Genomic DNA, 115,343 nt, shown 5'->3' with positions numbered 1-115,343 from the left:
CGAACCGCATAGCCAGCCTCAAAAACTTCTGTATAAGCAGGCTGACACTACGAGGCTCAAATGAAAATAATGAAAACCATGCAGCGTTTTCCCGGTGGCATGATGGTGATCCCATTATTGCTGGCGGCGCTGCTCAACACTTTTTACCCGCATGCCTTACGCATTGGCGGATTTACCGAGCAGCTGTTTGTGTTTGGCTCCTCACCGCTGATTGCCCTGTATTTATTGTGCGCCGCTGCCGGTATTAACGTACGCAAAGTCGGACGTCCGCTGGAGAAAGGGGCAGTCCTGTTTGTCGCTAAAGTGGTGTCCGGCATCGTCATTGGCTTGATTGTGGCGCACTTCTACGGCGTTAAAGGCCTGCTGGGTATTTCACCCCTGGCGTTAATTCCGGCGATGACGGCGATCAATGGCGGGCTGTTCGGTGGCCTGGCCGGCGAGTTTGGCGATAACACCGATGTGGGGGCGTTAGCTCCCGTGCTGCTCGGCTGCAGCCCGTTCTTTACGCTGATTGCGTTGGGAGCCTCCGGGTTGATTAGCGTGCCTTATACCGCGCTGCTCGCGGTGATTTTCCCGATGATTGTCGGTTTTGTCCTCGGCAATTTGGATGACGACTGGAAAGAGATGCTGACCAAAGCGCAGAATTTTCTGGTGCCGTTCTTCGCCTGGTCACTGGGGATGAACCTTAACTTCCACCAGTTGGTGGCGGCGGGTGTACAAGGCATCGCGCTGGGAGTCATCACGCTGGTGGTGACTGGCGGGCTGGGGTTCCTCGGTTATCGGTGGTTCTTCCGCGATACCAAACCGGCTGTCGGTGCGGCAATCGGCACCACCGCCGGTCTGTCGGTGGCGTTCCCGGCGGTAGTCGCTCAGGTGGCACCCGGATTTACCCATCTGGCAGCGGTAGCGGCCGCCCAGATTTCGTCCGCGGTGATAGTGACCGCCATTCTTTGTCCTTTGGTGGTCTCGGTGTTAGCAAAACGCTCAACACGCCAGACGGCCAACAAATTTCAGTAATTCATTTAGTGAGGTAAAAAATGTCACAGTCAAAGGTTTTGGCATTAAAAATCATGCCTTGTGATAGCGTTGCCACCGTATTGGAAGATGTACATAGCGGCGATGTTATTACAGTAAAAGACAAGTCAGGAAATACCGAACAAGTTACCGCTCGCGCAGATATTCCATTCGGCCATAAGATCGCGGTTGGGGAATTGAATGTCGGCAACGAAGTGCTTAAGTATGGCGAGAGTCTGGGCGTGGCCACCAAAAAGATCATTATAGGTGACTATGTGCATACCCATAATTTAGAAAGCCAGTACGGTCGCGGAGATATTAATCATGGCGGTCAGGTTATTCACACCCGCGCTTCCCGTTATTAGGAGATAGAATAATGAACAATTCATTTAAATGGTTTGGCTATCGCCGGGAAAATGGTCAGGTAGGCTCTCGCAATATCGTGGCCATTATTCCCGCTACCGTTTGTGTGACCGAAATTGCCCAGGCGATTGTTTATAACACCCAGATGTCGAAAGCTCTGCTGCACCATTGTGGCTGCTGCCAGCTGATGCCGGATCTGAGCCTGGTGACCGAAACCCTGGGCCGTTTGGGCTCTCACCCCAACGTCGGTGCAGCGCTGGTGATTAGCCTCGGTTGTGAAGGGTCCAACGCCGATGAGATCGTCGCGCAGATTGCTTCAACCGGTCGCCCGGTAGAGAAAATTGTGATGCAGGAACTGGGGGGCACCAGTCGCGCCATCCAGCAGGGTATCGATCTGGTGCAGAAAATGGCGATTGCCATTTCCGCCCAGCAGCGTAGCGAGGCCGGTCTGGAAGATCTGGTGATGGGTATCAAGTGCGGTTCGTCCGACACCACTTCTGGCTTGTCATCCAATATGGTGATCGGTCAGATGTCTGACAGCATCGTGGACGCCTGCGGTACGGTACTCTTTGGCGAAACCACCGAATTTATGGGGGCCGAACATATTCTTGCCCGCCGCGGCCGTACGCCGGAAGTGGGGCAGCGCATTTATAAAATCGTCGATGCCATGGAGAAAAGGGCAATGGCGGTCGGTGTTGACATGCGTAACGGTCAGCCAACGCCGGGCAACATCGCCGGGGGGTTATCCACTATCGAGGAAAAATCGCTGGGTGCGATCAATAAATCGGGTTCGCGCACTATCGAAGGGGTGTTGGACTACGCCGATGTGGTACCAGGCAAAGGCCTGTGGATTAAAGATTCTCCGGGGTTTGAGCCGGAAATTCTAACCGGTATTGCTGCCGGCGGTGCGCAAGGTATCGTGTTTTCTACCGGGCGCGGCGCGCCACAGGGTTTCCCGATTGTGCCTGTGCTGAAGATTTGCGGTAACCCACGTACCTATCAGCAGCTTTCCCACGATATGGATATTGATGCCGGTCAGATCATTTTGGGCAACAAGTCGATTGAACAGGTGACAGAAGAGACCCTGACGGCGTTTATGCGGGTGTTATCCGGTGAGCTGACCAAATCGGAAGCCATCAATTACAACCGCACCATGGATATACATACTTACGGCCCTAAAATTTAATACCTGCCTGCAATTCAGGTTGCCCCCACGCTATATTCGTTCGGCGTGGGGCTTTTTAAATCGTCAGGCATATACCCGTCATCTTTCAAGCCGCAGCGTTGTTACCTGCACTCGCTCACCCCAGTAACTTACTCGAGTAAGCGCCTGGGGATGAGCGAGCTAGGCGCCTAGCTGCAACTTGAAAGCTATAGGGTATAGGCTTAGATCGGTGGTGACCCATGTTGAAATTACATCTGTATATGACGCTAATTTTTACATTACTGTTAATCAATTATTATTTTATATTCTTCTCCAGTCATTAAAGCCGTTTCTCCTCAATAGCCCCGTGCTTGTGGCTCCTGCCGTGATGTATGATAACTAAATAGAAAAAACAGGAGCGACATGATGTCAGCACAGCTATTCACCCCAATTCAACGCAACGATCGCCAGCGAGGCGCTACGTTAGCCATGCTGGTGTATGAAACCCTCAAGGATGCGATCGTCAGCGGCCGAATCAAGCCGGGTGAATGGTTGCCGGCTCAGCGTGAACTGGAAGACCAACTGGGGGTTTCCCGTCCGCCAATTCGCGAGGCTTTAACCAAGCTGCAGGCCGAAGGGCTGTTGACCGGCGGGCAGGGTAATGGCCTGCAGGTGGCTGATATGTTCGAAGATGCCCTGGCTTCTCCGCTGAGCAACCTGCTGATTTCCAATCCTCAGGTGCGGCTGGATATTTTGGAGTTTCGTCGCTTGTTGGAAGGGGCCGCCGCGTTCTATGCCGCCAAGCGCAGCACGCCGCAGGAGCATCAGCATTTGCGCCAGCTTTACCAGGAACTGGCGTGGGCTTATACGCAGGGAACCTTGCAAGAAGCCGCGCGGGCGGACGCAAAATTTCACCTGGGAATTATTGAGGCCGCGCATAATCAGGCCATGCTGAGCGTGATGAGCGGATTCTACACAGTATTGCAGGACTCAGTGCTGGATGCGGCCGATACCATTCGTCGTGACAAGCAGAACTGGGATGAGACCGATCGCCACCATCAGCAACTGCTGCAGGCGATCATCGCCGGTGATGCGGAACTGGCTCAGGAACTGGCCTGTGAACACCTGACCTTCCTGCACTCGACGCTGTCTTCTTCGCACCCGACCATCCCTTAAAATACCGGCTCCCCTCAAAAGGAGAGGAGCCGCGCCGTTATCTTTCCCCGGTGAGTGACTTCAGGCCGCTAATCAGCTTATTCATGCCGGCCTCTACCTTGCTGCGCGGACAACCGACGTTCAGTCGCAGAAAGCCCCGGCCTTCTTCGCCATAAGTGAAGCCCGGCATGATGGCGACTTTCTCCTGCTCGATCAGCACCTGTTGTAACTGTTGGTCGTCAATGCCCAGCGGACGCAGATCGATCCAGGCCAGGTAGGTGGATTGCGGCGGTTGCCAGCCCAGTTGCGGGAACGCCTGATGGAGCCTTTCGGCAACGTAGATCAGGTTGTCCTGCAGGTAATCGCGCAGCGCGTCCAGCCAGGGTTCGCCGTGGCGATAAGCGGCAATATGCGCCACTATAGCCAACACCGCCGGGGAGGACAGCCCATCGCGGGCCTTGAGTTGCTGGCTGTAGGCTTCGCGCGTGGCATCATCACTGATAAAGCCGTAGGCCCCGGTCAACGCCGGGATATTGAAGGTTTTGGAACCGGAAGTCAGCAGTGCCCAGGAGGTGGCAGCAACCTGGCTCCACGGCGTATGCTGCCGTTCACCCCACACCATATCCATATGGATCTCATCGCTGATCACCCGCACGTCGTGGCGTTCACACAGCTCGGCCATTTGCTGCAATTCCTCGGCGCACCACACTTTGCCGGTCGGGTTGTGCGGGCTGCACAGCAACAGAATTTTGGTTTGTGGCCGTGCCAGCAACGCCTCCAGATGGGCCATATCACACTGCCAGTCGTTGCCGTCTTTCTGCAATGGGCAGGCCAGCAGTTGGCGCTGATTACCGAGGATCACCTTATAAAAAGCGTCATAGGCCGGGGTGTGGGTGACCACGTATTCCCCCGGTGCCGACCACAGGCGGATTAACTGTGCCACCATGTAAATCACCGACGGGCCATACACCGCCATTTGGGTGTCGATAGGGGTATTAAAGCGTTGTTGATACCAGTGGCGCACCGCCCCGAGGAAATCCTCATGTTGCCAGCGGCTGTAACCCAGCACACCGTGCTGCAGGCGCTGTTGCAGCGCCTCGAGAATGCAGGGGGCGGTGGCGAAATCCATATCGGAAATGGTGAACGGCAGCAGATCATCGCTGCCAAAGCGGTCAGCGATATAATCCCATTGCGTACACCAGGTGCCGTGCCGATCGACCGGGGTGGAAAAATCAAACATTTGACGCTCCCTGCAGGGCCGCAGCCGGAGGCGCTGCCGCTATCAGTGAGTCTAATTCATCTTTCACCGATTGCACCTGCGGGCCGATCACCACCTGCAGATTGTGTTCGTTGAGGTGTACCACGCCGATGGCGCGATTGGCCTTCAACGCCGCGTCATCCACCTTGCTCATGTCGTCGACCGACAGGCGCAGGCGGGTGATGCAGTTATCCAGCGAAACAATATTCTCACTGCCGCCCAGCGCCGCCAAAATGGCCGGTACGTTATAGCCGGATTTGCCGACCGGGCCTGCAGATGCGCTTTGGCTGGCGGCCGTTTCACTCTCGCGGCCCGGCGTTTTGATATTAAAGCGCTGGATGGAGAAGCGGAAAATGGCGTAGTAGGCGGCGAACCAAATGGCCGCGACGACGGGCACCAGATACCACTTGGTGGCAGTGCCGTGCAGGATGCCAAACACCACGAAGTCGATGATGTTGCCGTCGGTGTTGCCGATGGTCACGCCCAGCAGCGCCATCACGGTGAAGCCCAGTCCGGTCAGGACGGCGTGGATCAGGTACAGGAAAGGCGCGACAAACAGGAACAGGAACTCGATCGGTTCGGTGGTGCCACCGACCACGCAGGCCACCACGCCGGAGATCAGCAGGCCCTTAATCTTATGGCGGTTTTCCGGCTTGGCACAATGGTACATCGCCAATGCGGCCCCTGGCAGGCCACCGAGGAAGGCCGGCATCTTGCCCTGGGACAGGAAGCGAGTGGCACTTTCGGCAAAGCCGGTGGTGGTCGGGCAAGAGAGCTGCGCCTGGAAAATGGTCAGCGCACCGCTCACGGTATGACCGCAAACGTCCAGCGTGCCGCCCGCTTCGGTAAAGCGGATCAGCGCCACCAGAATATGCTGCAAACCAAAGGGCAGCAGCAGCCGCTCACCGGTGCCAAACAGCATCGGGCCAAAGGCGCCGGCGCTGTTGATCACCCAGCCCAGACCGGTAATGCCGGCGGCGAACCACGGCCAGATCAGCGGGATCACCAGACCACACAGGCCCAGTACCACGGTGGTGACGATCGGGACAAAGCGGGTGCCACCGAAAAACGCCAGCGCATCCGGCAGGCGAATGGTATGGAAACGCTCATGCAATTTATAAACGATAATCCCGACGATCACCGCCCCCAGAATGCCGGTATCAATCGACTGGATCCCGAGAATGTTCTGGATGTTGTTGGCTTTCAGCACCAGCGGATCGGTGGTGGGTAAAATGCCGGTGGTGGTCAGATAGAAGTTGGTGGCCAGATTCAGCACCGCAAAGCCGACAAAACCGGAGAAAGCGGCGACCCCTTTGTTTTCACGCGCCATGCCGAGCGGAATGGCGATGGAGAACATCACCGGCAGGAAGCTGAAGGCAAAGGAACCGATCTTGCTCATCCAGGTGAACAGTAACTGGAAGGCCGGGTGACCGATAAACGGCAGCAGGGTGATGACATCACGGCTGCTTAGCGAACTGCCGATGCCCAGCATGATGCCGCAGAACGACAACAAGGCGACGGGCAGCATGAATGTTTTGCCCAGGCTCTGGAAAAACTCCCAAAGCGTGATTTTTTGTTTTTTAGGTGCTGGCATAACCGGCGGCTCCTGGCGAAAAAACGTGCGAAAGTGGTGTGTACCCCTGTTAGGTAAAAATAAGATAAAACGTTTTACCTAGCAAAAATGCGCCGCTAATCACAATTTTAGCCTGCACTTTGCGGCGACAATGCTGATGCCAGTAAAACGTTTTACTGGTCAAACCGATTCGGTATACCATTTGTTGCAAGATGCTCAATGCCCAGGATCGGGCTAGCAGAGGTTATGACCATCAAAAAGATCACCATCACCGATGTCGCACAGCAGGCCGGCGTCTCCGTCACGACCGTTTCGCTGGTGCTGAGCGGCAAAGGGCGTATTTCACCCACCACCGTGGCGCGGGTGAACCAGGCGATCGAGCGCCTTGGCTACGTACGTAACCGTCAGGCGGCAACGCTGCGTGGCGGGGAGTCGGGCGTGATTGGTCTGATCCTGCGTGATATTTGCGAGCCGTTTTATGCGGAAATGACCGCGGGCCTGAGCGAGGTACTGGAGGCGCACGGCAAAGTGCTGTTTCTGACCCAAAGCGGGCGTGAAGGCAAAGGGCTGATGCGCTGTTTTGATACGCTGCTGGAACACGGGGTTGACGGCATGGTGCTGGCGGGCGGCGTACGCTCGGCCGAAGGCCTGAAGGAAAAAGCCGCCGAACAGGGGGTGCCATTGGTGTGTGCAGCGCGCTCGAATGGGGTGGAAGGGGTTGATGTGGTGCGGCCGGACAATATGCAGGCGGCTAAAATGGCCACCGAATTTCTGATCAAACGCGGCCACAGCCAAATCGCCTATCTGGGCGGGCAAAGCAGTTCGCTGACCCGCGCCGAACGGCTGGGGGGCTTTTGTGCCACGCTGGTGCAATATGGCCTGCCTTTCCGCTCCGACTGGATTGTCGAATGTGACTGCCATCAACGGGCGGCGGCGGAGGCGGCGGAAAACCTGCTGCGACAGCATCCCAATATCAGCGCGCTGGTTTGCCACAAGGCATCGGTGGCCCTGGGAGCTTATTTTGGCATTGTGCGTAGTGGGCGCAGCATCGGTTCTGAAGGTGTGGATAGCTACTACGGACAGCAGGTGGCGTTGATTGGTTTTGGCGATGTGCCTGAGGCCGAACTGACCGAGCCGCCGCTGACGCTGGTCTCCAGTTCCGCGCGAGAAGTGGGGCGCAGCGCCGCCTCACGCTTGCTGCAACGGATCGCCGACGCCGAGTTACCGCCGCAAAACGTGATTCTGCCGCCGGTGTTGATCAAGCGCGGCTCGGCCTGACCTCATTGCTGTTCGTCCTTGACCTGTTGCTGGATCCAACTGACAAACACTTTCATGGCCGGGGTCATATCGCGTGATTTCAGATGGGTCAGCCAGTAGCCACCGAGATCCGCTTCGGCGCTGAAAGGCCGCTGTAACAGACCTTCACGCAGCTCACGAGCAAACATGCGCGCCGGAGCCAGCGCGACACCGCCGCTGTGGATCGCCCCTTCCACCATCAGTCGGGAAGAGTCGAACACCGGGCCGTTGATGCGCCATGGGGTTATCTGTGCGGCGGCAAACCAGCGTTCCCATTCGTCTTTCCGGTAGCTGCGCATCAGCAATTGGTGTTGCAGATCCTGCGGTGTGTGGAGTTGCCTGGCCACTTCCGGCGGGCAGAGCACCGTCAGTGGGGCATCAAACAGTTTGAGGTTGTGGGTTGCCGGCCAGCGGCCTTCGCCAAAACGGATAGCAAAGTCCATTCCGTCGGCGGACAAATTAACCAGGTTATTGTTGGTTAACACCCGCAGATCGATAAACGGATGCGATTCTCTGAATGCCGCCAGACGGGGCATCAGCCAGCCGACGGCAAAGGTACCGACCACCGCGACCGTCAGCACCTCATGGAAATGCCCGCCCTCAAACTGTTGCAACACCGATTCAATGCGGTCGAAAGCGTCGGTCAATATCGGCAACAGCGCCTGTCCTTCTTCGGTCAAATCCAACCCACGCGGCAGACGGCGGAACAGTTGAATGCCCAGTTGCTGTTCCAGCGTACGCACCTGCTGGCTGACGGCAGCCTGGGTGACGCTCAGCTCCAGCCCGGCGCGGGTAAAGTTCAGGTGACGGGCGGAGGATTCAAACGCCCGCAGGGCATTGAGGGGAAGTCGGTTACGCATAAAGTTAGCCATAAGTTTTTCTTTATGCTGGCTGAAATTCTTATCGCTTGTCAACCCAGGGATAAACCCTGATATTTAGCCTGCTGGTGCGGAATTAACGCAGTCAGAAAAGGAATAACACCATCATCCAAGGATATCCTCGCGTCGACAGGCAATAAAATCTTTTGCCATCGGCCGATACCCTGCAACCCAAGAGCTTTCACATGACCAAAATAAATCGCCTGGCGGCCGCGTTGTTAGCCGCAATGATCCTGCCGGCAGGCCATGCCGCCGACAAAGCCGAGATTGACGCCATTATTCAGCCATTGATGCAAAAATATGGCGTGCCGGGCATGGCCATCGCCGTGTCGGTGGACGGGAAACAGCAGTTTTATGATTATGGCGTGGCGTCCAAACAGACCGGCAAGCCGATCACCAATCAAACCTTGTTTGAAGTGGGCTCATTGAGCAAAACCTTCACCGCCACGCTGGCGGCCTATGCGCAAAATGAGGGCAAGCTGTCGTTCGCCGAACCGGCCAGCCATTACCTGCCTGAGCTGCGTGGCAGCGCCTTTGACCACGTCAGCCTGCTGAACCTGGCGACACATACCTCCGGCTTGCCGCTGTTTGTCCCGGACGAAGTGACCAACGACGCGCAATTGATGGCGTATTACAAAAACTGGCAGCCGCCACATGCCGTGGGGAGTTATCGGGTTTATTCCAACCTGGGCATTGGCATGCTGGGGATGATCACTGCCAAAAGCCTGAACCAACCTTTTGCGCAGGCGATGGAAAAACAGCTGCTGCCGGCTTTGGGCATGGGCCACAGCTACGTTAATGTGCCGGCTGCGCAGATGGATAATTACGCTCAGGGCTACAACAAGAAAGACCAACCGGTACGAGTCACGCCCGGCCCGTTGGACGCAGAATCCTACGGTATCAAATCCAATGCCAAGGACCTGATCCGTTACCTTGAAGCCAACATGCAGGTAGCCAAGGTGGGGGATAAGTGGCGCAAGGCCCTGGCTGCTACCCATACCGGTTACTACCGGGCTGGGGTGTTCACCCAGGATCTGATGTGGGAAAGCTACGCTTATCCGGTCGCGCTGGCGAAGCTGACGGAAGGCAACAACGCCGGGATGATCATGAACGGCACTCCGGCCACCGCCATCACGCCGCCGCAGCAAGAGCAAAGCGCTGCCTGGTATAATAAAACCGGCTCGACCGGTGGGTTCTCCACCTATGCGGTATTCATCCCATCGAAGAAAATCGCCGTGGTGATGCTGGCCAACAAATGGTTCCCGAACGACGATCGGGTCGCGGCCACCTACCAGTTGGTACAGGCGTTGGATAAGCGTTAATTAATGGCCTCTCAGGACGTTGTAATGGCGTCCTGAGACGATGACTGTAGCGGCCGCTTTTCCCGTATGAAATCAACAAACACCCGTAGCTTGAGTGGCATATGCCGACTGGCCGGGAAGTAGATGAAAAAACCGGGAAAATGACAGCGATATTCCGCCAATATTTCCACCAGTTGCCCAGTGTCCAGCTCGCGTTGTACCGTGCTGACAAAACGTTGGGTGATCCCCAGCCCCATCAACGCCGCGTCTTTTATCAGCCGGTCTTCGTTGAATATCAGGTTACCGCTGACTTCCAGCGTGAGTTGCCCGCCTTCCTGCCGAAAATACCAGGGTTCAAACTTGCCGCTGCCGGGGAAACGATAGCGCAGGCAGTTGTGCGCGCTCAGCGCCTGTGGCGTTAATGGCGTGCCGTGCTGCGCCAGATAGGCGGGAGTGGCAATAATCACCCGCTGTTGGTCGTTGTCGATCGGCACCGCAACCATGTCTTTTTGCACCATGGCACGCATGCGAATACCGGCATCGAAACTGTCCAACACCAGATCGGAAAAATGGTCGTCGGTAAACAGCTCAAGCTGCACCTCGGGATAAAGCGCCTGAAATTCGGCCAGATAAGGCATCACCAGCAGCGAAGCCGCTAACTGCGGCAGGGTGATGCGCAACAGACCAGAAGGGCGGCCGTGCAGGGTCCGAAGATCTTCTGCTGCCATGTCTATCTGGCCCATCGCCGGTGCTACCCGTTGGAAAAAGAGGCGGCCTTCATCGCTCAGTCGCACCGATCGGCTGGTACGGTTGAACAGCCGTACACCCAAGCGGGTTTCCAATGCCTGAATGTTTTGCGACACCGCAGGCGGGGTGACGCCCAGCTGATTTGCCGCCTGGGTAAAACTGCCCAGCCGGGCGACGGCTTCGAAAAACGGCAGTAACTGTAATAGTGAGCTCATCTATCAGTAACCCCTGCTTAATGATTCGTTAAGTTATCGGGTATTTAATTTTATAATAATCGCTTTAAAGTGTTTTGATACCCCCTCAGAGAGCATCAAAGCATGACGATACTGAATCGGTCAGTAGCAGAAAGAGTACAGGCGGTCAGCCGGCAGGCGATTTGCGAAGAACGCATCGTCGGTAGCGTGGTGCTGGTGGCCCAGCACGGCAAGGTGATTTATGCCGAGGCCAGTGGTTACGCCGACCGTGAGCAACAGCGGCCGATGCGGCGCGAGACGCAGTTCCGGCTGTCATCGGTGTCCAAACCCTATATCACACTGGCGGCGATGCGCATGGTTGAACAACACAAGCTGGGGTTGGATGATGTGGTCAGTCATTGGCTGCCGTGGTTTACTCCGGCACTGGCCGACGGCCGCCAGCCAGAAATTAAAATCCGTCACTTGCTGAGTCACACTGCCGGGCTGGATTATCGTTTTAATCAGCCGGAAGGCGGGCAGTATCAGCGGTTGGGTATTCAAGACGGGATGACATCGTCGTCGCTGACGCTGGAGCAGAATTTGCGTCTGCTGGCACAGGCGGAACTGCTGGTGGAACCGGGCAGGGAGTTTCATTATTCACTGGCGATCGACGTGCTGGGTGCGGTACTGGAGGCGGCGGCGGGTGAACCCTTGCCGCAGTTGTTCAAGCGTTGGGTTGCGCAGCCGCTGGGGTTGGGTAATACCGGTTTTTACACCACCGACAGCGAAAACATGGCGACGGCCTATCAGGATACCGCTGCCCGGCCGGAACCGATTTATGACGGTATGCAGTTGAAGCTACCTGAAGGTTTTGGTTTTGATATTGCCTTCTCGCCATCACGTGCGTTTGACCCTCATGCCTATGCCTCCGGCGGGGCCGGTATGGTCGGTGATGCCGATGATGTGCTGCGACTGGTGGAGACGTTGCGCAATGGTGGAGAGGGCATTTTACAACCGGCCACCGTCGAACTGATGCGCCAGGCGCATGTCGGGGCCGAAGCTGAAACTCAGGGGCCGGGCTGGGGCTTTGGTTTCGGCGGTGCGGTGCTGGTAGATGCCCCATTGGCGGCAACGCCACAGCACAATGGCACCCTGCAGTGGGGAGGCGTTTATGGACACAGTTGGTTTTATGACCCGCAGGCGGCATTAAGCGTGGTGGCGCTGACCAATACGGCGTTTGAAGGCATGAGCGGGCTGTATCCGCAGCAGATCCGCGATGCGGTGTATGGCGCTCAGGGATAAAACAGGGGCCCGGCAAGCGGGCCCCGAGGGGAAATATTACTGGGCTGGTGCCGGAGCAGGGACTGCGTCCGGAGCCGGCGTTTCGACCGGGCCAGGTGCACCCAACAGGCCGAAGGTGCCGATGAATTCTTGCAGCGACATCTTGTTACCGTTCAGATCAACCTGGTTGTCGGCGTAATGGAAGCTGCTGCCGATCACCCCGTCTTTCAGGGTAGTCAGTTTGAACATCTGACCCATGGCCGCCAGACCCTGCACCTGCTGCTGTGCCAGTTTCTGTGCTTCTTCGGCGCTGTAGCCTTGCAGTAACGCGGTTTGCGAAGTGGTTTCGGTCGCCATCGCCACTGGAATGCTCAGATTAGCGTCCAGTTTTTTCACTGAACGGGCAATCAGCTGATCCGGTGACTCTGCCGGGGAACCTGCTTGCGCAGGATCGGTCAGGTCCAGATTCAGGGTAAAGGTACTTTCACCCTTGCTGTTTTTCCAGCTGAGTGGAGCAACGCTGATGCTTGGGTTGCCCTTCAACAGCAGCGGCAGGTTCTGCAGCAGGATATCGGTGGTTTGTTGCTGGTAGGCAACCGGATCCATGGTCTGCGCCTGTTGCAGCATCTGCATGGCCTGCTGGTTGTAGCGGTCGGCAAACTCTTTCAGCGATTTGGCGTCCAGTTTGTCGATTTTCAGCGACAGCTTGCCAGAGCCGAAGTCGCTGTTCTGGATCTTCAGCGCGTCCATGGTGTAATCAATCTGGCCGTTCAGGTTAGTGTCTTTCTCACCGAATTGGCTCGCCAGCTTGAAGCCGTCCAGCGTCAGGGTCTCTTTACCGTCAACGGCAACCTTGACCTGTTTTATCTCCATGTTCTGGTTGCCCAGGCTGAGATCGAACTGCCCGGCGTGGGTCTGGCTTTTCAGCGAGAAGCCCTGCAACTGAACCTGCTCGGTCTGACCAAACTGGTTCGGGCCGCTGATCACCGCGTTGTCGCTGTTGGCGTCCAGAGCGATGGCTTTCATATCGCGTGACACGTCGGCATTGATGGTCGCACCGCTAAATTTCAGCGAGGACTTTTCTTTCTGATATTCCAGCGGGATCACGTCAATGGCTGACGAGGTATCGCCACTGTAGGAGATGCGGGAATCGGCGGTGAACAGCGATTTGCCCTTGGTGATTTCAAACAGGCCCTTGGTGGCTGGGGTATTTTCCAGTTCGGTATGCACCGACGCCATGCTTGGCAGCAGGTTGAATTTTTTCAACTGGGCAAACGGGAAGGGACCATGGTCGATGGTTTCCATAAACGCCACTTCATCACCGGCTTTCAGCGGAGCATCGTCGGTGGTGACGCTGCCGTCAGCGCGCAGGACATAGCGAATTTTACTGCTGAAAATACCGCGTTGGTAATTTTCATAACCCAGTTTGACGCCGGCTTTCGGCAGATAGGCTTTCAGTTGGCTGTTGGCGTTATCAACCACTTCACCCATCCGTTGTTCGATCAGTTTGCCGGTGTACCAGGAAGCCCCGGTCCATGCTGCGCCAAGAACCACAATGACGCTAACAGCGACTAACGATTTTTTCATAGTTCTGTTCATCCTTATTAAGCCATCTGTCTCAAACAGATGGATGGGCAAATTTGGGCCAATAAAAAAACGCCCGCAGGCGTTTAATTGTGAAGGTAAGCCACTCTTTCAGCAACCAATTTGCAGAAATTTACCGAGTGTTTACGACAACAGGTTATAAACGCGAGCGATTCGGCCGCTGCCACTGACGCTGACCGGCGATTCGAACGCGCCGATAAAGCAGGATTCACCTGGCTTGAGCACCAGTTGCAGGTCCTGTTTGTTTAATACCGCTTCACCCTCAACGCAGAACACAATGGCTGCGCTATTTTGTGCCAGCGCCTGTGGGGCCGCGGAAAGGTCATGCAGTGAGAAAGCGAAGTCTTCAACCGGGATCGGGAAGAACAGTTCGTCACCGCGCTTTTGCGGTTGGGTCAGCAGGCCGGATGCCGGCTGTGGACGGAACTGCAGGTTGGCTAACAGTTCTGGAATATCGATGAATTTAGGTGTCAGACCGGCACGCAGCACGTTGTCCGAGTTAGCCATCACTTCCAGCGCCACGCCTTTCAGGTAGGCATGCGGCGTTTCGGCATACAGGAACATCGCTTCACCCGGTTGGAGCTGCACCACGTTCAGCAGCAGCGGTGAGAACAGGCCACTGTCGTCCGGATAAAAACCGGCGATAAAGCGGATGGTGTCCCAGGTTTCGCCCTGTTGGTTATTCAGCGCGGCTTTCAGCACGCCCAGCGCCAGCGATTTCTGCTCGCCGCTCATCGCCAGCAGGCTGGCAAACAGGGAAGACAGATGGCTGACATCCGGCTGTTGCAGGAAGGCGGCGATATCATGATGGGCACCGGCGATCGGCTGCAGCAGGGAAACAATGTCGGACAGCTCGCGGAAGCCATTCATCGCCAGGAAAGGCGTCAGGGCGAACACCAGCTCCGGCTTGTGGTTAGGATCTTTATAGTTGCGTTCAGCTGCGTCCAGAGGAATACCGGCGGCGTTTTCTTTGGCAAAACCGGCTTCTGCTGCCGATTTGCTCGGGTGCACCTGAATAGACAGCGGTTGGTCGGCACACAGCACCTTGAACAGGAACGGCAACTCACCGAAGCGTTTGGCAACGTTGGCACCCAGCTGTTTGGGTTGATCTTCATCAATGACGTCGCGCAACGAGCGCAAATTGCCATCGGCACCGGCCACGCGGGAGCTGCTTTTCGGATGAGCGCCCATCCACAACTCAGCCATCGGCTGCCCTTGTGGGTTGGCGATGCCATAAAGCTTGGTTAACGCGTCGTGGCTGCCCCATGCGTAGTTTTGCACTGCGTTGGTCATTTTTTGCATCTTGAAAAACATCCTTTGCGTTCGCCGCCAGGGGCGGTAGTAGCTGACTGTTAAAAACCTTGTGCGCCTTATCCTACACGCGAACTACGGCGTAGAAGCGGGGCGCGATCAAACAAGTGGCCCAAGGCCGACAAAGTATAACGTGATAGCAACCAGTGTCACAATTGCACCTTCGGTTACAACAGAGGAAACAGAGTTTAAAAAAACGCCAATACGTTTACCGTTGAATATATCTTCTGGCGGAAAATCTGAGTCAAAATATTTTGGCCCCCATCACTGCCGTATATTTCAAACTGTGTTTTTTGCATTGAATTATTACCGGCTGAATATCTTTCTCATCATAATTATTCCATTTGTATTGGCAACCACACGGCTAGCTAAATTTAATAGGCAGTGCCGCTATACAGTGCTCGCCTATAAACCCGTTTAAATATTATTAATAATGAGGCGATGATGAAAAAAATGTTACTGGCTCTGCTTCTCTGTACTTCCGGTGCCAATGCGGCCGTGGTGGTCACCCATGCCTATGGTTATGGGGTTGCCCGGCCGGTGATCGTAGCACCCCGACCGGTGGTGGTCGTGCCACGGCCGGTGGTAGTCACGCCGGTGCCAGTGGTGGTGTCTGCTGCACCGGTGGTGGCAACACCGGTTGCTCACCCGGTTGCCGCTGCTGTCGGTGCCGTGGGGGCGGGTGTCTATCGCCATAATGAACGTCAGGACGCTTATGATGAAATCAATCATCTGCAGGACCAGAGAATTAATGCCTATAATCAACATCACCATTAATCTTCTGACTGAAAATTAATAATCAGAGCGCCAGACGGCGCTTTTTTTATTGCCGACGTTCATCTTTTTGACTGAGAAAATTCACCAACCAATAATGGCCGTACGATAAACGGGGCATAGGGAGAAAAAATGCTGTGAGCCAACTCTCTTAATGCGAATAGTTATTATGTCACTATACTGATTGGGGTGTGCCGGCGGGCATGAGTGCGTTGGCGTAATCGTACATTTTTAGGAATTGTACTAAGGAGATCGTGATGGCAGCCGTTCGTATTGAAAAAGACTCTATGGGACCGATTGAAGTACCGGCCGATCGGCTATGGGGGGCGCAAACTCAGCGCTCACTGGAGCACTTCCGTATTTCTTCCGAAAAGATGCCCACCGCCTTGATCCATGCGCTGGCGTTGACCAAACGCGCGGCGGCCAGCGTGAATATGGACCTGGGTTTACTGCCTGCCGAGCGTGCCAACGCCATTATCAGCGCCGCCGATGAAGTGCTGGCGGATCAGCATACCGAAGAATTCCCGTTATCCATCTGGCAAACCGGTTCCGGCACCCAGACCAACATGAACATGAATGAAGTGCTGGCCAACCGCGCCAGTGAACTGTTGGGCGGGGTGCGTGGCGAAGAGCGACGAGTGCACCCGAACGACGACGTCAACAAGAGCCAGAGCTCCAACGACGTGTTCCCGACCGCGATGCACGTGGCCGCGGTGATCGCGGTGCGAGAGCATTTGATCCCGGAACTGAAAGTGCTGCATAAAACTCTGAGCGACAAGGCGGAAGCCTACCGCGATATCGTCAAAATTGGCCGCACCCATTTGCAGGACGCGACCCCGTTGACCCTCGGCCAGGAGATTTCCGGCTGGGCAGCCATGCTGGCGCATAACCTGCAGCATATTGAAGCCAGCATCCCGCATATCTGTGAGCTGGCGTTGGGCGGCACTGCCGTGGGAACCGGGCTCAATACCCATCCGGAATACGCGGTTCGCGTTGCCAAAGCGCTGGCTGATTTGACCGGGCAGCCGTTCATTACCGCGCCCAACAAATTTGAAGCGCTGGCCACCTGCGACGCGTTGGTGCATGGTCATGGTGCGCTGAAAGGGCTGGCGGCTTCGCTGATGAAAATTGCCAACGATGTACGCTGGTTATCCTCCGGCCCGCGTTGCGGCATCGGGGAAATTTCTATTCCGGAAAACGAACCGGGCAGCTCCATCATGCCGGGTAAGGTCAACCCAACCCAATGCGAAGCGATGACCATGCTGTGCGCGCAGGTGCTGGGCAACGACGTAGCGGTGAACATCGGCGGCGCTTCCGGCAACTTTGAGTTAAACGTGTTCCGGCCGATGGTGATCCACAACTATTTACAATCCATTCGCCTGCTGGCCGACGGTATGCAGGGCTTTAATGAGCACTGTGCGGTGGGCATCGAACCTAACCGTGACCGCATCAGCCAGTTGCTGAATGAGTCCTTGATGCTGGTGACCGCGCTCAATACCCATATTGGTTATGACAAAGCGGCAGAAATCGCCAAGAAAGCGCACAAGGAAGGCCTGACGCTGAAAGCCTCGGCGCTGAAGCTGGGCTACCTGACCGAAGAGGAATTCGACCTGTGGGTGCGCCCGGAAGATATGGTCGGCAGCATGAAGAAGTAATTGATAGTGTCAGCGGCAAAGGGCTTACTTGGGTAAGCCTTTTTTGTGGGAAAAAATGAATGTCACGTACCGAGCGTTTACTCGACCTGATGCAGATCCTGCGACGGCATCGCTATCCGGTTGCCGGCCATGCGTTGGCGCAGGAAATGAATATCAGCATGCGCACGCTGTACCGCGATATCGCCACGCTGCAACAGCAGGGCGCTGAGATTGTCGGCGAAGCGGGGGTGGGTTATGTGCTGCGGCCAGGATTTATGCTGCCGCCACTGATGTTCTCACAGCAGGAAATAGAAGCGCTGGTGTTGGGAATGCGTTGGGTGGGACGTCGTGGTGACAGCCAATTGGCCGGCGCGGCCAAAAATGCGCTGGCGAAAATCGCCGACGTTCTGCCTGCTGCGCTGCGCGATGAGTTGGAGGCCAGCACGCTGCTGATTGGCCCGGTAGATCTGGTGAAGGTGGCAGACGAGACGCTGGTGCTGATCCGCGAGGTGATCCGCCAGGAACGCAAACTGGTGGTGGATTATTGCGATCGAGACGGTAACCCCAGCGAACGTATTCTCTGGCCCTTTGCTCTGGGCTATTTTGAACAGGCACGGATGCTGGTTGCCTGGTGTGAGCTGCGCCAGTCATTTCGCCATTTCCGCCTCGACCGTATCCGTCTGGCGACGCCGTTGGCGCAACGTTATCCACGTGGCCGCCGTTCGCTGATGAAAGAGTGGCATGAGACTCAGGGCATTGCGCCACAATAATTCTTCACTGCTGCCAAAAACTGTCAGTAGAGCGATTTAGCCTTGGGTTATCGGGAGCCGGCCGGTTCCCTTCAGCCAAGAGGTTAGCGCGATGACAACTCCAAACATGACCCTTCTCTATGTTGATAATCCAGAAAACAGCGCCGCTTTCTACCGTCGATTACTAGGGCAGGCACCGGTGGAGCTGTCACCCACTTTCGCGCTGTTCGTATTGAGCAATGGCCTAAAACTGGCGATGTGGTCGAAACATAGCGTCGAGCCTGCCGCAACGGCGACCGGTGGGGGTGGCGAAATCGGCTTTATGTGCGAACTGCCGCAGCAGGTGGACGTGCTCTATCAGCGGTGGAGCGAACAGGGGTTGAAGATGATTCAGCCGCCCGTGACGCTGGACTTTGGCTATAGCTTCGTCGCCTGCGATCCGGATGGTCATCGGCTGCGGGTGTACAGCCTCAGCGAGTAGGAACGTCGGTGTATAAATGCAGCCGTTTGACCAGCAGCCGTAGCGGCCTGGCATCCGGTTTGTATTTATGTTTTACCGCCGCGGCGTCGTAATTGAGTAATTCGCCAATTTTCGGCACCTGGGCACCGTTTTCCACCTGGCACAGGGCAATCAGCGGCAGCGGGCAGGGGTGTTGCACCTGCTTTTGCTGCGGCTGATACCACACCCGGGCAATGGGTTGCACTTTTACCGGCCGTTTGATTTTCAACACTGCCTGCTGGGGCAGGCGGCTGACGTCGTCTATCTCACGGCTGACCAGTTCGGCCCATTGCTCGCGATTATGGGGGGGCACTGCGCGCCCGGCCTTCAGGCTTTTTTCCAATTGAGCCAGAATATCGTCGCGTTTCACGTTCTTGATAATGTGTTTGTTGGCCCAGCCGAAACGCACCGAATCCGGATTGGTTAAAAGGGTGAGGGTACGGTAGGCGCTAAGGGTGATTAAGCCGTGCAGGTGGGTGTGGACGAAGTCAAAACGTTGCTCCGGTGCCAGGCCGGAGTCGACGGTGATGATCTGCTCCAGTTCGGCCTTCAGCCGGTTAATCAGGGTAATTTGCTGCTGCAACGCCAGGTATTCCGGCTGTTCCACCGCCAGGCAAATCACACCGGGCAGGCGCACTGCCGCTTTGCTACTGATGTTGTGCTTGTTGTGATGGATAAACAGCCGCTGATAGTGCTCCAGCGCCAAATCACGTGCGGCCACGCCAAGATGCTGTTCGACGGTAATCTGCGCCACCGCGTCATGCTCTTTGCCTTTCTCTATTTCGGGCAGGCTAAATACCCGCCCAGCCAGCAAGCGCAATGGCAGGATCTGCTGGTGGAGGCCCGTCAGTGCCTGTTCCAGTTCACTGAAGCAAGCATTCATCCTACCGATTAAACCGTATTTATCCATCATGCACTCCTATTTTAGTTACAACATACAATAAGAGAGTAGCAAACGAAAGGGCAACATCCGCAACAGTGTGAGCAGGGAGCCCGAGTGGTCCAGCCTGGCAGAGGTTTTAAGGGGGATTACCGCCTGCACCAGAGGCAGGCGGTAAGGCAGGGATTAAACGCGTGCGGCTTCCGGCAGTTTCTTCAGGTAATGCACTACCAACAGAGCCAGTAACAGCATCACGCTGATAAAGGCCACCACACCGTTCCAGCCGAAACTGTGCCAGAACACGCCGCCGAGGGTACCGGCGACGCTGGAACCCACGTAGTAACAGAACAAATAAAGCGAAGATGCCTGGCCCTTGGCGCGGCGCGCGCGGCGACCAATCCAACTGCTGGCAACCGAATGGGCAGCAAAGAAACCGGCGGTGAACAGCATCATGCCGATAAAAATAACCGCTACCGGTGCCAGTGCGGTAATCAGGATCCCGATCAGCATAATCAGCGTCGATGCCAATAGTACCGGCCCTCGGCCAAAACGAGAGGTCATGGCACCGGCTTTCGGCGAACTGTAGGAACCGGTCAGGTACACCACCGACAGCAGGCCCACTATCGCCTGGCTGAGGTGATAAGGATCCGACAGCAGGCGGTAGCCAATATAGTTGAACATGGTGATAAAGCTGCCCATCAACAGAAAACCCTCGGCAAACAGCAGCGGTAAGCCTTTGTCGTGCCAATGCAGGCGGAAGTTAATTAGCAGGGTGCGCGGGCGCAACGAACTGGCACGAAAATGCTTTGATTCGGGCAAAATGCGCCAAAACATGCAGGCCGCGGCCAGCGCGAACAGGCCGATCACCGCCAGCGATACCCGCCAGGAAAAGAAGTCGGTCAGTACCCCCGTGACCAGGCGACCGCTCATGCCGCCGATGGAGTTACCGCTGATATACAGCCCCATCGAAAAGGCGACAAAACTGGGATGGATCTCTTCGCTCAGGTAGGTCATGCCGACGGCGGCGACGCCACTTAGCGAAAGGCCTATCAGCGCGCGCATCAGCAAAATGCCATGCCAGCTGGTCATAAAGGCGCAAATCAGGGTGCAAATAGCCGCTAACAGCAGCGCCACCACCATCACTGACTTACGGCCGATGGCGTCGGACAGCGGGCCGGTAAACATCAGGCCGATCGCCAACAGCCCGGTGGAAACCGACAGCGACAGGCTGCTTTCCGCCGGGGAGATACCGAAGTCCTGGGACAGAACCGGCAGGATCGGCTGCACGCAATACAGCAGGGCGAAAGTGGCCAGGCCGGCGGAAAACAACGCCAGAGTGACGCGCATAAACTGCGGCGTTCCTCGTTCGATGTAGGGAAGTTTGTTAAGCGTGGAACGTCGGGTTTTTGGCGCAGCAGCCGCATCATCGTTGGCGGCCAGCGTCGACGGCATAGCGGCCGCAGAACGCACGGGGGTTGTCACAGTCTTTCCTTACCGAACATGGGGTTAAACAAGTACATCTTTGGTTAACAAAATCATAGGGAGAGGGCAGTTTTTTGTCTAATATATTAATAATTAAAATTGAGATGTTTAAAGTATGAATATCGAATTGAGGCATCTGCGTTATTTTGTCGCCGTGGCGGAAGAGTTGCATTTTGGTCGTGCTGCAGAACGCTTGCGCATTTCTCAGCCGCCGCTTAGCCAGCAAATCCAGGCGCTGGAGGAAATGGTCGGCGCACGCCTGCTGGCGCGCAACAACCGCAATGTCAGCCTGACGCAGGCGGGGGAAATGTTTCTGAAAGAAGCCTATCAGGTGCTCGATCAGGTGAGTCGCGCCGCCGAGAAAGCAGCACGGTTGGAACGTGGCGAACTGGGCGAATTGACCATAGGTTTCACCTCTTCGGCCCCCTTTATCAGCGTGGTATCGCGCAGCCTGCGAGCTTTTCGTCAGCAGCACTCACAGGTGCATATCAAGATGCGCGAAGTGAACACCAAGCAGCAGATTGAACCCTTGCTCAATGGCGAGCTGGATCTGGGCGTAATGCGCAACACGCGCTTACCGGATGTGTTAAAGCATCAGCTTTTACTGTGTGAACCCTTGGTGGCGGTGGTGCCGGAAGGGCATCCGTTAACCCATGTGGCACCCGGTACGCTGCGCTTCCAACATCTGGCGGAAGAACCCTTTGTCTTTTTCTCGCGTGAAGTGGGAACCGCGCTGCATGACGAGATCTTGTCGCTGCTGGCCAAAGCGGGGATCACCCCTTATATCACCCAGGAAGTCGGCGAGGCGATGACCATTATCGGCCTGGTCTCCTCCGGGTTGGGCATCTCGATTCTGCCGGCGTCTTTCGCCCGGGTTAAAATCGATGGTGTGCAATATTTACCGCTGGCGGAGCCTGAGGCGATGACCGAAGTTTGGTTGGTACATCATCGCCAACGCCCCCTGACGGCCGCGGCCAAATCCCTGATGGCGCTACTGTTGCCCTGAAAGCCAACTGGGCAAATAAAACGCAATCCGCAGGGAAAGTGGGGTGAATTTGTGCAGCAAATCACATAACGAATCAAATAGTTGACGCTGTATTACAAAAGCCCCACCATAGCCGATAGTCTTTATTTAGAAGCGCGAAAAATAGTAGGAGCAGGTTTGTGATTGCGGTTGGACAGCCTGGGCATATCGATCAAATCAAGCAAACAAATGCAGGGGCAGTTTATCGGTTAATCGATCAACTGGGCCCGATTTCGCGCATCGAACTGTCAAAACGGGCGCAGCTCGCCCCCGCCAGTATCACCAAAATCGTACGCGAACTGCTGGAAGCCCATCTGGTTAAAGAAACCGAGTTTCAGGAGGTTGGCAGCCGTGGCCGTCCGGCGGTTGGGCTGGTACTGGATACCGAAGCCTGGCACTACCTTTCCGCCCGCATCAGTCGTGGCACCATTACGCTGGCGCTGCGTGATATCAGCAGCAAACTGGTGGTGGAAGAGTTGCTGCCACTGGCCGCCGAGCACCCCGACCCACTGTTAAAACGCATTCTTGTTGAAGTCGACCAGTTCTTTATCCGCCATCAAAGCAAGCTTGAACGCCTGACGGCGATCGCCATTACGCTGCCGGGTATGGTTGATGCGATCTCCGGCGTGGTGCACCGCATGCCGTTTTACGACGTCGAAGATATGCCATTAGGTCCGGCGCTGGAAACGCGTACCGGTCTGCCGGTTTACCTGCAGCACGACATCAGTGCCTGGACCATGGCCGAAGCCTTATACGGCGCTTCTCGCGGCAGTCAAAACGTGATTCAGGTGGTGATTGACCACAACGTCGGTGCTGGGGTAATCACCGGTGGCAGGGTGCTGCATGCCGGTAGCCACAGCGTGGTGGAGATTGGCCATACTCAGGTTGATCCTTACGGCAAACGCTGTTACTGCGGCAATCACGGTTGCCTGGAAACCGTCGCCAGCATCGAAAATATACTGGAAATCGCCCAGCAGCGTCTCAGTGCCTCCATGAGTTCCAGCCTGCACGGTGCGCCGCTGACCGTCGAGTCTCTTTGTGATGCGGCGCTGGCGGGCGACCAGTTGGCGAAAGATATTATCCTTGGGGTGGGGCACAGCGTGGGCCGTATCCTGGCGATCATGGTTAATCTGTTCAATCCGGAAAAAATTCTGGTCGGTTCTCCGTTGAACCGGGCGGCGGAAATTCTGCACCCGGCCATTGCCTCCTGTATACGTCAGCAGTCGCTGCCGGCCTACAGTGAGCAGGTTCAGGTGGAGTCCACCCAGTTCTTCAATAAAGGCACCATGCCCGGCGCGGCACTGGTGAAAGAAGCGTTATACAACGGTTCGCTGCTGGTGCAGTTGCTGCAAGGCTAATACCAATCAGTAATTCTTATCGTTTAACGACAAAAGGTTGAGCTACCTCAAGCCCCGTCCCCCCGGCATCCTCTAGACTTTTCCCGTTCGTCTCTTTCGCCACATTCTTGGCGATTTTTTGGTTAACGGTGCATCTCGGGGCAATTAATTCATGTTAACGCGTTTATTTGTTACAGGTACGGATACCGATGTCGGTAAAACCGTGGTTTCCCGCGCTTTATTACAGGCGCTTGCCGCGCAAGGCCGTTCTGTGGCCGGCTACAAACCTGTCGCTGCGCGCTGTCAGGAAACCAGCGAAGGCCTTCGCAATAAAGACGCTTTGGTTTTACAGGCATCCTCAACCATGCCGCTGTCGTATCAGGAAGTTAATCCCATCACCTGTCTGGAAGAGGTGTTTCACGCGCAACCTACCGACGATATCAACTACGGCGTGATGAGCAGTGGGCTACAACATTTGTCCACCAAAGCCGATACCGTGGTGGTAGAAGGGAGCGGCGGCTGGCGCGTATTGATGAACGATATGCGGCCTTACGCCGAATGGGTCATTCAGGAACAGCTGCCGGTGGTTTTGGTGGTGGGGATCAAACTGGGCTGCGTCAGCCACGCTTTATTAACGGCGCAGGCGATCATAAATGACGGTTTGCCCCTGCTGGGCTGGGTCGCGAACCGCATCAATCCGGGGCTGGCGCACTACGCCGAAACTATTGATGCGATGCAGCAACGCATTCCTGCGCCGCTGCTGGGTGAAATCCCTTATTTGCCACGCGCCGAACAGCGTGAATTGGCACGCTATCTGGATATCTCACCACTGCTAAATCGCTAGGCATTGTGATAGACCGACACCGAACGCAAGCCGCGTGAGACGGTGGTGGCGATCACACAGGCCAACAGAATACCCGGTAGCAGGGTATATTCACCGGTCATTTCGAACACCATCAGCGCAGCCATAATCGGCGCGTGGGTGGTAGCCGCCAACAGCGTAGCCATGCCGGTTAACGCCATCAGAATCGGTACCGCACTGCCCAGTTCCGGCCAGATGGCACAGAGTTGCCCAACTACCGAGCCAAGCGCTGCCCCGACAAACAGCGTTGGCGTGAATACACCGCCAGGCGCCCCGGAACCACTGCTGGCGAGCACCGCCAGCAACTTGCAGATCAGAATGGCGCCTACCAGCAATACGCCGGGCGGCGCACTGAGCAGCGACTGCACCACGCTGTAGCCATTGCCCCATACCTCAGGAAACAGCAGCGACAGCAGCCCGACAATCAGCCCCCCTAACGCCAATTGCAGCGGTGGTTTTAGCCGTAGCGAACGGAATGCGCGACCGGAAGAAGACATTGCCCACAGGAACAACGGACCGCAGACCCCAGCTAAAACGCCGAGTAGCGCCATCAACAGATATTGCACCGGCCAGGGCGCAGGCAGCGGCTCTACCAAATACAGCGGTGCCTGCCCGCCGTTGAGCAAATTGGTCACCAGCAGGGCGCTGACGGCGGCAATCACCACCGGCCCCAGTGAAGCCAGCATCAGGGTGCCAAACAGAATTTCGGCGATAAACAGACTGCCGGCCAGTGGGGCATGATAAGCGCTGGCCATACCGGCTGCGGCCCCGCAGGCCACCCACAGTTTCCACTCTTTTTCATGGGTAAAGCGCTGGGCAAACACGGAACCTACCAATGCCGCCAGCAGTATCATCGCGCCTTCGCGGCCGATAGCACTGCCGCTGGAGACCACCAGCAGTGAGGCCAGGCATTTCACCAGGCTGGCGCTGACGTCGAGGCGGCCGTCACCGGTTTCGATCGCTTCCATATAATCAGTGGGGGCAACCTGCCGCTGGTGCTGATAGCGTTGATATACCCACAATAACAGGCCTGCCGCCAGCCCACCCAGCGCCGGGGTTAACGCTCTGCGCCAGCCAGGTAACGCGGCGGCGGCGGCCACCAGGCTACCTTCTCCGTGATCGAGCAGTAACCATTCCAGCCCGAGCATCGCACGGTGAAATAGCCAAACCACCAACGCAGCGGCAATACCAAGAAAGATGGCAATAAACAGACGGCGCAGCAGGGCGCGATAGTGGTGCAGATGGACCAATCGTTTCATGCGTCAGTAAAATCGTGAGAAAAATGAAAGGTTCAGCTGAACATTGTGCTTGCCGGCCCGGCCGAAGGCCAGTGAATCTTTACAGATTCGCCGGCAGCATCGCGGTTTACTCGTTGCAGCGAGCCACGAATGGTATTTTAGTGACGATGTCACTTTCTGTTCAAATGGTGCGTTTATAGCCAGTAAAAACAGGGAACCAGACACCGGTAACGGCAACCCTTAATCCGGCTGGTATAATTTAAGGCAAACAAGAATCCACGGTTTGTAAAACGCTATGACAAATAACGAGACACCTGCTCCAATCGCTCATCGTCCCTTAATCCTGATTGCCTGCATGTTGGCGATGTTCATGTCGGCCATAGAGGCGACCATTGTCGCCACGGCGATGCCAACCATTATCGGTGATCTTGGCGGCTTTTCCCTGCTGGGTTGGGTATTCGCGGTCTATCTGTTGGCGCAGGCCATCACCATTCCCATTTATGGTCGGTTGGCGGACCTGCTGGGGCGCAAACGGGTATTTTTCTTTGGTGCATCGCTGTTTTTACTGGGTTCGGTGCTGTGCGGTTTCTCGCCGAACATGTACTGGCTGATTGGTTTTAGGTTGTTGCAGGGGCTGGGCGCCGGGGCAATTATGCCGACAGCGACCACCATTATTGGGGATATCTACAGTCCTACCGAGCGGCCCAAGGTGATGGGCTACATTTCCAGCGTTTGGGGCGTGTCGGCGATTATTGGCCCGTTGCTGGGGGCGTTTATCGTCCAGCATTTGCCCTGGGCGTTAGTATTCTGGGTCAACTTGCCGATCGGTTTGCTGGCGATGTTTCTCCTGGCTCGTTATCTGCCTTCTCGCCAGCAGATGCGTAAACATGCGCTGGATCTGGCGGGGACCGCCTGGCTGACGCTGTTTGTTACCGCGCTGCTGCTGTCACTGCTGCAGGCAGAAAATCTCGGTTGGTGGGTGCTGCCGCTGTTGGCGTTAGCGGCCGTTTCGCTGATGTTGCTGATCCGCCAGGAACGACGAGCGCCGGAGCCACTGTTCCCGCTGGCGTTATGGCAAAGCCGGGTGATCGTCGCCGGTAATATTGGCGGTCTGGTGATTGGCGCGGCGATGATGGGCATCAGTGCATTTCTGCCGACCTTTATTCAGGGGGTGATGGGTGGAACACCCTTGGAAGCGGGTACCACGCTGGCACTGATGTCGATTGGCTGGCCGTTGGCCAGTACCTTCAGCGGTCGACTGATGCTGATGACGTCTTATCGCACCACGGCGTTACTGGGGGCGTTGTTATTACTGGCCGGTGGCCTGATTCTATTGTTGCTGCAGCCGACCGGCGGTTTATTGTGGGGCCGGGTGGCGGCGTTTATGGTCGGTGCCGGTATGGGGTTGTGCAACACCACGTTTCTGGTTTCGGTGCAGAACGCGGCTCACCACAGCATCCGCGGCATTGCCACCGCCTGCACGGTGTTTACCCGTATGATGGGGTCGGCGATGGGTACCGCTATTTTAGGTGCGACGCTGAATATCAACCTGCAGCTTCGTTTGCCGCAAACGACCGATCCGGTACAGCAACTGATGGAGCCGGCAGCGCGTAGTGCGATGACGCCGGAAATACTGGCGAGCATGACGCAGCAGGTGGCCGCTTCGTTGCATTGGGTGTTTTTGGTTTCTGCACTGTTGTCATTGCTGGCACTGGCGGCGGCGATGCTGATCCCCGCGCGGCATCGGCCACAGGGTGAGGGGGAAGAGGCAGAGCAGGCATAAATAAAAAGGAAAGGGCGCACAGAGCGCCCTAAAACGGTAATTATTGCGAGGTTTTCGTATCCTGGCTGGTGCCGGTCTGAGCCGCGTCACCGTTGTCATCGCCGTTACCAAGGCGAGTATAAACAATCTTCTGCGTGTCGTTTTCGCAGTGGCCTACTACCAGACCACCGGCCTGTTGGGCCTGATCGTTCGGCACGATATCCAGTTTGAAACCAGATTCCGGCACGCCGTTTTTGACGATTTTCTGCGAAATGTCTGCCTTCACGCTTTCGCATGAGGCCAGGGCGGCTAATGGCGCAGCGGCCATCAGCAGTGCACCCAGGATAAGCGCTTTTTTCATCCATTCGTCCTTATTTGAAAATGAGCTTCCTTTGTCAGGATAGCAGCAACGGTGGCGTAGGGTAACGGCCACCGCCTTGCTGCAACCAGATTAAGGATTAATCTGACGACCGGTCTGGCGATCCAGACATTTACGGGTGTTGGGTTCCCAGTAAGCGTTAACGTTCAGGCTGTCATCGCAGCGTTCTTCGCTATCAATCGCCTTGTCTACCTTGTCGAACTCTTTCTCCACGCGGGTATTAACCTTGTTGCGCAGGGATTTGGTATCGTTAAACTGCTGTTTGCTCTGACGGGCCGCTTCGGTACTCATTGCGCCGCTGTTGCTGCCATCGACGGTAACGCAGGTGCTGCCCTGTGTGCAGCTGGCGGCCAGCGCCGGAGCCTGCCAGGCACCCATCAGCATCAGCATGGCGACCGGCAGCATCCCGCGCAGCAGTCGTTGAGTCGAAAGTGTTTTCATCGTTTCATCCTTATGAGTTAGTGTTGCCTGAAAACGGCAACACTGTCTTTACCGCGCCCGCAGGCGTGTTGATAAATATACCATCGCGCTGTCGGACTGCACCAGTCAAGCACGGCCTTGTTTAGTTAACAGAGAGAAAGTTTCCCCGATGTTAAAGACTACCCTGTTATTTTTCGCCACCGCATTGGCCGAGATCATCGGCTGTTTCTTGCCCTATTTGTGGCTGAAAAAAAGCGCCAGTGCCTGGTTACTGTTACCGGCAGCGGCCAGTCTGATGCTGTTTGTCTGGTTGTTGACGCTGCACCCGGCGGCCAGTGGGCGGGTCTACGCGGCCTATGGCGGGGTCTATGTAGCAACGGCGTTACTGTGGCTGCGGGTGGTGGACGGAGTGAAGTTATCGGCGCTGGACTGGCTGGGGGCCGGTGTGGCTCTGGCCGGTATGCTGATTATCGTTTCCGGCTGGCGTGCGGCCTGAGAAACGACGGCAGGGGCAGGCCCTGCCGCTCAGGATTAAGACTCGCGGTGGATATTCAACCCGGCAAAGGATTGGCTGACCGGCATGATTTCCAGCGAGTTAATGTTGACGTGGGCCGGCAGGGTCGCGACCCAGAACACCGACTCGGCGATATCTTCTGGCGTCAGCGCATTGGCACCGTCGTAGACCTTTTCCACCTTGCCGTCGTCGCCTTTGAAACGCACGTTGGAAAATTCGGTGCCGCCCACCAGGCCCGGTTCAATATCGGTCACACGGATGCGGGTACCGTGCAGATCGGCACGCAGGCCGAGGCTGAACTGTTTGACAAAGGCTTTGGTTGCGCCATAAACGTTGCCACCGGCATACGGCCAGTTGGCTGCAACCGAGCCGATATTGATCACGTGGCCAATATTACGTTCTACCATGTCCGGCAGCAGGGCGCGGGTCATGTTCACCAGGCCTTTGGTGTTGGTGTCGATCATGGTTTCCCAGTCATCGGCATTGGCCTTGTGCGCGGGTTCCATACCCAACGCCAGCCCGGCGTTATTCACCAGGACGTCGATGTGGCGCAGCGCCGCAGGCAGCTCATCAATCACCTGCTGAATGGCCGCGCGATTACGTACGTCGAGGCGGACGATATGCAGAGCTTCACCCAACTCGTCTTTCAACTCTTCCAGACGTTCGACACGACGACCGGAGGCAATCACCTGATGCCCTTCGCGGATAAAGCGTCGTGTAATGGCTTCACCAAAACCGGATGTAGCGCCCGTAACAAAAATGATCATGTTGCTGTTCCTCAACTGTTTTTAATCAGGATGCTACTAGCATTAGCATAATCCTACTTCAAGTGGCAGTGGTTATCGGCATCCACGCTGAAAAACCGCCATCGCTGTTGCCAGTCGGGCGGTTTTTTAAACTGCTTTTGATTAACCGGCGCAGATGCACCGGTTAGGTCAACATTTAACGGTATGCGGCGACCGTCGCAGAAAACTCATTCATCGCGCGTACAGCATCGACCTTATCCACGATCCCCATTGGAATGCCATAATCCTGAGTATAGCGATGTGGAGTGGAGTAATAGGGAATGGTGTTGCCACCCATAATACTCCTGACCAATGAATAGCCCTGATTATAGGAACTGCCTGTATCGGCATGATTCACGCCCATATTATGGCCAAGTTCATGTCGCATTACCGTGGTGCCACAATTGATTGAGCCGGTAGCTACCATGTTGTAGGCACTGGAGCGAAGCCAGGCCAAACCACAACCATCTTCAGTACCTTCATAGTAAATGCCATCTGCTTTTAGACTATCTCTCCACCCCTGAACGGTAGGATCGCTGCGTAACTCACGAAGTGGGTCAATCAATTCTTTCCAATGGTCTTTTGCAACAACCTGGCGCAGACCACGCATACGATAGCGGAAGTTGGCACCGGAGTTTTCCAGAGCCTCATTAGTCATATTGAAACCCTCAATCAGCCGGTTGCGCATGGTGTCCTCCCCCATTCGAGCGGCGGCTTTGTCGCTGTAAAGCAGCAATAGATCGATGGTGATGGTTTCTTTACTCCAGGCTTTATTTTCATCCACCTTAAACGCCACGATTTCACCATTAGAAACAGGATAGGTTTTCCCATCGGCTAATACGGTAAAGTCCTTGACAGCATCACTGGTGATAACGACGCGGCTTCCCGCTGGTTGGTTTCCAGGTAATTCCAATTGCGAATGAGGATTACCGACGCCAGCATGGATCAGCGTGCGTGGCCGGCCGAGTTGTCCAAGTCTTCCATTAGGAAGCTCATAAGCGTAGAAACGTGAGTCTGGATGTTTCATTAATTGCCACTTTTTATTCTCGGAAATATAAATGAAATCATATTGGTCACCGTTGTATAAATACATTGCGCCAGGCATATTGACGTTAGAGACATCAATGGCTGCATAGAAAATGGACGAAGATTTTATTGATACTTTATCGCGATCGCCGGCGTTTTCCGGCAGTCTTATTAGCTCAATCCAGTGCTGACTTGTAAATTTCACCTCAGTGAACTGCGAAGTCGGTTTTGGCATTTGAACGTTAATATTATCAGCAAATAGAGTTCGGATCGGTGCGGAGTCAATCACCCAACCATTAAATGCTGCCAGATATTTGAAGGTATAAATGTCATTGGTAAAGATAGTGGTCGTGCTGGCATACAACATGTTCGTTGTATTTACTTTTGCGTTCCAGGCTGCACGGGAGCGGACAACAATATAGGCGCCATCGTTAGCCTTGGCGGGTAGCGTAACTGCCGGGACCCAGTTGTGGTCAGCCAGTGTGTAAAAAGTGATATTGTCTGGTTTTTCAGGAATGGTATCACCAACGCTATTAGGTGAAAGATAACTGATTCCAGGTCCACTAATGGACCATTTGCTGATGTTTGCCTGATAGACCAGAGTGAAGCTGCTTCCGGTTTTAATAGGTATTGACTTTAATGGTACGTCGACCTCTGTAGTATCAAGGTAAGCAGTATAAGCTGCGTTAGAGATAATATTTACCTTGTTTTTATCGGTAGGTTCTAATGGCAGTTTTATTTCCTTTGTCCAGTTGCCATTTTCCATCCTGAAATTAATCTCATCATAACCTGAAGGTAAATTACCGCTACCGAGTTGGTTAGGGGAGGTTGATAGGGTTTTGTTGCTCATTGTTGTTCTCCTAAGGATATTAAAATATTTCAGCGTTTATTTTCCACACAAACTGTAATGTCTTTTGTGTGTGAAAATCCTAGCGGAGAAAAACAATGGGTTATATGAGCTTACGTTTTGTGGTTAGCCAAACAACACGATAGTTTAATTTGGATAATAAAATGCCACTCAGCATTCACTGAGCGGCATTAGGCAATGCTATGACTTCGATTATAGCTGTGGCGGTATGTGATAGACCACGCAGTCGTATTTGGTGTTTTCGCGTCGGCCGGCCACTACGCCGCCCAGAGATTCGGCGATACGTCGGCTTGGCGTATTCTGTTCGGCCACCGGGTAGATAAAGTGGCGCGGATGGTAACGCTCGCTTGCCCACACCGCCATGGCGTGAACGATTTCGCGCCCGTAGCCTTTGCCGTGCAGGTTCTCTTTCACCCAGATGCCCAGTTCAGGCGTGGTGTTGTACAAGTCGTGAACGCCGCCCATGCCGACAAACTGTTTGGTGTCGCGCAGCCGGGCGATGTAAATCATTTCCTCGCCTTCGCGGATCAGCGGCAGCCAGGTTTGCCAAACGTTGGCAAAGGCTTCCGGCGACTCCTCGGGCTCAAAGTTCATATAGCGTGTCAAGGTAGGGGTGATCGCCTGGTAGACATCGTCGGCGTCTGCTGCGGTAAATGGGGCAATCAACAACCGGTCGGTGTTAACGCGGCACTGAGAAAGGTCACTGTGATTCATTATTATTACCTCGCTTTTCAGGCCAAAACGGCAAAAAATCCGCACCGGTGAAACGGGGCGGATCATCGATATTACGTTGATTGGCGGCAGATGCGACTTATTTCTGCACTGGGGCGGTAGCGGGGGTTCTCTGGCGTACCTCGCTGCCGGCGTTGGCGCTCAGGGTAAAGCAGTCGATCACCGCCAGCAGGGCAATCACGCCGATAACCACAAACGCCCACTGAAAATCAGCCAGAGGGATACGCTCGGCCGTTTGCGGCATCAGCATCTCTGCCAGCCGCAGGGCCAGCGCGCCGATGGCGATACCCAGGCCGCTGCCCATTTGCTGCGACACATTGAACAGCGTGTTGGCGCCATTCATCTGCGGCTGCGGCACTTCGGAAAACGCCAGCGTATTAAGCGCGGTGAACTGCATGGATCGCGTCAGCCCACTGACGAACAGCAGCGCCAGAATCAGCCAGGTCGGGGTCTGTGGCGTCAACAGCGCACAGGCGAAAATCGTGGCGGCGTTCAATAAACCATTGACCACCAGCGTGGTGCGAAAGCGAAAACGGTACAGCACCGCCGAGGTAAACGGCTTCATCACCAGATTCCCGGCAAATACCGCCAGCACCAGCAACCCGGCGTCGAAGGCGTTCAGGCCAAAACCGATCTGGAACAGCAGCGGCAACAGGAAGGGCACGGCACCAATGGCAATGCGAAACAGCGTGCCGCCCCAAATGGTGACCGCGTAACTTTTTATTCGCATCGCCCACAGATTGATCAGCGGGTGCTCGGTGCGTTTGGCGTGACGAACCGCCAGTGCGCCTAATGCCAGGCTGCCGATAATACAAAGCGCAGGCACCAGCCAGGACAGTTGCGGATGGTTGATCAAATCCAGACCGAACATCAGGCCGAAGCAGGCGATGCCGGTCAACACGAAGCCGAGTGCGTCAAAAGGCACGCCTTTCTGCGGTGCTTCCTGCGGGATCAGCCGCCAGGCCAACCACAGCGCGGCGATACCCAGCGGCACATTAAGAATAAAGATCCAGTGCCATGAGGCGTAGGTGGTAATAAAACCGCCGACCGGCGGGCCGAGGATTGGGGCTACCAACCCTGGCCAGGTAATGGTGGCAATGGCCTTGATCAGGTCCGGTTTAGCCGTGTTGCGTAGCACCACCAGGCGACCCACCGGCACCATCAGTGCACCGCCGAAGCCCTGAAGAATACGGGCGGCGGTGAAGGTGGGCAGGTCAACGCTGGCGGCGCACAGTACCGATGCCAGGGTAAAAATCAGCACCGCAGCGGCAAAGATATTGCGGGCGCCGAAGCGGTTGGCAATCCAGCCACTGGCAGGAATAAACACCGTCAGCGTCAGAATGTAAGCCGAGATACCAATGTTCATGTCCACCGGCCTTACGCCGAAGGCCGCCGCCATCTGCGGCATGGCGGTGACAATCACCGTGCCGTCGAGGTTTTCCATAAAAAAGGCGCCCGCCACCAGCAGCGGCAGCGCGCTGGCACGTGAAAAAAAACTCATGGTTGAGTGCGCCGGGCGGAGCAAAAACAGCAGATGGACATGACAGAAACCCCGTTTCAAAAATGTTAACGCTGGCAGAGTTTTGGAGCATAGCGCATCGCACAGAGGTTAAAAAGAGCTTAAGCAGGTGATAATTAGCGGGCGCAGCAATGGAGCCCGCTGAGGGGGTTACCGGTTAAGTCTTCGCGCATTATCAGCGACTCAATTTTCACTCAATCGTAGCCCTGTTGCGGCATCGAACAGGTGGATCGCATCAAAGTTGGGCATCAGCCAAAGCGGTTGACCGCTTTCGGCATTGACCCGCCCGCTGAGTTGCACATGCAGGCGGTAACCGCCCCAGGTCAGGTGCAGAAGGCTGACATCGCCGGTGATCTCCATCAGGCGCAAGGTGGCGGAAGGTTGTTCGCTGACATCGACCAAATGGAAATCGTGCGGCCGCAGCCCGAGGATCACCGGGCTGCCGGGCGTCGCCAATCGCCATTTGGCCGGCAGCGGGAACCACAGTTCACCGCAGGTCACTCCGGGCCGGTCATTGCATGGCGTGACGATACCCTCCAACAGATTCATTGGCGGTGAGCCGATAAAACGCGCCACAAAGGTATTGGCGGGCGCATCGTAGATCTCCAGCGGCTTGCCTTGCTGCACGATATTGCCGTCTTTCATCACCACGATTTGGTCGGCCAACGTCATCGCTTCAATCTGATCGTGGGTGACGTACACCGTGGTGGTCTTGAACTGCTGATGCAGTGATTTAATCTCGGCGCGCAGCTCCATCCGCAGTTGGGCGTCGAGGTTGGACAGCGGTTCATCGAATAAAAACACTTTCGGGTTACGCACCATAGCACGGCCCATCGCCACTCGCTGGCGTTGGCCACCGGACAGTTCTTTCGGGTAGCGTTGTAAAAGATGGTCGATTGCCAAAATGCGCGCTGCCTGCTGCACCTTGGCCTGTTGTTCGCTTTTGGCGACCTTCATCACCTGCATGTGGAACGCCATGTTTTCCGCCACCGTCAGGTGCGGGTAGAGCGCATAGCTCTGGAACACCATGGCAATATCGCGATCGGCGGGATCCAGATCGTTAATCTTTTGCTTATCCAGCAGGATCGCCCCTTCGGTCAGCGTATCCAGCCCGGCCAGCAGCCGCAGCAGCGTGGACTTGCCGCAGCCGGACGGGCCAACCAGCACGGTAAAGCTGCCGTCGGGGATAGTCAGATCCAGCGGATTCAGCACCCGCTGCTTGCCATAGTATTTGGCGACTTTTACCAGTTCGACACTTGCCATCAGACCATTTCTCCGGCGCAGGTTTTCAGCGTATTCCAGTCCAGATACTGGCGTGGCGAACTGCTGATGGCGTGGCTGGCGGCGCGAATGCCCCAGCGCAGCGCTACCGCAGCCGAATGACCGTGCAGGCAAGCGGTCAGGAAACCGGCGTTAAAACTGTCACCTGCTCCGATGGTGTCGACCACCTTGATCGGGTGTGCCGCCGCCTGCAGCTGGCGTTCGCCGCACCACATGCGTGCACCGTCCGGGCCGCATTTCACCACGCAGGCGGCGTCGGCCGGTTGTTGCCGGTTCAGAGTACGGGCGGCGGTGTACAAATCTTCATGACCTGCCATGCCACAGGTTTCCACTTCATTGAGTAGCAGGATGTCGCAGAACGGCAGCCAGTCGGCGATCTGCCCACGCAGCGCATCGCTCCAGCCCTGCGGCGGCCAGCCGGTGTCAACCGCAATGCGATAGCCGCGCTGACGCAGGGTTTGCAGCAGTGCCGGGTATTCCGCCAGCAGGGTGGTACACAGGAAGGTGCCGCACAGCAAAATGGTGTCACCATTACCGGCAAACAGTGGGATTTGATGCAATACATCGTCCTGGCTCAGGCGGGTGATGTGGCCCTGATTGCTGAAAAAGGTGCGCTCGTTGTCGGGGTGGGTGACACCGAAGGTCAGCGAGGTTTCACAACTGTAGGTCGGCCAGTACAGCGAGCTTTCCGGGAACAGCTGTGCCAGCCAGGGGCTGAAATAGTCGTTGCCCTGATTGGCCACCAGCCGGTAAGGGGTTTCCAGCGCCGCCAGCGCCAGCGCGCAGTTACCGGCCGAACCGCCGGGGCGCAGTTCGCTGTGATCCAGCATTGCCTCGGTGCCTTTTTGCGGCCACTGCTGCAAGGTGCTCATGATCACATCGACGTTGATATTGCCCACCACGTACAGCGTGGGCCGGGTGTTGGTGCTCATCATGTTAATTTCCCTGAATAAAATTAGCCTTTGCTGCCGCCGCTGGTTAAGCCGCTAACCAGCGTTTTTTGCAGCCAGATGGCAATAAAAAGAGGTGGAATGGCGGCCAGAATGCCGACGGCGGCGATCAATCCGTCATCGGTGGCGCGCCCGGCGGTGAAACCGGCGATGGTCACCGGTAGCGTCTGCGCCTGAATATTGCTGGTGAACAGCAGCGCGTAGAAAAATTCGTCCCAGGCCAGCAGCCAGCCAAACAGCGCAGAAGCGCCCAGTGCCGGTTTGGCCAGCGGCAGAGTAATGCGCAGCAGCACCTGCCACTGACGCAGTCCGTCCAGCCGCGCGGCCTGTTCGATGTCTATCGGCAGGGCATCGAACTGGTTTTTCAGCATCCAGGTGAGGAATGGCAGGATCAGCGAGCAGTAGACCAGTACCAGACCGATATGGGTGTTCAGCAGCGCCAACTGCTGCAGAATAAAGTACAGCGGCAGCACAAAGGCCACCGGCGGCACCATGTAAATCGCCAGGCTGGCGAACAGCCAACCGTCGCGCCCCGGATAACGCGAGAAGCTGAACGCCGCCGGGATCGCCAGCAACAGCGAAATCAGCGTCGCGCCGCAGGCCACCAGCAGGCTGTTGAACAGCGCATGCAAGAACAAGGTGCCCGGCTGGCCGGGCTGTAGTGACAACAGGCTACCGTAGCGCGAAAAGTCCCAATGGCGCGGCAGCCATTCCAGCGGCACGCGGGTGAGATCGGCCGAGGAACTGACGCTCATCAGAAACAGCCACAGCATCGGCGCCAGGATCGACACAGCCAGCAGCAGCGCGGCACCGTAGCGCAATACCAGGCGGATTTTACGCTTCATCGGCGAGGCTCCTTCTGCGCTGGCGGAACAGCATCAGCATGTATAACGCGATCAGCAGGCCGCATAGCAAGGTCATCAATACCGCATAGGCAGCGCCGCTGCCGGCTCGCAGATAGCTGAACGACTCCTGATACACGAAGAAGCTGAGGGTCTTGGTGCTGTCCATGGGGCCGCCGCGCGTCATCACATAAATGATGTCGAACACCTTGAAGGCATCAATGGTTCGCAACACCAACGCCACCGCCAGCGGGGCCAGAATGGCGGGCAGGGTGATGGCCCGGAAGCGTCGCCAGGCAGAGGCACCGTCCAGTCGCGCAGCTTCGTACAAATCGTCCGGGATGGATTGCAACGCCGCCAGCGTTAGCAGGGTAATCAGCGGGTAGTTCTTCCAAATATCCGCCAGCATCACCGCGTTGAGCGCCGAGGCCGGGTCACCCAGCCAGCTGCGGTAGTGGTCAATCACCCCAAGCTGGGTTAACAGTGCGTTGATGCTGCCGTAATCCGGGTTGAAGTTCAGCCGCCACATCGTGGCGTTGACGATGGTCGGGAGCGCCCAGGGCAAAATAACCAGTACCCGCAGAACATTACGGCCGTGAAACTTTTGGTTAAGCAGCAGCGCCACCAGTACGCCGATCACCCCTTCGAACGCCACCGAAACCAGGGTGAAATACAGCGTGCGCCCCAGTGCGGCCTGGAAATCCGGGTCGGTCAGCGCGTAGAAAAAGTTATCCGTACCGACCCAGGCCGGCGTAACGCCGTCGCCCACCAGCGCCGCATCGGTAAAGCTCAGCCACAGGGTGCGAGCCAGCGGCCAGGCGGTTAACAGCAGCATCATCAGCAGCATGGGTGCCAGCAGCACCCATGCCTGACGCCGCTCACGTTGAGGTAAAGTGAGCATCGTCATCGCTTAACGCAGCCGCGCAGCGCTTTGGGTTGCCGCATCCAGTCCGGCTTGCGGCGTCACCTTGCCCTGCAGAATTTGCTGCAAGTCCTGTTGCAGGCCGTTGGACAAACGAGAGTAATCGGCGGTTTCAGGACGCGACAGCATCACGTTCAGCGACTGTTTGGCGGCGGCGATCAGCGGTTCCTGACCTTTCTGCACCGCTGGATCGTCATATGACGACTTCCAGATCGGCAGGCTCAGCTTGGCGTATTTGTCCTGCACCGGCTGTGAGGTCATATAGCTGATGTATTGCCAGGCCTGATCGGGGTGGGCGCTGGCCTTGGCGATGCCCAGCCCCATCGAACCGTTAACCGCCGAGACCTGACCTGCCACCGATCCCGGAGCCGGCACGATACCGACGTCACCGGCCACTTTGCTTTGCTTGGGATCGTTGGCCATGTTGTACATGTAAGTCCAGTTAAGGGCGAAGGCCGCGTCACCGTTGGAAAACGCCTTGCGCACGTCCTCTTCCAGATACTCGCGGGAGTTCGGATTAGTCAGCCCCTTGTCCAGCGACGCTTTCATATAGTCGACGGCCTGCAGTGAACCCGGGCTGGAGAAGGTAATTTTCCCCTGCTGAATAAACTGCCCCTTATAGGCGGACACCAGGGTGGTGTAATCGCAAACCAGCGCCTCGGCCTGTGACCAGCTCCACACCAGCGGATATTTGACCAGGTTCTTCTGCTTGATAATTTCTGCCTGCTGCGCCAGTTCCTGCCAGGTTTTCGGCGGAGCGCCGATCCCGGCCTTGGCCAGCATGGCTTTGTTGTAATACAGGTATTTGGTGTCAAGGATCCACGGCATGCCCCAGCGTTTGTCCTTATAGGTGACGGTGGTCATGGCTCCGGCAAAGATCTTGGCGCTGTCGTCGGCGCTGATGCGCGAGGTTACGTCCTGCAACAGGCCGAACTTGGTGAATTCCGCCGGCCAGATGGCGTCGAACAGCACCACATCGTAGCCGTTGCTGCCGGCACCGCGCGCCGCGACGATTTTATCGTGCAGCGCCTCGTAAGGAACGAACTCCAGGTTCACGGTGATGTCCGGGTGCTGTTTGCTAAAATCAGCGGTCATGGCACGGATATCATTTTCGCTGTACGCCGCTTGGGTCATAAACAACGCGTTGATTTGCGTCGGGGCGGCATAGGCAGACGACAGGCTAAGCGCCAGGGCAGAAAGGGTACAGACTGCCGTAGCGGCAAGGGTATGGCTTTTCATTGTGCGTTCTCCGGTGTTAAAAAGATTCTTAAATCAATTTGATTGCTTTATTGGAGGGCACCATACTGCAAAGACGATTTCCCTTTCTGCATAGGCAGTTATGACGACTTCCGGCACTAACCTTGAACATGCTCGTGCACACAACCGGCGCGTAGTGATAGAGGCTATCCGTCTGCACGGTGAACTGACCCGTGCCGAAATTGCCCGGCTGACCTCACTGACGCCGCAAACCGTTTCAAACATTGCAACAGAACTGGAACAGGCCGGTATTCTCTCCTCGCACCTGCCGCGTCGTGCCGGAGGGCGAGGTCAACCGGCCACGCCGTTGACCCTGAATCCAGATAGCGCGTATTCCATCGGTATCCATCTGGATCACCAGTCACTGCTGATCATCGTGGTTGATCTCTCAGGCAGCGTTCGTTTCCACCGGCTGATTATGGTGCAAAAGCCGCAACCTGCTGCCACCTTGAAACTGATTTGTGATGTACTGCAAGAAATGCGCCAGCAGCCGGATCTGAGCTGGAGAAAAATGCTGGGCATCGGCGTAGTGATGCCTGGGCCGTTTGGCGTGGAAGGGATCTCATCGGTCGGGCCGACCACGCTTAACGGTTGGGAAGATATCGACGTGGTGGCTGAGCTTAACGCGCAAAGTGGCCTGCCGGTCACGCTGGAGAACGATGCCACCGTGGCCGCTATCGGCGAGCGTTTGCACGGCGTGGCCAGGCAGCTTAATTCCTTTATTTATTTGTATCTCGGTACCGGACTTGGGGCAGGGATTTTTACCGATGGCCGAATTTATACCGGCCATGCGCACAATGCTGGTGAAGTCGGCCACATGATTGTGCAACCGGGCGGGCGGGCCTGCTACTGCGGTAACCAGGGGTGCCTCGAGCGTTATGTCTCGTTGCAGGCAGCCTACGAGAGCTGCGGGCTGGATCCAATGAGCGCCATGCCGCAAGACCTACTGACGTTACCGCAGTCGCAGATTGACACCTGGCTGGATACGGCGGTGCCGGCATTACGCCAGGCGATCAACATCATCGAGTGTATGTTCGATGCCGAGGCCGTGATTATTGGCGGGCTGATGCCGGAAAGTATCGTAGAGCAGTTGATCAAGCGCCTGGCGCCACTGCACCGTTCGGTGCGCAGCAAATACCTCGACGGCCTGCGGGTTCGATTGGGGACGACCGGTGCGGATACCGCTGCATTAGGCGCGGCCGCATTACCGCTGTTTGATGAATTTAACCCGCGTTATGAAGTGTTATTGAAGTAATCAATTTCATTCCCCCAATTTGTATTGTTGCCCGTTATTGGTGCAGGCTCACAATTAACCCAATACAAGCAAACGGTTGCTATTTAAAGGCAACCGTTTGCTTATTTTCTGTTTATTTTTATCGACTCAGATTATTGGGTGTCATGTATTTATCTTGTTGTTTTTAAATAATAAGAACCAATAAAAAACCAACTGGCACGCTGCTTGCTATGCTTAAAACATCACCTGCGATCGATAAAAAGACCGCCATAGTTCCCCGGGCTGAAATAACTCAGCCGGGGGCTGTGCGCTGGCCGGTAGAGAAGGAAAGCAAAATGAGCCTGTCATTCACCACGGCTATCCGTGGCAATTTTTTCGATATTGCTGCCTGCGTCATACAACCGCAGCAATTGGAGCAGCAATTGCGACATATTCCTGATGGATTGCTGCTGCTCGATGAAGGCCGCATTGTCTGGTTTGGCCCCTGGCAGCAGGGTGAAACGCTGTTGCCACCGGGTTTTGAGGTTACCCACTATCCGGACAAACTGATCGTGCCGGGTTTTATCGATACCCATATTCACTATCCGCAAACCGAAATGATCGGTGCCTACGGCGATCGGCTATTGGCATGGCTGAAGCATTACACCTTCCCGACGGAAAGCCAATTCTGCTGCGAGCAGCACTCCGGCAAGATGTCGGCGTTCTTTTTGCAGCAACTGTTAAGCAACGGCACCACCACGGCGCTGGTGTTCGGCACCGTGCATCCTCAGTCGGTTGAAGCACTGTTCACTCAGGCGGCGGCGCTGAATATGCGGCTGATCGCCGGCAAGGTGATGATGGACCGCAACGCGCCGGAAGAACTGCTGGAAACCCCGGAACAGAGCTACAGACAGACGCGCGAACTGATCGAGCGCTGGCACGGCAAGCAACGGCTCAGCTATGCCATCACGCCGCGCTTTGCGCCCACCTGCACCCCGGCGCTGTTGGCTCAGGTACAAAGGTTGCGTGAAGAGTTTCCGGATACCTATCTGCACACCCACCTGAGCGAGAACCAGGAAGAAGTCGCCTGGGTGAAAGAGCTGTTCCCGGACAACCGCAGTTACCTGGATGTCTACCACCAGTATGGATTGACCGGAGAGAGAAGCGTGTTTGCTCACTGCCTGCATCTGGAAGAGCAAGAGTGGGATTGCCTGTGCCACACCGGTTCGGCCATCGCTTTTTGCCCGACCTCCAACCTGTTTCTTGGCAGCGGTCTGTTCAATCTGCAAAAGGCCTGGCACAAGCAGGTCAAGCTGGGCATTGGGACCGACGTGGGCGCCGGTACCACTTTCAATATGCTGCAAACGCTGGGTGAGGCCTACAAGGTCGGTCAACTGCAACGCTATCAGCTCTCGGCCTGCGAAGCCTTCTACCACGCCACATTGGGTGGGGCGCGGGCGCTGTCGCTGGATGACAAAATCGGTAATTTTGCGGTCGGTAAAGAGGCGGATTTTGTAGTGCTGGATCCGGCGGTATCGCCGCTGCAGAAACTGCGTCATGAAAACAGCCGTGAGCTGGCGGAGCAACTGTTTGTGCTGATGACGCTGGGCGATGACCGCAACGTTTACCGAACCTATGTCGACGGTAAAGTGGTGTACCGACCGGCTACGCAGCAGGAGGCCGCATGATCCAGTTTCTGCTTAATCAAACGCTGAAAAATGAAACTGCGCTCGACCCCAATACCACGGTGCTCAATTATCTGCGCCGCGATCTCGGCCGCTGTGGCACCAAAGAAGGCTGCGCTTCCGGTGATTGTGGCGCCTGCACCGTGGTGCTGGCGGAGCCGGATGGCGACCAGTTGCGCTATCGCAGCGTTAATGCCTGCCTGACGTTTGTCAGCGCGCTGCATGGCAAGCAGTTGATCAGCGTAGAGGACCTGAAACAGCAGGGTGAATTGCACAGTGTGCAGCAGGCGATGGTCGACTGCCACGGCTCGCAGTGCGGTTTTTGTACTCCGGGCTTCGTGATGTCGATGTTTTGCCTGCAAAAGAACGTCGAAAGCTATCATCGCGAACAGGCACAGCAGGCACTGGCCGGTAATCTGTGCCGCTGTACCGGCTACCGGCCGATTTTGGCGGCGGCGCAACAGGCCTGCGACAGCAAAATGCCAGACAGCTTCGACCGTCATCAACAACAAACGTTGCAACGCCTGCTGGCGATACCCGCCGCCACACCCTTAGCGGCGGCAGGCAAGCGTTGCCTGTTGCCACAGACCCTCGAGGAATTGGCGACGCTGTATCAACAGCATCCGCAGGCCAAACTGTTGGCCGGCGGCACCGATTTAGCGCTGGAAGTCACACAGCGTCATCAGGATTTACCCTTGATGATCGCCATTGGCCAGATTGAGGCATTAAAGCAGGTGAACCAACAAGGCGATCGTCTGATCCTGGGGGCCGGTGTCACATTGAGCGACCTTTACCCGCTATTGGCCGATTACCACCCGGCCTTTGGTGAACTGCTGGCGCGTTTTGCTTCGCAGCAGATCCGCAACCAGGGCACGCTGGGGGGCAATATCGCCAATGCCTCACCGATTGGCGACGCAGCGCCGTTGTTGCTGGCGTTGGATGCGTGCCTGATGCTGCGCTGTGGTGCCGTGCGGCGTGAACTGCCGCTGAGCGACTTCTTCCTGGACTATCGCCAGACCGCGCTGCAGCCGGGGGAGTTTATTGAAAGCATCGTGCTGCCGGCCCAGGCACCGGCGGATTTCCGCGCCTGGAAAGTGTCCAAGCGGCTGGAAGATGATATTTCGGCGGTGTGCGGTGCCTTCAACCTGACCCTCGAACAAGGGACGATCCGTGAGGCACGGCTGGCCTTTGGTGGCATGGCCGCGACGCCTAAACGTGCAAAGCTGTGTGAACAGCAACTGGTAGGGCAGCCGTGGCGACGGGCGACCGTGGAGCTTGCGGCTCAGGCGTTGGCGCAGGACTTTACGCCGCTGAGCGATTTCCGTGCCAGCAGCGCTTATCGCCTGCTGGTGGCGCAGAATCTGTTGCGTCGCTATTTCATTACGCTGACGGAGCCACAACTGGCGATCGAGGTGACCACGCATGAGTAATCGCAAACGCACCGAATATACCCAGCAGCAGTTGGCCGAACGTTTCCGTCAAGCGTTAACCAGCGGTGTGGGGCGCAGTCGCAAACACGAGAGTGCCGATAAGCACGTCAGCGGTGAAGCGCAATACATCGACGACCGGCTGGAGTTTCCCAACCAGTTGCACCTGGCGGCAAAACTGAGCGAGAAAGCGCATGCGCGCATTGAAAAGCTGGATCTGTCGGCCTGTTACGATTTTCCTGGCGTGGTGCGGGTGATCACCTGGCAGGATGTGCCGGGCGAACTGGATATTGCTCCGTTAACCCACGGCGATCCGCTACTGGCGAAAGACGAGGTGGAGTATGTCGGGCAGGTGATCGCGGTGGTGGCGGCAGAGGATCCGGAGGTCGCCTGGCGGGCCGCTCAGGCCATTAAAGTGAGCTATCAGGAGCTGCCTGCACAGCTGGACGTCACACAATCGCTGCGGGAAGGCTTCGTGGTACAGGAAGCGCACCACCATCGACGCGGTGACGCCGACGGCGCACTGGCGCAAGCATTGCACCGCATTCAGGGCGAACTGCACGTCGGTGGTCAGGAGCATTTTTATCTGGAGACCCAGATTGCCTCGGTAATGCCGGCCGAAGACGGCGGCATGCTGGTGTATTCATCGACCCAAAACCCCACCGAGATCCAAAAGCTGGTGGCCTCGGTGCTTAATTTGCCGATGCACAAGGTAACTATCGACACGCGGCGCATGGGCGGTGGCTTTGGTGGTAAAGAGACTCAGGCCGCCGGCCCGGCGTGCCTGTGTGCGGTGGTGGCGCATCTTACCGGACGACCGGTCAAAATGCGGCTTAACCGCCGTGACGACATGCTGATCACCGGCAAACGCCATCCGTTTTACATTCAGTATGACGTCGGCTTTGACGACAGCGGTCTGTTGAATGGGGTGAAAATCAGCCTGGCCGGTAACTGCGGTTACTCGCTCGATCTGTCCGGTTCGATTGTCGATCGCGCCATGTTTCACGCCGATAATGCCTATTTCCTGCAGGATGTCTTGATAACCGGCCACCGCTGTAAAACCCATATCGCCTCCAATACGGCTTATCGCGGCTTTGGCGGGCCGCAGGGTATGATGGCGATCGAGCAGATCATGGACCACATTGCGCGCTATCTGGCGCTCGATCCGCTGGCGGTGCGTAAAACCAATTATTACGGCAAAGACCAGCGCAACGTCACCCATTACCATCAGCCGGTGGAACAGAATCTGCTGCAGGAGATCACCGCCGAACTGGAGCACAGCGCGGATTATCAGGCGCGGCGGCTGGCTATCCGGCAGTTCAACGCACAAAACCCCATCCTCAAGAAAGGGCTGGCGCTGACGCCGGTCAAATTTGGTATCTCCTTTACCGCCGGTTTCCTCAATCAGGCGGGAGCGCTGGTGCTGATTTACACCGACGGCAGTATTCAGCTCAACCACGGCGGTACCGAGATGGGCCAGGGGTTGAACACCAAGGTGGCGCAGATTGTCGCCGAAGTGTTCCAGGTGGAAATAGAGCGTATCCAGATCACCGCCACTGATACCGGTAAAGTGCCGAACACCTCACCGACGGCGGCGTCATCCGGCACCGACCTGAACGGCAAGGCGGCGGAGAATGCCGCTCTGACCATCAAACAACGGTTAATCGACATGCTGGCCAGAGAGCATCAGGTCAGCGCCGGGCAGATCGTCTTCAACAATGGCCAGGTCAGGGTGGGTGAGCGCTATTTCAGTTTCGAACAGGTGGTTGAACAGGCCTATTTTAATCAAATTTCCCTCGCCAGTACCGGTTACTACCGCACTCCGAAGATCTTTTACGATCGCGATAAGGCCAGCGGCCATCCTTTCTATTACTTCGCCTACGGCGCGGCCTGCGCAGAGGTGTTGATCGACACCCTGACCGGCGAATACAAACTGCTGCGGGCCGACATTTTGCACGACGTGGGTGACTCGCTGAACCCGGCGATCGACACCGGTCAGGTAGAGGGCGGTTTTGTGCAGGGCATGGGCTGGCTAACCAGTGAAGAACTGGTGTGGGACGAGCAAGGCAGGTTGCTGACCCATGGCCCGGCCAGCTACAAAATTCCGGCGATTGGCGATGTACCGGCGGATCTACGCGTCACACTGCTGGAGAACCGCAAAAACCCCGAGGACACGGTATTTCATTCCAAAGCGGTGGGAGAGCCACCGTTTATGCTGGGGATCTCGGTCTGGTGCGCAATCAAGGACGCGGTAGCCAGTCTGGCAGATTACCGTCTGCAGCCCAATATCGACGCGCCGGCCACGCCGGAACGGGTGCTGTGGGGCGTGCAGCAGATGCTGTCAAGTGACATTGTCACTGAATTGGCGAGGGAGAACGGCGATGGATGAGTGGATTGAGGCACTGGCCGACTTGCGACGGCGCGGAGAGCCCTGCGTACTGGTGACGCTGGTGGATGAACTGGGCTCCACGCCGCGCAATCGTGGCACCAAAATGTTGGTGACTGCCGAACGGGCGGTGAATACCATTGGCGGCGGACACCTGGAGTTCCAGGCGCTGGCGATTGCTCGCGAGATGCTACAGCAAGGGGCAGTCACGCTGCGGCTGGAGCGTTTCCCGCTGGCGGCACGTCTTGGACAGTGCTGTGGCGGTACTACCAGCGTGCTGTTCGAACCCTTGATCCCGCCGCGCCCACAAATTGCTCTGTTTGGCGCCGGGCATGTGGGGCGCGCTCTGGTGAATATCCTGGCTACGCTGCCGTGCCGGGTACGCTGGGTTGATGGCCGTGCGGCGGAGTTCCCTGCGCTTATTCCGCTAGGGGTACAACAAGAGGTTTGCGAGGAGCCGCTGGAGATCGTCGACGCCATGCCGCCGGGCAGCTATTTCATCGTCATGACCCACGACCACGCACTGGATCTGGCGCTGGCGGAACGGATTTTACGCCGTGGCGATGCCGGTTATTTCGGCCTGATCGGCTCGCTGACCAAGCGCAAACGCTTCGAATATAAACTCGGCCAACGCGGCATTAGCGAAGCGGCGATCGCCGGCATGCGCTGCCCGTTGGGTCTGCCGGACGTAAAAGGCAAACTGCCGGCCGAGATTGCGGTGGCGGTGGCCGGAGAGATCATTGCCTGTTATGGGCAGCGCTAACCTGGCCACTGAGGATTATTTTGAAGGATCGCCACCTGTTGAACGATGGCCCCAAACACGGAATGTCCGTTGGTATCGAGCACCTCAATCCGCACCTGGTCACCCTGTGTCAAATAAGGTTGCCGCCGGCTTTCATCTACACCCTGCAACGCCTGACGCACACGGGCTTCGGTAATGCAGGCGCTGCCGGATGCCGGATCGGCATTGCTTATCGTACCTGCACCCACGATGGTGCCGGCCGCCAAAGCGCGGGTGCAGGCAAGGTGTGCAATAAGCTGTCCGAAATTAAACGCCGTATCATGACCGGCGTCCGGAGCACCGAACCATTTTCCATTCAGGCTAACGCGCACCGGCAAATGCAACATTGCATCCCGCCAGTTCGCGCCGAGCGCAGCAGGCGTCACGGCAAGCGGGGCGAAGCTGGTTGCGGGCTTGCTCTGATAGAAACCGAAACCCCGGGCCAGTTCGCCGGGGATCAACCTGCGCAGAGAGACGTCATTAAGCAACACCACTAATGCGATGCAATCCAGCGCCTGCTCGGGTGTGACCCCGATAGGGACGTCCGTGGTTATCACGGCGATCTCCGCTTCAAAATCAATATCCAGTTCATCACCCGTGGCTTCTATCGGTGCGGTTGCCTTTAACATCACGTCCGATCCCCCCTGATAAACCAACGGTTTTTCTTCATATTGCGGAGGAATGGGTTCATTGCGCCATTGATACATCAGTTTGGCGTGGTGGCGATAAACGGAACCATCGACCCACTGATAGGCACGGGGTAGCGGAGCCAGGCAGCTTGATACCTTGAAGGGTTCAGCGGCGGACCAGCCGTTCGCTGCAACCTGCATCAGTTGCGGCGCTACGGTCGACCAGTTATCCAGGGCTTCCTGCAGGGTATGTGCAATAGCGGGCACGGCAATGCAACGCGAAAGATCGGGTGAAACCAGCACCAATTCGCCATCCCGACGGCCGTTTTCACGTGAGGCCAAACGTAATTGCGGAGCCAGAGTGATGCTCATGATTTCCCCTCCGCCAAGGTCTGACGTCGTGCCTGTTCCCGGGTCCAAATCGCCAACTCTTGATGTGCCGTACGGGCAAAGTCTTCCACTGTTTCAGCCGTCGCCACTTCCGTGGTCAATTCCAGACGAAAGCCGTTCGGATCAAAAAAGTAGATGGATTCAAGATAGCCGTCGTGATCGGTAACCCCAATAACCTCAATGCCTTGCGCGAGCAGTCGTTGATGCATGCTGTCCAGATCGGCGCGGTTATCCACTTTCAAGGCAATGTGGTTGACCCACTCAGGGGTATTTGGGCTGGGTTGTGCCGCTATCCCATCACCCAGATCGAAGAAGGCGATATGCGAATCATCTTTCATGCGGAAAAAGATATGCACATACGGGCAGTATTCCCCGGTGCTGGGGACATGATCGTTTTTTATCACATGGACCAGCGGTAACCCGAGAATATCTTCATAGAAATGTCGGGTTTCTTCTGCGTCCCGGCAGCGCCAGGCAAAATGGTGCAGCCGACGGATCGGTCTGGCAGGGTCACCGGCTTTAACCGCCGTTTTTTTAGATGATGGAAGATCAGTATGCATGATGTAAACCTCCAGCAGAGTCGCTGCTACTTAGTTTGTTTACGCAAGAAACCCTCAATGGCACCCACCAAATAAAGCGGAATTTCTTGCATTGGGTAATGTCCACAACCTTCAAGCAGTTCCATCTGCACATTGACGAACCACTTCTTGCAGGTGCTATCCATCATCGGCAGTGTCTGCGCCGGATCGTGCTGACCGATCAGCAAAAGCAAGGGAACCGTGCAGCCGTATGTTTCAATGGAACAATCCTCCAGCGCCCAGCTTTGGAGATAGGCTGCGAACACTTGTGGCTCACATGCCGCACGTGACTGTTGAACGGTATCGCTGACCCAGCGGCGGGGAAGTCGCTGATGGGTGGAATAATCAATCAGAGAATGACGGCAGGCATCATCCGTGACGGCCTGTTCGAAGATGCGCCAGACTTGCTGCTCTACGTCCAACCCACTGGCCGGAACGGGAGTCAGACCTATGGCACTGCGCACACGTTCAGGGTGTCGAGCCGCAATGACCTGCGCAATTTTACCCCCCATAGAGTGCCCGACGACGTCGAAGCGATACCAACCCAGACTGTCCATCAGGGCGACTATGTCTGCGACCATCTCACTGGTGGTGTAACTGCCGGCCAGGGTGCGTGATATTCCGTAGCCACGAAAATCCACGAATACATAAGTGAAGGCTTGGGTGTCCAGATAGGGAAACATCGGCTGATAGACACTATGATCGCCAAACCAACCCGGTAGCATGACCACGCACCGGCTACCCTGTCCGATTATTCTGGTGCCAAGCAGGGGGCTTTCGTTCGGGGTTCCATTTTCTCGCCCCCCCATAATCAGTTCATCGGGTTGAGGTGTTATAGCCATGAAATATCAATCTCCTGATTTTAATAACCGCACGTCACTGGGCGTTGCGGAATGGGTCATCTGCATGACGCGAATTCAGAATTATTTGAGGATGATGTAACCTGTGGATCTGATGTCGGTATGGGGTTACGTCGGGATATTTCGGTGAATGATTCATCGGTTGAATAAGGCTAATGCGCGGCCAATAAAGCGTCTATAGGTGAGTTTGGGATGAACCGTTATATAAAATCGGACAATCAACTGCCATGTTGTTGAGGCTGCAGGACTTCTAATCACTTGTTTTTGCTCAATCTGCCAACTGCGCCTAAGCTAGGATGTGACTCAAGGGGAGATGAGCTCTCCGCGACATTATTCTGTGGACATGGAGGAGTTTCGATTTGATGCGTTTATCGACATTGGTGTTGGCGATCGGCATGGCGCTGGGCACGCAGGCACAGGCAGCAGAAACCAACCCGCACGCAGACCATAGCGCGTTGCCAAGTGGCCAGGCGAAGGAGGCTAACGTGACCGGTGAAGCCAACCAACACGACAACAAAAAGAACCAAAACCCGTTCTTCTATCAAAGCCGTCTGCCATTCCAGGCGCCACCTTTCAATCTGATCAAAGAAAGCGATTATGCCCCGGCGATTGATGCGGGCATCAAGCAGAAGCTGGAAGAGATTGAGAAGATTGCCAACAACCCGGCCAAGCCTGATTTTAAGAATACCTTTGTGGCAATGGAACAAAGCGGTGCGTTGCTGTCGCGAGTGATGAACGTCTTTGGCGCCATGACTTCGGCCAACACCAGCGACGGGTTGCAAAAACTCGATGAGCAAAGCTCACCGAAGCTGGCGGCGCTGGATGACGCCATCATGCTCAACAGCAAGCTGTTTGCCCGTATCAAGGCCGTTTATCAACAGCTCGATGCGCTAAAACTGGATGCGGAATCGCGCCGACTGGTAGAAGTGACCTATAAGAACTTTGAGCTGGCGGGGGCCAATCTGTCCGACGCCGATAAAACCAAACTTAAGGCGCTGAACCAGGAAGCGGCAACGCTGAGCACCCAGTTCTCCAACAAACTGTTGGCGGCGACCAAAGATGGCGCACTGGCGATCGCGGATAAAGGCAAGCTGGACGGCCTGTCGGAAAGCGAACTGGCAGCGGCGGCCCAGGCGGCCGGCGAACGCAAGCTGGATAAACAGTGGCTGCTGGTGTTGCAAAACACCACCCAACAGCCGGAATTGCAGAGCCTGAAAAACCGCGAAACCCGCAAGGCCCTGTTTGATGCCTCGTGGAACCGTGCGGAAAAGGGCGACGCTAACGACACCCGTCAGACCATTGCTCGCCTGGCTAAAGTCCGTGCCGAGCAGGCCAAACTGCTGGGCTTCCCAAATTACGCGGCCTGGAAGCTGCAAAACCAGATGGCCAAGACCCCGGATGCGGCGCTGAGCTTTATGCGCAATATCGTGCCGGCGGCGACCGCGCGTGCTGAACGTGAAGCCAAAGACATTCAGGCGGTAATCGACCAGCAGAAAGGCAATTTCAAGGTCGAAGCCTGGGACTGGCAGTTCTACGCTGAACAGGTGCGCAAAGCGAAATATGACCTGGATGAGTCGCAGATCAAACCCTATTTCGAACTGGATAACGTGCTGAACAACGGCGTGTTCTATGCCGCCAATCTGCTGTACGGCATCAGTTTCAAAGAGCGCAAGGACATCCCGGTTTATCAGCCGGACGTGCGGGTTTATGAGGTGTTCGATAAAGACGGCAAGTCGCTGGCGCTGTTCTATACCGACTTCTTTAAACGCGACAACAAGGGCGGTGGCGCCTGGATGAGCAACTTTGTCGAACAGTCGAAGCTGAAAGGCACCAGGCCGGTGATTTACAACGTCGCCAACTTCACCAAACCGGCACCGGGTCAGCCTGCGCTGTTGTCGTACGATGATGTGATCACCATGTTCCACGAGTTTGGTCATGCGCTGCACGGCATGTTCGCCGATCAGGAATATCCAAGCTTGTCCGGCACCAACACCGCCCGTGACTTCGTTGAATTCCCCTCGCAGTTTAACGAGCACTGGGCCAGCGATCCGAAAGTCTTTGCCCACTTCGCCAAGCATTACAAAACCGGTGAAGCCATGCCGCAGGAACTGGTCGATAAAATCAAAAAGGCTGACAAGTTCAACAAAGGCTATGACATGACCGAACTGCTGTCTGCGGCACTGCTGGACATGCACTGGCATATGTTGAGCGCCGATCAGCCGCAGCAGGACGTGGACAAGTTCGAGGCCGACTCGCTGATGAAAGACAAAATCGATCTCAGCTATGTGCCGCCGCGCTATCGCTCCAGCTACTTCAAGCACATTTGGGGTAACGGCTATGCTGCCGGTTATTACGCCTATCTGTGGACCGAAATGCTGGCGGATGACGCCTTCCAGTGGTTCAGCGAACATGGCGGCCTGACCGCAGAGAACGGCCAGCGTTTCCGTAATATGATCCTGTCGCGCGGTAACAGCCAGGATCTGGAAAAACTCTACATCGACTGGCGCGGCAAAGCGCCAAGCATTGAGCCGATGCTGATTAACCGTGGTCTGAAAGACGAATAACCCTCATGGTGGAGGGCTACATCGGTAGGGGTCGAACATGTTCGACCCGATGTAACCCATTGATTGTTAGACAGGGCGCAGCATGCAGCGCCCCTACCATAAAAAAAGGACGCAAGCTTGCTTGCGTCCTTTTTTCATTCCACGGGGACATGGGCGGTGTGATGGTTTATCATGCGCCGATTGTTTTTTGGCCCGTGAGCAATGAAGATAAGAATCCTCCTAACACACTGTTTTTCTTTGATTATGCCATTGCTGCTTTCAGCCTGTGGCACGTTGTCACGCATGCCGACCGACACATCATCGCTGGAAAGCCGGCGTTTGGCGTGCAGTGCTGACCTGCAGGCCGAGGTCGACAACCTGGCGCGGCCGATAGTCGACAGCGGGCAGACGCCGGGGTTGGTGGTGGGCGTATTGACGGCAGACGGGCAGGCGCGCACCTATGGCTACGGCGTGACCGATGCGCAGCAGCGCTATCCGGTTAACGGCAACACGCTGTTTGCCGTGGGGTCGGTCAGCAAGGGATTTATTGCCGAAGTCACGGTGGTGTTGGTCAACAAGGGCGTGCTGCATTGGGACGATACGTTGGCAACCTTACTGCCGCCGGGTACCTTGCTCAGCAAGGATGCGGCCAAAATTACCTTGCTGCAGTTGGTGACCCATACCTCGGGTCTGCCACGTCAGATGATGACGCCGGAGATGCTGGGTGCCTTTGTCCGCTACCTGTTTACCGGCGATAATTTTTATGGCTCGCTGGATACGCCTAAAGTCCTTGATGACCTGGCCTATTTTAAAGCTCCGGCGGAGCAAGCGCCGCGCTATTCCAATCTGGGCTATGCGCTGCTTGATTACATTCTGCAACGGCGCACCGGCAAAACCGTCGATCGCCTGACGACGGAAAACATCCTCCAGCCATTGGGGCTGACCCACACCAGTTACGATGCTCAGCAATTGCCGGGCTACGTGCAGCGGGCTATTGGCCATGCCGGCGATCAGCCCAAGTTTATTCGGCGTGGACAGCCGGTGCCCGACTGGCAGTTTTCTTCTTATATGATGGGTGCCGCCGGGCTGTATACCGACGCCGACGATTTGTTGCGCTATGCGCAGGCGCATTTTGTCCCGACCGGTTCGACGGCATTGGATCAGGCGTTGAAAGACTCGCTGACCGTGCATTTTGCACGCAGTAAAGAGGCCGCGGCTATCGCCTGGGTGGTCGATGACGTAGGTAGCCAGCAAATTACCTATCAGGTGGGGTTTATCGGTGGCTATTCCAGCTACATCGGGTTGGATCTGCGCCATAAAACGGCGGTAGTGGTGCTGCAAAACAGCTTCAACTGGAGCAATAATATTGGTCACCGCCTGCTGCAACGCATGGGCGAGGCGGCGGACGGGCATTTTACCTGCCAATAAGCCGGGCCCCGCGAACGGAGCCCAACCTCCTCAGCGGTTAACCACCTTGGCCGGCAGAGCGACCACCAGTAACGAACTTAACAGCAGGCAACCGGCGAACGCCCAGAGGGCGCCACCGCTTTTACCGGTCAGATCCAGCGCCAGCCCCATCAGCGAATTACTCACCAACCCGGCAATATTGGCCAACGAGCAGGCCAGCGCGAAGCCGGTTGCCGCCGCGGTACCGCGCAGGAAGGTGGCGGGCAGGCTGAAGAACACCGGTACTGCACCGATGATCGCCGCCTGAGCAACAGAGAACAACAACACCGTGGCGATCACGCTATGGGTGAAGAAGGTACTACCGGCCATCGCCATCGCGCCAACAATAAACGGCACTATGATATGCCAGCGCCGCTCACGCATACGGTCCGAACTGGTGCCGATCACCAGCATACCCAGCAGGGCGGCGACGCTCGGTAGCGCGGTCAGCATACCGATGGTGGTAATGTCGGTCACCCCGGCGGTTTTGATAAAGGTCGGCATCCAGAATCCCATCGCATAGGCACTCAGCAGGATCGAGAAGTCTATGCCGCCTAGCATCCAGACCTTGAGATTAAAGAAGCCATCGCGGAAGCTGTGTTTACTGTGGCTGGCTTCGGCGTCGTCCCTTGCCAAATCCTCGGCAATACGTTGTTTCTCTTCCTCGGATAACCATTTGGCCTGACGGAAATGGTTCGGTAACACCCAGAACGTCAATATGCCCAACAGTACGCTGGGGATACCTTCCAGCAGGAACAGCCATTGCCAGCCGTGCAGCCCGTGGCGCATATCAAAATGCCCCATGATCCAGCCGGAAATCGGGCCACCGAGCACGCTCGACAGCGGCAGACCGATCATGAACAGCGCAATAATGCGGCCGCGACGGTAGGTCGGGAACCACAGCGTCAGGTAATACAGCACGCCGGGCAGAAAACCGGCTTCCGCCACGCCGAGCAGAAAACGGATGACATAAAACTGGTTCGGGGTGGTGACGAACATGGTGCAGGCGGAAAGCAGGCCCCAGGTGATCATGATGCGGGCAATCCACACCTTGGCGCCGACCCGTTGCAGGATCAGGTTGCTCGGCACCTCAAACAGGATATAGCCGACAAAGAACAGCCCGGCCCCCAGACCGAAGGCCGCTTCGCTCAGTTGCAGTTGATCGGCCATCTGCAACTTGGCCAGCCCGACGTTAATGCGGTCGAGGTAGGCGGCCAAATAGCACAGACAGAGGAACGGGATCAGCTTCCAGGTGATTTTGCGGTACAGAAGCGATTCTGCGCCCGCTTTCCCGGCTAGCGGGGTTTCAACAATGGCCATGATGATGTCTCCAGGTGGTGCATAGTGGCCTCCGGAGGAGGAGCGTTGTGTGTTTGCTGGCAGCCGCTCTGTCTCGGGCGGTCACCTGAGGCGCTTGCCGCGCCTTCTTGATTTTTCAGCACTCCGTGCAGGTGAATCTCTCGATTACAACCGTTTCAGATAAGCGATAGCCTCCTGTTTGGCCACGACGTCGCCGTATTTACTGTCGATATCGAACAGGTTGGCCTCATGCGGACCAGGGTGGCGATCGCCGACACATTCACGTACCACGATGGTACGGAATCCGTGCTGCACCGCGTCCACAGCGCTGGCACGGATGCAACCGCTGGTGGAACAGCCGGCCAGCAGCAGGGTATCGATGCCGAGCGCCACCAGCATCGGGGCCAGCGAAGTACCGAAAAAAGCGCTGGCATACTGCTTGGTCAGCACCACCTCCGTCGCCAGCGGGGCCACCTGCGGGCAGAACGCCGCCAGCGGATTCCCTTCCACCATGTCTTTCATAACCGGTGCTTTTTTTACCCAGATGCCGCCATCGGCAAAATGCCCTGCATGATAGCGGATATTGGTGTGGATCACCGGAACTCCTGTCTGGCGAGCGGTTGCCAGCAGCGCTACGCTTTCTTCGACCGCGCTGACTACGCCGGGGGCGAACAGAGGCGCGCCCTCGGTGGTGTAGCCCTGCATAAAGTCGACCACCAACAGGGCCGGACGTTGGCCGAAACCGATGCGGTTGCCCCAAACGCCCTGGTAGTTATCGGTGAGTGAATTATCGGCAGACATTTTGCCTCCTTAATAAGCGCCGGAAAGCAGGGCGCCGGCACCGGGAACGATCGGCTCCAGTTCCAGTGCGGTCAGCATGGCGTAGGTGGTGGCGATGGCGGCGGTCAGCACCGGCTTGCCGGTTTGCGCCTCTACGGTGGCAACTGCCGGTAAGGACGGCATTTGTACGCAGGCGGACAGCACAATAGCGTCGACATCGCTCAGATCCATCTCGGCGACAATGCCTGGCAGATTGGCCGGATCATGGCGACCTACCGCCAGATTGTCGGCGATCTCCAGTGCGCGCCAGACCTTGACCTCAATGCCTTCGTGCTCGATATAGTCCACCACCATTTGGGTCAGCGGCTTCATGTAGGGGGCCACCAGCGCAATGCGTTTGGCACCCAGCACCTTCAGGCCGTTGACCAACGCACCGGCGCTGCTGATCACCGGGGCAGCGGCGTTGTTGTTTTGGGTAACCTGCGCCAATCTGGCCTGGGACTCACGGTGATAGCCCAGGCCCATCGACATAATTGCCACCAGGCAGGCATAGCCCAGTACGTCAACCTGCGCGTCGGAAAGCTCCAGTGCGCAGCGGTCTGATTCGGCGTCCATCGCCGCCAGTTCTGCCTTGCTGACGTGCTTCATGCGCATGCGGCTGGAGTGGAAGGTAAAGCGTTCCGGGCGGATCAACTGGCGCGCGGTCAGCATCGCCGGGATCTCGGTTTCCATCGTGGTGTTGGAACTGGGTACTATCTGGCCGATACGGTAATTTTTGCTCATGACAAAGGCTCCTTGATTAATCCAGAAAATCGCCCAGGGCGCGGAAGAAACCGTCGAAGTCGTCCCACGGGATCATATGACCGGCATTTTCGACGTGAACCAGGGTGATTTCCGGCTGCAGTTGGCGGATCTCCGCCTCGTCTTCCGGCAGGATCACTCCGCCCAGGCCCGCCACCATCAGCAAGGTTGGCATGCGCAGCGCGGGGTAATCGCGATGGCTATCTACCTGATGAAAATCTTCATAGGCGCGCTGGATCGCCGGTTCATAGCAGGTGTGCAGCCATTCGGCGCGCAGTTGGCGCTGTTGTTCGCTCCAGCTCGGGCAGTAGGCACGCATCTGTTCGGCGTCCATTCCCAATAGCGACTGACGAATTGAATCCACGTACCAGGGCCATTTGCCAGGGTATTCACGTCGGCCGGGACCGGAAACTGGCGGATCGACCAATACCAATCGCCGTATGCCATCCGGCTGTAGTGCAGCGGCGCGCAGGGCAAAGCGCGCTCCCATTGAATGGCCAAGCAGGGCGTAGTTTTCCAGTTTTAATGCGGCGGCGAAGGCGTTGACGTCCTCGGCGCAGGTTTCGGCGTCATAAGCCAGATCCGGGCCGCTGGCGGACAGACCGCGACCGCGCACGTCCAGCACATAGGTGTCATAGCGCTCGGCCAGTCGTTCGGCAACGAAACCCCAGGTGATCGCCGGGCTGGTGATGCCGGGGATCAGGATCAGTACCGGACCCTGGCCGCCGTAGCGCAGGTAGTGCTGGCGAATGCCGTTGGCCTGCACGTTGGCGCCATACAGAAAGTGGCTCATGCGGCGTTCTCCGACTTCAGCGCCTGTGCGTACAGGTCATAACCGTAGACCCAGGCCGGATCTTCCTGGGTGCGCAGGAAGGTGTTGGCATTGGAGACGGCCTGCACGCGGGAGGCTCGTTCTTTACGGTTGGCTTCATACAGTTGGAAAGCGGTGCGGTAGTCGCTCAGGCCGGTTTCTTGCAGACAGCGTGCCAGCATGGCGGCGTCTTCGATCGCCATCGCCGCGCCTTGCGCCATGTGCGGTTTCATTGGGTGGCAGGCGTCGCCCAGCAACACCATGCGGCCTTCGCTCCACAGCGGTAAGGGTTTACGGTTTAACAGCGGCCATTTGGTGACCTGTTCGCTGGATTCGATCAGCGCTTGCACAATCGGGTGATAACCGGCGAAGGTCTCGTACATTTCCTCGCGGCTGCTGTCGATAAAGCTGCCCTGGAAATCCCATGCCGGGTGCGGCACACCGCTGACGTAGTAATATTCGTCGCGTTTTTGGGTGGTGTAATAGACCATCAGGTGACGATCTGCCGACCACCACTTCACACAGTCTTCAAAGCTCAGATTGTATTTGGCCAGCTTCTCACCGCGGATCAACGCACGATGGGCGACCCAGCCGCTGTAGGTGGGGGCTTCTGCGCCCAGCAGATGTTCGCGAATACGTGAGTTGATACCGTCGGCACCAATCACGATATCGGCGCTGGCCTGGGTGCCATCGGCAAAGTTCAGCACCACCTCGTTGTCACGCTCCTCAATTTTGCTCAGGCACTTGCCAAAATGCACGGTGCCCGGTTGCAGGGCCGCCATCTGCAACGCCTGCAAATCGCCCCGGTGCACCGTCACGTAAGCCGCGCCGTACTCTTTACGGGCAAAGGCCCCCAGTTCAATGCGCGACAGATAGTCACCGCTTTGTGCGTCGCGGCTGAACCAGAAGTCCGGATGCGAAGCCATTTGTTCCAGCGGTTGCTCAATACCGAGACGGCGGAAAATCTTCAGGACGTTTGGCCCCATATGGATGCCGGCCCCCAGGCGGGAAAACACCGGGCTCTGTTCGTACAGGTCGACGATAAAGCCGGCTTTTTGCAGCAGACCGGCGGCGGCGGCGCCACCCAGACCGGCACCGACCACGGCAATGCGTTGTTGTTTGCTCATCTTTTTTCCCCTGACTGTTGGTTTTTTACCTGGCATCTGCAGTGATGCCGGATGATTGATTTATAGTGTATACGCTAAATAACGCAAAGTTGCACAAGTGTTAATTTAGATCTGGCTCACGCTAATCGACCGGCCATTACTGTTAAACTCATGTTAACAGCAGGGCGTGCAGGGCTTTAAATAGGGTTTTCTTATGGCTGGAACCGGGAGCTTGCTTCCCGATTGATTTTGGTCTAGATGTTTAAAAGAGCGTGATCACTTTAATTTGTGCAAAATAACCTCATCGATGCCGGGTGCGTCGACCAACCCTTAGCAAGACAGGAGATACACCATGGCGGTCAATGATAGTCAGTTGGTTCAACTGTTCGAGCAGGTGCTTACGCTGTCGAAGGTTGATGCTTCGCAAAGCGTGGCGATCCTGAAAAGTCACTATTCCGACGCGCGGACGGTGCGCGCCGCCACCGATGCAGCATTGCGGCTGGGGGCCAAGGTTTACACGGTAGAACTGCCTTCGTTCAACCATCCGCGCGCCATGGGCAATGACATGACGGCTTACTGTGGCGATACGGCGCTGACCGGTAACCACGCGGCACAACGCGCACTGGAGGCGGCCGATCTGATCGTCGACACCATGATGTTGCTGCATTCGCCGGAACAGGAGCAGATCCTGAAAACCGGCACGCGCATTCTGCTGGCCGTAGAGCCCCCGGAGGTGTTGGCACGCATGTTGCCTAATGCTGAGGATAAAGCGCGGGTGCTGGCCGCTGCCGAAGTACTGGAGCAGGCCAAGCTGATGCAGGTGAAGTCTGCCGCCGGCAGTGACTTCCGTGCGCCACTGGGGCAGTACCCGACGGTGACCGAATACGGTTATGCCGACGAACCGGGGCGCTGGGATCACTGGCCGAGCGGTTTCCTGTTCACCTGGCCGAATGAAGAACAGGCAGAAGGGGTTTTGGTGCTGGAGGTGGGCGATATCCTGCTGCCGTTTAAAAGTTACGCGCGCGAACGTATAACGCTTGAGGTCGACAAAGGCTTTGTTACGCGCATTCACGGTGGCTTCGAGGCAGAATATCTGCGGGAGTACATGAAGTATTTCAACGATCCGGAAGTGTACGGTATTTCGCATATTGGCTGGGGCTTGCAGCCGCGAGCGCAATGGACGGCGATGGGGCTGCACGATAAAAACGACGGTATGTGTATGGATGCTCGCGCTTTCTACGGCAATTTCCTGTTCTCCACCGGGCCGAATACCGAAGTCGGCGGCACGCGTAAAACCCCGTGCCATATGGATATCGCGCTACGTCATTGCGACATCAGCCTGGACGGCACCACGGTGGTGGCGGATGGTGAAGTGGTGGCACCGGCAGCATCGCGAGTCAGCCAGGGTTAACTTGCTGCCAAACGCGGGGGTTTGTACTATTCTCGGTGGTTTCCATAGATGGTGAGAGTAACGCAATGACGCCCCCCGAATACCCGGCTGCAGAGAGCGGCAAGACCGAAAATTATCATTTTACCGAACAGGTCGGGCACTTGCTGCGTAAGGTTTATCAGCGCCATGTGGCGATTTTCCAGCAAAACGTTGGCGATTCGCAACTGACCGCCGTGCAGTTTATTACCCTGTGCGCGGTACGTGACATGGGCCCAAGTTCGTTGACCGAGCTGGTACAGGTGACGGCGGTCGATCAGGCCACCATTCGCGGCATTATCGAGCGGCTCAAAGCGCGCGAGCTGATTACCGTGATGCCGGATCCTGTCGATCGACGCAAAGTGGTGGTCGGGTTGACCGAGACCGGTGCCGCACTGCTGACGGAAACGGTGCCGCATGCGGCGACGATCACAGAATTAACTTTCGGCACCTTGAATCCGGCCGAACGTATAGCACTGATGTTCCTGCTTAATAAAATGCTGGAAGACCAGCCGCCCGGCTGATTCGCCATCCGCAACTGCGGTTGTCTGGTGAGTGCGGTGGCGGCGAGGCCACGGCCCACAAGACATACCCTATAGCTTTCAAGTTGCAGCCAGGCGCCCAGCTGCGATTTGAAAGATGACGGGTATAACCAGAGCGCAGGCGGAGACGCAATAATGGCGATAGCTGAAGTGCAATTGCCCAGGGAAGGCGCGGTAAAAACACTGACGGAGCATCCGCTGATGCTGTCAGTCAACGGCGAAAATATTCATACCCGGGTAATGGCGGATACTCCTCTGCTATTGGTGTTACGTAACGATCTGGCGCTCAACGGCCCGAAATACGGCTGTGGCCTCGGCGAATGCGGAGCCTGCACCGTGTTGGTCGACGGCATTGCCGCTCGCTCTTGTGTGATCCCGGCGCTGGGTATGACCGGTCGCGCGGTGACCACGCTGGAAGGGCTGGGCGATCGCGACCATCTGCACCCGGTGCAGCGTGCCTTTATTGAGGAACAGGCTGCGCAGTGCGGCTACTGCCTCAATGGCATGATCATGACCACCAAAGCCCTGCTGGATCGCAACCCGTCGCCCAGCGATCGCGAAATCCGCCAGGCGCTGTCCGGCAACCTGTGCCGCTGCGGCACCCATATCGAAATCCTGCGTGCAGTTCAGCGCGCGATCATTCTCTGCCGCAGTGAGGAAACCTCGCCCCATGACTGACACCCATTCCTCATTACCGAGCCAGGCCGAACTATTGCAGCGTCATGGCACGCTGCTGATTATCGATCAGATCCAACCGCCGCCGGGGCTGGTGCCGAAAGGCCAGACGCCGATCCTGAAACCCAAAGAGCAGGGGCTGTTTATCGCCATTTGCGACAGTGGAGAGGTCTACGCCTTCAACGGCCATGTTGATCTTGGCACCGGTGTGCGCACCGCGCTGGGGCAAATCGTCGCCGAAGAGCTCTACCTGCGTATGGAGCAGGTGCGCATGGTGTTGGGCGATACCGAGAGCACGCCGAATCAGGGCGCGACCATCGCCAGCGCGACGCTGCAGATTTCCGCCGTGCCGCTGCGTAATGCCGCCGCCGAGGCACGCCGCTGGCTGCTGCAACAGGCGGCGCAGCGTTTTGGCGTTGCGGTTGAGCAACTGACGTTGAACGACGGCCTGATTATCAGCCCACAAGGGCCAGCGCTGAGCTACGGCGAACTGGTCACCGGCGTGCATGTAGAACTGCCTGTTTCCGGCGATGCACCGCTCAAGCCGCAGGCCGAATACCGCCTGGTCGGCACCAGCACCGCACGCGTTGATATCCCGGCCAAGGCTACCGGCGAATCTACCTATGTGCACGACATGCGTCTGCCAAATATGCTGCATGGCCGGGTGGTACGGCCGCCCTATGCCGGCTATGACAGTGGAGAGTTTGTCGGCACCAGCCTGTTGGCGGTGGACGAGCAGTCTATTGCCCATATTCCCGGCATCGTCAAACTGGTGGTGATCGGGGATTTTATCGGCATCGTCGCCGAGCGCGAAGAGCAGGCGATCAAGGCAGCAGAGGCGCTGCAGGTCAGTTGGAAGGACTGGCGGCGTAACCTGTCGCAGATGACCGATGTGGCGCAGGCGCTGCGTGATAACCCGCATTCGACGCGGGTGGTGCATGACACCGGCAATGTGGATGCGGCATTGGCCGCAGCCGATCGGCGCTTTACCCGCAGCTACCTGTGGCCGTACCAACTGCATGCTTCGATCGGGCCCTCCTGCGCATTGGCGGACTACCAGCCAAAGCTGTTACGGGTGTGGTCAGGTAGCCAGAACCCGCATCTGCTGCGTGCCGATCTCGCCTGGTTGCTGGAGTACCCGGAAGAACAGATCGACATTATTCGTATGGAGGCGGCGGGATGCTATGGCCGCAACTGTGCCGATGATGTCTGCGCCGATGCGGCATTATTGTCGCGTGCGGTAGGGCGTCCGGTGCGGGTGCAGCTCACCCGTGAGCAGGAACACCTGTGGGAACCCAAGGGCACGGCACAGTTGATGGAGGTGGATGGTGGGTTGGACGCCGCCGGTCATCCGGTGGCCTATGATTTTCGCACTTATTATCCGTCCAACGGCGCCCCCACGCTGGCGTTGTTGCTGACCGGCATGGTGGAGCCGGTACCGGTGGCTTATGAGATGGGGGACCGCACCTCAGTGCCGCCATATGAATACCCGGAACTGCGCGTCAGCATTGAGGACATGGCACCCATCGTTCGTGCCTCCTGGATGCGCGGCGTGTCGGCACTGCCGAATACCTTCGCGCACGAGTCCTATATTGATGAGCTGGCCATCGCGGCCGGTGTGGATCCGCTCGAGTACCGCCTGCGTTATATCAAGGATCAACGTGCCACTGAACTGATGCTCAGCACCGCCGAGCGCGCTGGCTGGACGCCGCATACCGAACCGATGCAAACCCCAGCGGAAGACGGTGTGTTGCGCGGGCGTGGTTTTGCCTATGCGCGCTACATCCACAGCAAATTCCCCGGCTTTGGTGCCGCCTGGGCGGCCTGGGTCGCCGATGTGGCGATCGACAAGGCCAGCGGCGAAGTAGCGGTCACGCGCATTGTGGTCGGGCATGATGCCGGCATGATGGTCAACCCGGACGGCGTGCGTCACCAGATCCACGGTAACGTGATCCAGTCGACCAGCCGGGTGCTGAAAGAGCGGGTGACTTTCGAAGAATCGACCCTTTCCAGCAAAGAATGGGGAGCTTACCCAATTCTGACCTTCCCGGAGGTGCCGGAAGTGGATGTGGTGATGATGCCACGGCCTTATGATCCACCGCTGGGGGCCGGGGAGTCTGCTTCGGTGCCCAGTGCCGCGGCCATTGCCAACGCGGTGTTTGACGCCACCGGCATTCGTTTCCGCGAGTTGCCGATCACTTCCGACCGACTGCGCGAGGCGCTGAACGGTCCGGATAGCGCCCGGCAGGAAGCTGCGCCAGCGGCTAAACCCAGGCGCAGTAAATGGTGGTTTGGCGGTGCGGCCAGTATTTTCGGTGCGCTGTTGGGCGTAGCGGCTACGGCATTGCCGTGGCGTGCCGAGATTGCCCCGGTGGCAACCCCTGGTTCGGGCACCTGGTCGGCTGCGACCCTGGAGCGCGGTCGTCAACTGGCCGCCGTCGGGGATTGCGCGGTGTGCCATACCGCCTCGGAAGGAGCGACCAACGCCGGCGGACTGGCGATGGCAACGCCCTTCGGCACCCTGTACAGCACCAATATCACACCGGATGTGGAGACCGGTATCGGCAACTGGTCATTTAGCGCTTTTGACCGGGCGATGCGTCAGGGCATCAGCCGCGACGGGCGTAATCTGTACCCGGCATTTCCTTATACTTCGTTCAGCAAGATGACCGACGGCGATATGCAGGCGTTGTATGCCTATATGATGTCGCAGCCGGCGGTCGCGCAGAGCAATCCGGTGAACCAGATGCGTTTCCCGTTCAATATCCGCCCGCTGATGGCTGGTTGGAATGCGTTGTTCCTGCGCCAGGGCGAGTTCCAGCCAGATCCTGCACAAACGGCACAGTGGAACCGGGGCTCTTATCTGGTCAATGGGTTGGGGCACTGTGCGGCCTGCCATTCGCCGCGTAATCTGATGGGCGCGGAAAAGGGCGGCAGCAGCTTCCTGGCCGGGGCGATGGTGGACGGCTGGGAGGCGCCGGCGCTGAACCAATTGGCCACGGCGGAGAAGCCCTGGAATGAAGAACAGCTGTTCCAGTACCTGAGCCGCGGTCATTCCGCCGAGCACGGGGTCGCGGCCGGGCCAATGGGGCCGGTGGTCAGCGAACTGGCCAGCTTGCCGGAGTCTGACGTGCGGGCGATGGCCAACTACCTGATATCCCTGAGCAGTCCGGCTCAATTAAATGTAGAGCCGCAGGTCAAACTGGCCACCCGTCTGCAACCCGCCCTGGGGCAACAGGCCGGTGAACGGCTGTTTCAGGGCGCCTGTCAGGCCTGTCACAGTGCCGCTGTCGGTGGGCCGCAGCTGTTTGGCGTCAGTCCGGATCTGGCCAATAACACCAATATTTTCAGTGAGCGACCGGATAACCTGATCAAAGTGATCTTGCAGGGTATTGCCAAACCGGCCACCGCCGATTTGGGCTTTATGCCAGGCTTTAAGGACAGCTTCTCCGATCGGCAGGTAGCGAGTCTGGTGAACTACCTGCGCCAGCGTTATGCCGGTGATAAACCGGCCTGGCGAGATGTGGAAGCGCAGGTGGCCAGACTGCGTGCCAATCCGGGCAGCCATTAATCTCTACTGGAGGGCGGTGCTTTTGTGCCGCCGTTTATTTATTGATTTATTGGTGCTGTGAATTGAACATGGAAATTGGCAGTAGTTAAAATATGAATAAAATAGATGTGGTGATAAAATATATAAATTGTGTTGTTTACGTAATTAAAGTGCTCATGTAATTCATTCAATTTAGTTGAGTTTATTATATTGGTGAAAATGGTTTTATATATTGACATGATACTGGTTCGTGTTTATACCTATGTCTGCCTTACGCGTTAAAAATATGTGGTTTAAATATGAGTATTGAAAAATTCCCTTGCATGGTCGTGTTGCATAACTTGCTGGTATGATTTGATATTAATGTTGAACTGGTGTCTTTTATGAAGACGTTTTGGTCGGCTTTTATTATTAGTATTATTAGCGTTACGCTATCCCATAATTTGTTTTTTATTGTGGGCCTTAGCCAATATAACGGTCTGTTCAGGATCAATATCCCTTGTGAAGTGGCCAAGTGGATGATTTATTTCTTTGTCCTGTTAGGGACAATGACGCTGATGAAAATAATATATATCTCGGCGCGAAGGTTTTTCCATAAATGGAAGCGTCGCCGTCAGTAAGCTGATTATCTACCTCTGATGCCGATAAAGGTGTAATCCCCAATGACAGGACGTCCTCCCCAGCTTTATCGCGAGGGTTATTTTGCCGCTCAGGCCACCAGGGCCGAAGGTGAAGTGATTATCCCCGCCAGCCTCAGTTTAACCGCCTATGCCTGGGTCAGTATCCTGCTGGTGCTGGCCATCATGCTGTTTCTGATACTGGGCGAATATACCCGCAAAGCGCGGCTGGATGGGGTGGTGATGCCGTCCAGCGGATTGATCAAGGTGGTGGCGCGCAGCGCCGGGCAGGTTACCGAGCGGCTGGTCGCGGAGGGGGCGGCGGTCAAGGCCGGTCAGGCATTGTATCGGCTCAGCGGCGAGTATTTCAATGGGCAAGGTATAGGTACCCTGGCATCGGTGTCTGACTCGTTACATCGCCAATATCGCATGCTGGAACATCAGCGGGCGCAGGAGCTGGCAACCCGCGTCCTGCAGCAAACCGGCGTGCGCCAACGCATCGCGCAGCTCAATCAGGAGTTGGTCAGCACAGAGGCGGCAATGGCGCTGGTTCAGCAGCAGGCGCAACTGGCCCAGTCGCTGATGGGGCGTTACCGCAAGCTGATCGCCAAAGGCTATGTCTCAGAGCTTGAATTCCAGCAGCAGCAAATGGCGCTGGCGAAGGCACAGGAAAAGGTTGAACTCCAGCGGCAGGCGCAGGTACGGCTACAGCGTGAGCTTGCCGCGGCGGCGTCAGAGCTGCGCACCCTGGAACAGCAGCAGCAGGCGCGTGATGCCGAACTTGAACGCCAGCTACAGGGCATTAAACAGCAACAAATCGAGCTTGGCGCCCAGCGCAATCATACATTGACCGCGCCGGTGGATGGTCATATCGCCGTGGTACTGGCCCGGGCCGGGCAGACGGTAAAACAAAACGATCCCTTATTAATGATGGTTGCCGACGGCGCGCAATTGCAGGTCGAACTCTTTGCCCCGAGTAAAGCGGTGGGGTTTATCAAGCCCCAACAACGGGTGGGTTTGCGCTTTGCCTCATTCCCCTATGAAAAGTTTGGCGTGCAGTACGGCGCTACCCGGGCGATTACCGATACCAGCCTCAGCGCCAGCGAAGCAATGCTGCAAAACCCGATGGTGTGGAAAGAAAACGAAGGGCATTACCGCGTCATCGTAGCCTTGGATAAACCCACCATTACGGCCTATGGGCGGCAGGAGCCATTGCGCGTTGGCATGACCGTTTCCGCCGATGTGGAGCTGGACAGTCGCCGCCTGTACGAGTGGCTGCTGGAGCCGTTATGGAGTCTGCAAGGGAGGATCTGAACATGGACGTTACCGAAGTGATTAACTGGGGATGGCGCAAGCGCCTGCCGTTGATCCGCCAGACAGAATCGGCAGAGTGTGGCGTGGCCTGTCTGGCGATGATTGCCGGCTGGCATGGGCATCGGGTTGATCTGCCCACGCTGCGAGCACGATTTAACGTTTCGCAGCTCGGTATGACATTTTCGCAGTTGATGAGCTGCGCCGAACAATTGCACTTAAGTGGCCGCGCCGTGCAGTTGGAGCTTGAAGAATTGCACCTGCTGTCGGTGCCCTGCATTTTGTACTGGGACATGAATCACTTTACGGTACTCAAACGGGTACGAGGGCAGAGGCTGGAATTACACGATCCGGCTCGCGGTGCGGTAACCATGAGCCTGCGGGAAGCGAACCGTCACTTTACCGGCGTCGCCATGGAACTGACGCCCACTCATCAGTTTGCGGTCAAAGATCAGCGAAAAAAGATCCGCCTGTTCGATCTTATTGGCAAAACCCAGGGTCTGAAGGCCGCGCTGGGCAGGATATTCTGCTTCGCGCTGGTACTCGAAGTGCTTGCGCTGATTGGCCCGCTGATCAACCAACTGGTGATTGATGAAGTGTTGGTGGCGCTGGATGCCAGCCTGCTGACACTGGTGGTCATCGCCATGTTGCTGATGGCCGCGACCCAGACGCTACTGGAACTGGCCCGACAATGGGCGACCCTCACCATGGCGGTCAACTTTAACATGCAGTGGACGGCGAACGTGTTTCACCACCTGCTGCGGCTGCCGATTAGCTGGTTTGAGGCGCGCAATATGGGGGATATCAGCGCCAAATTCGATGCCGTCGACACCATTCAGGACACGCTGACCACCACGCTGCTCGAAGCCTTTCTGGATGTGTTACTGGTAGTGGGCACGGTGACCATGATGTTTTTCTACAGTGCCAAATTAACCCTGGTCGCGTTGGCCGCCGCTCTGGTTTATGGCCTGCTGCGGCTGTTTTGGTTCAGTACCCTGCGTAAAGCGGCAGATGACAGCTGGGTCGCCGGTACCCAGGAATCCAGCCACTTTCTGGAGAGCCTGCGCGGGGTGTTGAGCCTGCGGGTCAATGGGGCGCTGACGCCGCGCGAATCGGTCTGGCGTAATCTGAATGTTGCCCGCCGCAATGCGCAACTGCGCGAAAGCAAACTGATGATGGTCTACGGCATTATGCAGACCGTTATTGGCAGCGTGGTGGGGGCTGCGGTGCTGTGGCTGGGGGCCAGCGCGGTGCTGGCCGGTCAGTTTTCGGTGGGCATGTTGGTGGCTTATATGTCCTTTCAGGGGCGCTTCTCGTCCAGCATCAACGGGTTGATCGACAAACTGGTCGCGTACCGAATGCTGGATGTCTATAACCAACGGCTGGCGGATATTGTGCTGGCGGCGCGTGAGGATGCGGCGTCGCAGTTGGCAGGTGGTGTGACAGGGCCATCAGCGGCCTGTGTCTGGCCAAGCGATCGCCCTGCGTTAAGCCTGGCGCAGGTCAGTTTCAAATACGCCGGAACCGAACGGGAGATCCTGTCGCAGGTCTCGTTGCAAATCATGCCCGGCGAAGTGCTGGCGTTGGTCGGGGCCTCCGGTTGCGGCAAGACCACGCTGGCCAAGCTGGTGCTGGGCCTGTATCCGCCGACCGCCGGGGTGATCCGCACCTTGGGCATTGAGCATCGGCAGGGGAATTATCAACAGGTTCGCCAGCATATCGGCGTGGTGTTGCAGGAGGACCAACTGTTTCGCGGCTCCATTGCCGAAAACATGACATTTTTCTCTCCCCGGATTGATAAGCAAAAGCTTGGCGAATGTGCCCGCCTGGCGCAGTTGGAACAGGACATCGAACAGCTGCCGATGGGTTACCAGACGTTAATCGGCGAAATGGGCGGCACCCTGTCCGCCGGGCAAAAACAGCGTTTACTGTTGGCGCGGGCGTTGTATAAGCGGCCACAGTTGCTGATCCTCGATGAAGCGACCAGCCATTTGGACGTTAATAACGAAACGCTGATTGGCCAGACCTTACGTCAGCTTGGGTTACCCATTTTGCTGATCGCCCACCGGCCGGAAACGATCGCCACGGCGGACCGGGTGATCGAACTGGCGGCGGGGCGCATCCGCACCTTGAGTGTTTGACAGCAAAGCCTGGCCTTGCCGCAGAATCAGGCCAGCGGCCCGCCCATAATGGTTTCTTTCATACCGGAGAGAATTCGCTCGCCGGTTTCGCTTTTCAGTTCTTCGTACCAGCCATGGGTGATCGCCATCTCCTTACCGTGGGTGACATCACAGCGCTTGCGCGCCTTCAGCACCAAGTCCTTCACCCGGTGGCTGCGTTTTTCCTGATAGCGCAACAGCGCGTCTTCTATGCCGAGCGAGTTGGTTTGTAAGGCAATCGCCAGCACGACCGCGTCCTCCATCGCCGCACAGCCTCCCTGGCCGATATCTGGCGTGGTGCTGTGCCCGGCATCGCCCAGTAATGCCACGCGCCCGCGCACCAGCTGTTCGAAAGGTTCGATATCATGGATCTCAATGCGGTTGATGGTTTCGGGATCGAGCGCGGCAATCAGTTTTTGCACCGGTTCGGCCCAGCCGGCAAAGTAACGCTGCAGATCGGCTCGCGCGCTGCTGCGGTCTTCCGCCAGCCCGGTGGGCAGCGGGACATCGAAGAAAAAGTAGAAGCGGTTGTCGGAAACCGGCATCAACGACACCCGCTTGCCTTCACCCACAAAGGTGGTCCACTGATCGGCGGGGGCGATGGACTCATCAATGGCTACCAGCCCATTCCAGTTGACGTAACCGGCGTAGCGACGATCTACCCCGTGACCCAGCACATAAGGGCGAATGGCGGAATGAGTGCCGTCGGCGGCGATCAGAAAATCACCGCTGGCCTGGCTGCCATCTTCAAACCAGGCGGTCACGCCTTGCGGAGTTTCTTCAATGCCGCTGACGCGTTTGCCGAAGTGCACCAGGTCACGACCATAGCTGCGTAGCAACATCGCCTGAAGCTCGGCACGGGCTACCGGGTAAGGCCGCTCGCCAACGCTGGCAATCAGCGGATCCAGGCTAAAGCGGGTCAGGGTCTGGCCGTGCAGGTATTCCTGATAGGCCATGTAGTTCATTGGGCCGCCGAGCGCGCGCAGCGGTTCTTTCATTCCCAGATAATTAAGGCATTTGACGCCGTTGGGCCAGATGGAAATCGCGGCCCCGACCGGTTTGATTGCTTTGACCGCTTCAAAAACCTCGGTGTCGATACCGACACGCTGCAATGCGATGGCGGTACACAGACCGCCGATACCGCCACCAATAATAATTGCTTTCATCTGCTTCTCCCTTATAGCCATGATCGGAAGAAGCAATTTCCATACCAGTCCGCAAACCGGCCGCTGATGCGGGTTCAGGCAGTCGCCTGATGCAATTTGGTGCAATCCATGACCCGTGACGAAGCAAATTCACGCGCGATCCCGGTTTGCCAACTGGATAGCCAGGCTTTCAATGCGCTCCGCCATCTGTTTGGTCAGGTTGGTTAATTCAGTGTTCTGTTTCAACAGCGCCAGCAATTGCTCAGATTGCTGTGCGGCAAGCGTTTGCCGTTGCGCCATTGCCTCATCCAAATCCTCGCGATGCTGAGCATCGGCCAGTGCGTGCGCCTGGTCACGTTCGGCCTGATGGGTTTGCGCCAGCAGGATCAGTGGGGCGGCGTAGGCGGCCTGCAAGCTGAAAGCCAGGTTCAACAGAATAAAAGGGTAAGGGTCAAACTTGGTATGGCCTGCCAAATTGAGATAGATCCAGACGGCTACCACCACCGTTTGTCCCACCAAAAACGTCGGTGTGCCGAAAAAGCGGGCAAAGGCTTCTGCCTTCAGTGCAAACCATTGGTCACCAAAGGTATGGGTTAGGCTTTTTAACGGGCGATAAAAACGAAACTTTTTATTGGGTTGCGACATGGCTTTCACACTCGTGAGGGTAATGAAGATATAGCTAATTTATAGCATGTGGGCCGAAATCCCCGCGCAGTACACAGCACAAATCCACCACAGAAAAGCCCGCCTGAATGCCAGACAGACAAAATAATGAGCTACGCTAATTATTAGCCCGTCGCGCTGGTGTATGCAGACGGCGCGCATAAAAAGAATGATTTCGCCGCATTGATTAAGGTTGATCGGCATTTTGGAGCGATGAGCAATGAATCTACCCGAAGTCCCACTTACCCGGCGACGTTTTATCGTCGGCGCCAGTGCGCTGGTGATCGGTGCCTATCTGCCGTCCACCGGTGCGCTGGCCCGCGCAAACCCCGCCACTGCGCCTGATCCTCATGCAGCCAATGCCTTCGTGCAGATTGACCAGGAAGGCATTGTCACGGTGATCAGTAAACATACCGAGGTAGGCCAGGGGGTGTATACCGGCATGGCGACGTTGGTCGCCGAAGAGCTGGACGCCGATTGGTCGCAGGTGCGGGTGGTTGCTGCGCCGGTTGATACCAACGTCTATAAAAACCTGGAGTTCGGTTTCCAGGGCACCGGTGGTTCCAGTTCGGTGGCCAATGCCTATGAGCAGATGCGCCGCATGGGGGCCATGGCGCGTGCGATGCTGGTTCAGGCTGCCGCGCAAAGCTGGAAAACCTCGGCGCAGGAAATCACCGTGCAGGCGGGCAAGATCCGCCACGCGGCCAGTGGGCGTGAAGCCGGTTTCGGCGAGTTTGCCGTGTTAGCCAGTCAGTTACCACCGCCTGACCCCGCAACCCTTACACTGAAAGATCCCGCCAATTTTACGCTGATCGGTAAGGCCAGCGGCCTGCACCGGGTGGATTCACTGGCAAAGACCAACGGCTCGGCGCAATTCACTCAGGACATTCATGAGCCGGATATGCTGACCGTGACCATCAAAAAGCCGCCGCGTTTTGGCGGCAAGGTGGCGTCATTTGATGCCAGTCGGGCGCTGGAGGTACCGGGCGTGGTGGCGGTGAAGCAGACCGATACCGGCGTGGCGGTGTACGCCAAAAATACCTGGGCGGCGATCCAGGGGCGTGAAAAATTACAGGTGGAGTGGGACGACTCGCAGGCCGAGCGGCGCAACACCGAGCAGATTTTCGCCGAGTTCCGCCAGGTGGCGCAAAAGCCCGGTGCGGTGGCGAAAAGTCACGGCCAGCCGGACGAGGTTTTTGATAAAGCCGACAAAGTGATCGAAGCGGAATACACCTTCCCGTATGTGGCCCATGCGCCGATGGAGCCGTTGGACGGCTATCTGTTCTGGGACGGTGAAAGCGTCAAGGCGCGTTATGGCTGCCAGATCCAAACCCTCGATCACCAACAACTGTGCGACCTGTTCCAATTGCCGCCGGAGAAGGTAGAAATTGAAACCATTTTAGCCGGTGGCAGCTTTGGTCGCCGTATCGATCTGGGCAACCCGAAGCTGGGGCCGGATCTGGCCGCAGACATGGCGGCGGCCGCCAAGGCGATTGGCCCCGGGCACGGGGTTAAGGTGGTGTGGACGCGTGAAGACGATATCCGCAACGGCTGGTATCGTCCGATGATCCTGCACCGGCTACGCGGGGCGATCCGTGGCGGCAAGGTGGTGGGCTGGAGCGATACCGTCGTCGGCCATTCCTGGACGCTCAACAGTGCGATGACGGCATTGGTGGCCAACGGTGTCGATCAGATGATGATCGAAGGCGCCAGCGAGGTTCCTTATACCTTTGAGAGCTTCCGCTGCGACGCCCATATCGTGCCCGGCAAGGTCCCCACGACTTCACTGAGGTCGGTAGCCAGCACCCACACCGGCCACGCGGTGGAAAGCTTTATCGACCAACTGTTGCAGGAAACCGGGCAGGATCCGGTAGAGGGGCGACTGGCCCTGATGGGGGATGCGCCGCGTGAGGCCGGCGTATTACGGGCGGTGGCGAAAGCCGCTAACTGGCAGGGCGCGAAGGTGGTGGATGGCCGGGCGCGGGGGGTTGGCGTCGCCAAGGCGTTTAATACCCGGGTGGCGCAGATCGCCGAGGTGTCGATCGGCGAAGGGGGCATTCCACGGGTGCACAAGGTGTGGTGTGCGGTGGACTGCGGTGTAGCGGTCAATCCGGATGTGATCCGCGCGCAGATTGAAGGCGGCATCGGCTATGGTCTGAGCATCGCACTGTACGGCAACATTACGCTAAAAGACGGGGTGGTTGAGCAGTCCAACTTCAACAATTTCCGTCCGCTGCGTATCGATGAAATGCCGGAAATAGAGGTGATTATCGTAGCTTCCACCGAGGCCCCGACCGGCGTGGGTGAACTGGGTGTGCCGACCATTGCTCCGGCGGTCGGCAATGCTCTGGCGCTGCTCGGGCGGCCCCGCAGTTCACTGAGCCTGCCTTTACACCGTCCCAACAGTGACGCCAGCGTCTGACAAGGAGAACAGCATGATAACTTTAACCGTGAACGACCAACCGCTGACGTTTGATGGCGACCCGCATATGCCGTTGCTGTGGTTCCTGCGTGATGAAGCCGGGCTGACCGGCACCAAATTTGGCTGCGGCATCGCGATGTGCGGCGCTTGTACCGTCCATCTGGACGGCGTGCCGGTGCGTTCTTGCATGACGCCGGTCTCTGCCGCCGAGGGCAAGAAAATCACCACCATTGAAGCGATTGGCGAGACGCCGACGGGTAAAGCGGTGCAGGCGGCCTGGGTCAATCTGGACGTGGTGCAATGCGGCTACTGCCAGTCCGGCCAGATCATGAGCGCCAGTGCACTGTTGGCCCAGAGCAAGAACCCGAGCGATGCAGATATTGACGCGGCGATGAGTGGCAACGTTTGCCGCTGCGCTACCTACGTGCGCATTCGCGCCGCCATTCACCAGGCCGCCAAGGCGTTGGATTAAGGGAGAAACCCATGAGCAACGCCCTGAGATGGCTATTATGGCTGATTGTTGCAATCGTGGTGTTAGCGGGAGGCTACGCGCTTTATACCCTGTTACGCCCGGTCGGCCCCGAGCCTGCTGCGCCCATTGCCGGAGCCCCGGCGGGGATCAGCGATAAACTGGCCCGCGGTGAATATCTGGCCCGTGCCGCCGACTGCGTAGCCTGCCACACCGCACCTGGCGGTAAACCTTTCGCCGGGGGTTTTGCCTTTAAACTGCCATTCGGAACCATTTATGGCACCAACATTACCGCCGACCCGGAAACCGGGATCGGCGGATGGAGTGACGATCAGTTTGTGCGTGCGGTGCGTGAAGGCGTCGGTCCACAGGGCAACCTGTATCCGGCAATGCCATATACTTCCTACACAGCGTTAAGCCGTGACGACGTACTGGCGATCAAGGCCTACCTGTTCAGCCTGCCGCCGGTGAAGCAGGCCAATCCGGAAAACGGCCTGTCGTTCCCGTTCAACCAGCGTTGGGGCATGAAGTTCTGGAATTTGGCGTTCTTCAACGAAAAACGCTTCGAGCCGAACCTCAATCAGGATGAGCAATGGAACCGTGGGGCCTATCTGGCGACCGCACTGGGCCACTGCAGTGAATGCCATACCCCGCGCAATTTGGGCTTCGGCATTAATCAGAGCAAAAACCTTAGCGGTGAAGTGATCCAGGGCTGGTTCGCCGGCAATATTACCCCGGACTCGCATACCGGTATTGGCAGCTGGAGCGAGCAGCAACTGTCGCAATATCTGGCCACCGGCCATGCGGAAGGGCGCAGCAGCGCTTCCGGCCCGATGGCGGAAGCGGTGGAAAACAGCCTGCAGTACCTGACGCCGGAGGACAATCAGGCGCTGGTGAAATATCTGCGCAATATCGAGCCGATCGCCACCGACAGTGCCAGTGCGGTGAATCTGCAGCCGAAAGGTGCGGCGTCATCCAGTGCGATATTGCCGGGCGGGCAGGAAGATTCACTGGGCCGCAGGCTGTTCGCCGGGGACTGTAGCGGGTGTCACCAGTGGAACGGCACCGGCCGCCAGAGCAAATATGCTTCGCTGGTCGGCAGCACCGCGGTTAACGATCCTCAGGGCCGTAGCGTGGTGCAGGCCATCCTCAAAGGTACGCGTATCAGCATTGGTGAGCAGCACGAGTTTATGCCGGACTTTGGCAGCCAATACTCGGACGAAGAAGTGGCGGCGGTAGCCAACTACGTGGTGGGCCAGTTTGGTGAAAAACAAGGCAAGGTGACCGCCAAACAGGTAGCGGAGCAGCGTAAGCAGTAACCCTTGGCGAGGGGGTTAACGCCCCCTCGCTAGCCATCAACTTTTGCGTCGGGACATCACCAGTTTATCCCTGGGGCGATCTTGCCAGTCGGCAATCTGATTATTGAAGTTATCTGCCAGCAGATAGGCCGGGGTTTTCGCCAGCCAGTCAGACAGCGAAATATCCTGGTAAATACCGTTGTCCAGTACGATTAACACCTTGAGATCCTCATCACCCATATTCTCAATGTAATGACCAAACCCCTGCGGGACATAACCGACGTCTGTCGGTGCATATTCTGATGTCTGCGCATGGCCGTGTGAACCAAATACCGTCATGCGTCCCTTGCCGGAAATATAGTATTGCCACTCATTGGCGTTGGGATGCCAGTGCAATTCCCGCACGGCACCGGGTTTGACGATTTCGATAATGCCGGTCATGGTGGTTGAAATGGGGAATTCTTTTGAGGAAACTAAATGAACGCTGCCAGCATCATTTTCAAAAAAAGGTTTTTGTTTCATTAATTCATAACGGTGGGCCAGCGGGGAATTATTCAAGCCGCCGTCGTTGTTGGGTAGGGGCAGAGCCGGGGGAACCGCGCCGCCGACAATATAGGCCTCACCCTGTTTGGCTTTGGAAAATACCGATGCCGGCATATTGACGCTTTTTTCCAACACTTCTTTGGGCATGTGCGCCACCCAGTCGGTAATGCTGAAAGTACCAAACTCGGAAAAATGGCCGTTATCAAAGGTCAACACAAAGTGCGCGCCGTCGGCCAGCGCCTGGATCGAGTGCCCGTAGCCTTTGGGGAAATACCAAACGTCCCCGGCGGCGAAGTCCGCCACTTCGCACTTTCCCTCCGGGTCGATGATGGTGATACGGGCATGGCCTTCCAGCATAAATGCCCATTCGGCGGCAATGGCGTGCCAGTGCAGCTCGCGTACGCCGCCCGGTTCCAGTGTCATATCCACCCCGGCAACGCCTTCAGAAATCGGGAATTGTTCGACGGTAGCCTCTCTGGCCCAGCCGCTGGGCAGGCTGCGTTTTTTGCTGTTGGCAAAGACATATTTATAAAGGTTTTGTGCATCGGCGGCGGGTTGGAAAGTACTGGGCGGGACAATATTGCGATGATCGTCGGCGCTGGCGGATTTAATCATACCGCCCATTACGCTGGCGGCTGCTGCGCTGACCGCAGAGGCTTTTAATATATCACGACGCGATAACATATAACTTTCTCCAATATATAGAATGCCTGCCGCAAGGCCGGCAGGATTTATCTGTTGGTTTTATTGACTGTAGGTGTGTTATTGCCGATTTGAAAATGCTCGGCGACGGTTAAATCATAGTGGGTTAATCTGTATTCGCTGCGAATAATTTATTTATTTGTGTTACCAACTGAGTGGGGTTGTAATTATTGTGTTTACTATTAAATAATAATGCATCGGTATCAATTTAATTGTGTTTTTTGTTCAATAAATAATAAACAGAATTAATTTATTTAAGCAGGTGTTTTATTGTCAGTGTTATTTTAATCGGTTAATTCAACCGATGCGCCAAAGTGGGGCGTGGCGGGCAACATTGCAGTGCATTTTCGAAAATTAGTGATGTTACTCACAAAGCTTAAAGCAGGCTATTGCCGAAAAATCACAACTATGACGATACTTTCGCCGCGATCCTAACGATCGCCAGACATTTTTATTACGGCGTGTTACTGCTTAGGCAGGCAAGACCAAAATAGGAATGCACCTCTCATTGCGATGAGGCGCATTTTGATTTTGGTCTTTTTTTTTGCTTTTTTTACGGGGAAATTTGATGGATTACAAACAGCTGGGCTTGGAAATACTGGCGCGGGTAGGGGGCAAGGGCAACGTCAGCAAACTGACGCACTGCGCTACTCGTCTGCGCATGGAGTTTAACGATGACAGCCTGGTGGAGGCGAAAGCCATTGAGGCCTTGCCGGGGGTGATCAGCGTGGTGGAGCGCGGCGGCCAGTTCCAGATTGTGGTCGGCAACAACGTGCAGCAAACCTTCCGCACGCTGCAAAAAGAAATCGGCGCTCTCGAGGGGCGGCAGAGCGACAAGAAATCACAGGCCCGCGGCGGGGTGGTTTCACAGATTATCAGCGTGATTTCTACCACCTTTACCCCGGTGATCCCGGCGATCACCGGCGCGGGGATGATCAAGGCGCTGCTGGCAATCCTCAAGCTGACCGGGGCGATTGACGCCGCCAGTCCGACCTATCATCTGCTGGACACCATTGCCGATGCGGCTTTCTTCTTCCTGCCGGTGTTGCTGGCCTATGGTGCGGCAATCAAGTTCGAGTGTAATCCGATACTGGCCATGACCATCGCCGGGGTGTTGTTGCACCCCAATCTGGCGCAGATGCTGGCGGCGGGCACGCCGATTGACTTTATCGGCATTCCGGTGCGAATGGCCGACTATGCCGGTTCGGTGCTGCCGATTATTTTCACCGTCTGGCTGATGTCCTATATCGAGCGCTTTGCCGAAAAAGTTTCGCCGACGATGATTAAATTCTTCACCAAGCCGATGATTATTCTGTTGGTTACCGCACCGCTGGCGTTAGTGGTGGTAGGCCCGTTCGGTATTTTCCTTAACGATCTGGTTGCCGCCGGCGCGGCGATCGTCGACGGTAAAGCCAGTTGGCTGATCCCGATGCTGATGGGCGGGCTGCAACCCTTCCTGGTGATCACCGGCACCGCCTGGGCGATGACGCCGATTGCGACCGGTCAGTTGAGCAAAAACGGCTTCGAAATGATTAACGGGCCGGGCATGCTGGCCTCCAACATTGCGCAGGGCGCGGCGACCCTGTGCGTGGCCTTCCGCACCAAAAACAAAAACCTGCGCCAACTGGCGTCCTCTGCCGGTTTCACCGCGCTGCTGGGTATCACCGAGCCTTCGCTGTACGGCGTAACGCTCAAGCTGCGCAGACCGCTGATTGCCGCGATGATCGGCGGCGGCTGTGCCGGTATCTATGCCGGGTTGAGCGGGCTGGTGCGTTATGCCTTTGTCTCCCCGGGGTTGGCAGCACTACCGGCGTTTATCGGTGAAAACCCGATGAATATCGTCCATGCGCTGGTCACCTGTGCCATTGCTATCGTAGTGACCTTTGCGTTGACCTGGATCCTGGGTTTTGAAGATCCGGTCGAAGAGCAGGATACGACGATGACGGATCCTGTCAGCGACGCTGAACAGCAGATTTTCAGCCCGCTGTCCGGTCAACTGGTGGCTCTGGACCAGGTAAACGATGACGTCTTTTCCCAGGGGCTATTGGGTCAGGGCGTGGCGATACTACCGAAAGAAGGGCTGCTGCGTGCGCCGCTGGACGGTGAGGTGGTGACTTTCCTGCCCTCAATGCATGCAGTGGGTATCAAGGGGGATAATGGCGTTGAACTGCTGGTGCACATCGGTATCGACACCGTCAATCTGGCGGGGCAGCATTTTAGCTCCAACCTGAAAATTGGCGATCGGGTCAAGGTAGGTGATGAACTGGTGCGTTTTGATCTGGCGGCGATCGCGGCGTTGGGTTACGACCTCACCACGCCGGTACTGGTGGTCAACAGTGAAGCCTTCCCGCCGTTGAGTTGTCGTCAGCCGGGCCGGGCGGATTTTGGCGAACCGATTATCAGCCTTAATAATACGCAGCAGGAGCCGGCATGATTTATCAACGACTGAACGATTTCCCCGCAGATTTTCTGTGGGGGGCTTCCACCTCCGCCTATCAGGTTGAGGGCGCTTGGGACGAAGAGGGTAAAAGCCCGTCGATTGTAGATAGGCTCGATCATCCGCCAGGAACCGCCGACTTTAAGGTAGCCAGCGATCACTATCATCGCTTTCGCGAGGACGTGAAACTGTTTGCCGAGTTGGGGCTGAAGGCCTATCGCTTTTCCATTGCCTGGACGCGGGTGCTGCCCAATGGCACCGGCGAGGTCAACGCTGCCGGGCTGAATTTCTACCGCCAGTTGATTGATGAACTGCTGAGCCATGGCATCGAGCCGGTAGTGACGCTATATCATTTCGACCTGCCCTATGTGCTTGAGCAGCAGGGTGGCTGGTCTAATCGCGCCACCATCGACGCCTTTGTCGATTACGCCGGGGTGCTGTTCGACGCCTTTGGCGACCGGGTGAAGTACTGGCTGACCATCAACGAACAAAACACCATGATCCTGCACCCTGGGGCCATTGGCACGCCAAAGGGCGGCGTACTGCCGTCCAAACGGGTGCTGTATCAGCAAAGCCACCATATGCTGGTGGCTCAGGCGAGGGTGATGGCGCTGTGTCACCAGCGCTGCCCCGCAGGGAAGATTGGCCCGGCGATTAACACCACCTCGATGTATCAGGAAACCTGCCATCCGCTGGATGCCATCGCCGCCCATAACTGGGAGACGCTGCGTTGCTGGAGTTTCCTCGACGTGGCGGTGCATGGGCGCTATAACCCGCTGGCCTGGCGTTATTTGCTGGATCGCGAACTGGCTCCGCAGATGGAGCCGGGCGATGCGGCGCTGTTGCTGCAGGGCAAACCGGACTATGTGGCGATAAACTACTATTCTACCGCCACCATTGCCGCCAGCCGTGGCGACGCCTCCGACATCAGCGCGCGCGCAGGCGATCAGCAAATCATGCTGGGGGAATCGGGAGTTTACCGTGCCGCAGAGAATCCGTTCGTCGGTAAAACCCGCTACGGCTGGGTGATCGACCCGGTCGGGTTACGGCTAACGCTACGCAAAACCGCTGAACGCTATCATTTGCCAATATTAATTACTGAAAACGGCATCGGTGCCCCGGATGAGTTACAGGCCGATGGTACAATTAACGACGATTACCGCATTGAGTTTATGCGTCAGCACGTCGAACAGATGCAGTTGGCGATCAACGACGGGGTTGAACTGATCGGCTATTGTCCGTGGGCGGCGATAGACGTGGTCAGCACTCATCAGGGCTATGCCAAGCGTTACGGGTTTGTCTATGTCAACCGGGGCGAGCAGGATCTGAAAGATCTGCGGAGAATCAAAAAGCGCAGTTTTGACTGGTATCAACGGCTGATTGCCTCCGATGGCCGGCAACGCTAAAAAAATAAAGGGTGACGGCCGCGACGATGAAAGTCATTAAGGTACTCAATAATAGCCTGGTGCTATCGACTGACGGCGATAACAATGAAGTTATCGTGATGGGCAAGGGTATTGGCTTTAACAGCAAAGTGGGTGACGTTCTCGACCCGGCCACGATAGAGAAAGTGTATGTGGTGCAAAACAGCCAAAAGGGCCGCGATTACCTGCGGCTGATAGAAACCACGCCGGAAGAGCACATTGAGATCGTGCAGATGATCCTTGCCGAGGCTAACCGCCAGCTTAATGGGCGGATTAACGAGCAGATTTTCTTCACGCTGGCGGATCATATTAGCTTCGCCATTGAGCGTTACCACAAAGGGATTGCTATCCAGAACCGCCTGCTGTTTGAGGTGAAGCGTTTTTATCCGCAGGAATTCGCGGTGGCGACGCAGGCGCTGGCGCACATCAACCGGCGGTTGAACATTAGCCTGCCGGAAGAAGAGGCGGGCAACATCGCTTTCCATCTGGTTAATGGCCAGACCGATGTGCAAAACATGGAGCACACGCTGCTGGCGGTGAAAATGTTGAAAGATATTTTCAATATCATCAAATACCATTTTCGCATCAATATCGACACCGATTCGCTCAACTACTCGCGTTTTCTGGTGCATATGCAGTTTTTTATTCAGCGCATGGTCGAAGGGCAACAGATGACGTCGAAAGACGATTTTATCTTTGCTCAGGTCACCAAAGAGTATCCGCACGCCTACCGTGGTGCGCTGCTGATCCGCGACTACGTGAAAAATCTGCTGCAAATGGAAATGTCGAACGATGAGTTGCTGTATCTGGTGATCCACCTGACGCGCATTGCCGACAAGGAAGATTAACCGGACGGCTGCTCGCTGACCGCTTCGGCCACCAAATCGCGAAAACGCGTGATGATGGCCGATGTTCGGTTGTTGCGCAGCGCCAGATAAAGCGGCGCGCTGAGCTGGGCCCGATCGCCAATCGCCCGGTAGACAATGCCGTCACCTCCCAATCGCCGCATCGAGGCAGGCACGATGGACAGCCCCAAACCGGCACCGACCAAACTGAGGGTTGCGGGCAGGCGCGGGGCTTCCTGAACCACGCGTGGGCTGAAACCGGCACGGTGGCAGGCCGCCAGAATGGCGTCGTATAAACCCTGACCCGCAGGCCGACGATAAAGGATAAAGGCTTCTTGGGTTAATGCCTCTAGCGGCAAGGGTTGCTCACTGTTGACGGCCAGCGGGTGGCCGACAGGCAGGGCGACCAACATCGATTCACGCAACACCGGTTCAATCGTCAACCCGGGAATGCCGCCCACCGGCGAGCGCACAAAGGCCACGTCAAGGCGCTCATCCACCAATGCCTCCAATAGCTCACCGCTGCCGGCCTCTTCCAACTGGGTGGTAATGCCCGGCAGGATCTCGCGGTAGCGGCGCAACAGATTGGGCACAAACGGGTGCAGAGCGGCCGAACTGGTGAAGCCGATGGCAATATGCCCTTGTTCACCCCGTGCGGCACGGTGCACCGCCTCGGTCAGATGTTCTGCCCGTGCCAACAGCGCACGGGCTTCATTGAACAGCACATTGCCGGCTTCGGTGACGCGCACGCCGCGCGGCAAACGTTGTAACAGCTTTACCCCCAGCTCATCTTCCAGCCCCTGCAACAGGCGGGTTAACGGCGGCTGCTGAATAAAGAGCCGTTCGGCGGCACGGGTGATATTGCCTTCTTCTACAACGGTAACGAACGCCCGCAGGCGACGAAGTTCGATCATAGCCATACCTCAAAGGTATCTTTGTTGCTTATGAAATGCATTAGACAGCATGACATGGCGGCGCGCATCATACCAGCCATCATAAAAAGCAATCTGGAAGCGGCAATGTCTGAATCTGATGCAGTAAAAAACAGCCAACTAGCGGCCCCACCGGGTAACGGTGAGCTATTTTTGGGCTTTCTGATGCTGGGGTTGATCGGCTTTGGCGGCGTACTGCCGTTGGCACGTAACATGCTGGTGGAAGACCGTCGCTGGCTGAGCGGTGAACAGTTCACCGAGCTGCTGGGCCTGTGTCAGTTTTTGCCGGGCGGCAACGTGATCAACCTTTCCGTGGCAGTGGGTATGGAGTTTCGCGGGGTACGCGGTGCCTTGTGCGCGCTGCTGGGGCTGATCAGCGCGCCAACGGCGATTGTGGTGGGATTGGGCATGGTCTACGCCCGTTTCCAGAACGATGCGCATGTGCAGCATGTGTTTGCCGGGCTGGCAGCGGCGGCGGCCGGTTTGCTGTTGTCCACCGGGATAAAAATGCTGTTACCGCTGCGCGGTAAATGGCTGTCGCTGGCGATTGTGGCGCTCTGTCTGATTGCCATCGCCTGGCTGCGTCTGCCGTTATTACCGACCATGCTGGTGCTGGCACCGCTGAGCATTCTGTTGCTGTGGTGGAGGACCCCATCATGATCGCCATCTTGATCTCACTGGCATTGATTTTCACCGAGTTGTCGCTGCTGGCGTTTGGTGGCGGCATGACCATTCTGCCGGAGATGCAGCGCCAGGTGGTGGAGGTTCATCAATGGATGAGCGCGCAGGAGTTCAGTGCGTTGTTCGCCATGGCGCAGGCCGCGCCGGGTCCGAATATGATGATCGTGCCGCTGATTGGCTGGCACGTGGCCGGCTGGGCCGGGCTGCTGGTCTCTTCGGTTGCCAAGTTCGGCCCGTCGTCGATCGTCACCCTGCTGGTGATGGGGGCCTGGCGACGCTTCAAGGATAAACCCTGGCGGCGCAGAGTGCAGAGCGGCCTGGTGCCGGTTACCGTCGGTTTGGTGGCGGCGAGTGGGGTGTTGATCGCCGAAGCTTCCGCGCCAAGCTGGCCGTTGGCAGCGATTATTCTGCTGGCCACGGTCGTGAGCATGAGCAAGCGTATTCATCCGCTGTGGGTTTTGGCGGGCGGTGCGTTAATGGGATTGTTGGTGGCGTGACGACAGGTTTTTACGCTGCCGTCATGCCAGAAAAACCGGTTATTGGCGTGGCGTCAGCGTAAAGCGCGGCTTGCCATTATGGTTCATCACTTCGTAGTGTTTGGGGGCCGTCAGCGCCAGGAACGCCACCATGCTGCCGTCGGCGTTGGTCAGCGTCATGCCGTCCGGCGTTGGGCGCCAGGCAACCGGCAATTCGGCCAGGGCCAGCGGCTGCAGACATAGGGCAGAGGCGGTAAAACGGTAGGCGTTAGTGCCTTCGATCAATTCATCGCTTAACTCAACCTCGCAGGCGGCGGCTTTGTTTTCGGCGTCATTCAACTGCCAGTGGCCCTTCAGCGCAGAAGGGGCCAGCAGGGGTAGCGAACTGGCAAAGGTAGTGCTGCTTAACATAAGGCTCATAACAACTCCTGTCAGGGCAACGCGCCGTACTGCGCGCAAAGAGAGAAATCTCGGCATCGGCCACTCCTTACTGAAATCCGTTAATACCATAGCACGATCCCAGGTACTGGGTGAGCGAAGGGCAAGGGGTTTTAAGGCTCGTTTATACTGAACTTTCGTGATGGGTTAAAAGGGTTACCTATATGACCGATTTGTTCCCATGTTCAACCGGATTTTATCTGTTGGTAAGGAGATTAGGCGCGGCAAGCAGCGCCCCTACCATAAACAACAGAGCTGGTTGTTAACAGCCTCAAAAGGCCATTGGGTCCTTTATTTTCAATGGAGTCGTAGATGGGTTATTTCTCGCAATCTCAGTTCGATATCCGCCTTGAATGGGGGATACACGCCATCGAGCAAATGGCTGGTGATGTTGACTGTGTGATCATCGTTGATGTGATGTCTTTTTCAACCTGCGTAAGCATTGCCGTTGGGCGAGGGGCCAGGGTTTATCCTTACCCTTGGAAAGATGATACCGCGACAGAGTACGGTAATAACTTAGGGGCTATTACAGCCAGTACTACCCGTCGTTTTGAGGGCGAGGGATACTCACTTTCACCGGTTTCGCTGGTTGCTATCCCTCCTGAAACCAAACTGGTACTTCCGTCGCCCAATGGCTCAGCGTTGGCTTTTAAGGCTAGGGACTCCGGATGTGCTGTGTTCTGTGGCAGTTTGAGAAACCTTGAGGCGACTGCCATCGCCTGCGCGGCATATCACCGTATTTTGGTGGTTCCCTGTGGCGAAAAATGGCCGGATGGCAGTTTGCGGCCGGCACTTGAGGACTGGCTAACGGCGGGCGCGATAATATCCCGCCTGCCAAAGCGAAATCTGTCACCGGAGGCACAGGCTGCAGCAGCGACTTTTCAGGCGTTACCTGCGACTGCATTACGCCAGTGCAGTTCAGCCTGTGAGTTGATTGAACGTGGGTTTGCCGCCGACGTTGATCTCTGTCTGACAACCGATGTCGACGACAAGGCCTGCTGGTTGAACAACGATCACTTTACCGGCGAAAAATAAGCACCATAAGCATTTCGTCGAGATAGCCCTGTTCGGTTTTCAACGCACGTGGCTCCACGCCATAAGGTTCGAAACCGAACCGCTTATAGAGACTGATTGCGGTATCGTTGTCTGCCACAACGGTAAGCAGTATCTGCTCAACCTGGTTGGATCCATGGTCAATAACCGCTTTTAGCAGCGCGTTGGCGATCCCCAGGCCTCTGAATTCGGGTTCAACAAATACCCCGGTCAGCGAGGCCTTATGCGCATCTTTAATGCCTTCGGCCTGCTTGAATACCATGACCCCAACGATCCTGCCGTTTGAATAGGCGCCGAATACGGCACAGCTGGTGAGCCTGTCCGCAAAAAATTGGAGCGGTTTCTCAACTTCAAGCGCGTAAAAGGAGCCAAACATCTCGGGGGACTTTTTTAAGGCGGCAAGCCGAATAACCCGAAAATCCTCCACGTCTTCTGCCTGGAGGCGGCGAATATTAATATCAAGCATGGGTGGTTTTCTGTCCTGTATCGAGATTGTTATGGTCGTAATGCCTTAATCAGCGCCTGATTAAACTGTGCGGGTTCTTCCATCTGTGGCGCGTGGCCCAGTCCCGGAAACTCGATCAGACGGGCGTGCGGGATCAGTTTCGCCACCTTTTTGCCCAGCAGATTGTAATCACCGAGCTTGGCTTTGACCGCTGGCGGAGCAATGTCGCTGCCGATGGCGGTGGTGTCGGCGGTACCAATCATCAGTGTGGTCGGCGTTTGCAGATCCTTGAACTCGTAGTACACCGGTTGGGTAAAAATCATGTCGTAAATCAGCGCCGAGTTCCAGGCCACCAGGCGATGGCCCGGCCCGTTATTGAGCCCGGCGAGCATATCGACCCAGCGGTCATATTCTGGTTTCCAGCGGCCGACATAGTAGGTATTCAACTCATATTGCCGAATTCCGGCAGCGGAAGTTTTCAGTTCACGTTCAAACCATTGATCGACGCTGCGCCACGGCACACCCTTGGCTTTCCAGTCTTCCAGCCCGATCGGGTTCACCATCACCAGTTGTTCTACCGCCTGCGGATACATCAGGCTGTAACGCGTCGCCAGCATGCCACCGGTGGAGTGGCCGACGATTGTCGCTTTACTGATTTTCAGGTTATTGAGCAATGCATGGGTGTTTTGCGCCAACTGCTGGAAGCTGTATTGGTAATGTTGCGGTTTGGTCGAACTGCAAAAACCGATTTGATCCGGTGCGATCACCCGGTAGCCTGCTTTGTTCAAGGCCTTAATACTGTCCTGCCAGGTGGCGGCACAGAAGTTTTTGCCATGCATCAGCACCACCGTGTGGCCATTGGCATTGCCTTCTGGCGACACGTCCATATACCCCATACTTAACGTCTGCCCCTGAGAGGTGAAGCTAAACTGCTGCAAGGGGTAAGGGTAGTGAAAACCCTGCAGTTCCTGACCGTATTTTGGCGTTTCGGTATCGGCGCTAGCGGCAAAGGCGGTGAGGGTGACGGATAACAGCCAACCACGGGAAAATCTCAGCATCCTGATGTCCTTATGAAAAATCGACAAGAGTCTGAGTATAGTTGCAATACATTGGATTTCAGGATGAAAAGTCAATCTGTGGCGGGATAGGCCTAGTTGTTGTAAGGAGATGGCTGGCATTTTTAACCCTGCTTGCAAGTCGGGGGAATAGTAGCTTATTGAGTTGTTTTTTATTGAAAAATACACGGCTTCATGATAATGGTAACTAATGTGCTTTATTAACAGGGTAATTATTCATTAAAAAATAAAGAAACTAATAGTATTTAAAATAAATCGTCTAATTAATCTCCAAGCTTGACAACTCACTATCATCATCTTTAATGATAAATCTACGGTAAAAATAATCCCATTTGTAACGAGCGCTATCTACAGGAATCCATGTAATGGAAGAAATGCTGATACTCGTTGATAACGAAGATAACTCTATTGGTTCGGCGGGTAAATTATCTGTTCATCAACAAGGGCTATTGCACCGAGCATTTTCGATATTTATATTTGATAGTGAAGGGAAATTACTTCTACAGCGGCGAGCATTAAGTAAATATCACTCGGCAGGGCTGTGGACTAACAGTTGCTGTGGCCATCCTCGTTGGGGCGAGGCTACGCAAGCCGCGGCTTGCCGACGCTTGCAAGAAGAAATGGGTTTTGTTACCCGTTTGAAGAAAGTTTCCAGCTTTATCTATCATGCTGAAGTCCCTGGTAATTTAATCGAATATGAGTTTGATCATATATTCGTCGGGTTGTTCGATGGGGAACCTGAAATTAACTTTGATGAGGCGGATGATTGGCAGTGGGTTGATATTACTAAATTAATTGATAAAGTGAAAACACATCCTGAACATTTCACCGCCTGGTTTAATGTAATAATGAAAAATGTCAGCGCCAATGAACTCTCTGGCTGGGGGAAGCTTGCTTCCTGCTAGTAAAATACAGGTTAATTAACGGGTGGGTGGCTATGGATACCCTATTGGATTCAATTAAGTTTCCGAGCGATCTGCGGAAATTAACCTGCAATCAATTAGAGCAGGCGGCAAATGAACTACGCAGGTTTTTATTATCCAGCATTGCGGAAAGTGGCGGCCATTTAGCCTCTAATCTTGGCGTGGTGGAATTAACGCTGGCCTTGCATTATGTCTTTGATACGCCGAACGATCGTTTAATCTGGGATGTTGGCCACCAATCCTATCCGCACAAGGCGATCACCGGTCGGCGAAAACAGATGAACAACCTGCGTAAAAAGGGCGGTATATCGGGTTTTCCTCGGCGTGATGAATCCCCCTATGACAGCTTCGGCACTGCCCACTCCAGCACCTCTATTTCCGCCGCATTGGGCATGGCTCATGCCGCTCGGCTACAGCAACAAAGCAGGCATTGTATTGCCGTGATTGGTGATGGGGCGCTCAGCGCCGGACTGGCTTATGAGGCAATGAATAATGCCGCTCTTGATCCGAATATGCCCTTGTTGGTGATCCTCAACGATAACGACATGTCGATCTCGCCGTCGGTCGGCGCACTGAAAAAGCACCTCGCGGATCTGCTGGCAGGTGAATCGACCGCGTTGTTCGACGCACTGGGTTTTGATTATACCGGCCCAGTGGATGGTCACGACATCATGGCATTAGTACCGGCGTTGGTAGGCTTGCGCGATCGCGGCGGAGTGCAATTGCTGCACGTCGTGACCCGTAAAGGCTACGGTTTTTCCCATGCCGAAGCCGATCCTGTTGGTTACCATGCACCCGCCAAATTTTGCCCACAGGCAGGGATATTGCCTGCCACCGCCGGCAAGCTCACCTATACCCGGGTGTTTGGCGACTGGTTGTGTGACGAAGCCGAGCGAGACTCCCGCGTGGTCGGTATTACCCCGGCGATGCGGGAAGGATCCGGCCTGGTGACCTTTCAGCAACGTTTCCCCGAACGCTATTTTGACGTGGGTATCGCAGAACAACATGCGCTGACCTTTGCCGCAGGTCTGGCTGCTGAAGGCATGCGGCCAGTGGTCGCCATTTACTCCACTTTCCTGCAGCGCGGTTATGACCAGCTGATCCATGACATTGCCATCCAGCAGTTGCCGGTGACCTTCGCAATCGATCGTGCCGGGGTGGTGGGGGCCGATGGGGCAACGCACATGGGCATGTTTGATGTGGCGTATTTACGCTGTATACCCAACCTGCTGGTGATGTGCCCGGCGGATGAAAATGAGTGCCGGCAAATGTTGCACACCGCGCTCAATCACCAGGGGCCGGCGGCGGTACGTTATCCGCGCGGCAGTGGCCCGGGCGTCGTGCCACTACAGCAGATGACGGCGTTACCGCTGGGGAAGGCCCAGGTTTGTCGAATAGGTCGGCGGATAGCCATTCTGGCGTTTGGCTCCATGTTGACGCCTTGTCTGGAGGCCGGTGTCAGGCTGGATGCAACCGTGATCAATATGCGTTTCGTCAAACCTCTCGATACCGAATTACTGCTGCGTTTGGCGCAAACCCATGACGCCCTGGTCACCGTAGAAGAGGGCTGCATCGCTGGGGGCGCGGGCAGTGCTTGCCTGGAATGCCTGTCTGCCGCCGGGGTCGCGGTGAAAAGCTTGTTGCTGGGCTTTCCGGATAATTTTGTTGAGCATGGCGAACCCGCCGAGCTGCTGGCGGCGTACGGTCTGGACGCCAACGGCATTGAGAGCGCTATTGTCAGCTTTGTGGCCCCGTCGGTAACCGATCTTGCTGCTGGAACGGGGAGCTTTACCGATGGAAATGAATCTTTCTTGCCCGAAAAAATGCGTATTTATCGAGGAGAACGACCATGAGCAATCTGTCTGAAATCAAGTCGCCCGAACCGGTGTACCTACAGCAGAATCAGCCTTATCAGGTGATCCGGGATAACCATACCGACAGCTATGAAGAGAAGGTGGTGCAGACTTACTGCGAAGAGCCGGAACATTGGCGCAAGGCCATTGGCGACACGCTGCTGTTTCAGTTTGGGGTGTATGAGGATGTGGCACCTTCGCTGGCTCCGGCGTCAAAGTTGAAGCCCACCGCTTCGCTGGATGAATCCAGCGTACGTTATTTTGAACAACAGCTGTTTCTGGCCGGTGTCACCGGCAGCGATCGTCCGGCGATGCGCCGTATCCTGGATATCGGTTGCGGCTGGGGTTACATCCTCAAGCATCTGGCGGAACGCTATCCCGAATGTCACCGGTTGGATGGGGTGAACGTCAGCGCCCAACAGCTTAACCACTGTGCCAGGCTGCATGCCGAACAAGGGTTAGGTAATCGTATCAATTTGTTCTTGTGCAATGCACAAGATATCGGGCTGTTGCCGGATCCAGAAGATCTGTATGACCTGGTGATCATCCGCGGGGTGATCTCTCATTTCCCTAATGAATTGTACGAGAAGACGATGCGTGCGCTGTTCACCCGGATGCGTCCTGGTGGCAAGGTGATTATTTCCGACAACCTGTACAACGTTGAACCGGATCGCTACCAGTCCGATACGCCGGATATTGTAGATCGCCTGGCCTGCCGCCATCAGAAAACACCGGCTTATTTCAGCCAGGTATTGGAAGACAGTGGTTTTGCCGTGAAAGATTTCCGCGTGTTGCCCTCCAATGTTGATGTTGCCCACTGGCTGATGGACTCGAAGGCCAATATTGAACGCCATTTCCCGGAAGGCGTTGGCGGTGCGCTGGAAGAACTGCGGGTATTGGCTGAAAACTGGTCGGTAGCGCTGCTGAAGGACAAGGTTTCTACCTACAGTGTGATTGCGCAAAAACCGATCAAATAGACGGCTTTGAAGCGGAGTAGCCTCGGTCGTCGGGCATCAATAACCGCCGTCAGGTGCACAAAGGCCAGAGTTTCAGTTCAGTACAGGAATTCATTATGGATGCTTTCTCGACGGCAGAGCAGGACAGTGTGGTGCCGATTACCCTGATATCCGCGCCGGAACATAAGCGTAGCGCCACGGGTATTGGCCAGGTCGCCTTGCCTTATCCCAACGGGTGGTTCGCGGCCGGATTCAGCCACCAACTGCTGGCGAAACAGGTTCAGCGGGTGTCTTTTATGGGGCAGGAGTTGGTGTTATATCGTACCGCCTCCGGCGTAGCGCGGGCGATAGACCCTTATTGTCCACACCTCGGTGCGCATCTGGGCTATGGTGGCAAAGTGGTGGGAGAAGAGCTGGTTTGCCCGTTTCACGGCCTGGCCTTTAACCCTGATGGGCTTTGTGTGAGAACTGCCGGCGGTCAGAAACCCCCGGTGGCGGCGTTGACGCAACGTTACATCACCGAGGTCGACGGCGTCATTTTTGTCTGGCGCCATCAGGATGATTTACCGCCGTACTGGCAATTGCCGGTACTTGAACGAGCGGGCTTTTCGCAGGGACGCTATGAAAAGTTCGTGTTGCAGGGGCTGTGTCAGGACATGACGGAAAACAGCGCCGATCCGCTGCACTTCGCCTATTTGCACGGTTTGCAAGAGGTGGTCACACGGCATCAGGAAGATCGACACCAGATGACCTACACCATGCAAGCCAAGGTCTTTGGCCAGGCGGTGAATATGAAAATGCGATGCTTTGGTCTCGGTTACGCCGTAGGTGAGGCCGAATTCGCTCGTCTGGGGCTGATTGCACGCACTCAGGCACTGGGCACGCAGATCACGCCGTTAAGCTGGGATTTCCGCATGATTGACACTATCCGCGTTGAGCGAGTTTCGCGTTTGCCACATTGGTTGCAGCGCTGGGTTTATGCCGCCTTGCTGCTTTACATCCATCGCTGGTTTGTCAAAACGGTGAAGGAAGATTTTGATGTCTGGCGCAACCGGCGCTTTGTCGAACAGCCTAAATTGATTGCCGGTGAAGGCAATATGGCCGTTTATCGTCGCTGGACCACACAATTTTATCCGCAAGGAGACCTGGAATGACCATCAAATTGCCGGCACTTCCCCAACCGTTCAGCTTTGCAATTCACCCCCATTTTTCCCCCGGTAACGCTACCCCTTATCTGGATCAGGATTGTTATGATCGCGATCCCTTCGAGCAGGCCACCCGGGCCTATGCGGATCGGTTCGAACTTTATCAGGATGATGAACAGCGTCAGCGGCTGGCCAATATTCACTGCAGTTGGCTGGGCTCGATGATGTACCCCGTTGGCAGTGACGAACTGCTGCAGGTTGGCGTGGATTTTTGCATGTGGGCTTTTGCTTACGATGACGAATATTGCGATGAGGGGCCGATCTCCAGCAAGCCGGAAAAATTCATTCAGGCCTCGGCGGAGATCTGGCGGCAGTTTGAATCACCAGAATACCCACTTTCGCAGGACCGTTATGCCTTGGCTGCGCGTGACCTGCGGATTCGGCTGGATAAATACGCCAAACCGGAACAAACCGCCCGCTTTGTCGAATCGATGCGTATCTACATGATGGCCGAGATGTGGAAGGCCATTAATCCGGCCCCTTCTTTGAACGACTATGTTTCCATGCGGGTGACCGGCGGCGGTGCCTGGTCGTTTCCGACGTTAGGGCATGTGATCGCTAATGTTGATGTGTCGCAGCGGGAGTTTGAGGATCGCCCTGTGCGGGCGCTGTTTGAAATGCTGTCGCACCTGATGGCCTGGGAGACGGAACCGCATGCCTACCTCAAGGAAATGGTGCGCGGCTCGAACTATAAAGAACACAACTTGATCCGCGTATTGATCCGCGAACGACAATATAGCTTTGACGAGGGTATTGAGGAGTATCTCGAGATGCGTCTGCGGCTGCTGGGGCTATTTCTGCGTCTGCGAGCTGAAGTGGAAAAAACGGCCTCTGCCGGGCTGAAAGCTTATATCGAGTCGGTGGTTCGTTACTATGTCGGCGCTACTGCCTGGTCGCAGAATACCCGTCGTTATAAATCAATGAGTGGCAACAGTGACGAGGGGGCTTTTGAAGGTGGCCAACTGACACAACCCCAGCCGGTAGAAACCTTCAACAGCACCCAAACTATCGATATCGACGCACTAAAATGGTGGTGGCAGTACGATCCGGCGCGTGCGCGCTAGCTGACGATACTGGCGACGTTGAGGGGGCAATTTACACCGCCCGGCGACGCCATAAAGCCGTGAATCGGCCCGGTTTGGCGAACATCACCAGATTACCCAGCAGGATCAGGCACAGGCCAATCACCGCATTGATGTGCCACTGATAGCCTTCATAGATTGTTGAAATGCTCAGTGCCACCAGAGGGAACAACAGGGTGCTGTAGGCTGCTGCACCGGCACCAATACGGCCCAGCAGGCTGAAATAGGCGGCGAAGGCGATCACCGAACCGAAAATCGCCAGGTACAGCAATGAACCGATATAGCGGGTGCTGAATTCAATTTGAAACGATGCCCCCTGGGCCAGGGCGATCAGCGCCATCAGGACTGCGCCGTAACTCATGGCATAGGTATTGGTGGACAGAATATCCAGCCCACGCCGCTGGTGCCGGGAGCTGATCATATTGCCCAGAGAAAAACCGAAAGTACCGAGCGCGCTCAACCCAATGCCTTTCAACAATTCCGGTGCCAGTTGGGTGGCGACCAGATCTTGCCAGAACAGGGCGACGATCCCGGTGATACCCAGCATCGCCGCCGGCAGCAGGTTCGGGCTGGGGCGTTGCCGGAAGAAAATCATGCCGTTGACCGCGTTGAACAGCACCGCCATTGAGAAAATCACCGATTCCAGCCCACTGCTGATATAGGCCGCAGCATGGTAGAAGCAATAGAAGTTAAACCCGAACACGCAGCAGCCTTGCAGGAGGCAGAACAGATGGTCGCCCAGAGCAATGCGACGCAGGCGACGTGCCAGTAGCAGAATGACCAACATCACCAGCGCGGCGACCACAAAGCGGTAACTGATGGACACGGGAATGGCCACCGGCCCTTCCTGTTGCAGGGTAATCGCAATCCAGGTGGTGCCCCAAATCAGCACCACGGCAAGGTACAGCAGCGTGTTCATAATAAAGTCCGGCAAAAAATAGAGAGAGGCAGTATCCGCTGCTGCACGCCACCGTGCTTTCAGTGCTTTGCTGGCAATTGCATATTCTTGCGCTTTTTTTGGCAAAAGCGCGGACTGACGGCTGGTGTGGCGCTGCACCACTCTCTACACTGGAGGGATGGGTGAAAAGGGAGGCGGCGATGTCCGGCTACAAGGCGTTTGAAACACTGCGGGAACATAAAGCGCGGTTGCACAACAGCGTGCGGCTGGGTTCTGGCGTGGAACTGGCCGCCTGGTCTAACTGCAATGACCGAATTACTCAGGAAAGCGCCGATCACCATACTCTGAGTCTGTATGTTGCCGACGGCTATGAGTGTTATCAAAAAGTCCCCGGTGGCTGGAAGAACGGCGGCGGGCCGGATCGCTTCTGTATTATGCCGCGTCAGTATGAATCTACCTGGGACGTGCGCAGCGATTTGTCTTTTGTGCACCTTTACTGCACCGATCGTCATTTGCGTCAGGTAGCAGAGCAAACCTGGGATCGTAGCCCGGCGGCGATTAACCTCGAATCATGCGCCTTTGGCGAAGACTCGCAGATCACATTGCTGTATCGCCAGTTTTTACTTAACTGCAACTGGCAGGATCGCAGCAACCAACTGGCACTCAGCAGTGCCACAACCCTGCTGATGTCGCACCTGATCCAGCGCTACAGCCAACTGCAATGGGCGTTGCCGCAGGTGCGTGGCGGGCTGGCTCCGGCAGTCGCCAGACGGGTGAAAGAGTATATTGAGCAGCATCTAGACCAGCCGTTGTTGCTGGCAGACCTGGCGGCGCAGGCGGGGCTGAGTGAGTTCCACTTTGCCCGCATGTTCAAGCATGACACCGGTCTGGCACCACACCAGTTTGTGATGCGAGCGCGGCTGCAGCAGGCAGAAAAACTGCTGCGTCACAGCCTGCTGCCACTGACGCAGATTGCTCTGGAGTGCGGTTTTAGCTCCTCCAGCCATTTCAGCAACCGCTTCAAGGCGGCCTATGGATTTGCCCCGACGCAAATGCGTCAGGGGCGTTGATAGCCAACAGGAGAGAACATGGAACAGCAGTTCGCAGGACTGGGCGTGTTGTTTATCGCCGGATTTGGGCCGATTACCCGGCAAACGGAACAAAGCAAGACGTTCTACGCTGACGCGCTGGGGTTGCCGCTGAAGCCGATGGACGGCAATGCCGATTATTTGCTGACTGAGCATGGCGCACTGGAGGGGGTTAAACACTTCGCCCTGTGGCCATTGGCGCAGGCCGCGCAGTCCTGCTTCGGCAGCGATCAATGGCCGACCGATTTACCGGTACCGCAGGCCTGGATGGAATTTGACGTTGCCGATATGGCACTGGCGACTCAGGGGTTGATCGATCGCGGTTATCGTTTGCTGGTAGCCAACCGTGAAGAACCCTGGGGTCAGAGCGTCACCCGCTTGCTCAGCCCGGAAGGACTGTTGATCGGCGTGACCTTTACCCCCTGGTTGCGAGATTAACCGTTGCCAAAGGCTTCCCTCTCCGTTGGGGAGGGGGGGGGTTATTTTAAATCAGTTACGTTAACGTTTTTTGTTATTAATCCGGTGGGCTATTTAGATTGTATTCCTCTATTTTTTTATCAACCATTAATTTTGCAGACGCGCTTGAAAACCTTCTTGATAGTTTTACTATTGAATAGAGCATTAAAAGTGAAAACATTAAAGAAAATAATAAGATGTATTTTTGCTCAGAGATGGTGTTTTTAATAAATGTAGATTGTTCCGAGTCGGAAAATGATGTGCATATTATGTTTATCTGCTCATCACTTAGTCCAGATGTTTCTTTTAATATCATAGGATTAAATTTTTTGTCGATACACTGTCCTTTAGTGAGAGTCCAGTCAGATTTGTTTTTCGCGAAAGGTAAAAAACCTGGGTAGAAATTACTTGCTGAATTATAGCCTAACCAAAATGGTTGATTGTCACTATTGAAAGTTAGTAGCGCTGATTTACTTAACCCAATATTTGTAAAAAACATTGTGAGCAGATAGAGTAAAATAACACCAGCCATAACAACACAGTTACTCATATTGGATGGTGTGTTTACTTTTAAATTGACAATATCAAACCATTGCTTTGCTTTGGATATCTCAATGATATTTATATCATATTTTTTAGACCATTGTTTAAAATTCAATATTTGGTTTATATTGGTCGCATTACCATTGAATATGACGTTGTAGCGTTCGATATCATTTCTGTCATCCATCATTGATTTTATTTTTGGATGATTAAAATCACCTAATCCAGAAATAAAACTCCATATTCTGTGTAGTATGGTGTAACCAGACCCAGCACGGAAATATATGTATAATCCAAAGATAAGCAATGGAATTATAATTGACAGTAATCTAACATAACCATCTAAAGCCCAAGGAATAACAAATTCCATGTCTACTCTCCATTTTGTAATTGTAAAGTAATAGATTAGTTTGATTTTCTGAAATAGCAAGATTTAAATAAAGTTTTTCTTGAGTGATTTTATAATTAAGGATGTTAAACAATCCTTATAGGTGTTGCTTTTATTGCTGATAAAATTGTTGATGGTAAGATATTTATATTAATTTCCGTTTTTTATAAATATGCTAAGCCGATACTTTATGGCTTGATTAATATAAAAATCTTATGAGTATTAACTCCCATGATCCCCGACCTTGTTAAACTGGCTGCGTAGTTGCAGGCAGTTAATCAGCACCAGCACCGCCGTGACCACAAACACCCAGCGGAAGCCCATCAACGCCGATACGCCAGATCCAATCAGTGGCCCCACCACGTTACCGAGATACATAAACGACTGGTTATAGCCGAAGATGCGCCCGGTGACCTGATCGGAAGAGTACTTCAGTAGCAGTGTCTGCACGGCAGGCATCAAGGCACCATCGGCAAACCCCAGCAGAAAACGCAGGATCCCCAACTGGAGCGGCGTTTCCACCCAGGCCATGATGGCAAATAGCACCGTCGTCAATCCCAATGCGGCCAACAAAATACGTGCGGTGCCGATACGGTCGCCAAGCCGGCCGAGGCGCGGGGCGGACATCAACGCGGCTACGCCAGGAACGGCGGCGATCATGCCGCTAATAAAGGCCAGGTTGCCGCTATCACCGGATAAATCCTTAATAAACAGCGTCAGTATCGGACTGATCGACGAGTTGGCCAATTGGATCATCAGAGTGCTGACAAACAGGGTCACAATCAACGTCGGATAGGGCAGCGATTGAAATACTGCTTTACCGCTTAACCGATCGGCTTTTTTTACCTCGATATGGCGTTCTTTTATCAGGAACAGGGTAATCAGGAAACTGACAAACATCAGTACCGCGGTAACGAAGAACACCACGCGTAGCCCCAGATGGTCGGCCATCAGGCCCCCCAACAGTGGGCCAACGATCACCCCGGTCACCGGGCCGGTAGACAGGGTACCCAAAGCCCAGCCGCTTTTATCACGCGGCACCTGCGAGGCGACCAGTGCCATGGCATTGGGAATATAGCCAGAGGTCAGCCCCATCAGCGCACGCAGCGCAAACAGCTGATAAACGTTGGTGACCATACCCTGCAGCGCAATCACGACGGCCATCCCCAGCGAAGCACGCAGCAGCATTAGCTTGCGGCCCTTGCGGTCTGCCAGGCTGCCCCACAGTGGTGATACCAGCGCCGAGACCAAAAAGGTGCCGCTGAACACCAGTCCGGACCAGATACTCAGCGACTGGTGGCCGCTGACGCCAAGTTGTTCGACATACAAAGGCAGAAAAGGCAGGATTTGGCTCATCGCCAGCCCGGTAAAGAAACAGCCGAGCCAGACCGAGATCAGATTGAGTTTCCACGCTTCCATCAGCTTGTCGTACCACTTTGAATTGGGAGGAATTTATTGAGCAGAGTAATAATAACACCGGTTATCAGAGGCTGCTGGCCGAAATCGGTGAATAAAAGAAAAACCTGCCGGGCGGTGGGCTTAAGGGGCTATCAATCGATTAAACAACAGCTGCTGGATATCCTGCTTTTGTGCAAGAAAAGCGTGCACGGTAATCAGAGAGTCTTCGAGTGAATAGATGACGCGGTTACCGTTTGGCGTATTACATTCACGGTATTTATCGCAGCCAATCTTTAAAAGTTCAGGGCAAATCTGACAACCGACTGAAAACTGACTAACCCTGGCTTCAAACGCGTTGATGATGTCATCCACGACAGGCATCGGAGGGACATTATTCGCTTTAAGATGACGGATAATCTCGACCAGGGTGCCTTTTGCCGTTGCGGTATACTCAATACCTGGCTGTTCCTTCATACGACATCTCCTTTTACCGCATTAGTCATCTATATCAGCCAGTAACTGGTCGCGGGAATAAACTTTGCCTTCTTTTTTGTCTTTTTCAGACAGCGTTAGCAATTTAAGCAGGGCAATAGCATCATCCCGTTGCTTGCGCTCTTCATAAGACTCAATTACATAAGCCGGTGTGCCATTTTGCGTCACCAGAATAGGCTCAGATAAATCGAGTGCGGCTGCGTGTTTCTTTACGTAGCTTATAGTTTCAACTTTCATACAGGCGTCCTCGCAGGTCGAATGTGTCAAATTTAGTCCAAATTCAGACCATAAGCAATGCGCCAGGCAGATGCGAATCTGCTACTTTGTGCCAGGGCGAATTTCGCCGCTTAATGAATCAGGAGATAAAGGTGCCCCAGGAAAAACCGAGCATTATTCTGCGCTCAATGACCGAAACGGATCTTCCGGCCGCGTTCGAACTGTCGCAGCAGGCGCAGTGGCCCCATCGACGGGAAGATTGGCAACTGGCGTGGTCATTGGGAGCCGGTGTGATAGCCGAGGCCGAAGGTAAGGTGGTGGGCTGTGCGCTGCGTTGGTTGTGGGGTGAACAACGTGCCACGCTGGGGTTGGTGATTGTTGCCGAGCAGCATCGTGGGCAGGGTATTGCCAGGGCGATGATGCAGCGACTGATGACATCTCTGGGCGATTATCAGCTTCATCTGGTGGCTAGCGATCAGGGAAAACCGCTGTATCGGCAGTTGGGGTTTATCGAGCAGGGGCCCTTGGCGCAACATCAATGCCGGGAGCTGCCAATGCGCAACGCCGAGCCTTTGCCGCCAGGTTTAACCCTGCGCCCGGCATTGCCAGTAGATATTGCCTTACTGACTGAGTTGGATTTTGCCGCCAGTGGCCTGCAGCGTCAGCCGTTGTGGGTGGCATTGCTGGCCAGTGCCGAGCAGGCGTTGGTGCTGGAACGACAGGGTATTGCTGTGGGTTTTGCCCTGCGACGTCGTTTTGGTTATGGCAGTGTGATCGGCCCGGTGGTTGCCCCTGAGCTTGCGGGGGCCATTGCCCTGATTGATGCCTTGTGCCAGCCTTGCAGCGGTCAGTTCGTGCGGGTGGATACACCGCTCGACACCGGTCTTGGCGAATGGTTGATTGGGCGGGGGTTACCCTGTGTCGATACGCCCACCATCATGGTTCGTGACACACCTCATAGTCCGGATTGTCATCTTGCACGGACTTTTGCACTGGTTTCGCAAGCCTGGTCATAGAATTGAAATTAAAGGTTCACGGCGGTGCATTGCCAGATGCATTGCCCAAATGTTGTGCAATAGTTATCAACTGATGACTATGTTGTAACCGTGGGCGCTGCCGTTCCTGTAGCGCCATACGCCGCCGCGCGAGAATTTTTCCCCAGCAGTTAGCCATTGGCACGCGCCATGCATTGTCATCATCAGTCTTTGTTACCTGAGTAACAGAGGGTGGCGTGATGACAACTCAACAACAGTGGGCGAACTATGGCTGAGCATCCAGATGTAATCGCACAAATAGAAGCGTCATTTGCGGTACAGACCCCAACCGGGAAGCGTATTGCCGGTTATCTGCTGGCCAATTTGGCGCAGGTGCCGTTTGAAACGGCAGACAGCATCGCCCGCAGCACTGCTACCAGTGGCATTTCTGTGGGGCGTTACCTGCGCAGTCTGGGTTATCGCAATCTTGACGATTTGAAACGCACGCTGCGTGAACAGGGAACGGCGCTGTATCAGCCCTGGGGCGTGACCGACCGTCTGGGCGCCTATCGCCAACGGCGCGCACAGCCACAGCCGCAAAAGCTGCGCCAGTCGTTAACGCTGGAGCTGGAGGCGATTGAGCATGTTTATCAACTAGCCGGCGGTGATGCCTTTGCCCAGGTCAGCCGACAGTTGGCACAGGCAGAAGCGGTGTTTGTGGTCGGTATTCAGTCCACGCGCGGCATCGCCAATGCTTTCTACAGTCATCTGGAATATCTGCGGCCCAAAGTCTATTACGCCGACGGGTTGTCCGGCACCTACGTGGAATCACTCAATTCGGAATTCAGTGCGCCTTATTTGGTGCTGACCGACACCCGCGCCTATTCCACTATCGCCCAAAAATACTGCCAGGCCGCCTGCGCCCGCGGGCTGCGATTGGCGCTGATCACCGATATTTACTGCCCGTGGGCAAGGGATTACCCGATTGATCTGCTGCAGGTGAAAACCGATACCGGCCAGTTTTGGGACTCACTGGCACCGCTGAGCTGTCTGTTCAATCTGCTGCTGTCTTCGGTGCTGGAACAGGGCGGCGCGGCGGTGGAACAACGGCTGGCCAATAACCGCATGTTGCAAAAAGAGCTGGGGCAATTCGAATCTTAATCACTATGGGAAAACGTAATGAGTGACAATGTAACTTTAATCGAGCTGGCCGAAGCCTTTCCCGAGCTGCCGATCGACTTGAAATACGCCAGCGCCGACAACCTGACCGGTCGGGCGATTTATCTTGAGAGCCGCTGCCTGCTGCATCCCGACGCGGTACAGGGGCTACGGCGCTGTTTGCTGGCGGCGCGGCTGGCCGGTTTCTCCCTGCAGGTGTTCGACGCTTATCGGCCACAGCAGGCGCAGGCACTGCTGTGGCAGGCGTGTCCGGATCCGCAATATGTCACCAGCACACTTACCGGCTCGCACCACAGCCGTGGCGTGGCGATCGACGTGACGCTATTGGATGCCAGCGGCGTGGCGCTGGATATGGGCACCGCTTTTGATGAGATGAGCGAAAGGTCTCACCCGTTTTACCCTGATTTCCCTCCGGAGGTGCAGCGCAACCGGCTACTGCTGAATGCGGTGATGGCCGCCGGAGGTTTTCGTGGTATCGCCAGCGAATGGTGGCATTTCGAACTGCCCAACGCTGGCGAGTATCCGCTGTTGGCCGATCGCTTTGGCTGTTTTTCTTACGATTAAAACAACACACATTCAACGCATCAGGAGCTTTGTTTATGAATCAGATCAAATACGCCGCTCTGGCGGCTGCAGTGACGTTGGGGCTGACGGTAATGGGTCAGGCCCAGGCGGCGGTTCCCAAAGACATGCTGGTGATTGGCAAGGCGGCCGATCCGCAAACCCTGGATCCGGCGGTGACCATAGATAACAACGACTGGACTGTGACCTATCCGGCCTACCAGCGGTTGGTGCAGTACAAGACCGAGGGCGGTAAAGGCTCGACTCAGGTGGAAGGCGAACTGGCCGAGAGCTGGACGGCTTCTGACGATCAACTGGTGTGGACCTTTAAACTTAAACCCGGCAACAAATTTGATGATGGCTCGGATGTTAATGCCGAGGCGGTGAAGTGGTCGTTCGAACGCCTGATGAAAATTGGTCAGGGGCCTTCCGAAGCCTTCCCGAAAGATTTGCGGGTGACGGCGGTAGATCCGCTGACGGTGCGTTTTACCCTGAAAACCCCGTTTGCGCCGTTCCTGTACACCCTGGCCAACGACGGGGCCGGTATCGTTAACCCGGCCATCGCCAAGGCCAATCCGGCTGATGAAGGTAAAGCCTGGCTGGCGAACCACAGCGCCGGTTCCGGCCCGTACAAATTGGATCGTTGGCAAAAAGGCCAGCAACTGGTGCTGGTGCCGAATCCGCATTACAGCGGCGCCAAACCGGCATTCAAGCGCGTAACGGTGAAAATCATCGGTGAAAGCGCGACCCGACGTCTGCAACTGACCCGCGGCGATCTGGATATTGCCGAATCCTTGCCGATCGACCAACTGACGGCACTGAAGAGTGAAAACAAGGTAGCGGTCAATGAGTACCCGTCGCTGCGGGTGACCTATCTGTACCTCAACAACGGTAAAGCGCCGCTGAATCAGGTTGACCTGCGGCGCGCCATTTCTTACGCGGTGGATTACCAGGGCATGGTGAAGGGCATTCTCGGCGGCAACGGCAAACAGATGCGTGGCCCGATCCCGGAGGGCATGTGGGGATACGACGCCAATGCGCAGCAATATAGCCAGAATGCCGACAAGGCCAAGGCAGCACTGGCGGCGGTGAAGGACAAACCGGCTTCGCTCAATTTCCTGTATTCGGTAAGCGACCCTAACTGGGAGGCGATAGCGCTGTCGGTACAGGCCAGCCTGGCGACGGTGGGCATCAACGTCAAACTGGAGAAACTGGCCAATGCCACCATGCGTGACCGCATTGGCCAGGGTAACTACGACATCGCCATCGGCAACTGGAGCCCGGACTTCGCCGACCCCTACATGTTCATGAACTACTGGTTCGAATCCGACAAGAAAGGGCTGCCGGGCAACCGTTCGTTCTACAGCGATCCGCAGGTGGATGCGCTGCTGAAGAAAGCGGTATCGGTGTCCGATCAGCAGGTGCGTACCGCCGATTATCAGGCGGCGCAGAAAATTGTCATCGACCAGGCGGCCTATGTTTATCTGTTCCAGAAAAACTATCAGGTGGCGATGAACAAAGAGGTGAAGGGCTTTGTATATAACCCAATGCTGGAGCAGGTATTCAACGTTGGGCAGATGAGCAAGTAATCTTCTTCGGGCAGCCCTTTGGCTGCCCCTGCACCATGGGAAATCGCTATGAACGTTTGGAGCCTTATCCGTCAGCGTTGCTGGGGGTTGGTGCTGGTGATGTTCGGAGTGTGCGTTATCACCTTTACCATTTCTCACCTGATCCCCGGCGATCCGGCGCGGTTGCTGGCCGGTGACCGCGCCAGCGAAGAAATTGTCCAGCATATTCGCCAGCAATTGGGGCTGGATCAGCCGTTATATGTGCAGTTTGGCCGCTACGTGCTGGATCTGCTGCATGGCGATCTGGGAACTTCCATTCGCACCGGGCGACCGGTACTGGAAGATCTGCGTGCCTTCTTTCCCGCCACGCTGGAGCTGGCTTTTTGCGCCTTGTTGCTGGCAATAGCGCTGGGTGTGCCGCTCGGCGTGGTGTCGGCGGTTTATCGCAATAAATGGCCCGACCATCTGGTGCGGTTACTGTCGGTAACCGGTATCTCCACCCCGGCATTCTGGCTGGGGCTGGGGGTGATTATCCTTTTTTACGGCCAACTCAATCTGTTGCCCGGTGGCGGCAGGCTGGACGACTGGCTGGATCCACCGACCCATATCACCGGCTTCTACCTGCTCGATTCCCTGCTGACCGGCAACGGCGAAGCCTTCTGGAACAGCCTGCAGCACCTGATTTTGCCGGCGCTGACCCTGGCCTTTGTTCACCTTGGGGTGGTGGCGCGGCAAATTCGATCGGCGATGCTGGAACAGTTGGGGGAAGACTACATTCGCACTGCTCGCGCCAACGGCCTATCGCATTGGCGCGTGGTGCTCGGGCATGCGCTGCCCAATGCCCTGATCCCGTCGGTGACGGTGTTGGGGCTGGCGCTGGGGGATTTGCTGTATGGCGCAGTACTGACCGAAACGGTATTCGCCTGGCCGGGCATGGGGGCCTATGTGGTGGACTCCATTCAGGCGCTGGACTTCCCGGCGGTCATGGGGTTTGCCGTGGTGGTGTCCTTCGCCTACGTGATGGTTAATTTGATCGTCGATCTGCTTTATCTGTGGATCGACCCGCGAATGGGGCGCGAGGGATAATGACAATGACTCAAATCGAACAACCGCCGGCGGCGCAACCGACCTTGCGCTTTGTCAGCCTGCGCCGTGCCTGGTACCGGGTGCGGCGTAGTCCGCTGACGCTGCTGGGTGCCGCTATCATGATTGCCGTGCTGTTTCTGATGCTGTTCTCGCCGTGGCTGGTCCCGCACAACCCGGATGCCATTGATCTTACCGCACGCCTGCTGCCACCTTCGGCAGAACACTGGTTCGGTACCGATGAAGTAGGTCGTGATTTGTTCAGTCGGGTACTGGTCGGCAGCCGTCAGTCGGTGGCCGCCGGGCTGGCGGTAGTGGTGCTGGCAGGGGGCATTGGCTCGCTGCTGGGCTGTTTCTCCGGCGTGATGGGCGGCACGGTGGATGCGCTGATTATGCGCTGCATGGACATTATGCTGTCGGTGCCTTCTCTGGTGCTGACCATGGCGCTGGCGGCGGCGCTTGGGCCCAGCCTGTTCAATGCCATGTTGGCTATCGCGGTGGTGCGCATTCCTTTTTATGTGCGGCTGGCGCGAGGCCAAACCTTGACGCTGCGCCACCAGGCCTACATGCAGGCAGCACGTACCTTTGGCGCTTCCCGCTGGCATCTGATCGGTTGGCATGTGCTGCGTAACGTGATGCCACCGTTGGTGGTGCAGGCGTCGCTGGATATTGGCACCGCAATCCTGATGGCGGCCACGCTGGGCTTTATCGGTCTGGGTGCCCAGCAGCCGACCGCCGAGTGGGGGGCGATGGTGGCCAACGGTCGTAACTATGTGCTCGACCAATGGTGGTATTCGGCCTTTCCCGGTACGGCGATCCTGATCACCGCCACCGGCTTTAATCTGTTCGGCGACGGTCTGCGCGACCTGCTGGATCCTAAAACCCGGGGGCGCTGATGAGTGAAGCTACCGTTTTATCTATTGAAGAGCTGCAACTGGAATTCCCGGTCTACGGCGGCAGCGTCAAGGCCCTTAACCGCGTTTCGCTGCAGGTTAAGGCCGGTGAGATTGTCGGAGTGGTGGGTGAGTCCGGTTCCGGCAAGTCGGTGACGGCGATGATGACCCTGCGGCTGCTGGCGGAGGACGGCTACAGCGTGACCGGTGGAGCTTTGCAGATGCTGGGTACCGATGTCCTCAAGGCCAGTGAGCGGCAAATGCGTCAATTGCGTGGTGCGCGGGTATCGATGATTTTCCAGGAACCGATGAGCGCACTGAATCCGACGCGCAAGATTGGTCGCCAGATGTGTGAAGTGATCCGCCTGCATCAGCGGCTCTCGGCTCGTGCGGCGCGTGACAAGGCTGCCCAACTGCTGCGGGAGATGCAAATTGCCGATGCGGAGCGGGTGATGGAGCGGTATCCGTTCGAGCTGTCAGGCGGTATGCGCCAGCGGGTGTTGATCGCCATGGCGTTTTCCTGCGAGCCGGAGCTGATTATCGCCGATGAACCGACCACCGCGCTGGACGTTACGGTGCAGCGCCAGGTACTGAGATTGTTGCAACAAAAAGCGCGTGCCAGCGGCACGGCGGTGCTGTTTATCACCCACGATATGGCGGTGGTCTCGCAGCTTTGCGACCGGGTGTATGTGATGTATGCCGGGCACGTGATTGAAAGCGGTACGACGGAGCGGGTGATCGAACACCCAAGCCACCCGTATTCCATAGGCCTGTTGCTGGCGGCACCGGAACGCGCCGCGCCGCGCAGCCTGCTGCAGGCCATTCCCGGCACGGTGCCTAATCTGAGTGCGCTGCCGCCGGGCTGCGCCTTCAGCAACCGTTGCAGCCACGCCGACGGCCAGTGCCGACAAACACCGCCGCTAATACCCTTAGCCGCAGAGCCGGCCCAGCGGGTGGCCTGCTGGCATCCGCAATCTATTGATTTGGAGGTGCGAATTGAACCTTGAAGCGCTGCTGGAACTGCGCGACGTGCGGCTACGCTTTCCTGCCAGCTATAACTGGCGTGGCAAGCCGCGTGAATACGTCCATGCGCTCAACGGGGTGGATCTCAATATCATGCGCGGGGAAACCCTGGGTATCGTTGGCGAATCCGGCTGCGGCAAGAGTACGCTGGCACAGTTGCTGATGGGCTTGTTGAAACCGAGTAGCGGTGAGCTGCTGCGCGCACGCAACGATGGCTCCTGGTTTGGCAGCGGTATGCAAATGGTGTTTCAGGATCCGCAGTCGTCGCTCGATCCCCGTCTGCCGGTGTGGCGCATTATCACCGAGCCGGTGTATGTGCAGCAGCATACCAGCGTGGCGCAGCGGCGGGCACAGGCGGCAGAACTGGCGCAACAGGTCGGGCTGCGGCCGGAGGCGATTGACCGCTTGCCACATGAGTTTTCCGGTGGACAGCGCCAGCGCATCTCCATTGCTCGTGCGCTTTCTTCACAACCGGATATCATCGTGCTCGATGAACCCACTTCGGCGCTGGACATCTCGGTACAGGCGCAGATCCTCAACCTGCTGGTGGAGCTGCAACGCGAGCGCAACCTGACTTACGTCCTGATCTCACATAATGTTTCTGTGGTTCAGCACATGAGCGATCGGGTGGCGGTGATGTATCTGGGGCAAATTGTGGAACTGGGGCCGACCGCGCAGGTACTGCGCCAGCCGCAGCACCCTTATACCCGGTTGCTGCTGGACTCGGTACCTCGCGCAGGTCGCTCATTGACCGACAGCACGATTGAAGACCGCAAGGGCGAACTGCCGGGCAACCGCCAGTTACCGCAGGGCTGCTTTTTTCGCGAGCGTTGCCCTTATGCCGGAGAAGGCTGCCAACTGCCGCAAAACTTGCGGGTCAATCTGGGGGGCACGGCGGTGCGTTGCCATAAGGTGGCCTAGCGGCCACCTTGCTCAGCGGATAATACCGCGCGTCGAACGTGCAAAAAAATCGTGGAACAGGCTCAGCAGCGGGTATTCCACTTGCAGGTAAATAATTTCCTGGCGGTCTCTGGCCACCCGATTATATTTTATTTTATGAACCATTCAGTCATAGCGCGATGTTATTACCGGGGGAGTGCGGCTGCAGTTTTCCAGGGGGCGAAAATCATCAGGCTGGCCGCAGCCAATGCCCAGGCACCGAGGCCGCCGTACAACATCACCAGGCCAAAACTTTGCGTCAACGCAGTATGAACCAAGGGGGCCAAGGCATCCCATTCGGGGAGTGTTTTCAACGCGGTGAGATTACCCGCCACTATCTGCTCCGCCACCGAACGTAGCGGCAAGGTAGCGAATGATTCGGGCAGCGTTTGTCGCAGGCAAACGTCAACGCCCGCCAGCAAGATAAAACCCATGACGGCAATATTGACAGCCAACGCAATCATTCTGGCACTCATGTCTATCCCGGAGGCCATGCCGGCGCGGGCATTCGACACCGAACCTGTGGTGGTGTTGGTCACCGGAGTATTGGTGATCCCCAGGCCGATGCCGGCGATAAGTAACCCCGGCAGCATAGCCAATCCGCCGGTATGTTCGCCGCTGCTACCTGATTTCATCAGCAGGAAGCCCAATCCAAGCGCGAATAGCCCCGAGGGGATCACGGTTCCAGGGCGGAAACGCAGAGCCAATCGCTCACCCACCGGGGGGAAGACAAGCGTGGGAAGCGTATAGGCGAGCAGCGACAAACCTGTGGTCAGGCTGTCATAACCCAACCCAATTTGAAAATAGAGCGGCAGGTAGATCATAAAGGGCCAGAAGCTGAAATTCATGCCAATGGATCCCATCAGCGCCCCGGAAAATTGCCGATTCCTGAACACGGAAAACTCAATCATCGGATAGGGGCTGCGTCTTTCAACTCCGATAAACAGTAGCAGGCTGAGGGCTGCAGCCAGAAGAATCCCCCCGGCGCGAACGCTGGTGAAACCGAATCCCGCCCCCTGAGTGATAAAATAGACCAACCCAAAAACCGACAGCGACAATGTGACGATCCCCAGACTATCCAGTTTTTCCGCCTGAGGAGCGCGGGATTCTTGCACGCTGAAAATCACCAGTAACAGTGTCAGAGCGGCGATGACAACATGAATCAAAAATACCCACTGCCAGTTGGCGATCGCCACGATAACGCCGCCGATCGCCGGCCCAAACCCTAACCCAATGCCAAAAACGATGCCCCAAATGCCGAAGGCCTGGCCACGCTGTTTGCCGTTCTGAAACTGATGCGACAATGCTGCTACCTGGCAAATCAACATGGCGCCGCCCGCCATGCCTTGCAAAAAGCGGCCCACGATCAGCATCGTCGAGCCGTTGGCCAGGCCGCAGAGTAAGGACGTGAGGCCAAAAGCGACAATGGCGATGATGAAAACTCGCCTGCGGCCAAAACGGTCGGACAGTGTTCCGGTGGCCATCATCACTGCGGTGCAGGCCAGAGTGTAGGCATTCATAATCCACTGCATTTCGCTGAAATCGCTGTGTAATACCCGTTCCAGCGTCGGCTGTATCACCGGCACGCTGGAGATTTCCAGGCCGAACATCAGCGCGGCGAGGCAAATTGCCGTTAATGCCAGTCTGTTTTTACTGGTGTGAGAGAGCGTCATGAATTTTTTCCACAAAAGAAAGGTTACGGAAACGAGTAACCATTCTGGATAAATGATTTGCATGATAGAAATGATTTAATTTACTGTTATTAATTAAATTCCATCATGTAATCATCCTATGAACATTGACCCGACACTGCTGCGCACCTTCGTTGCGGTTACCGAAACCGGCGGCTTTACACGCGCTGCGCAGCAACAGAATCTGACCCAATCCGCGATCAGTCACCAGATCCGTCGGCTTGAGGAGCAGATTGGCCGACAGTTATTGCTCCGTACTACGCGCCGCCTGACGCTCACTGAAGACGGTGAGGATTTGCTACGCCACGCCATGCAAGTTTTGCATGCGCTCGACGCCATGGGACGGCGCTTTGAATCCTCACCCGTGTCGGGAGTCGTACGCTTTGGCCTTACGGAGAGTTTTCTGGGGGAACGATTGCCGCCGTTGTTATCCCAGTTCGCCCGGACTTTTCCTGCGGTCAGGTTGGAGGTCAATGTCAGTATCGGGCTGGATCTTTGTGGGATGGTGAAGGGCAGCGAACTGGATTTGGCCGTCGTGATGTCGCTGGCTAACCGTATTGAGGGCCGGTTATTGCGGAGGACGCAATTGGTGTGGGTAGCGGCTGAGACATTCAGCCTTGAGGGCACGTCGTTGCCGCTGGCATTGTTTCCCACGCCGTCGGTCAGTCGCGAGGCCGGGATCGCCGCTTTGGAAAGCAAGGCTATCGAATGGCATACCGCCTTCACCTCACAAAGCCAGCAAGGGCTACGGGCGGCCGTGCTGGCGGGGCTGGGCGTTGCCGTCATGGCAAGCGGCGATGTGGCGCCGGGAATGAAAGTGATCGGCGACCAGTACGGGCTACCCGAATTGCCCGACATCGATTTCACCCTGATCGTCAACGGTGCTGAACCTGGCGCGGCTGCGCAGGCATTCTGCAAAATACTGCTGGAGATGTCGGTGCCGTTGCCTGCCGTTGGGGGTGATTAAGTGCGGCTCAGGGCAGTGGCCAGTCGGTGGGGGTGTTGCTGACCACTTCGACATACATATCCCAGGCGTGTGACCAGAACTGCGTAAAACCTTCCTGGCTGAAACTGATGCCCATCAGGCCCATGACGAACCAGCAGGTGGTGAACAGCCCCAGGCTGCTGAACATAAATGCCATGCCGTTGCGGCTGGTCTTACGGCAAACGACGTTTAGCTGGCTGGACATAAACATCATAACGGCGCTCAGTAACTCCCAGCGCATCATGATAAAACCTGTGGCAATGGCACTCATCGAACATGGTCCTTGGAAAAAGCCGCAACCGGCGGGGGGCGGTGCGGGCAAAAAATGAATTAGTGTGATCTGCGTCACATTGTAGCACCGGCATAAATCACGGCTCAATCCCTGACCGGCAGAAAAATCGGCATTTGGTAACATTCCAACATGCTGAAACATTTATGCCATTTCATTAGCAACCTTTTCATGGGGCGCCTTTGCCAATAACGCTATGCTTGCCGACTTTTCACGACCCTGATTTATCTTGGGAAATTGTGACGTCTGACAGGTAACTCGCCACGCATGGCCCTATTAAAAGATAAAATTCGTGACCATTCCGCCGAGGAAATGCTGTTTATTCGCCGTGCCGGCGTGGCCATGGTGCTGGTTGTCGCCTGTTTTGGCGTGCTGGTCGCCAACCTGTATCGATTGCAGGTCAAACAGCATGGGTTCTACCAAACTCGTTCCAATCAGAACGACATTAAAATGGTGCCGATTGCCCCGAGTCGTGGGCTGATCTTCGACCGCAACGGTATCCCGTTGGTGCGTAATATTACGCTTTACCAAATTCAGGTCGTCCCCAGCAAAATCGAAAACATGACCGCGTTGCTGCAACAGCTGACGCCGATTGTCGATCTTAGCCCCGAAGACATCACCGCCTTTCGCGATGACATGCACCATAACGGTCGCTACAAGCCGGTGACGCTGAAAAGCGGGCTGACCGAGACCGAGGTTGCGCGCTTTGCGGTCAATCAGTATCGCTTTGATGGGGTAACCATCGATACCTATCAGCAACGGGAATATCCGTACGGTGCCGAGTTGGCTCATGTGGTGGGTTACGTATCAAAAATCAATGACGCTGATTTAAAGCGGCTGGATAAAGCCGGTCTTAGTGAGAACTACGCCGCCGACCACAATATCGGCAAGCAGGGCATTGAGGCCTATTATGAGTCTGAACTGCACGGCACCACCGGTTATCAGGAAGTGGAGGTGGATAACCACGGCCGGGTCATTCGCCTGCTGAAGGAGCAGCCGCCGCAGGCGGGCAAGAATATCTATCTGACGCTCGATCTGTCGCTGCAACAGTATATCGAGTCGGTGTTGAAGGGGCAGCGAGCGGCGGTGGTGGTCGAGGATCCGCGTGACGGCGGTATTCTGGCGATGGTTTCCAGCCCCAGCTACGATCCCAATCCTTTCGTGAAGGGCATCAGTTATTCCGCCTATAAATCCTTGTTGGCCAACCCCGATTTGCCGCTGATTAACCGCGTAACTCAGGGGCTTTATCCACCGGCATCTACCGTGAAGCCCTACATGGCGACTTCTGCGCTGTTCGCCGGGGTGATCACTCCCAATACCACCTTCTTTGGCGCACCGACCTGGACCTTGCCGGGGACTCAGCGCCGCTATCGTGACTGGTTGAAAAGCGGCCATGGGATGCTGAACGTGACCAAGGCGATTGAAGAGTCTGCCGATACCTTCTTCTATCAGGTGGCCTATGAAATGGGCATTGACCGCATTCATAGCTGGCTGAGCAAGTTTGGTTACGGCCAGGCTACCGGGATTGATCTTAATGAAGAATATCGCGGTGTCTTGCCAAGCCGCGAATGGAAGCAGCGGGTGCATAAAAAAACCTGGTACCAGGGGGATACTATCTCGGTGGGTATCGGCCAGGGATATTGGGTCGCCACGCCCATCCAGATGGTGAAGGCACTCACTACGCTTATCAATAATGGCAAGGTGAAAACCCCGCATTTGCTGTATTCCCTGCGCCAGGGTCGCCAGGTGAACCTCTATCAACCACCGAAGCAGGCCGCGCAGATTGGCGATGCCAAATCGCCGTATTGGGGCATTGTGCGCAACGGCATGTATGGTATGGCCAACCTGCCAAACGGCACCGGCTACAAGCTGTTCCACACCGCGCCGTACCAAATTGCCGCCAAGTCCGGGACTTCACAGGTGTTCGGGCTGAAAGAAAATCAGACCTATAACGCCAAAATGATCCCGGTGCGGCTGCGTGACCATATTTTCTATACGCTGTTTGCCCCTTATAAAAATCCACGGGTGGCGATGGCGCTGATTCTGGAAAACGGCGGTGGTGACGGCGTGGTGGCAGGGCCTACGGCGCGGGCGATCCTCGACCATATATTTGACCCGGCCAATGCCCCGCAGCCTGACAAGGGGCAAGAAGTTAAACCGGAGTTAAACGACAGCGCGGATGTGCAACAGTAAACGCGTTTGTTTTTACTTTCTTACAAACTGCAATCTTCTAAAGATTTTCGTCAGGGTAGACTGAAATCATTACATAACTTTAATAAAAACGCAGGGTTAACAGTGGCGCCATTAATAAAAAAAAGCGGTAAAAATTATTCAACCCTTCGCTTTGGCTGGATCTGCGCCGGGATACTGGTTTGCTTTTTCCTGCTGGCGTTTCGAGTGGGTTATTTACAACTGTTGGAGCATCAACAACTGACTGACCAGGCGGATCAGCGTTCGATCCGCACCCAGGTGTTGCCGACCAACCGGGGAATGATCACCGACCGCAATGGTGAAGCGCTGGCCGTGAGCGTGTCTTCGCGCGATATCGTGCTGGATCCCAAACATATCCTCGATAGCCATACCGATATCACCAATGAACGCTGGCAGAGCCTGGCCAACGTGCTGAAAATGCCGCTGACTGAGGTACAAAAGCTGATCCAGTCGAACGCCCATAAGCGTTTTGTCTATCTGGCACGCAAGGTTGAAGATGATAATGCCAACTATATCAGCAAGCTGCATTTGACTGGCGTCAGTACCGAGCAGGACTTCAGCCGCTTTTATCCGATGAGTCAGGATGCCGCCGGGCTGATCGGTATTGTCGGACAGGATAATCAGGGGCTGGAAGGCATCGAACTGGGCTTTAACCACCTGCTGCAAGGCAAGAACGGGCTGCGCGTATACCAGAAGGATGGTAGCGGGGCGGTGATTGGTGTGATTAAAAACGTCGATCCTGTGCCTCCGCCGAACGTCACGTTGAGCATCGACAAATTTATCCAGTACGTGCTGTATGCACAGATCCGCGATGGCGTGGTGGCCAACCAGGCAGACTCCGGCTGTGCCGTATTGGTGAAGGTGAATACCGGCGAGGTGCTGGGCATGGCCAGCTACCCGTCGTTTAACCCAAACAACTATGCGGGTACGCCGACAAAAGATATTCGCAACGTATGCAGCAGTGACAGTTTCGAGCCAGGCTCGACGGTGAAACCCGTGGTGGTGATGGTCGGGCTGGAGCACCACCTAATCAGGCCGGATACCGTGCTGGATACCACGCCTTACCGGGTTAACGGGCACTTAATCAAGGACGTGGGCCACTGGTCGAAACTGACCATTACCGGAGTACTGCAAAAATCCAGTGACATCGCCGTTTCGCACATCGCGTTGGCGCTGCCCGCTACCGTGCTGCCGGCAGTTTACAAAAGCTTTGGCCTGGGGCTGCCGACCGATCTGGGGATTGGTAACGAGAGCAGCGGCTACTTGCCGCAGCACCGTGAACGCTGGGCGGATATCGAACGGGCAACCTTCTCCTTCGGCTACGGCCTGCGGGTGACGCCGCTACAGATGGCGCGCGAGTATGCCACTATCGGTTCCTACGGCGTTTATCGGCCATTGTCGATAACCAAAGTAACACCACCGGTAATGGGGCAACGGATCCTGCCGGAAGATACGGTAAAAACCGTAGTGCACATGATGGAAAGCGATGCTTTGCCAGGCGGCAGCGGGCTCAGCGCCGCAGTGCCGGGCTACCGGCTGGCGATTAAAACCGGTACCGCAGAGAAGATGGGGCCGAATGGCAAATACGACGGCGGTTACATCAACTACACCGCCGGTGTGGCACCGGCCAGCGACCCTCAGGTAGCGCTGGTGGTGATGGTTAATAACCCGAAAGCCGGCAAACACTTCGGTGGTTCGGTGGCCGGCCCGGTATTTGGCAAAATTATGGCTCAGGTGCTGGAACATATGAACATTCTGCCTGATGCCCAGCCGTTGAACGTGGTGTCTCAGGTTAAGGGCTAATGTAATGTTTCCCCCTCGGATTAGGGGGAACGGATCAGAAGTAGTAGCCGATGTTGAGGTTAGTGCGGAAATACCATTTATTGCTGCCGGAGGACTGGGTGCTGGTCCAGCCGGTGGCGTTTTCGGCACCGCCCCAGGGGTTGGCGTTTTGCGCCCAGGTCAGATCAACCCACACCATCACCGGCAGGGCAAAGACCTGCACCCCGAGGGTATTCATTTTAGAGTCAGAACCGCCGTCCTTATCTTTCCACAACACGCTGTAGTCGTTATAAAAACGCAGTTTTTTCACCGGCCCCCAGGGCACTTCGACATCACGCGCCAGATTAATGGACGCAGTGGTGGCCTGCGCCGGAATCAAATAGGCCGGCGTCAGGCCATTACCGCCCATTAAAATTACCGAGTTGTTGGCACCCTCAGGCCCTTTGGCATCATAAGAATAACGGATAATTTGCGTCGACAGATGCCACGGATCGTAGTTCACCAAAGCATGCAGGCCTGTCGCCCAGTAGGTGCCATTATCCCCGGTGTCATGATTATAGAGCCGGGAAACTGCCAGCGAACCGCCGAGCTCGTTGTTCCAGTCGCCCTGATGGAATTCACGTGCCAGACGCAGGTTCACCTGGTCACGCTTCTCGTTGGCTTGCAAATGTTGCGAACCGTAGTTGGTATTTTTCAGATCGTCGAAATTGCCCACTTCCGGGGCGTAGCGCACGCCTGCCGGCATCATGCGGGGGAAATAGGCGGCATCCAGCGCCCAGCCATGGTCATGGAATTGGTATTTGGCACCTAACCCGTTATTGACCCCGAAACCGAGATAAAACGGGATACCGTAGGACCAGCCGAACTGGGGATAAGGCTGTAAACCAAAGGGTTTGAAAGGTGCGCCCAGCTGCAGGTCAGAGTTCCCGCTCAGGTGATAGCCGACATAGGCCCGGTCGATGGCGTATTTTCGGTGATCCTGAAACCAAAATCCGGAATCAAAGAAAGCGTCATTATAGTTGCCACTGGCATCGATGCGAAAGGTATCAAAACGTAAGTGGGGTGGGTTGCGGTAATTACTGCTGCCCCAGTCTTCATAACGATAGTTGGCGCGTAATGCACCACCGATATCAATGTTTTTATTATTGTCCTCACTTTGCCAATGCAGATGGGGGAATGCCGGACTGCTCTTTTTTACCTCAGGTTTTGTGACGAGCTTATCATTGGCGGATGTGGACGTGTTTGCGTAACTCATTGGTGATAATAGTAAAGTTATGATTATGGCTCTGCGCATGAATTTCCCCTGATGACACCTGATGTTTAAAAAGGCGAGCGAATTCCGCCATAAATAATGGAAGTGCTCGTTGAGTTTTATATATGAGACAAGTTTTAGTTAAGTATTTATTATTTTACGTTTGATAAAGTTTCAAATATGAAACTCTGTTTCACGTTTTATTTGGAAACTATAATCCTGAAGTTATGTAAGTCAAGAAATAAAAATGGCCGGGCAAGAACAGCAACAACATCCGTTGTGGCGTTGTTGGAAAGCGAGAGTGAGTGGCGGTAGTACCAGAATTTATACTATAAGTGGGCTTTATTTTATTGGGATGAAATAATGTGGAGGATATTAAGTTTTTATCTTAAATGATAAAAATAATAGAATGGTGTGAATTTCAGATCGGTTATTTTTAAATAGACAATAACCGATCTGGGATTGATGTATTTGCGGCCGGGATCAGCGACTGGTCTGGTGGCCGATGATGCCGCCCAACGCTGCGCCGCCCAAGGTGCCCAGCGTGCTGCCGTCGGTCAATACTGCACCACCCAGGGCACCGACACCTGCACCGATCGCGGTGTTGCGATCGCGGTGAGACATATTCCCACATGCAGTTACGGAAAGGGTAGCGATAACAACCACCATCACACCTGCGGCACGTTTAAAGTTCATAAGAGTTTCCTGGTAAATTGCCTAATTAACGGACAAATAAAGCTCGTGTTAATCGGCCGGTAAAAGTTGAGATGAATGTATTCCTGCGCAGGAAATTAGAATAGGTAAATATTCTTAATTTTGAGTGGCCGGATTTTATTTCGCGGTTGCCATGCTCTGGGTTGGCGACAAAACAGACAGTTTCTCTGCCTGACCAACCAAGATGAGCGACCTATCGCGTGTATACCGCTGCCGCTACGCCGGTTAGTTGCTCTCACGACTGACCAATGCAGTGCACAACGGCAGACTCTTCTGGAAAGAATGGACTGAGTGGGGGATAACTAACACTTTATTAGCGGGTAGATGGCACCGGAGAATTTAAATTCTTATGACTAAAGTTAAGGGTAAATAATCGCCTTACAGGGAACTTAGAAACCAAATAAGGCCACACACCACCAGCCAAAATAATCCGCTAACGATGAATACCCCATGCCAGGCATAACGCTCCATCCACTGAATTGTGGTTCTTTTTAATTTATTCTCTGGCGTTGATAAACCCTTGCTAACGGTTAACGAGGTTAACTTTCTTGTTGTTCCAGATTTGTGCTGAGACAAGCGATTCTTCCGTGTAACTTGTTGTATTTTATTGTTATTGATGAGGTATTCTTTTGTTAATGAAATGCCTGTAATTTTCTTTGATTTAAATTTCACTTGTCTCTCCATAAAACAAATATGCAACAATATGGCGTCATATATTTGTTTCTAATAATTCTTCCTAGGCTAATGATAAGCCATGCCTATTATTCTCGCATGTTCAATATGCTGCCAACTACACCAATATTGCTACGTGTTTATGATAGTTGCGAGCCGGAAAGGGTAATGCAATGTTTTTATATTATAAACAACAGGATGTGGCGTGAGGTTTCGATTGAAACAAATTTAATTTCTGAGTAAATAAGTATTTTTATTCTATTGGTTGGCTCAATGCTTGTTTAAAAAATGTTAACTGACCGCTATCAGATAGAGGGCGATCGCCAGTCTGTAAAAGGCGTTGTGTGAGCACGACAGGGAGACAGCCAGGAGCACGGGAAGAGAGCATTTTTTTGTATTGTGGTAATGCAACTGTGTAAGTTACATTAGCGAAGTTGGTTGTGATCTACATCACATATTGAAACCAGCCAAAAAAATAACCTTAGTATATACAAGGGGAAAGCCTCGGATTCGGAAGAGGGTTCTCTGTTTAAAACCAGGAAACAACGATGTTAGAAATGATTGAAAGTTTGGCAACCGTGGTGATCCTGGTGCCGGTAATGATAGCCGTACTGCTGGGCTCGATTTATGGTCTGGGTGAGCTGTGTAATCTTTTCTCTGCCATTGGTCGGAAAAAAGACTGAATTTAATGATCGGGGGCGCAATGCCCCCGATGCAGTTTTAGAGTACCGTTGCCAGGAAATCACGCGTTCTTTGGTGCTGTGGTGCATCCAGCACCTGTTGTGCAGTGCCCGTTTCCACTACTTTCCCCTGATCCATAAAGATGATTTGATCCGCCACTTCGCGCGCAAAGCCGATTTCATGCGTCACTACCACCATGGTCATGCCGGAATGCGTCAGGCCTTTCATCACCTGCAACACTTCGCCCACCAGCTCGGGATCGAGCGCAGAAGTCGGCTCATCGAATAACAGCACCTCAGGGTTCATTGCCAACGCACGGGCAATCGCCACCCGCTGTTGTTGGCCACCAGAAAGCTCGCGTGGCCAGGCGTGAATGCGATGCTCCAGCCCGACGCGGGTCAGCAATGCTTTTGCGCGCTCCAAAACTACGGCTTTCTTTTCTTTTTTTA

103 protein-coding genes (1 of these 103 running past the window's edge) are annotated in these 115,343 nt (G+C 55.9%); 57 read left to right on the top strand and 46 right to left on the bottom strand.

Annotated elements, in window-relative coordinates; genetic code table 11:
* Window positions 1-60 precede the first annotated feature (60 nt).
* From FCL49_RS03420 to FCL49_RS03405, 4 genes are all read left to right on the top strand, one after another.
* Window positions 61-1,017, top strand: a complete 957-nt coding sequence (locus tag FCL49_RS03420) for a 2-keto-3-deoxygluconate permease (RefSeq protein WP_174352439.1) — start codon at window positions 61-63, stop codon at window positions 1,015-1,017.
* Window positions 1,018-1,037: 20 nt separating this feature from the next.
* A complete protein-coding gene (locus FCL49_RS03415; RefSeq protein WP_217434288.1) occupies window positions 1,038-1,379 on the top strand; it encodes a UxaA family hydrolase in 342 nt (113 codons plus the stop codon).
* Window positions 1,380-1,390: 11 nt separating this feature from the next.
* Entirely contained in the window at window positions 1,391-2,563 is a 1,173-nt protein-coding gene (locus FCL49_RS03410) for a UxaA family hydrolase (protein ID WP_099061868.1), read from the top strand.
* A gap of 381 nt (window positions 2,564-2,944) precedes the next feature.
* Window positions 2,945-3,697, top strand: coding sequence for a FadR/GntR family transcriptional regulator (locus tag FCL49_RS03405; RefSeq protein WP_174352438.1), 753 nt, complete (start codon window positions 2,945-2,947; stop codon window positions 3,695-3,697).
* A gap of 37 nt (window positions 3,698-3,734) precedes the next feature.
* On the opposite strand, the gene FCL49_RS03400 is transcribed toward FCL49_RS03405, so the two are convergent.
* Together FCL49_RS03400 and malX are read right to left on the bottom strand one after the other, a co-directional pair.
* Window positions 3,735-4,916 (bottom strand): MalY/PatB family protein, encoded by a 1,182-nt coding sequence (locus tag FCL49_RS03400; protein WP_174352437.1) that lies wholly within the window; start codon window positions 4,914-4,916, stop codon window positions 3,735-3,737.
* Window positions 4,909-6,528 (bottom strand): maltose/glucose-specific PTS transporter subunit IIBC, encoded by a 1,620-nt coding sequence (gene malX, locus FCL49_RS03395; protein WP_174352436.1) that lies wholly within the window; start codon window positions 6,526-6,528, stop codon window positions 4,909-4,911. Before malX ends, FCL49_RS03400 begins: the two co-directional genes overlap by 8 nt.
* Before the next feature lie 225 nt (window positions 6,529-6,753).
* Between malX and FCL49_RS03390 the strand changes: the two genes are divergently transcribed.
* Window positions 6,754-7,785 (top strand): Mal regulon transcriptional regulator MalI, encoded by a 1,032-nt coding sequence (locus FCL49_RS03390; RefSeq protein ID WP_174352435.1) that lies wholly within the window; start codon window positions 6,754-6,756, stop codon window positions 7,783-7,785.
* Between the two features lie 2 nt (window positions 7,786-7,787).
* Here FCL49_RS03390 and FCL49_RS03385 read toward each other — a convergent pair whose 3' ends face one another.
* Entirely contained in the window at window positions 7,788-8,675 is an 888-nt protein-coding gene (locus tag FCL49_RS03385; protein ID WP_217434289.1) for a LysR family transcriptional regulator, read from the bottom strand.
* A 191-nt stretch (window positions 8,676-8,866) separates the two neighbouring features.
* Between FCL49_RS03385 and ampC the strand changes: the two genes are divergently transcribed.
* Window positions 8,867-10,003, top strand: a complete 1,137-nt coding sequence (gene ampC / locus FCL49_RS03380; protein WP_174352434.1) for a class C beta-lactamase — start codon at window positions 8,867-8,869, stop codon at window positions 10,001-10,003.
* An 11-nt stretch (window positions 10,004-10,014) separates the two neighbouring features.
* Here ampC and FCL49_RS03375 read toward each other — a convergent pair whose 3' ends face one another.
* The gene (locus FCL49_RS03375) at window positions 10,015-10,944 is read right to left on the bottom strand and encodes a LysR family transcriptional regulator (RefSeq protein ID WP_174352433.1); all 930 of its coding nucleotides are present in this window, start codon (window positions 10,942-10,944) and stop codon (window positions 10,015-10,017) included.
* 102 nt (window positions 10,945-11,046) lie between these two features.
* Here FCL49_RS03375 and FCL49_RS03370 point away from each other — a divergent pair, with 102 nt between their 5' ends.
* Window positions 11,047-12,204 carry a serine hydrolase domain-containing protein gene (locus FCL49_RS03370; protein ID WP_174352432.1) on the top strand — a complete coding sequence of 386 codons (1,158 nt, stop codon included), beginning with the start codon at window positions 11,047-11,049 and terminating at the stop codon, window positions 12,202-12,204.
* 36 nt (window positions 12,205-12,240) lie between these two features.
* On the opposite strand, the gene FCL49_RS03365 is transcribed toward FCL49_RS03370, so the two are convergent.
* Together FCL49_RS03365 and manA are read right to left on the bottom strand one after the other, a co-directional pair.
* Window positions 12,241-13,770 carry a YdgA family protein gene (locus FCL49_RS03365; RefSeq protein WP_174352431.1) on the bottom strand — a complete coding sequence of 510 codons (1,530 nt, stop codon included), beginning with the start codon at window positions 13,768-13,770 and terminating at the stop codon, window positions 12,241-12,243.
* 141 nt (window positions 13,771-13,911) lie between these two features.
* Window positions 13,912-15,090: a mannose-6-phosphate isomerase gene (gene manA, locus FCL49_RS03360; RefSeq protein WP_174352430.1), complete on the bottom strand. Its 1,179-nt coding sequence runs from the start codon at window positions 15,088-15,090 to the stop codon at window positions 13,912-13,914.
* Window positions 15,091-15,543: 453 nt separating this feature from the next.
* Here manA and FCL49_RS03355 point away from each other — a divergent pair, with 453 nt between their 5' ends.
* The 4 genes from FCL49_RS03355 to FCL49_RS03340 all read left to right on the top strand — a co-directional run bounded on the left by FCL49_RS03355 (window position 15,544) and on the right by FCL49_RS03340 (window position 18,737).
* Window positions 15,544-15,876 (top strand): hypothetical protein, encoded by a 333-nt coding sequence (locus FCL49_RS03355; protein ID WP_174352429.1) that lies wholly within the window; start codon window positions 15,544-15,546, stop codon window positions 15,874-15,876.
* Window positions 15,877-16,130: 254 nt separating this feature from the next.
* A complete protein-coding gene (gene fumC / locus FCL49_RS03350) occupies window positions 16,131-17,528 on the top strand; it encodes a class II fumarate hydratase (RefSeq protein WP_174352428.1) in 1,398 nt (465 codons plus the stop codon).
* 59 nt (window positions 17,529-17,587) lie between these two features.
* Complete coding sequence (locus FCL49_RS03345) at window positions 17,588-18,277, top strand: helix-turn-helix transcriptional regulator (RefSeq protein ID WP_174352427.1); 690 nt, start codon at window positions 17,588-17,590, stop codon at window positions 18,275-18,277.
* Window positions 18,278-18,368: 91 nt separating this feature from the next.
* Entirely contained in the window at window positions 18,369-18,737 is a 369-nt protein-coding gene (locus FCL49_RS03340; RefSeq protein ID WP_174352426.1) for a VOC family protein, read from the top strand.
* On the opposite strand, the gene tus is transcribed toward FCL49_RS03340, so the two are convergent.
* Together tus and FCL49_RS03330 are read right to left on the bottom strand one after the other, a co-directional pair.
* Complete coding sequence (gene tus / locus FCL49_RS03335) at window positions 18,727-19,665, bottom strand: DNA replication terminus site-binding protein (protein ID WP_174353449.1); 939 nt, start codon at window positions 19,663-19,665, stop codon at window positions 18,727-18,729. The genes FCL49_RS03340 and tus overlap by 11 nt on opposite strands.
* 156 nt (window positions 19,666-19,821) lie before the next feature.
* Window positions 19,822-21,087, bottom strand: coding sequence for an MFS transporter (locus tag FCL49_RS03330; RefSeq protein WP_174353448.1), 1,266 nt, complete (start codon window positions 21,085-21,087; stop codon window positions 19,822-19,824).
* Between the two features lie 145 nt (window positions 21,088-21,232).
* Here FCL49_RS03330 and FCL49_RS03325 point away from each other — a divergent pair, with 145 nt between their 5' ends.
* From FCL49_RS03325 to bioD, 3 genes are all read left to right on the top strand, one after another.
* Complete coding sequence (locus FCL49_RS03325) at window positions 21,233-22,123, top strand: LysR family transcriptional regulator (protein ID WP_174352425.1); 891 nt, start codon at window positions 21,233-21,235, stop codon at window positions 22,121-22,123.
* Window positions 22,124-22,281: 158 nt separating this feature from the next.
* Entirely contained in the window at window positions 22,282-23,499 is a 1,218-nt protein-coding gene (mlc, locus tag FCL49_RS03320) for a sugar metabolism global transcriptional regulator Mlc (RefSeq protein ID WP_174352424.1), read from the top strand.
* Between the two features lie 151 nt (window positions 23,500-23,650).
* Complete coding sequence (gene bioD, locus FCL49_RS03315) at window positions 23,651-24,322, top strand: dethiobiotin synthase (protein WP_135316441.1); 672 nt, start codon at window positions 23,651-23,653, stop codon at window positions 24,320-24,322.
* On the opposite strand, the gene clcB is transcribed toward bioD, so the two are convergent.
* Window positions 24,319-25,599 carry a voltage-gated ClC-type chloride channel ClcB gene (gene clcB, locus FCL49_RS03310; protein WP_174352423.1) on the bottom strand — a complete coding sequence of 427 codons (1,281 nt, stop codon included), beginning with the start codon at window positions 25,597-25,599 and terminating at the stop codon, window positions 24,319-24,321. The genes bioD and clcB overlap by 4 nt on opposite strands.
* A 274-nt stretch (window positions 25,600-25,873) precedes the next feature.
* Here clcB and FCL49_RS03305 point away from each other — a divergent pair, with 274 nt between their 5' ends.
* Window positions 25,874-27,361, top strand: coding sequence for an MDR family MFS transporter (locus tag FCL49_RS03305; protein WP_174352422.1), 1,488 nt, complete (start codon window positions 25,874-25,876; stop codon window positions 27,359-27,361).
* A gap of 40 nt (window positions 27,362-27,401) precedes the next feature.
* Here FCL49_RS03305 and FCL49_RS03300 read toward each other — a convergent pair whose 3' ends face one another.
* Both FCL49_RS03300 and FCL49_RS03295 read right to left on the bottom strand, forming a co-directional pair.
* Complete coding sequence (locus FCL49_RS03300) at window positions 27,402-27,701, bottom strand: DUF1161 domain-containing protein (RefSeq protein WP_017892728.1); 300 nt, start codon at window positions 27,699-27,701, stop codon at window positions 27,402-27,404.
* Between the two features lie 90 nt (window positions 27,702-27,791).
* Complete coding sequence (locus FCL49_RS03295) at window positions 27,792-28,160, bottom strand: DUF1283 family protein (RefSeq protein ID WP_012145016.1); 369 nt, start codon at window positions 28,158-28,160, stop codon at window positions 27,792-27,794.
* A gap of 148 nt (window positions 28,161-28,308) precedes the next feature.
* Between FCL49_RS03295 and FCL49_RS03290 the strand changes: the two genes are divergently transcribed.
* A complete protein-coding gene (locus FCL49_RS03290) occupies window positions 28,309-28,635 on the top strand; it encodes a YnfA family protein (RefSeq protein WP_012145017.1) in 327 nt (108 codons plus the stop codon).
* Between the two features lie 35 nt (window positions 28,636-28,670).
* Here FCL49_RS03290 and ydfG read toward each other — a convergent pair whose 3' ends face one another.
* From ydfG to FCL49_RS03245, 9 genes are all read right to left on the bottom strand, one after another.
* Window positions 28,671-29,420: a bifunctional NADP-dependent 3-hydroxy acid dehydrogenase/3-hydroxypropionate dehydrogenase YdfG gene (ydfG, locus tag FCL49_RS03285; RefSeq protein ID WP_174352421.1), complete on the bottom strand. Its 750-nt coding sequence runs from the start codon at window positions 29,418-29,420 to the stop codon at window positions 28,671-28,673.
* A gap of 175 nt (window positions 29,421-29,595) precedes the next feature.
* A complete protein-coding gene (locus FCL49_RS03280) occupies window positions 29,596-31,314 on the bottom strand; it encodes a M12 family metallo-peptidase (RefSeq protein WP_174352420.1) in 1,719 nt (572 codons plus the stop codon).
* Window positions 31,315-31,524: 210 nt separating this feature from the next.
* Window positions 31,525-32,046 carry a GNAT family N-acetyltransferase gene (locus FCL49_RS03275; protein ID WP_174352419.1) on the bottom strand — a complete coding sequence of 174 codons (522 nt, stop codon included), beginning with the start codon at window positions 32,044-32,046 and terminating at the stop codon, window positions 31,525-31,527.
* Between the two features lie 97 nt (window positions 32,047-32,143).
* Window positions 32,144-33,565 (bottom strand): MFS transporter, encoded by a 1,422-nt coding sequence (locus FCL49_RS03270; protein ID WP_174352418.1) that lies wholly within the window; start codon window positions 33,563-33,565, stop codon window positions 32,144-32,146.
* 201 nt (window positions 33,566-33,766) lie between these two features.
* Window positions 33,767-34,846, bottom strand: a complete 1,080-nt coding sequence (locus tag FCL49_RS03265; RefSeq protein ID WP_174352417.1) for an ABC transporter ATP-binding protein — start codon at window positions 34,844-34,846, stop codon at window positions 33,767-33,769.
* The gene (locus tag FCL49_RS03260) at window positions 34,846-35,799 is read right to left on the bottom strand and encodes a carbohydrate kinase family protein (RefSeq protein WP_174352416.1); all 954 of its coding nucleotides are present in this window, start codon (window positions 35,797-35,799) and stop codon (window positions 34,846-34,848) included. The genes FCL49_RS03265 and FCL49_RS03260 overlap by 1 nt, the downstream gene beginning before the upstream one ends.
* A 20-nt stretch (window positions 35,800-35,819) precedes the next feature.
* Window positions 35,820-36,659 (bottom strand): carbohydrate ABC transporter permease, encoded by an 840-nt coding sequence (locus FCL49_RS03255; protein ID WP_174352415.1) that lies wholly within the window; start codon window positions 36,657-36,659, stop codon window positions 35,820-35,822.
* Entirely contained in the window at window positions 36,649-37,557 is a 909-nt protein-coding gene (locus FCL49_RS03250) for a carbohydrate ABC transporter permease (protein ID WP_174352414.1), read from the bottom strand. The genes FCL49_RS03255 and FCL49_RS03250 overlap by 11 nt, the downstream gene beginning before the upstream one ends.
* Before the next feature lie 9 nt (window positions 37,558-37,566).
* Complete coding sequence (locus FCL49_RS03245; protein ID WP_174352413.1) at window positions 37,567-38,817, bottom strand: extracellular solute-binding protein; 1,251 nt, start codon at window positions 38,815-38,817, stop codon at window positions 37,567-37,569.
* Between the two features lie 100 nt (window positions 38,818-38,917).
* Here FCL49_RS03245 and FCL49_RS03240 point away from each other — a divergent pair, with 100 nt between their 5' ends.
* The 5 genes from FCL49_RS03240 (at window position 38,918) to xdhC (ending at window position 46,309) form a co-directional block, all read left to right on the top strand.
* A complete protein-coding gene (locus FCL49_RS03240) occupies window positions 38,918-40,090 on the top strand; it encodes an ROK family transcriptional regulator (RefSeq protein WP_174352412.1) in 1,173 nt (390 codons plus the stop codon).
* Window positions 40,091-40,404: 314 nt separating this feature from the next.
* Window positions 40,405-41,736: a guanine deaminase gene (guaD, locus tag FCL49_RS03235; protein ID WP_174352411.1), complete on the top strand. Its 1,332-nt coding sequence runs from the start codon at window positions 40,405-40,407 to the stop codon at window positions 41,734-41,736.
* Window positions 41,733-43,163, top strand: a complete 1,431-nt coding sequence (xdhA, locus tag FCL49_RS03230; protein WP_174352410.1) for a xanthine dehydrogenase small subunit — start codon at window positions 41,733-41,735, stop codon at window positions 43,161-43,163. The genes guaD and xdhA overlap by 4 nt, the downstream gene beginning before the upstream one ends.
* Window positions 43,156-45,549 carry a xanthine dehydrogenase molybdopterin binding subunit gene (gene xdhB, locus FCL49_RS03225; RefSeq protein ID WP_174352409.1) on the top strand — a complete coding sequence of 798 codons (2,394 nt, stop codon included), beginning with the start codon at window positions 43,156-43,158 and terminating at the stop codon, window positions 45,547-45,549. Before xdhA ends, xdhB begins: the two co-directional genes overlap by 8 nt.
* Window positions 45,542-46,309, top strand: a complete 768-nt coding sequence (gene xdhC, locus FCL49_RS03220) for a xanthine dehydrogenase accessory protein XdhC (RefSeq protein WP_174352408.1) — start codon at window positions 45,542-45,544, stop codon at window positions 46,307-46,309. The genes xdhB and xdhC overlap by 8 nt, the downstream gene beginning before the upstream one ends.
* On the opposite strand, the gene FCL49_RS03215 is transcribed toward xdhC, so the two are convergent.
* Genes FCL49_RS03215 through FCL49_RS03205 form a run of 3 tightly spaced genes read right to left on the bottom strand, consistent with a single transcriptional unit; the run spans window position 46,306 to window position 48,766 of the window.
* On the bottom strand, window positions 46,306-47,328 hold the full coding sequence (locus FCL49_RS03215) for a fumarylacetoacetate hydrolase family protein (protein WP_174352407.1): 1,023 nt from the start codon (window positions 47,326-47,328) through the stop codon (window positions 46,306-46,308). The two genes, xdhC and FCL49_RS03215, sit on opposite strands and share 4 nt — an antisense overlap.
* A complete protein-coding gene (locus FCL49_RS03210; protein WP_174352406.1) occupies window positions 47,325-47,906 on the bottom strand; it encodes a VOC family protein in 582 nt (193 codons plus the stop codon). The genes FCL49_RS03215 and FCL49_RS03210 overlap by 4 nt, the downstream gene beginning before the upstream one ends.
* A 26-nt stretch (window positions 47,907-47,932) precedes the next feature.
* The gene (locus FCL49_RS03205; RefSeq protein WP_174352405.1) at window positions 47,933-48,766 is read right to left on the bottom strand and encodes an alpha/beta fold hydrolase; all 834 of its coding nucleotides are present in this window, start codon (window positions 48,764-48,766) and stop codon (window positions 47,933-47,935) included.
* 380 nt (window positions 48,767-49,146) lie between these two features.
* Here FCL49_RS03205 and dcp point away from each other — a divergent pair, with 380 nt between their 5' ends.
* Both dcp and FCL49_RS03195 read left to right on the top strand, forming a co-directional pair.
* Entirely contained in the window at window positions 49,147-51,348 is a 2,202-nt protein-coding gene (gene dcp / locus FCL49_RS03200; RefSeq protein WP_174352404.1) for a peptidyl-dipeptidase Dcp, read from the top strand.
* A 243-nt stretch (window positions 51,349-51,591) separates the two neighbouring features.
* Window positions 51,592-52,755, top strand: coding sequence for a serine hydrolase domain-containing protein (locus FCL49_RS03195; RefSeq protein WP_254611023.1), 1,164 nt, complete (start codon window positions 51,592-51,594; stop codon window positions 52,753-52,755).
* Between the two features lie 30 nt (window positions 52,756-52,785).
* Here the strand turns inward: FCL49_RS03195 and FCL49_RS03190 are convergent, their stop codons facing one another.
* From FCL49_RS03190 to FCL49_RS03170, 5 genes are all read right to left on the bottom strand, one after another.
* The gene (locus FCL49_RS03190) at window positions 52,786-54,093 is read right to left on the bottom strand and encodes an MFS transporter (protein WP_174352403.1); all 1,308 of its coding nucleotides are present in this window, start codon (window positions 54,091-54,093) and stop codon (window positions 52,786-52,788) included.
* 144 nt (window positions 54,094-54,237) lie between these two features.
* Window positions 54,238-54,873, bottom strand: a complete 636-nt coding sequence (locus FCL49_RS03185; protein ID WP_174352402.1) for an N-carbamoylsarcosine amidohydrolase — start codon at window positions 54,871-54,873, stop codon at window positions 54,238-54,240.
* A 9-nt stretch (window positions 54,874-54,882) separates the two neighbouring features.
* A complete protein-coding gene (locus FCL49_RS03180) occupies window positions 54,883-55,635 on the bottom strand; it encodes a maleate cis-trans isomerase family protein (RefSeq protein ID WP_135316463.1) in 753 nt (250 codons plus the stop codon).
* A 16-nt stretch (window positions 55,636-55,651) separates the two neighbouring features.
* The gene (locus FCL49_RS03175; protein WP_174352401.1) at window positions 55,652-56,446 is read right to left on the bottom strand and encodes an alpha/beta fold hydrolase; all 795 of its coding nucleotides are present in this window, start codon (window positions 56,444-56,446) and stop codon (window positions 55,652-55,654) included.
* Entirely contained in the window at window positions 56,443-57,591 is a 1,149-nt protein-coding gene (locus tag FCL49_RS03170) for an FAD-dependent monooxygenase (protein WP_174352400.1), read from the bottom strand. Before FCL49_RS03170 ends, FCL49_RS03175 begins: the two co-directional genes overlap by 4 nt.
* Before the next feature lie 331 nt (window positions 57,592-57,922).
* On the opposite strand from FCL49_RS03170, the gene FCL49_RS03165 reads away from it, so the two are divergent.
* From FCL49_RS03165 to FCL49_RS03140, 6 genes are all read left to right on the top strand, one after another.
* Window positions 57,923-58,981 carry a 2,5-dihydroxypyridine 5,6-dioxygenase gene (locus FCL49_RS03165; protein WP_174352399.1) on the top strand — a complete coding sequence of 353 codons (1,059 nt, stop codon included), beginning with the start codon at window positions 57,923-57,925 and terminating at the stop codon, window positions 58,979-58,981.
* Window positions 58,982-59,046: 65 nt separating this feature from the next.
* Entirely contained in the window at window positions 59,047-59,520 is a 474-nt protein-coding gene (locus FCL49_RS03160) for a MarR family winged helix-turn-helix transcriptional regulator (RefSeq protein ID WP_174352398.1), read from the top strand.
* A gap of 153 nt (window positions 59,521-59,673) precedes the next feature.
* On the top strand, window positions 59,674-60,216 hold the full coding sequence (locus FCL49_RS03155) for a (2Fe-2S)-binding protein (protein ID WP_174352397.1): 543 nt from the start codon (window positions 59,674-59,676) through the stop codon (window positions 60,214-60,216).
* Entirely contained in the window at window positions 60,209-63,784 is a 3,576-nt protein-coding gene (locus tag FCL49_RS03150; protein WP_174352396.1) for a molybdopterin cofactor-binding domain-containing protein, read from the top strand. The genes FCL49_RS03155 and FCL49_RS03150 overlap by 8 nt, the downstream gene beginning before the upstream one ends.
* 641 nt (window positions 63,785-64,425) lie before the next feature.
* Window positions 64,426-65,694 carry an HlyD family secretion protein gene (locus FCL49_RS03145; RefSeq protein ID WP_174352395.1) on the top strand — a complete coding sequence of 423 codons (1,269 nt, stop codon included), beginning with the start codon at window positions 64,426-64,428 and terminating at the stop codon, window positions 65,692-65,694.
* A gap of 2 nt (window positions 65,695-65,696) precedes the next feature.
* Complete coding sequence (locus tag FCL49_RS03140) at window positions 65,697-67,832, top strand: peptidase domain-containing ABC transporter (RefSeq protein ID WP_174353445.1); 2,136 nt, start codon at window positions 65,697-65,699, stop codon at window positions 67,830-67,832.
* Window positions 67,833-67,858: 26 nt separating this feature from the next.
* On the opposite strand, the gene hpxO is transcribed toward FCL49_RS03140, so the two are convergent.
* Window positions 67,859-69,016: an FAD-dependent urate hydroxylase HpxO gene (hpxO, locus tag FCL49_RS03135; RefSeq protein WP_174352394.1), complete on the bottom strand. Its 1,158-nt coding sequence runs from the start codon at window positions 69,014-69,016 to the stop codon at window positions 67,859-67,861.
* 129 nt (window positions 69,017-69,145) lie between these two features.
* On the bottom strand, window positions 69,146-69,640 hold the full coding sequence (locus FCL49_RS03130; protein ID WP_174352393.1) for a DUF1003 domain-containing protein: 495 nt from the start codon (window positions 69,638-69,640) through the stop codon (window positions 69,146-69,148).
* Window positions 69,641-69,878: 238 nt separating this feature from the next.
* On the opposite strand from FCL49_RS03130, the gene FCL49_RS03125 reads away from it, so the two are divergent.
* Genes FCL49_RS03125 through FCL49_RS03115 form a run of 3 tightly spaced genes read left to right on the top strand, consistent with a single transcriptional unit; the run spans window position 69,879 to window position 73,868 of the window.
* On the top strand, window positions 69,879-72,080 hold the full coding sequence (locus tag FCL49_RS03125; protein ID WP_174352392.1) for a xanthine dehydrogenase family protein molybdopterin-binding subunit: 2,202 nt from the start codon (window positions 69,879-69,881) through the stop codon (window positions 72,078-72,080).
* A gap of 13 nt (window positions 72,081-72,093) precedes the next feature.
* Complete coding sequence (locus FCL49_RS03120) at window positions 72,094-72,552, top strand: (2Fe-2S)-binding protein (RefSeq protein ID WP_012145048.1); 459 nt, start codon at window positions 72,094-72,096, stop codon at window positions 72,550-72,552.
* A gap of 11 nt (window positions 72,553-72,563) precedes the next feature.
* Complete coding sequence (locus FCL49_RS03115; RefSeq protein ID WP_174352391.1) at window positions 72,564-73,868, top strand: cytochrome c; 1,305 nt, start codon at window positions 72,564-72,566, stop codon at window positions 73,866-73,868.
* A gap of 36 nt (window positions 73,869-73,904) precedes the next feature.
* On the opposite strand, the gene FCL49_RS03110 is transcribed toward FCL49_RS03115, so the two are convergent.
* Window positions 73,905-75,074: a cupin domain-containing protein gene (locus FCL49_RS03110; RefSeq protein ID WP_174352390.1), complete on the bottom strand. Its 1,170-nt coding sequence runs from the start codon at window positions 75,072-75,074 to the stop codon at window positions 73,905-73,907.
* Between the two features lie 586 nt (window positions 75,075-75,660).
* On the opposite strand from FCL49_RS03110, the gene FCL49_RS03105 reads away from it, so the two are divergent.
* From FCL49_RS03105 to licT, 3 genes are read left to right on the top strand one after another with little or no spacing between them, the layout of a single operon-like run.
* A complete protein-coding gene (locus FCL49_RS03105) occupies window positions 75,661-77,526 on the top strand; it encodes a beta-glucoside-specific PTS transporter subunit IIABC (protein ID WP_174352389.1) in 1,866 nt (621 codons plus the stop codon).
* On the top strand, window positions 77,523-78,935 hold the full coding sequence (locus FCL49_RS03100; protein WP_174352388.1) for a glycoside hydrolase family 1 protein: 1,413 nt from the start codon (window positions 77,523-77,525) through the stop codon (window positions 78,933-78,935). The genes FCL49_RS03105 and FCL49_RS03100 overlap by 4 nt, the downstream gene beginning before the upstream one ends.
* Before the next feature lie 26 nt (window positions 78,936-78,961).
* Entirely contained in the window at window positions 78,962-79,801 is an 840-nt protein-coding gene (licT, locus tag FCL49_RS03095; RefSeq protein WP_012145053.1) for a BglG family transcription antiterminator LicT, read from the top strand.
* On the opposite strand, the gene FCL49_RS03090 is transcribed toward licT, so the two are convergent.
* Complete coding sequence (locus FCL49_RS03090; protein ID WP_174352387.1) at window positions 79,798-80,718, bottom strand: LysR family transcriptional regulator; 921 nt, start codon at window positions 80,716-80,718, stop codon at window positions 79,798-79,800. The genes licT and FCL49_RS03090 overlap by 4 nt on opposite strands.
* 99 nt (window positions 80,719-80,817) lie before the next feature.
* On the opposite strand from FCL49_RS03090, the gene FCL49_RS03085 reads away from it, so the two are divergent.
* Together FCL49_RS03085 and FCL49_RS03080 are read left to right on the top strand one after the other, a co-directional pair.
* Window positions 80,818-81,390 (top strand): chromate transporter, encoded by a 573-nt coding sequence (locus FCL49_RS03085; RefSeq protein ID WP_174352386.1) that lies wholly within the window; start codon window positions 80,818-80,820, stop codon window positions 81,388-81,390.
* A complete protein-coding gene (locus FCL49_RS03080; RefSeq protein WP_012145056.1) occupies window positions 81,387-81,908 on the top strand; it encodes a chromate transporter in 522 nt (173 codons plus the stop codon). Before FCL49_RS03085 ends, FCL49_RS03080 begins: the two co-directional genes overlap by 4 nt.
* Before the next feature lie 39 nt (window positions 81,909-81,947).
* On the opposite strand, the gene FCL49_RS03075 is transcribed toward FCL49_RS03080, so the two are convergent.
* Window positions 81,948-82,307, bottom strand: coding sequence for an AprI/Inh family metalloprotease inhibitor (locus FCL49_RS03075; protein WP_174352385.1), 360 nt, complete (start codon window positions 82,305-82,307; stop codon window positions 81,948-81,950).
* Window positions 82,308-82,637: 330 nt separating this feature from the next.
* Here FCL49_RS03075 and FCL49_RS03070 point away from each other — a divergent pair, with 330 nt between their 5' ends.
* On the top strand, window positions 82,638-83,360 hold the full coding sequence (locus FCL49_RS03070) for a 2-phosphosulfolactate phosphatase (RefSeq protein WP_174352384.1): 723 nt from the start codon (window positions 82,638-82,640) through the stop codon (window positions 83,358-83,360).
* Here the strand turns inward: FCL49_RS03070 and FCL49_RS03065 are convergent.
* Both FCL49_RS03065 and FCL49_RS03060 read right to left on the bottom strand, forming a co-directional pair.
* Window positions 83,344-83,844: a GNAT family N-acetyltransferase gene (locus FCL49_RS03065; protein WP_174352383.1), complete on the bottom strand. Its 501-nt coding sequence runs from the start codon at window positions 83,842-83,844 to the stop codon at window positions 83,344-83,346. The two genes, FCL49_RS03070 and FCL49_RS03065, sit on opposite strands and share 17 nt — an antisense overlap.
* Before the next feature lie 29 nt (window positions 83,845-83,873).
* On the bottom strand, window positions 83,874-84,881 hold the full coding sequence (locus FCL49_RS03060; RefSeq protein WP_174352382.1) for an alpha/beta fold hydrolase: 1,008 nt from the start codon (window positions 84,879-84,881) through the stop codon (window positions 83,874-83,876).
* Window positions 84,882-85,264: 383 nt separating this feature from the next.
* Here FCL49_RS03060 and idi point away from each other — a divergent pair, with 383 nt between their 5' ends.
* The 5 genes from idi to FCL49_RS03035 all read left to right on the top strand — a co-directional run bounded on the left by idi (window position 85,265) and on the right by FCL49_RS03035 (window position 90,900).
* Window positions 85,265-85,804, top strand: a complete 540-nt coding sequence (idi, locus tag FCL49_RS03055; RefSeq protein ID WP_174352381.1) for an isopentenyl-diphosphate Delta-isomerase — start codon at window positions 85,265-85,267, stop codon at window positions 85,802-85,804.
* A gap of 26 nt (window positions 85,805-85,830) precedes the next feature.
* The gene (gene dxs / locus FCL49_RS03050) at window positions 85,831-87,675 is read left to right on the top strand and encodes a 1-deoxy-D-xylulose-5-phosphate synthase (protein WP_368040104.1); all 1,845 of its coding nucleotides are present in this window, start codon (window positions 85,831-85,833) and stop codon (window positions 87,673-87,675) included.
* Window positions 87,672-88,652 carry an SAM-dependent methyltransferase gene (locus tag FCL49_RS03045; RefSeq protein ID WP_174352379.1) on the top strand — a complete coding sequence of 327 codons (981 nt, stop codon included), beginning with the start codon at window positions 87,672-87,674 and terminating at the stop codon, window positions 88,650-88,652. The genes dxs and FCL49_RS03045 overlap by 4 nt, the downstream gene beginning before the upstream one ends.
* A gap of 95 nt (window positions 88,653-88,747) precedes the next feature.
* Window positions 88,748-89,785: a Rieske 2Fe-2S domain-containing protein gene (locus tag FCL49_RS03040; protein ID WP_174352378.1), complete on the top strand. Its 1,038-nt coding sequence runs from the start codon at window positions 88,748-88,750 to the stop codon at window positions 89,783-89,785.
* On the top strand, window positions 89,782-90,900 hold the full coding sequence (locus FCL49_RS03035; RefSeq protein ID WP_174352377.1) for a terpene synthase family protein: 1,119 nt from the start codon (window positions 89,782-89,784) through the stop codon (window positions 90,898-90,900). The genes FCL49_RS03040 and FCL49_RS03035 overlap by 4 nt, the downstream gene beginning before the upstream one ends.
* A 31-nt stretch (window positions 90,901-90,931) precedes the next feature.
* On the opposite strand, the gene FCL49_RS03030 is transcribed toward FCL49_RS03035, so the two are convergent.
* Window positions 90,932-91,837 carry a DMT family transporter gene (locus tag FCL49_RS03030; protein ID WP_174352376.1) on the bottom strand — a complete coding sequence of 302 codons (906 nt, stop codon included), beginning with the start codon at window positions 91,835-91,837 and terminating at the stop codon, window positions 90,932-90,934.
* A 179-nt stretch (window positions 91,838-92,016) separates the two neighbouring features.
* Here FCL49_RS03030 and FCL49_RS03025 point away from each other — a divergent pair, with 179 nt between their 5' ends.
* A complete protein-coding gene (locus tag FCL49_RS03025) occupies window positions 92,017-92,886 on the top strand; it encodes a helix-turn-helix domain-containing protein (protein ID WP_174353444.1) in 870 nt (289 codons plus the stop codon).
* Between the two features lie 18 nt (window positions 92,887-92,904).
* Window positions 92,905-93,342, top strand: coding sequence for a glyoxalase (locus FCL49_RS03020; RefSeq protein WP_174352375.1), 438 nt, complete (start codon window positions 92,905-92,907; stop codon window positions 93,340-93,342).
* 76 nt (window positions 93,343-93,418) lie between these two features.
* Here FCL49_RS03020 and FCL49_RS03015 read toward each other — a convergent pair whose 3' ends face one another.
* From FCL49_RS03015 to FCL49_RS03000, 4 genes are all read right to left on the bottom strand, one after another.
* Entirely contained in the window at window positions 93,419-94,273 is an 855-nt protein-coding gene (locus tag FCL49_RS03015; protein ID WP_174352374.1) for a DUF6216 family protein, read from the bottom strand.
* A gap of 240 nt (window positions 94,274-94,513) precedes the next feature.
* A complete protein-coding gene (locus FCL49_RS03010; RefSeq protein WP_174352373.1) occupies window positions 94,514-95,710 on the bottom strand; it encodes a multidrug efflux MFS transporter in 1,197 nt (398 codons plus the stop codon).
* Window positions 95,711-95,830: 120 nt separating this feature from the next.
* Window positions 95,831-96,163: a type II toxin-antitoxin system RelE/ParE family toxin gene (locus tag FCL49_RS03005; RefSeq protein ID WP_174352372.1), complete on the bottom strand. Its 333-nt coding sequence runs from the start codon at window positions 96,161-96,163 to the stop codon at window positions 95,831-95,833.
* Window positions 96,164-96,184: 21 nt separating this feature from the next.
* Complete coding sequence (locus FCL49_RS03000) at window positions 96,185-96,418, bottom strand: type II toxin-antitoxin system Phd/YefM family antitoxin (RefSeq protein ID WP_174352371.1); 234 nt, start codon at window positions 96,416-96,418, stop codon at window positions 96,185-96,187.
* Between the two features lie 131 nt (window positions 96,419-96,549).
* On the opposite strand from FCL49_RS03000, the gene FCL49_RS02995 reads away from it, so the two are divergent.
* From FCL49_RS02995 to FCL49_RS02960, 8 genes are all read left to right on the top strand, one after another.
* Window positions 96,550-97,413 carry a GNAT family N-acetyltransferase gene (locus FCL49_RS02995; RefSeq protein ID WP_174352370.1) on the top strand — a complete coding sequence of 288 codons (864 nt, stop codon included), beginning with the start codon at window positions 96,550-96,552 and terminating at the stop codon, window positions 97,411-97,413.
* A gap of 246 nt (window positions 97,414-97,659) precedes the next feature.
* Window positions 97,660-98,532: a MurR/RpiR family transcriptional regulator gene (locus FCL49_RS02990; RefSeq protein WP_174352369.1), complete on the top strand. Its 873-nt coding sequence runs from the start codon at window positions 97,660-97,662 to the stop codon at window positions 98,530-98,532.
* A gap of 18 nt (window positions 98,533-98,550) precedes the next feature.
* Complete coding sequence (ddpX, locus tag FCL49_RS02985) at window positions 98,551-99,114, top strand: D-alanyl-D-alanine dipeptidase (protein WP_174352368.1); 564 nt, start codon at window positions 98,551-98,553, stop codon at window positions 99,112-99,114.
* 35 nt (window positions 99,115-99,149) lie between these two features.
* Window positions 99,150-100,700, top strand: coding sequence for an ABC transporter substrate-binding protein (locus FCL49_RS02980; RefSeq protein WP_174352367.1), 1,551 nt, complete (start codon window positions 99,150-99,152; stop codon window positions 100,698-100,700).
* Between the two features lie 48 nt (window positions 100,701-100,748).
* Window positions 100,749-101,765: an ABC transporter permease gene (locus FCL49_RS02975; RefSeq protein ID WP_012145076.1), complete on the top strand. Its 1,017-nt coding sequence runs from the start codon at window positions 100,749-100,751 to the stop codon at window positions 101,763-101,765.
* A gap of 5 nt (window positions 101,766-101,770) precedes the next feature.
* On the top strand, window positions 101,771-102,658 hold the full coding sequence (ddpC, locus tag FCL49_RS02970; protein WP_174352366.1) for a D,D-dipeptide ABC transporter permease: 888 nt from the start codon (window positions 101,771-101,773) through the stop codon (window positions 102,656-102,658).
* Entirely contained in the window at window positions 102,658-103,662 is a 1,005-nt protein-coding gene (locus FCL49_RS02965; RefSeq protein WP_174352365.1) for an ABC transporter ATP-binding protein, read from the top strand. The genes ddpC and FCL49_RS02965 overlap by 1 nt, the downstream gene beginning before the upstream one ends.
* The gene (locus tag FCL49_RS02960; protein WP_174352364.1) at window positions 103,652-104,599 is read left to right on the top strand and encodes an oligopeptide/dipeptide ABC transporter ATP-binding protein; all 948 of its coding nucleotides are present in this window, start codon (window positions 103,652-103,654) and stop codon (window positions 104,597-104,599) included. The genes FCL49_RS02965 and FCL49_RS02960 overlap by 11 nt, the downstream gene beginning before the upstream one ends.
* A 164-nt stretch (window positions 104,600-104,763) precedes the next feature.
* Here FCL49_RS02960 and FCL49_RS02955 read toward each other — a convergent pair whose 3' ends face one another.
* On the bottom strand, window positions 104,764-106,290 hold the full coding sequence (locus FCL49_RS02955) for an MFS transporter (RefSeq protein WP_174352363.1): 1,527 nt from the start codon (window positions 106,288-106,290) through the stop codon (window positions 104,764-104,766).
* Window positions 106,291-106,408: 118 nt separating this feature from the next.
* On the opposite strand from FCL49_RS02955, the gene FCL49_RS02950 reads away from it, so the two are divergent.
* Window positions 106,409-107,275, top strand: coding sequence for a LysR substrate-binding domain-containing protein (locus tag FCL49_RS02950; protein WP_174352362.1), 867 nt, complete (start codon window positions 106,409-106,411; stop codon window positions 107,273-107,275).
* Between the two features lie 7 nt (window positions 107,276-107,282).
* Here the strand turns inward: FCL49_RS02950 and FCL49_RS02945 are convergent, their stop codons facing one another.
* Window positions 107,283-107,564, bottom strand: a complete 282-nt coding sequence (locus FCL49_RS02945; protein WP_012145083.1) for a YjcB family protein — start codon at window positions 107,562-107,564, stop codon at window positions 107,283-107,285.
* 285 nt (window positions 107,565-107,849) lie between these two features.
* Between FCL49_RS02945 and mrdA the strand changes: the two genes are divergently transcribed.
* Both mrdA and FCL49_RS02935 read left to right on the top strand, forming a co-directional pair.
* Complete coding sequence (mrdA, locus tag FCL49_RS02940) at window positions 107,850-109,775, top strand: penicillin-binding protein 2 (RefSeq protein WP_174352361.1); 1,926 nt, start codon at window positions 107,850-107,852, stop codon at window positions 109,773-109,775.
* Between the two features lie 102 nt (window positions 109,776-109,877).
* Window positions 109,878-111,596, top strand: coding sequence for a penicillin-binding transpeptidase domain-containing protein (locus FCL49_RS02935; RefSeq protein WP_174352360.1), 1,719 nt, complete (start codon window positions 109,878-109,880; stop codon window positions 111,594-111,596).
* A 34-nt stretch (window positions 111,597-111,630) separates the two neighbouring features.
* Here FCL49_RS02935 and FCL49_RS02930 read toward each other — a convergent pair whose 3' ends face one another.
* From FCL49_RS02930 to FCL49_RS02920, 3 genes are all read right to left on the bottom strand, one after another.
* Complete coding sequence (locus FCL49_RS02930) at window positions 111,631-112,869, bottom strand: hypothetical protein (protein WP_174352359.1); 1,239 nt, start codon at window positions 112,867-112,869, stop codon at window positions 111,631-111,633.
* Window positions 112,870-113,310: 441 nt separating this feature from the next.
* Entirely contained in the window at window positions 113,311-113,523 is a 213-nt protein-coding gene (gene osmB / locus FCL49_RS02925) for an osmotically-inducible lipoprotein OsmB (protein WP_135316506.1), read from the bottom strand.
* A 396-nt stretch (window positions 113,524-113,919) separates the two neighbouring features.
* Complete coding sequence (locus FCL49_RS02920) at window positions 113,920-114,213, bottom strand: hypothetical protein (protein ID WP_174352358.1); 294 nt, start codon at window positions 114,211-114,213, stop codon at window positions 113,920-113,922.
* A gap of 548 nt (window positions 114,214-114,761) precedes the next feature.
* Between FCL49_RS02920 and FCL49_RS02915 the strand changes: the two genes are divergently transcribed.
* Window positions 114,762-114,896 (top strand): AcrZ family multidrug efflux pump-associated protein, encoded by a 135-nt coding sequence (locus FCL49_RS02915; RefSeq protein WP_017892788.1) that lies wholly within the window; start codon window positions 114,762-114,764, stop codon window positions 114,894-114,896.
* A 37-nt stretch (window positions 114,897-114,933) separates the two neighbouring features.
* On the opposite strand, the gene FCL49_RS02910 is transcribed toward FCL49_RS02915, so the two are convergent.
* A protein-coding gene (locus tag FCL49_RS02910; RefSeq protein WP_174352357.1) for an amino acid ABC transporter ATP-binding protein crosses the window boundary here: on the bottom strand, window positions 114,934-115,343 show its 3' portion. It continues 352 nt past the right edge of the window; the window shows 410 of its 762 coding nt (coding positions 353-762); the start codon falls outside the window, past its right edge; the stop codon is at window positions 114,934-114,936.

The sequence above is a fragment of the Serratia proteamaculans genome (assembly GCF_013337185.1).
Lineage (GTDB): Bacteria > Pseudomonadota > Gammaproteobacteria > Enterobacterales > Enterobacteriaceae > Serratia > Serratia proteamaculans_D.
Note: the sequence above shows the minus strand (reverse complement) of the source record. Positions and strands in the feature narration are given on the sequence as shown.

Excerpts from the sequence above, each read along its gene's own strand:
- FCL49_RS02915 (WP_017892788.1), top strand. The coding sequence starts at position 114,762 with ATGTTAGAAATGATTGAAAGTTTGGCAACCGTGGTGATCCTGGTGCCG.
- mrdA (WP_174352361.1), top strand. The coding sequence starts at position 107,850 with ATGGCCCTATTAAAAGATAAAATTCGTGACCATTCCGCCGAGGAAATG.
- osmB (WP_135316506.1), bottom strand. The coding sequence starts at position 113,523 with ATGAACTTTAAACGTGCCGCAGGTGTGATGGTGGTTGTTATCGCTACC.
- FCL49_RS03020 (WP_174352375.1), top strand. The coding sequence starts at position 92,905 with ATGGAACAGCAGTTCGCAGGACTGGGCGTGTTGTTTATCGCCGGATTT.
- dcp (WP_174352404.1), top strand. The coding sequence starts at position 49,147 with ATGCGTTTATCGACATTGGTGTTGGCGATCGGCATGGCGCTGGGCACG.
- FCL49_RS03115 (WP_174352391.1), top strand. The coding sequence starts at position 72,564 with ATGAGCAACGCCCTGAGATGGCTATTATGGCTGATTGTTGCAATCGTG.
- FCL49_RS03045 (WP_174352379.1), top strand. The coding sequence starts at position 87,672 with ATGAGCAATCTGTCTGAAATCAAGTCGCCCGAACCGGTGTACCTACAG.
- FCL49_RS03005 (WP_174352372.1), bottom strand. The coding sequence starts at position 96,163 with ATGAAGGAACAGCCAGGTATTGAGTATACCGCAACGGCAAAAGGCACC.
- FCL49_RS03140 (WP_174353445.1), top strand. The coding sequence starts at position 65,697 with ATGGACGTTACCGAAGTGATTAACTGGGGATGGCGCAAGCGCCTGCCG.
- FCL49_RS03300 (WP_017892728.1), bottom strand. The coding sequence starts at position 27,701 with ATGAAAAAAGCGCTTATCCTGGGTGCACTGCTGATGGCCGCTGCGCCA.
- guaD (WP_174352411.1), top strand. The coding sequence starts at position 40,405 with ATGAGCCTGTCATTCACCACGGCTATCCGTGGCAATTTTTTCGATATT.
- fumC (WP_174352428.1), top strand. The coding sequence starts at position 16,131 with ATGGCAGCCGTTCGTATTGAAAAAGACTCTATGGGACCGATTGAAGTA.
- FCL49_RS03365 (WP_174352431.1), bottom strand. The coding sequence starts at position 13,770 with ATGAAAAAATCGTTAGTCGCTGTTAGCGTCATTGTGGTTCTTGGCGCA.
- FCL49_RS03205 (WP_174352405.1), bottom strand. The coding sequence starts at position 48,766 with ATGGCTATAACACCTCAACCCGATGAACTGATTATGGGGGGGCGAGAA.
- licT (WP_012145053.1), top strand. The coding sequence starts at position 78,962 with ATGAAAGTCATTAAGGTACTCAATAATAGCCTGGTGCTATCGACTGAC.
- FCL49_RS02950 (WP_174352362.1), top strand. The coding sequence starts at position 106,409 with ATGAACATTGACCCGACACTGCTGCGCACCTTCGTTGCGGTTACCGAA.
- FCL49_RS03260 (WP_174352416.1), bottom strand. The coding sequence starts at position 35,799 with ATGATGAGCACCAACACCCGGCCCACGCTGTACGTGGTGGGCAATATC.
- FCL49_RS03420 (WP_174352439.1), top strand. The coding sequence starts at position 61 with ATGAAAATAATGAAAACCATGCAGCGTTTTCCCGGTGGCATGATGGTG.
- FCL49_RS03030 (WP_174352376.1), bottom strand. The coding sequence starts at position 91,837 with ATGAACACGCTGCTGTACCTTGCCGTGGTGCTGATTTGGGGCACCACC.
- ddpX (WP_174352368.1), top strand. The coding sequence starts at position 98,551 with ATGAGTGACAATGTAACTTTAATCGAGCTGGCCGAAGCCTTTCCCGAG.
- manA (WP_174352430.1), bottom strand. The coding sequence starts at position 15,090 with ATGCAAAAAATGACCAACGCAGTGCAAAACTACGCATGGGGCAGCCAC.
- FCL49_RS03025 (WP_174353444.1), top strand. The coding sequence starts at position 92,017 with ATGTCCGGCTACAAGGCGTTTGAAACACTGCGGGAACATAAAGCGCGG.
- xdhC (WP_174352408.1), top strand. The coding sequence starts at position 45,542 with ATGGATGAGTGGATTGAGGCACTGGCCGACTTGCGACGGCGCGGAGAG.
- FCL49_RS03250 (WP_174352414.1), bottom strand. The coding sequence starts at position 37,557 with ATGCTCACTTTACCTCAACGTGAGCGGCGTCAGGCATGGGTGCTGCTG.
- FCL49_RS03330 (WP_174353448.1), bottom strand. The coding sequence starts at position 21,087 with ATGCCGTCGACGCTGGCCGCCAACGATGATGCGGCTGCTGCGCCAAAA.
- FCL49_RS03275 (WP_174352419.1), bottom strand. The coding sequence starts at position 32,046 with ATGAATCACAGTGACCTTTCTCAGTGCCGCGTTAACACCGACCGGTTG.
- FCL49_RS03110 (WP_174352390.1), bottom strand. The coding sequence starts at position 75,074 with ATGTTATCGCGTCGTGATATATTAAAAGCCTCTGCGGTCAGCGCAGCA.
- xdhB (WP_174352409.1), top strand. The coding sequence starts at position 43,156 with ATGAGTAATCGCAAACGCACCGAATATACCCAGCAGCAGTTGGCCGAA.
- FCL49_RS03000 (WP_174352371.1), bottom strand. The coding sequence starts at position 96,418 with ATGAAAGTTGAAACTATAAGCTACGTAAAGAAACACGCAGCCGCACTC.
- FCL49_RS03390 (WP_174352435.1), top strand. The coding sequence starts at position 6,754 with ATGACCATCAAAAAGATCACCATCACCGATGTCGCACAGCAGGCCGGC.
- FCL49_RS03080 (WP_012145056.1), top strand. The coding sequence starts at position 81,387 with ATGATCGCCATCTTGATCTCACTGGCATTGATTTTCACCGAGTTGTCG.
- FCL49_RS03385 (WP_217434289.1), bottom strand. The coding sequence starts at position 8,675 with ATGGCTAACTTTATGCGTAACCGACTTCCCCTCAATGCCCTGCGGGCG.
- FCL49_RS03295 (WP_012145016.1), bottom strand. The coding sequence starts at position 28,160 with ATGAAAACACTTTCGACTCAACGACTGCTGCGCGGGATGCTGCCGGTC.
- ddpC (WP_174352366.1), top strand. The coding sequence starts at position 101,771 with ATGACTCAAATCGAACAACCGCCGGCGGCGCAACCGACCTTGCGCTTT.
- FCL49_RS03065 (WP_174352383.1), bottom strand. The coding sequence starts at position 83,844 with ATGCTTGATATTAATATTCGCCGCCTCCAGGCAGAAGACGTGGAGGAT.
- FCL49_RS03405 (WP_174352438.1), top strand. The coding sequence starts at position 2,945 with ATGATGTCAGCACAGCTATTCACCCCAATTCAACGCAACGATCGCCAG.
- FCL49_RS03105 (WP_174352389.1), top strand. The coding sequence starts at position 75,661 with ATGGATTACAAACAGCTGGGCTTGGAAATACTGGCGCGGGTAGGGGGC.
- FCL49_RS03165 (WP_174352399.1), top strand. The coding sequence starts at position 57,923 with ATGGCGGTCAATGATAGTCAGTTGGTTCAACTGTTCGAGCAGGTGCTT.
- FCL49_RS03075 (WP_174352385.1), bottom strand. The coding sequence starts at position 82,307 with ATGAGCCTTATGTTAAGCAGCACTACCTTTGCCAGTTCGCTACCCCTG.
- FCL49_RS03035 (WP_174352377.1), top strand. The coding sequence starts at position 89,782 with ATGACCATCAAATTGCCGGCACTTCCCCAACCGTTCAGCTTTGCAATT.
- FCL49_RS03125 (WP_174352392.1), top strand. The coding sequence starts at position 69,879 with ATGAATCTACCCGAAGTCCCACTTACCCGGCGACGTTTTATCGTCGGC.
- FCL49_RS03355 (WP_174352429.1), top strand. The coding sequence starts at position 15,544 with ATGAAAAAAATGTTACTGGCTCTGCTTCTCTGTACTTCCGGTGCCAAT.
- FCL49_RS03195 (WP_254611023.1), top strand. The coding sequence starts at position 51,592 with ATGCCATTGCTGCTTTCAGCCTGTGGCACGTTGTCACGCATGCCGACC.
- FCL49_RS03270 (WP_174352418.1), bottom strand. The coding sequence starts at position 33,565 with ATGAGTTTTTTTTCACGTGCCAGCGCGCTGCCGCTGCTGGTGGCGGGC.
- FCL49_RS03015 (WP_174352374.1), bottom strand. The coding sequence starts at position 94,273 with ATGGAATTTGTTATTCCTTGGGCTTTAGATGGTTATGTTAGATTACTG.
- FCL49_RS03160 (WP_174352398.1), top strand. The coding sequence starts at position 59,047 with ATGACGCCCCCCGAATACCCGGCTGCAGAGAGCGGCAAGACCGAAAAT.
- hpxO (WP_174352394.1), bottom strand. The coding sequence starts at position 69,016 with ATGAAAGCAATTATTATTGGTGGCGGTATCGGCGGTCTGTGTACCGCC.
- FCL49_RS03185 (WP_174352402.1), bottom strand. The coding sequence starts at position 54,873 with ATGTCTGCCGATAATTCACTCACCGATAACTACCAGGGCGTTTGGGGC.
- FCL49_RS03085 (WP_174352386.1), top strand. The coding sequence starts at position 80,818 with ATGTCTGAATCTGATGCAGTAAAAAACAGCCAACTAGCGGCCCCACCG.
- FCL49_RS03190 (WP_174352403.1), bottom strand. The coding sequence starts at position 54,093 with ATGGCCATTGTTGAAACCCCGCTAGCCGGGAAAGCGGGCGCAGAATCG.
- FCL49_RS03175 (WP_174352401.1), bottom strand. The coding sequence starts at position 56,446 with ATGAGCCACTTTCTGTATGGCGCCAACGTGCAGGCCAACGGCATTCGC.
- FCL49_RS03290 (WP_012145017.1), top strand. The coding sequence starts at position 28,309 with ATGTTAAAGACTACCCTGTTATTTTTCGCCACCGCATTGGCCGAGATC.
- FCL49_RS03150 (WP_174352396.1), top strand. The coding sequence starts at position 60,209 with ATGACTGACACCCATTCCTCATTACCGAGCCAGGCCGAACTATTGCAG.
- FCL49_RS02955 (WP_174352363.1), bottom strand. The coding sequence starts at position 106,290 with ATGACGCTCTCTCACACCAGTAAAAACAGACTGGCATTAACGGCAATT.
- FCL49_RS02930 (WP_174352359.1), bottom strand. The coding sequence starts at position 112,869 with ATGCGCAGAGCCATAATCATAACTTTACTATTATCACCAATGAGTTAC.
- FCL49_RS03215 (WP_174352407.1), bottom strand. The coding sequence starts at position 47,328 with ATGAGCATCACTCTGGCTCCGCAATTACGTTTGGCCTCACGTGAAAAC.
- FCL49_RS03245 (WP_174352413.1), bottom strand. The coding sequence starts at position 38,817 with ATGAAAAGCCATACCCTTGCCGCTACGGCAGTCTGTACCCTTTCTGCC.
- idi (WP_174352381.1), top strand. The coding sequence starts at position 85,265 with ATGGAAGAAATGCTGATACTCGTTGATAACGAAGATAACTCTATTGGT.
- FCL49_RS02945 (WP_012145083.1), bottom strand. The coding sequence starts at position 107,564 with ATGAGTGCCATTGCCACAGGTTTTATCATGATGCGCTGGGAGTTACTG.
- clcB (WP_174352423.1), bottom strand. The coding sequence starts at position 25,599 with ATGAAACGATTGGTCCATCTGCACCACTATCGCGCCCTGCTGCGCCGT.
- FCL49_RS03325 (WP_174352425.1), top strand. The coding sequence starts at position 21,233 with ATGAATATCGAATTGAGGCATCTGCGTTATTTTGTCGCCGTGGCGGAA.
- FCL49_RS03240 (WP_174352412.1), top strand. The coding sequence starts at position 38,918 with ATGACGACTTCCGGCACTAACCTTGAACATGCTCGTGCACACAACCGG.
- ydfG (WP_174352421.1), bottom strand. The coding sequence starts at position 29,420 with ATGATCATTTTTGTTACGGGCGCTACATCCGGTTTTGGTGAAGCCATT.
- malX (WP_174352436.1), bottom strand. The coding sequence starts at position 6,528 with ATGCCAGCACCTAAAAAACAAAAAATCACGCTTTGGGAGTTTTTCCAG.
- tus (WP_174353449.1), bottom strand. The coding sequence starts at position 19,665 with ATGGATAAATACGGTTTAATCGGTAGGATGAATGCTTGCTTCAGTGAA.
- FCL49_RS03090 (WP_174352387.1), bottom strand. The coding sequence starts at position 80,718 with ATGGCTATGATCGAACTTCGTCGCCTGCGGGCGTTCGTTACCGTTGTA.
- ampC (WP_174352434.1), top strand. The coding sequence starts at position 8,867 with ATGACCAAAATAAATCGCCTGGCGGCCGCGTTGTTAGCCGCAATGATC.
- FCL49_RS03210 (WP_174352406.1), bottom strand. The coding sequence starts at position 47,906 with ATGCATACTGATCTTCCATCATCTAAAAAAACGGCGGTTAAAGCCGGT.
- FCL49_RS03375 (WP_174352433.1), bottom strand. The coding sequence starts at position 10,944 with ATGAGCTCACTATTACAGTTACTGCCGTTTTTCGAAGCCGTCGCCCGG.
- FCL49_RS03370 (WP_174352432.1), top strand. The coding sequence starts at position 11,047 with ATGACGATACTGAATCGGTCAGTAGCAGAAAGAGTACAGGCGGTCAGC.
- FCL49_RS03170 (WP_174352400.1), bottom strand. The coding sequence starts at position 57,591 with ATGAGCAAACAACAACGCATTGCCGTGGTCGGTGCCGGTCTGGGTGGC.
- FCL49_RS02975 (WP_012145076.1), top strand. The coding sequence starts at position 100,749 with ATGAACGTTTGGAGCCTTATCCGTCAGCGTTGCTGGGGGTTGGTGCTG.
- FCL49_RS03280 (WP_174352420.1), bottom strand. The coding sequence starts at position 31,314 with ATGAGCAACAAAACCCTATCAACCTCCCCTAACCAACTCGGTAGCGGT.
- FCL49_RS03010 (WP_174352373.1), bottom strand. The coding sequence starts at position 95,710 with ATGGAAGCGTGGAAACTCAATCTGATCTCGGTCTGGCTCGGCTGTTTC.
- FCL49_RS03120 (WP_012145048.1), top strand. The coding sequence starts at position 72,094 with ATGATAACTTTAACCGTGAACGACCAACCGCTGACGTTTGATGGCGAC.
- FCL49_RS03040 (WP_174352378.1), top strand. The coding sequence starts at position 88,748 with ATGGATGCTTTCTCGACGGCAGAGCAGGACAGTGTGGTGCCGATTACC.
- FCL49_RS03155 (WP_174352397.1), top strand. The coding sequence starts at position 59,674 with ATGGCGATAGCTGAAGTGCAATTGCCCAGGGAAGGCGCGGTAAAAACA.
- xdhA (WP_174352410.1), top strand. The coding sequence starts at position 41,733 with ATGATCCAGTTTCTGCTTAATCAAACGCTGAAAAATGAAACTGCGCTC.
- FCL49_RS03410 (WP_099061868.1), top strand. The coding sequence starts at position 1,391 with ATGAACAATTCATTTAAATGGTTTGGCTATCGCCGGGAAAATGGTCAG.
- bioD (WP_135316441.1), top strand. The coding sequence starts at position 23,651 with ATGTTAACGCGTTTATTTGTTACAGGTACGGATACCGATGTCGGTAAA.
- FCL49_RS03070 (WP_174352384.1), top strand. The coding sequence starts at position 82,638 with ATGGGTTATTTCTCGCAATCTCAGTTCGATATCCGCCTTGAATGGGGG.
- FCL49_RS03400 (WP_174352437.1), bottom strand. The coding sequence starts at position 4,916 with ATGTTTGATTTTTCCACCCCGGTCGATCGGCACGGCACCTGGTGTACG.
- FCL49_RS03180 (WP_135316463.1), bottom strand. The coding sequence starts at position 55,635 with ATGAGCAAAAATTACCGTATCGGCCAGATAGTACCCAGTTCCAACACC.
- FCL49_RS03145 (WP_174352395.1), top strand. The coding sequence starts at position 64,426 with ATGACAGGACGTCCTCCCCAGCTTTATCGCGAGGGTTATTTTGCCGCT.
- FCL49_RS03255 (WP_174352415.1), bottom strand. The coding sequence starts at position 36,659 with ATGAAGCGTAAAATCCGCCTGGTATTGCGCTACGGTGCCGCGCTGCTG.
- FCL49_RS02980 (WP_174352367.1), top strand. The coding sequence starts at position 99,150 with ATGAATCAGATCAAATACGCCGCTCTGGCGGCTGCAGTGACGTTGGGG.
- FCL49_RS03340 (WP_174352426.1), top strand. The coding sequence starts at position 18,369 with ATGACAACTCCAAACATGACCCTTCTCTATGTTGATAATCCAGAAAAC.
- FCL49_RS03060 (WP_174352382.1), bottom strand. The coding sequence starts at position 84,881 with ATGCTGAGATTTTCCCGTGGTTGGCTGTTATCCGTCACCCTCACCGCC.
- FCL49_RS02990 (WP_174352369.1), top strand. The coding sequence starts at position 97,660 with ATGGCTGAGCATCCAGATGTAATCGCACAAATAGAAGCGTCATTTGCG.
- FCL49_RS03130 (WP_174352393.1), bottom strand. The coding sequence starts at position 69,640 with ATGTCGCAACCCAATAAAAAGTTTCGTTTTTATCGCCCGTTAAAAAGC.
- FCL49_RS03345 (WP_174352427.1), top strand. The coding sequence starts at position 17,588 with ATGTCACGTACCGAGCGTTTACTCGACCTGATGCAGATCCTGCGACGG.
- FCL49_RS02965 (WP_174352365.1), top strand. The coding sequence starts at position 102,658 with ATGAGTGAAGCTACCGTTTTATCTATTGAAGAGCTGCAACTGGAATTC.
- FCL49_RS03265 (WP_174352417.1), bottom strand. The coding sequence starts at position 34,846 with ATGGCAAGTGTCGAACTGGTAAAAGTCGCCAAATACTATGGCAAGCAG.
- FCL49_RS03415 (WP_217434288.1), top strand. The coding sequence starts at position 1,038 with ATGTCACAGTCAAAGGTTTTGGCATTAAAAATCATGCCTTGTGATAGC.
- FCL49_RS03100 (WP_174352388.1), top strand. The coding sequence starts at position 77,523 with ATGATTTATCAACGACTGAACGATTTCCCCGCAGATTTTCTGTGGGGG.
- FCL49_RS03305 (WP_174352422.1), top strand. The coding sequence starts at position 25,874 with ATGACAAATAACGAGACACCTGCTCCAATCGCTCATCGTCCCTTAATC.